The sequence below is a fragment of the Leclercia sp. 119287 genome (assembly GCF_009734485.1).
Taxonomy (GTDB): Bacteria; Pseudomonadota; Gammaproteobacteria; order Enterobacterales; family Enterobacteriaceae; genus Enterobacter; species Enterobacter adecarboxylatus_C.
Genome location: NZ_CP046445.1, coordinates 1 through 113,385, shown reverse-complemented (window position 1 = coordinate 113,385; position 113,385 = coordinate 1). Strand labels below are relative to the sequence as shown.

Annotated in this window: 112 protein-coding genes and 1 tRNA gene (1 of these 113 only partly in view); 52 read left to right on the top strand and 61 right to left on the bottom strand. The window is 57.0% G+C overall.

The window, feature by feature from the left end:
* From cysE to GNG27_RS00550, 5 genes are all read right to left on the bottom strand, one after another.
* Positions 1-693, bottom strand: partial view of a serine O-acetyltransferase gene (cysE, locus tag GNG27_RS00570; RefSeq protein WP_103177740.1) — the 5' portion only. 129 nt of this gene lie to the left of the window's left edge; 693 of the gene's 822 nt are visible here — the first part of the coding sequence; it begins with the start codon at positions 691-693; its stop codon lies off the left edge, out of view.
* A gap of 79 nt (positions 694-772) precedes the next feature.
* Positions 773-1,792 (bottom strand): NAD(P)H-dependent glycerol-3-phosphate dehydrogenase, encoded by a 1,020-nt coding sequence (gene gpsA / locus GNG27_RS00565; protein WP_142487750.1) that lies wholly within the window; start codon positions 1,790-1,792, stop codon positions 773-775.
* A complete protein-coding gene (secB, locus tag GNG27_RS00560) occupies positions 1,792-2,259 on the bottom strand; it encodes a protein-export chaperone SecB (protein WP_106995460.1) in 468 nt (155 codons plus the stop codon). Before secB ends, gpsA begins: the two co-directional genes overlap by 1 nt.
* Before the next feature lie 32 nt (positions 2,260-2,291).
* Complete coding sequence (grxC, locus tag GNG27_RS00555; RefSeq protein WP_156262643.1) at positions 2,292-2,543, bottom strand: glutaredoxin 3; 252 nt, start codon at positions 2,541-2,543, stop codon at positions 2,292-2,294.
* A gap of 14 nt (positions 2,544-2,557) precedes the next feature.
* Positions 2,558-2,989 (bottom strand): rhodanese-like domain-containing protein, encoded by a 432-nt coding sequence (locus GNG27_RS00550; RefSeq protein WP_142487749.1) that lies wholly within the window; start codon positions 2,987-2,989, stop codon positions 2,558-2,560.
* Between the two features lie 248 nt (positions 2,990-3,237).
* Between GNG27_RS00550 and gpmM the strand changes: the two genes are divergently transcribed.
* The 3 genes from gpmM to GNG27_RS00535 are packed head-to-tail and all read left to right on the top strand — an operon-like array spanning position 3,238 to position 7,026.
* Positions 3,238-4,785 carry a 2,3-bisphosphoglycerate-independent phosphoglycerate mutase gene (gpmM, locus tag GNG27_RS00545; protein ID WP_142487748.1) on the top strand — a complete coding sequence of 516 codons (1,548 nt, stop codon included), beginning with the start codon at positions 3,238-3,240 and terminating at the stop codon, positions 4,783-4,785.
* A 33-nt stretch (positions 4,786-4,818) separates the two neighbouring features.
* The gene (envC, locus tag GNG27_RS00540) at positions 4,819-6,078 is read left to right on the top strand and encodes a murein hydrolase activator EnvC (RefSeq protein WP_231600469.1); all 1,260 of its coding nucleotides are present in this window, start codon (positions 4,819-4,821) and stop codon (positions 6,076-6,078) included.
* A gap of 3 nt (positions 6,079-6,081) precedes the next feature.
* A complete protein-coding gene (locus GNG27_RS00535; RefSeq protein WP_156262642.1) occupies positions 6,082-7,026 on the top strand; it encodes a divergent polysaccharide deacetylase family protein in 945 nt (314 codons plus the stop codon).
* A gap of 23 nt (positions 7,027-7,049) precedes the next feature.
* On the opposite strand, the gene GNG27_RS00530 is transcribed toward GNG27_RS00535, so the two are convergent.
* The 3 genes from GNG27_RS00530 to kbl all read right to left on the bottom strand — a co-directional run bounded on the left by GNG27_RS00530 (position 7,050) and on the right by kbl (position 10,220).
* Positions 7,050-7,850 carry a glycosyltransferase family 2 protein gene (locus GNG27_RS00530; protein WP_156262641.1) on the bottom strand — a complete coding sequence of 267 codons (801 nt, stop codon included), beginning with the start codon at positions 7,848-7,850 and terminating at the stop codon, positions 7,050-7,052.
* A gap of 138 nt (positions 7,851-7,988) precedes the next feature.
* On the bottom strand, positions 7,989-9,014 hold the full coding sequence (tdh, locus tag GNG27_RS00525; protein ID WP_142487744.1) for an L-threonine 3-dehydrogenase: 1,026 nt from the start codon (positions 9,012-9,014) through the stop codon (positions 7,989-7,991).
* Between the two features lie 9 nt (positions 9,015-9,023).
* A complete protein-coding gene (gene kbl, locus GNG27_RS00520; protein WP_142487743.1) occupies positions 9,024-10,220 on the bottom strand; it encodes a glycine C-acetyltransferase in 1,197 nt (398 codons plus the stop codon).
* 215 nt (positions 10,221-10,435) lie between these two features.
* Between kbl and rfaD the strand changes: the two genes are divergently transcribed.
* Genes rfaD through GNG27_RS00495 form a run of 5 tightly spaced genes read left to right on the top strand, consistent with a single transcriptional unit; the run spans position 10,436 to position 15,616 of the window.
* Positions 10,436-11,368, top strand: coding sequence for an ADP-glyceromanno-heptose 6-epimerase (gene rfaD, locus GNG27_RS00515; protein WP_156262640.1), 933 nt, complete (start codon positions 10,436-10,438; stop codon positions 11,366-11,368).
* Between the two features lie 9 nt (positions 11,369-11,377).
* The gene (gene rfaF / locus GNG27_RS00510; protein WP_156262639.1) at positions 11,378-12,424 is read left to right on the top strand and encodes an ADP-heptose--LPS heptosyltransferase RfaF; all 1,047 of its coding nucleotides are present in this window, start codon (positions 11,378-11,380) and stop codon (positions 12,422-12,424) included.
* 3 nt (positions 12,425-12,427) lie between these two features.
* Positions 12,428-13,414, top strand: a complete 987-nt coding sequence (gene rfaC / locus GNG27_RS00505) for a lipopolysaccharide heptosyltransferase RfaC (protein ID WP_156262638.1) — start codon at positions 12,428-12,430, stop codon at positions 13,412-13,414.
* Positions 13,407-14,510, top strand: a complete 1,104-nt coding sequence (gene rfaQ / locus GNG27_RS00500; protein WP_156262637.1) for a putative lipopolysaccharide heptosyltransferase III — start codon at positions 13,407-13,409, stop codon at positions 14,508-14,510. Before rfaC ends, rfaQ begins: the two co-directional genes overlap by 8 nt.
* On the top strand, positions 14,507-15,616 hold the full coding sequence (locus GNG27_RS00495; protein ID WP_156262636.1) for a glycosyltransferase family 4 protein: 1,110 nt from the start codon (positions 14,507-14,509) through the stop codon (positions 15,614-15,616). Before rfaQ ends, GNG27_RS00495 begins: the two co-directional genes overlap by 4 nt.
* Here the strand turns inward: GNG27_RS00495 and GNG27_RS00490 are convergent.
* A complete protein-coding gene (locus tag GNG27_RS00490; protein WP_156262635.1) occupies positions 15,595-16,698 on the bottom strand; it encodes a glycosyltransferase family 4 protein in 1,104 nt (367 codons plus the stop codon). The genes GNG27_RS00495 and GNG27_RS00490 overlap by 22 nt on opposite strands.
* A gap of 255 nt (positions 16,699-16,953) precedes the next feature.
* Between GNG27_RS00490 and GNG27_RS00485 the strand changes: the two genes are divergently transcribed.
* The 7 genes from GNG27_RS00485 to coaD all read left to right on the top strand — a co-directional run bounded on the left by GNG27_RS00485 (position 16,954) and on the right by coaD (position 24,750).
* The gene (locus GNG27_RS00485) at positions 16,954-18,324 is read left to right on the top strand and encodes an O-antigen ligase (RefSeq protein WP_156262634.1); all 1,371 of its coding nucleotides are present in this window, start codon (positions 16,954-16,956) and stop codon (positions 18,322-18,324) included.
* A gap of 125 nt (positions 18,325-18,449) precedes the next feature.
* Complete coding sequence (locus GNG27_RS00480) at positions 18,450-19,433, top strand: glycosyltransferase (RefSeq protein ID WP_156262633.1); 984 nt, start codon at positions 18,450-18,452, stop codon at positions 19,431-19,433.
* A gap of 10 nt (positions 19,434-19,443) precedes the next feature.
* Positions 19,444-20,415: a glycosyltransferase gene (locus GNG27_RS00475; protein WP_156262632.1), complete on the top strand. Its 972-nt coding sequence runs from the start codon at positions 19,444-19,446 to the stop codon at positions 20,413-20,415.
* 18 nt (positions 20,416-20,433) lie between these two features.
* On the top strand, positions 20,434-22,068 hold the full coding sequence (locus GNG27_RS00470) for a sulfatase-like hydrolase/transferase (protein ID WP_156262631.1): 1,635 nt from the start codon (positions 20,434-20,436) through the stop codon (positions 22,066-22,068).
* A 154-nt stretch (positions 22,069-22,222) separates the two neighbouring features.
* Complete coding sequence (gene waaA / locus GNG27_RS00465) at positions 22,223-23,497, top strand: lipid IV(A) 3-deoxy-D-manno-octulosonic acid transferase (protein ID WP_142487732.1); 1,275 nt, start codon at positions 22,223-22,225, stop codon at positions 23,495-23,497.
* Positions 23,497-24,267: a glycosyltransferase family 2 protein gene (locus GNG27_RS00460; RefSeq protein ID WP_156262630.1), complete on the top strand. Its 771-nt coding sequence runs from the start codon at positions 23,497-23,499 to the stop codon at positions 24,265-24,267. The genes waaA and GNG27_RS00460 overlap by 1 nt, the downstream gene beginning before the upstream one ends.
* 3 nt (positions 24,268-24,270) lie before the next feature.
* Positions 24,271-24,750, top strand: a complete 480-nt coding sequence (gene coaD, locus GNG27_RS00455; protein ID WP_142487730.1) for a pantetheine-phosphate adenylyltransferase — start codon at positions 24,271-24,273, stop codon at positions 24,748-24,750.
* Between the two features lie 49 nt (positions 24,751-24,799).
* Here coaD and mutM read toward each other — a convergent pair whose 3' ends face one another.
* From mutM to radC, 4 genes are all read right to left on the bottom strand, one after another.
* Positions 24,800-25,609: a bifunctional DNA-formamidopyrimidine glycosylase/DNA-(apurinic or apyrimidinic site) lyase gene (gene mutM, locus GNG27_RS00450; protein ID WP_142487729.1), complete on the bottom strand. Its 810-nt coding sequence runs from the start codon at positions 25,607-25,609 to the stop codon at positions 24,800-24,802.
* Positions 25,610-25,681: 72 nt separating this feature from the next.
* Positions 25,682-25,849: a 50S ribosomal protein L33 gene (rpmG, locus tag GNG27_RS00445; RefSeq protein ID WP_003024094.1), complete on the bottom strand. Its 168-nt coding sequence runs from the start codon at positions 25,847-25,849 to the stop codon at positions 25,682-25,684.
* A 22-nt stretch (positions 25,850-25,871) separates the two neighbouring features.
* Positions 25,872-26,108, bottom strand: coding sequence for a 50S ribosomal protein L28 (rpmB, locus tag GNG27_RS00440; RefSeq protein WP_002436699.1), 237 nt, complete (start codon positions 26,106-26,108; stop codon positions 25,872-25,874).
* 339 nt (positions 26,109-26,447) lie between these two features.
* A complete protein-coding gene (radC, locus tag GNG27_RS00435) occupies positions 26,448-27,113 on the bottom strand; it encodes a DNA repair protein RadC (protein WP_156262629.1) in 666 nt (221 codons plus the stop codon).
* Between the two features lie 174 nt (positions 27,114-27,287).
* Here radC and coaBC point away from each other — a divergent pair, with 174 nt between their 5' ends.
* From coaBC to slmA, 3 genes are all read left to right on the top strand, one after another.
* Positions 27,288-28,499 carry a bifunctional phosphopantothenoylcysteine decarboxylase/phosphopantothenate--cysteine ligase CoaBC gene (gene coaBC, locus GNG27_RS00430; RefSeq protein WP_156265017.1) on the top strand — a complete coding sequence of 404 codons (1,212 nt, stop codon included), beginning with the start codon at positions 27,288-27,290 and terminating at the stop codon, positions 28,497-28,499.
* Complete coding sequence (gene dut / locus GNG27_RS00425) at positions 28,477-28,935, top strand: dUTP diphosphatase (RefSeq protein WP_139563925.1); 459 nt, start codon at positions 28,477-28,479, stop codon at positions 28,933-28,935. The genes coaBC and dut overlap by 23 nt, the downstream gene beginning before the upstream one ends.
* Positions 28,936-29,052: 117 nt before the next feature.
* Entirely contained in the window at positions 29,053-29,649 is a 597-nt protein-coding gene (gene slmA / locus GNG27_RS00420) for a nucleoid occlusion factor SlmA (RefSeq protein WP_032615703.1), read from the top strand.
* A gap of 40 nt (positions 29,650-29,689) precedes the next feature.
* Here the strand turns inward: slmA and pyrE are convergent, their stop codons facing one another.
* Both pyrE and rph read right to left on the bottom strand, forming a co-directional pair.
* Positions 29,690-30,331: an orotate phosphoribosyltransferase gene (gene pyrE / locus GNG27_RS00415; RefSeq protein ID WP_032615701.1), complete on the bottom strand. Its 642-nt coding sequence runs from the start codon at positions 30,329-30,331 to the stop codon at positions 29,690-29,692.
* 60 nt (positions 30,332-30,391) lie between these two features.
* Complete coding sequence (gene rph / locus GNG27_RS00410) at positions 30,392-31,108, bottom strand: ribonuclease PH (RefSeq protein WP_032615700.1); 717 nt, start codon at positions 31,106-31,108, stop codon at positions 30,392-30,394.
* Positions 31,109-31,233: 125 nt separating this feature from the next.
* Between rph and GNG27_RS00405 the strand changes: the two genes are divergently transcribed.
* The 3 genes from GNG27_RS00405 (at position 31,234) to GNG27_RS00395 (ending at position 34,991) form a co-directional block, all read left to right on the top strand.
* Entirely contained in the window at positions 31,234-32,097 is an 864-nt protein-coding gene (locus tag GNG27_RS00405) for a YicC/YloC family endoribonuclease (RefSeq protein ID WP_032615698.1), read from the top strand.
* A gap of 173 nt (positions 32,098-32,270) precedes the next feature.
* Positions 32,271-34,205: an acyltransferase family protein gene (locus GNG27_RS00400; protein ID WP_197090551.1), complete on the top strand. Its 1,935-nt coding sequence runs from the start codon at positions 32,271-32,273 to the stop codon at positions 34,203-34,205.
* Between the two features lie 168 nt (positions 34,206-34,373).
* The gene (locus tag GNG27_RS00395; RefSeq protein ID WP_142487725.1) at positions 34,374-34,991 is read left to right on the top strand and encodes a trimeric intracellular cation channel family protein; all 618 of its coding nucleotides are present in this window, start codon (positions 34,374-34,376) and stop codon (positions 34,989-34,991) included.
* Here the strand turns inward: GNG27_RS00395 and ligB are convergent.
* On the bottom strand, positions 34,988-36,658 hold the full coding sequence (ligB, locus tag GNG27_RS00390; protein ID WP_156262627.1) for an NAD-dependent DNA ligase LigB: 1,671 nt from the start codon (positions 36,656-36,658) through the stop codon (positions 34,988-34,990). The two genes, GNG27_RS00395 and ligB, sit on opposite strands and share 4 nt — an antisense overlap.
* A 252-nt stretch (positions 36,659-36,910) precedes the next feature.
* On the opposite strand from ligB, the gene gmk reads away from it, so the two are divergent.
* From gmk to recG, 5 genes are read left to right on the top strand one after another with little or no spacing between them, the layout of a single operon-like run.
* Positions 36,911-37,534 (top strand): guanylate kinase, encoded by a 624-nt coding sequence (gene gmk, locus GNG27_RS00385; protein WP_142487723.1) that lies wholly within the window; start codon positions 36,911-36,913, stop codon positions 37,532-37,534.
* Positions 37,535-37,588: 54 nt separating this feature from the next.
* Positions 37,589-37,864 carry a DNA-directed RNA polymerase subunit omega gene (gene rpoZ, locus GNG27_RS00380; RefSeq protein ID WP_032615688.1) on the top strand — a complete coding sequence of 92 codons (276 nt, stop codon included), beginning with the start codon at positions 37,589-37,591 and terminating at the stop codon, positions 37,862-37,864.
* A gap of 19 nt (positions 37,865-37,883) precedes the next feature.
* Complete coding sequence (gene spoT / locus GNG27_RS00375) at positions 37,884-39,998, top strand: bifunctional GTP diphosphokinase/guanosine-3',5'-bis pyrophosphate 3'-pyrophosphohydrolase (RefSeq protein ID WP_142487722.1); 2,115 nt, start codon at positions 37,884-37,886, stop codon at positions 39,996-39,998.
* A 4-nt stretch (positions 39,999-40,002) separates the two neighbouring features.
* Positions 40,003-40,692, top strand: a complete 690-nt coding sequence (gene trmH / locus GNG27_RS00370) for a tRNA (guanosine(18)-2'-O)-methyltransferase TrmH (RefSeq protein WP_142487721.1) — start codon at positions 40,003-40,005, stop codon at positions 40,690-40,692.
* 2 nt (positions 40,693-40,694) lie between these two features.
* A complete protein-coding gene (gene recG / locus GNG27_RS00365; RefSeq protein ID WP_142487720.1) occupies positions 40,695-42,773 on the top strand; it encodes an ATP-dependent DNA helicase RecG in 2,079 nt (692 codons plus the stop codon).
* Here recG and gltS read toward each other — a convergent pair whose 3' ends face one another.
* Complete coding sequence (gene gltS, locus GNG27_RS00360; protein ID WP_156262626.1) at positions 42,774-43,976, bottom strand: sodium/glutamate symporter; 1,203 nt, start codon at positions 43,974-43,976, stop codon at positions 42,774-42,776.
* Positions 43,977-44,200: 224 nt separating this feature from the next.
* Between gltS and GNG27_RS00355 the strand changes: the two genes are divergently transcribed.
* Positions 44,201-45,592: an NCS2 family protein gene (locus tag GNG27_RS00355; protein WP_142487718.1), complete on the top strand. Its 1,392-nt coding sequence runs from the start codon at positions 44,201-44,203 to the stop codon at positions 45,590-45,592.
* A 118-nt stretch (positions 45,593-45,710) separates the two neighbouring features.
* On the top strand, positions 45,711-47,414 hold the full coding sequence (locus tag GNG27_RS00350) for an AsmA family protein (protein ID WP_156262625.1): 1,704 nt from the start codon (positions 45,711-45,713) through the stop codon (positions 47,412-47,414).
* A gap of 133 nt (positions 47,415-47,547) precedes the next feature.
* On the opposite strand, the gene yicI is transcribed toward GNG27_RS00350, so the two are convergent.
* Both yicI and GNG27_RS00340 read right to left on the bottom strand, forming a co-directional pair.
* Positions 47,548-49,866, bottom strand: a complete 2,319-nt coding sequence (gene yicI, locus GNG27_RS00345; RefSeq protein ID WP_156262624.1) for an alpha-xylosidase — start codon at positions 49,864-49,866, stop codon at positions 47,548-47,550.
* Between the two features lie 12 nt (positions 49,867-49,878).
* Positions 49,879-51,273, bottom strand: coding sequence for a glycoside-pentoside-hexuronide family transporter (locus tag GNG27_RS00340; RefSeq protein ID WP_156262623.1), 1,395 nt, complete (start codon positions 51,271-51,273; stop codon positions 49,879-49,881).
* Between the two features lie 282 nt (positions 51,274-51,555).
* Here GNG27_RS00340 and GNG27_RS00335 point away from each other — a divergent pair.
* Positions 51,556-51,650: transfer RNA gene (locus GNG27_RS00335), tRNA-Sec, on the top strand.
* Between the two features lie 7 nt (positions 51,651-51,657).
* Here the strand turns inward: GNG27_RS00335 and GNG27_RS00330 are convergent.
* Positions 51,658-53,163 (bottom strand): reverse transcriptase domain-containing protein, encoded by a 1,506-nt coding sequence (locus GNG27_RS00330; protein ID WP_156262622.1) that lies wholly within the window; start codon positions 53,161-53,163, stop codon positions 51,658-51,660.
* A gap of 245 nt (positions 53,164-53,408) precedes the next feature.
* A complete protein-coding gene (locus GNG27_RS00325) occupies positions 53,409-53,573 on the bottom strand; it encodes a YlcI/YnfO family protein (protein ID WP_156262621.1) in 165 nt (54 codons plus the stop codon).
* Positions 53,574-53,701: 128 nt separating this feature from the next.
* Between GNG27_RS00325 and GNG27_RS00320 the strand changes: the two genes are divergently transcribed.
* On the top strand, positions 53,702-53,989 hold the full coding sequence (locus GNG27_RS00320; RefSeq protein ID WP_156262620.1) for a SymE family type I addiction module toxin: 288 nt from the start codon (positions 53,702-53,704) through the stop codon (positions 53,987-53,989).
* A 65-nt stretch (positions 53,990-54,054) separates the two neighbouring features.
* On the opposite strand, the gene GNG27_RS00315 is transcribed toward GNG27_RS00320, so the two are convergent.
* The 3 genes from GNG27_RS00315 to GNG27_RS00305 form a co-directional block, all read right to left on the bottom strand.
* A complete protein-coding gene (locus tag GNG27_RS00315) occupies positions 54,055-54,492 on the bottom strand; it encodes an acetyltransferase (protein WP_156262619.1) in 438 nt (145 codons plus the stop codon).
* 72 nt (positions 54,493-54,564) lie between these two features.
* Positions 54,565-55,563 (bottom strand): cyclopropane-fatty-acyl-phospholipid synthase family protein, encoded by a 999-nt coding sequence (locus GNG27_RS00310; protein WP_156262618.1) that lies wholly within the window; start codon positions 55,561-55,563, stop codon positions 54,565-54,567.
* A gap of 75 nt (positions 55,564-55,638) precedes the next feature.
* Positions 55,639-56,163, bottom strand: coding sequence for a lipocalin family protein (locus GNG27_RS00305; protein ID WP_156262617.1), 525 nt, complete (start codon positions 56,161-56,163; stop codon positions 55,639-55,641).
* A 117-nt stretch (positions 56,164-56,280) separates the two neighbouring features.
* Between GNG27_RS00305 and GNG27_RS00300 the strand changes: the two genes are divergently transcribed.
* From GNG27_RS00300 to GNG27_RS00285, 4 genes are all read left to right on the top strand, one after another.
* Positions 56,281-57,006: a MerR family transcriptional regulator gene (locus tag GNG27_RS00300; RefSeq protein WP_156262616.1), complete on the top strand. Its 726-nt coding sequence runs from the start codon at positions 56,281-56,283 to the stop codon at positions 57,004-57,006.
* Positions 57,007-57,105: 99 nt separating this feature from the next.
* Positions 57,106-57,519 carry a hydroxyisourate hydrolase gene (uraH, locus tag GNG27_RS00295; protein ID WP_142487704.1) on the top strand — a complete coding sequence of 138 codons (414 nt, stop codon included), beginning with the start codon at positions 57,106-57,108 and terminating at the stop codon, positions 57,517-57,519.
* A 102-nt stretch (positions 57,520-57,621) separates the two neighbouring features.
* Entirely contained in the window at positions 57,622-58,581 is a 960-nt protein-coding gene (locus GNG27_RS00290) for a DUF523 and DUF1722 domain-containing protein (RefSeq protein WP_142487703.1), read from the top strand.
* 143 nt (positions 58,582-58,724) lie between these two features.
* Positions 58,725-59,813, top strand: coding sequence for an AAA family ATPase (locus GNG27_RS00285; RefSeq protein ID WP_156262615.1), 1,089 nt, complete (start codon positions 58,725-58,727; stop codon positions 59,811-59,813).
* A 28-nt stretch (positions 59,814-59,841) separates the two neighbouring features.
* Here GNG27_RS00285 and GNG27_RS00280 read toward each other — a convergent pair whose 3' ends face one another.
* Complete coding sequence (locus GNG27_RS00280; protein WP_156262614.1) at positions 59,842-60,795, bottom strand: GlxA family transcriptional regulator; 954 nt, start codon at positions 60,793-60,795, stop codon at positions 59,842-59,844.
* Positions 60,796-60,821: 26 nt separating this feature from the next.
* Positions 60,822-61,601, bottom strand: coding sequence for an MBL fold metallo-hydrolase (locus GNG27_RS00275; RefSeq protein WP_156262613.1), 780 nt, complete (start codon positions 61,599-61,601; stop codon positions 60,822-60,824).
* Between the two features lie 180 nt (positions 61,602-61,781).
* Between GNG27_RS00275 and GNG27_RS00270 the strand changes: the two genes are divergently transcribed.
* Positions 61,782-62,030 carry a CopG family ribbon-helix-helix protein gene (locus GNG27_RS00270; protein ID WP_156262612.1) on the top strand — a complete coding sequence of 83 codons (249 nt, stop codon included), beginning with the start codon at positions 61,782-61,784 and terminating at the stop codon, positions 62,028-62,030.
* 218 nt (positions 62,031-62,248) lie between these two features.
* On the opposite strand, the gene nlpA is transcribed toward GNG27_RS00270, so the two are convergent.
* Positions 62,249-63,052, bottom strand: a complete 804-nt coding sequence (gene nlpA, locus GNG27_RS00260; protein ID WP_142487699.1) for a lipoprotein NlpA — start codon at positions 63,050-63,052, stop codon at positions 62,249-62,251.
* A gap of 339 nt (positions 63,053-63,391) precedes the next feature.
* Here nlpA and GNG27_RS00255 point away from each other — a divergent pair, with 339 nt between their 5' ends.
* Positions 63,392-63,898 carry a hypothetical protein gene (locus GNG27_RS00255; RefSeq protein ID WP_142487698.1) on the top strand — a complete coding sequence of 169 codons (507 nt, stop codon included), beginning with the start codon at positions 63,392-63,394 and terminating at the stop codon, positions 63,896-63,898.
* Positions 63,899-64,156: 258 nt separating this feature from the next.
* Here GNG27_RS00255 and GNG27_RS00250 read toward each other — a convergent pair whose 3' ends face one another.
* The 3 genes from GNG27_RS00250 to GNG27_RS00240 are packed head-to-tail and all read right to left on the bottom strand — an operon-like array spanning position 64,157 to position 66,436.
* Positions 64,157-64,555: a type II toxin-antitoxin system VapC family toxin gene (locus tag GNG27_RS00250; protein ID WP_197090550.1), complete on the bottom strand. Its 399-nt coding sequence runs from the start codon at positions 64,553-64,555 to the stop codon at positions 64,157-64,159.
* A gap of 3 nt (positions 64,556-64,558) precedes the next feature.
* A complete protein-coding gene (locus GNG27_RS00245) occupies positions 64,559-64,891 on the bottom strand; it encodes an antitoxin (RefSeq protein ID WP_370462884.1) in 333 nt (110 codons plus the stop codon).
* A 45-nt stretch (positions 64,892-64,936) separates the two neighbouring features.
* Positions 64,937-66,436: an MDR family MFS transporter gene (locus GNG27_RS00240; RefSeq protein ID WP_156262611.1), complete on the bottom strand. Its 1,500-nt coding sequence runs from the start codon at positions 66,434-66,436 to the stop codon at positions 64,937-64,939.
* A 78-nt stretch (positions 66,437-66,514) separates the two neighbouring features.
* On the opposite strand from GNG27_RS00240, the gene GNG27_RS00235 reads away from it, so the two are divergent.
* A complete protein-coding gene (locus tag GNG27_RS00235) occupies positions 66,515-67,174 on the top strand; it encodes a TetR/AcrR family transcriptional regulator (protein WP_156262610.1) in 660 nt (219 codons plus the stop codon).
* Here GNG27_RS00235 and GNG27_RS00230 read toward each other — a convergent pair.
* Positions 67,171-67,590 (bottom strand): GNAT family N-acetyltransferase, encoded by a 420-nt coding sequence (locus tag GNG27_RS00230; RefSeq protein WP_142487695.1) that lies wholly within the window; start codon positions 67,588-67,590, stop codon positions 67,171-67,173. The two genes, GNG27_RS00235 and GNG27_RS00230, sit on opposite strands and share 4 nt — an antisense overlap.
* Positions 67,591-67,618: 28 nt before the next feature.
* The gene (locus tag GNG27_RS00225; RefSeq protein ID WP_142487694.1) at positions 67,619-67,882 is read right to left on the bottom strand and encodes a hypothetical protein; all 264 of its coding nucleotides are present in this window, start codon (positions 67,880-67,882) and stop codon (positions 67,619-67,621) included.
* A 29-nt stretch (positions 67,883-67,911) separates the two neighbouring features.
* On the opposite strand from GNG27_RS00225, the gene GNG27_RS00220 reads away from it, so the two are divergent.
* Entirely contained in the window at positions 67,912-68,208 is a 297-nt protein-coding gene (locus tag GNG27_RS00220) for a YicS family protein (RefSeq protein WP_032615642.1), read from the top strand.
* Positions 68,209-68,245: 37 nt separating this feature from the next.
* Here the strand turns inward: GNG27_RS00220 and GNG27_RS00215 are convergent, their stop codons facing one another.
* Positions 68,246-69,193: a LacI family DNA-binding transcriptional regulator gene (locus GNG27_RS00215; RefSeq protein ID WP_142487693.1), complete on the bottom strand. Its 948-nt coding sequence runs from the start codon at positions 69,191-69,193 to the stop codon at positions 68,246-68,248.
* Positions 69,194-69,487: 294 nt separating this feature from the next.
* Between GNG27_RS00215 and GNG27_RS00210 the strand changes: the two genes are divergently transcribed.
* From GNG27_RS00210 to GNG27_RS00185, 6 genes are all read left to right on the top strand, one after another.
* On the top strand, positions 69,488-69,802 hold the full coding sequence (locus tag GNG27_RS00210; protein ID WP_032615638.1) for a PTS sugar transporter subunit IIB: 315 nt from the start codon (positions 69,488-69,490) through the stop codon (positions 69,800-69,802).
* A 12-nt stretch (positions 69,803-69,814) separates the two neighbouring features.
* The gene (locus tag GNG27_RS00205) at positions 69,815-71,140 is read left to right on the top strand and encodes a PTS sugar transporter subunit IIC (protein ID WP_106995599.1); all 1,326 of its coding nucleotides are present in this window, start codon (positions 69,815-69,817) and stop codon (positions 71,138-71,140) included.
* Positions 71,141-71,157: 17 nt separating this feature from the next.
* On the top strand, positions 71,158-72,543 hold the full coding sequence (locus tag GNG27_RS00200) for a glycoside hydrolase family 1 protein (protein WP_156262609.1): 1,386 nt from the start codon (positions 71,158-71,160) through the stop codon (positions 72,541-72,543).
* A 15-nt stretch (positions 72,544-72,558) separates the two neighbouring features.
* On the top strand, positions 72,559-72,861 hold the full coding sequence (locus tag GNG27_RS00195) for a PTS lactose/cellobiose transporter subunit IIA (RefSeq protein ID WP_072250852.1): 303 nt from the start codon (positions 72,559-72,561) through the stop codon (positions 72,859-72,861).
* A gap of 161 nt (positions 72,862-73,022) precedes the next feature.
* Positions 73,023-74,402, top strand: a complete 1,380-nt coding sequence (locus GNG27_RS00190; protein ID WP_156262608.1) for a carbohydrate porin — start codon at positions 73,023-73,025, stop codon at positions 74,400-74,402.
* 130 nt (positions 74,403-74,532) lie between these two features.
* Complete coding sequence (locus GNG27_RS00185) at positions 74,533-75,438, top strand: DMT family transporter (RefSeq protein WP_156262607.1); 906 nt, start codon at positions 74,533-74,535, stop codon at positions 75,436-75,438.
* 37 nt (positions 75,439-75,475) lie between these two features.
* Here GNG27_RS00185 and nepI read toward each other — a convergent pair whose 3' ends face one another.
* The 11 genes from nepI to GNG27_RS00130 form a co-directional block, all read right to left on the bottom strand.
* A complete protein-coding gene (nepI, locus tag GNG27_RS00180; protein ID WP_142487689.1) occupies positions 75,476-76,666 on the bottom strand; it encodes a purine ribonucleoside efflux pump NepI in 1,191 nt (396 codons plus the stop codon).
* A 166-nt stretch (positions 76,667-76,832) separates the two neighbouring features.
* Positions 76,833-77,285, bottom strand: a complete 453-nt coding sequence (locus tag GNG27_RS00175) for a DUF1198 domain-containing protein (RefSeq protein ID WP_156262606.1) — start codon at positions 77,283-77,285, stop codon at positions 76,833-76,835.
* 164 nt (positions 77,286-77,449) lie between these two features.
* A complete protein-coding gene (locus GNG27_RS00170; protein ID WP_156262605.1) occupies positions 77,450-78,454 on the bottom strand; it encodes an alpha/beta fold hydrolase in 1,005 nt (334 codons plus the stop codon).
* Positions 78,455-78,616: 162 nt separating this feature from the next.
* Positions 78,617-80,008, bottom strand: a complete 1,392-nt coding sequence (gene uhpT / locus GNG27_RS00165) for a hexose-6-phosphate:phosphate antiporter (protein WP_156262604.1) — start codon at positions 80,006-80,008, stop codon at positions 78,617-78,619.
* Between the two features lie 132 nt (positions 80,009-80,140).
* Entirely contained in the window at positions 80,141-81,460 is a 1,320-nt protein-coding gene (locus GNG27_RS00160) for an MFS transporter (protein WP_156262603.1), read from the bottom strand.
* On the bottom strand, positions 81,453-82,958 hold the full coding sequence (uhpB, locus tag GNG27_RS00155; RefSeq protein WP_156262602.1) for a signal transduction histidine-protein kinase/phosphatase UhpB: 1,506 nt from the start codon (positions 82,956-82,958) through the stop codon (positions 81,453-81,455). The genes GNG27_RS00160 and uhpB overlap by 8 nt, the downstream gene beginning before the upstream one ends.
* The gene (uhpA, locus tag GNG27_RS00150; protein ID WP_142487683.1) at positions 82,958-83,548 is read right to left on the bottom strand and encodes a transcriptional regulator UhpA; all 591 of its coding nucleotides are present in this window, start codon (positions 83,546-83,548) and stop codon (positions 82,958-82,960) included. The genes uhpB and uhpA overlap by 1 nt, the downstream gene beginning before the upstream one ends.
* 124 nt (positions 83,549-83,672) lie before the next feature.
* Positions 83,673-83,960: an acetolactate synthase small subunit gene (gene ilvN / locus GNG27_RS00145; RefSeq protein WP_039032259.1), complete on the bottom strand. Its 288-nt coding sequence runs from the start codon at positions 83,958-83,960 to the stop codon at positions 83,673-83,675.
* Between the two features lie 3 nt (positions 83,961-83,963).
* Positions 83,964-85,652: an acetolactate synthase large subunit gene (gene ilvB, locus GNG27_RS00140; RefSeq protein WP_156262601.1), complete on the bottom strand. Its 1,689-nt coding sequence runs from the start codon at positions 85,650-85,652 to the stop codon at positions 83,964-83,966.
* A 99-nt stretch (positions 85,653-85,751) separates the two neighbouring features.
* On the bottom strand, positions 85,752-85,850 hold the full coding sequence (gene ivbL / locus GNG27_RS00135) for an ilvB operon leader peptide IvbL (protein WP_103824263.1): 99 nt from the start codon (positions 85,848-85,850) through the stop codon (positions 85,752-85,754).
* Between the two features lie 343 nt (positions 85,851-86,193).
* Positions 86,194-87,414, bottom strand: coding sequence for an ISL3-like element ISKox3 family transposase (locus GNG27_RS00130; RefSeq protein WP_000343760.1), 1,221 nt, complete (start codon positions 87,412-87,414; stop codon positions 86,194-86,196).
* A 283-nt stretch (positions 87,415-87,697) separates the two neighbouring features.
* On the opposite strand from GNG27_RS00130, the gene tisB reads away from it, so the two are divergent.
* The 4 genes from tisB to dsdA all read left to right on the top strand — a co-directional run bounded on the left by tisB (position 87,698) and on the right by dsdA (position 91,041).
* Positions 87,698-87,787, top strand: a complete 90-nt coding sequence (tisB, locus tag GNG27_RS00125; RefSeq protein ID WP_039032257.1) for a type I toxin-antitoxin system toxin TisB — start codon at positions 87,698-87,700, stop codon at positions 87,785-87,787.
* Between the two features lie 64 nt (positions 87,788-87,851).
* Complete coding sequence (locus tag GNG27_RS00120; protein WP_156262600.1) at positions 87,852-88,298, top strand: GNAT family N-acetyltransferase; 447 nt, start codon at positions 87,852-87,854, stop codon at positions 88,296-88,298.
* Positions 88,299-88,496: 198 nt separating this feature from the next.
* Positions 88,497-89,681: a multidrug efflux MFS transporter EmrD gene (gene emrD / locus GNG27_RS00115; RefSeq protein WP_156262599.1), complete on the top strand. Its 1,185-nt coding sequence runs from the start codon at positions 88,497-88,499 to the stop codon at positions 89,679-89,681.
* A gap of 61 nt (positions 89,682-89,742) precedes the next feature.
* Positions 89,743-91,041: a D-serine ammonia-lyase gene (gene dsdA / locus GNG27_RS00110; protein ID WP_156262598.1), complete on the top strand. Its 1,299-nt coding sequence runs from the start codon at positions 89,743-89,745 to the stop codon at positions 91,039-91,041.
* On the opposite strand, the gene GNG27_RS00105 is transcribed toward dsdA, so the two are convergent.
* Genes GNG27_RS00105 through GNG27_RS00095 form a run of 3 tightly spaced genes read right to left on the bottom strand, consistent with a single transcriptional unit; the run spans position 91,038 to position 92,846 of the window.
* Positions 91,038-92,150, bottom strand: a complete 1,113-nt coding sequence (locus GNG27_RS00105; RefSeq protein WP_197090549.1) for an anaerobic sulfatase maturase — start codon at positions 92,148-92,150, stop codon at positions 91,038-91,040. The two genes, dsdA and GNG27_RS00105, sit on opposite strands and share 4 nt — an antisense overlap.
* Positions 92,147-92,509 carry a DUF202 domain-containing protein gene (locus GNG27_RS00100; protein ID WP_156262596.1) on the bottom strand — a complete coding sequence of 121 codons (363 nt, stop codon included), beginning with the start codon at positions 92,507-92,509 and terminating at the stop codon, positions 92,147-92,149. The genes GNG27_RS00105 and GNG27_RS00100 overlap by 4 nt, the downstream gene beginning before the upstream one ends.
* Entirely contained in the window at positions 92,499-92,846 is a 348-nt protein-coding gene (locus GNG27_RS00095; protein WP_142487676.1) for a YidH family protein, read from the bottom strand. The genes GNG27_RS00100 and GNG27_RS00095 overlap by 11 nt, the downstream gene beginning before the upstream one ends.
* A gap of 331 nt (positions 92,847-93,177) precedes the next feature.
* On the opposite strand from GNG27_RS00095, the gene GNG27_RS00090 reads away from it, so the two are divergent.
* Genes GNG27_RS00090 through GNG27_RS00080 form a run of 3 tightly spaced genes read left to right on the top strand, consistent with a single transcriptional unit; the run spans position 93,178 to position 96,349 of the window.
* The gene (locus GNG27_RS00090; protein WP_142487675.1) at positions 93,178-94,503 is read left to right on the top strand and encodes a PTS sugar transporter subunit IIC; all 1,326 of its coding nucleotides are present in this window, start codon (positions 93,178-93,180) and stop codon (positions 94,501-94,503) included.
* A 28-nt stretch (positions 94,504-94,531) separates the two neighbouring features.
* A complete protein-coding gene (locus GNG27_RS00085) occupies positions 94,532-94,855 on the top strand; it encodes a PTS sugar transporter subunit IIB (protein WP_156262595.1) in 324 nt (107 codons plus the stop codon).
* Positions 94,856-94,864: 9 nt separating this feature from the next.
* Positions 94,865-96,349, top strand: a complete 1,485-nt coding sequence (locus GNG27_RS00080; protein ID WP_156262594.1) for a sulfatase — start codon at positions 94,865-94,867, stop codon at positions 96,347-96,349.
* Here GNG27_RS00080 and GNG27_RS00075 read toward each other — a convergent pair.
* From GNG27_RS00075 to ibpA, 3 genes are all read right to left on the bottom strand, one after another.
* Complete coding sequence (locus GNG27_RS00075; RefSeq protein ID WP_156262593.1) at positions 96,346-98,007, bottom strand: putative transporter; 1,662 nt, start codon at positions 98,005-98,007, stop codon at positions 96,346-96,348. The two genes, GNG27_RS00080 and GNG27_RS00075, sit on opposite strands and share 4 nt — an antisense overlap.
* Positions 98,008-98,195: 188 nt before the next feature.
* Positions 98,196-98,624, bottom strand: a complete 429-nt coding sequence (gene ibpB / locus GNG27_RS00070) for a small heat shock chaperone IbpB (protein WP_142487671.1) — start codon at positions 98,622-98,624, stop codon at positions 98,196-98,198.
* Positions 98,625-98,756: 132 nt separating this feature from the next.
* Positions 98,757-99,167, bottom strand: coding sequence for a small heat shock chaperone IbpA (gene ibpA, locus GNG27_RS00065; RefSeq protein ID WP_032615564.1), 411 nt, complete (start codon positions 99,165-99,167; stop codon positions 98,757-98,759).
* A 311-nt stretch (positions 99,168-99,478) separates the two neighbouring features.
* On the opposite strand from ibpA, the gene GNG27_RS00060 reads away from it, so the two are divergent.
* Positions 99,479-99,811, top strand: a complete 333-nt coding sequence (locus GNG27_RS00060; RefSeq protein WP_142487670.1) for a YceK/YidQ family lipoprotein — start codon at positions 99,479-99,481, stop codon at positions 99,809-99,811.
* Here the strand turns inward: GNG27_RS00060 and GNG27_RS00055 are convergent, their stop codons facing one another.
* The 11 genes from GNG27_RS00055 to dnaA form a co-directional block, all read right to left on the bottom strand.
* Complete coding sequence (locus tag GNG27_RS00055) at positions 99,812-101,038, bottom strand: DUF3748 domain-containing protein (RefSeq protein ID WP_197090548.1); 1,227 nt, start codon at positions 101,036-101,038, stop codon at positions 99,812-99,814. It abuts the gene before it with no gap.
* A gap of 51 nt (positions 101,039-101,089) precedes the next feature.
* Complete coding sequence (locus GNG27_RS00050; RefSeq protein ID WP_185902397.1) at positions 101,090-102,427, bottom strand: MFS transporter; 1,338 nt, start codon at positions 102,425-102,427, stop codon at positions 101,090-101,092.
* 179 nt (positions 102,428-102,606) lie between these two features.
* A complete protein-coding gene (gene dgoD / locus GNG27_RS00045; protein WP_142487667.1) occupies positions 102,607-103,755 on the bottom strand; it encodes a galactonate dehydratase in 1,149 nt (382 codons plus the stop codon).
* Positions 103,752-104,369, bottom strand: coding sequence for a 2-dehydro-3-deoxy-6-phosphogalactonate aldolase (locus GNG27_RS00040; RefSeq protein ID WP_142487666.1), 618 nt, complete (start codon positions 104,367-104,369; stop codon positions 103,752-103,754). Before GNG27_RS00040 ends, dgoD begins: the two co-directional genes overlap by 4 nt.
* Positions 104,353-105,231, bottom strand: coding sequence for a 2-dehydro-3-deoxygalactonokinase (locus GNG27_RS00035; RefSeq protein ID WP_156262591.1), 879 nt, complete (start codon positions 105,229-105,231; stop codon positions 104,353-104,355). Before GNG27_RS00035 ends, GNG27_RS00040 begins: the two co-directional genes overlap by 17 nt.
* On the bottom strand, positions 105,228-105,917 hold the full coding sequence (gene dgoR, locus GNG27_RS00030) for a D-galactonate utilization transcriptional regulator DgoR (RefSeq protein WP_156262590.1): 690 nt from the start codon (positions 105,915-105,917) through the stop codon (positions 105,228-105,230). Before dgoR ends, GNG27_RS00035 begins: the two co-directional genes overlap by 4 nt.
* Positions 105,918-106,167: 250 nt before the next feature.
* Positions 106,168-106,980: a sugar-phosphatase gene (yidA, locus tag GNG27_RS00025; RefSeq protein WP_156262589.1), complete on the bottom strand. Its 813-nt coding sequence runs from the start codon at positions 106,978-106,980 to the stop codon at positions 106,168-106,170.
* Positions 106,981-107,143: 163 nt separating this feature from the next.
* Positions 107,144-109,558 carry a DNA topoisomerase (ATP-hydrolyzing) subunit B gene (gene gyrB, locus GNG27_RS00020; RefSeq protein ID WP_142487663.1) on the bottom strand — a complete coding sequence of 805 codons (2,415 nt, stop codon included), beginning with the start codon at positions 109,556-109,558 and terminating at the stop codon, positions 107,144-107,146.
* Between the two features lie 28 nt (positions 109,559-109,586).
* The gene (gene recF, locus GNG27_RS00015; RefSeq protein WP_142487662.1) at positions 109,587-110,660 is read right to left on the bottom strand and encodes a DNA replication/repair protein RecF; all 1,074 of its coding nucleotides are present in this window, start codon (positions 110,658-110,660) and stop codon (positions 109,587-109,589) included.
* Positions 110,660-111,763, bottom strand: a complete 1,104-nt coding sequence (gene dnaN / locus GNG27_RS00010) for a DNA polymerase III subunit beta (RefSeq protein WP_032615539.1) — start codon at positions 111,761-111,763, stop codon at positions 110,660-110,662. The genes recF and dnaN overlap by 1 nt, the downstream gene beginning before the upstream one ends.
* A 4-nt stretch (positions 111,764-111,767) precedes the next feature.
* Positions 111,768-113,168, bottom strand: coding sequence for a chromosomal replication initiator protein DnaA (gene dnaA / locus GNG27_RS00005; RefSeq protein WP_142487661.1), 1,401 nt, complete (start codon positions 113,166-113,168; stop codon positions 111,768-111,770).
* Between the last annotated feature and the right edge of the window lie 217 nt (positions 113,169-113,385).

Genomic DNA, 113,385 nt, shown 5'->3' with positions numbered 1-113,385 from the left:
CGGTACAGGTTGCAGCACCACCGAACCGGCGCCAATTTTCGCGCCGCGTCCCACTTCGATATTGCCGAGGATCTTCGCGCCTGCGCCAATCATCACCCCTTCACGAATTTTCGGGTGGCGATCGCCGCTGGTTTTACCGGTCCCGCCCAGGGTCACGGACTGCAGGATCGAGACGTCGTTTTCAATCACCGCCGTTTCACCCACCACAATCCCGGTGGCGTGGTCGAGCATGATGCCGCGGCCAATCTTCGCCGCCGGGTGGATATCCACCTGGAAGCTTACAGAAACTTGGTTTTGCAGGAAGATCGCCAGCGCGCGGCGGCCCTCGTTCCACAGCCAGTGGCCGATACGATAGGACTGCAGGGCGTGGAAACCTTTCAGATAGAGCAAAGGCGTGGAGTATTTATCCACCGCAGGGTCGCGATTGCGTACCGCCTGAATATCACACGCGGCGGAGGCGATCATCTCCGGGTCGGCCGCATAGGCCTCTTCCACCACTTCCCGAATGGCGATGGCCGGCATGATCGGGGAAGCCAGCTTGTTGGCGAGCATATAGCTCAGGGCACTGCCGAGGTTTTCGTGCTTGAGTAGCGTCGCGTGGTAGAAACTGGCGAGCATTGGCTCACAGTCGGCCAGAGCCCGGGCTTCGGCTTTAATATTGTTCCAGACGATATCCAGTTCTTCACACGGCATTGCTTACTCCAGACGTAATGATAATGACCGGCCGGTTCTTTGCCAGCCGGGTCATTCAGGTGATAACGCTTTCCTGCAGTTAACTGCTGCTACGCTCGTCCTTGCGTGCGCGACCTAATAAGGTCAATGCTGCCTCGCGCGCATTTTTTCCGCAATACAATACCTGATAAATTTCCTCCGTTATTGGCATTTCGACACCAAAGCGGTGTGCCAGCTCCCGGACTTCTTTGGTATTGCGGTAGCCTTCTACCACCTGACCAATCTTCTCCTGCGCGCCGATTACATCCATGCCCTGGCCGAGCATCATGCCAAAACGACGGTTGCGCGACTGGTTGTCGGTACAGGTCAGCACCAGATCGCCTAACCCTGCCATCCCCATAAAGGTGGCCGGATCGGCACCGAGCGCCGCGCCCAGACGGGACATTTCAGTCAGCCCACGGGTGATCAGCGCCGTACGCGCGTTCGCGCCAAAGCCGATACCGTCAGACATGCCCGCGCCGATCGCGATAACGTTCTTCACCGCGCCGCCCAGCTGGACGCCGATAAAATCGGGGTTGCTGTAGACGCGGAAGCTTTTACCGCAGTGCAGAAGCTGTTGCAGATCGTCAGCGAAGGTCTCATCGGTCGAGGCCAGCGAGATGGCCGTCGGTAGCCCTGCCGCCAGCTCTTTCGCAAAGGTCGGACCGGAGATCACCGCCAGTGGAATGGCATCACCCAGCGCTTCGCGGGCGACATCCTGCAGCAGGCGGCCGGTCTCGGCTTCCAGCCCTTTGGTCGCCCAGACCACGCGCGCATCATCACGCATCAGCGGTTTAATCTGTCGCAGCACCTGGCCAAACACGTGGCTCGGCACAACGATCAGAATATTGCGGCTTGCGGCAAGCGCAGTCGCCAGGTCGCTTTCAAGATGCAGTGAGTCAGGGAAAGGCACATCGGGGAGGAACGCAACGTTGCAGCGATCCGCTTGCAGCGTAGCGATATGTTTTGGATCGTGGCCCCAGAGAACCACTTCGTGACCATTTCTTGCCAGAGTGATAGCAAGAGCGGTGCCGTAAGAGCCGGCACCGATCACAGTCATTGACGCATTGACAGTACTCATCAGGCATCCTGATGTTGTTCAGTACCTTCGCCAGCTTGCTGCTGCAGATAGTTCATGAACAGCGCATCGAAGTTCACCGGCGCAAGGTTCAGTTGCGGGAACGTACCACGGGAAACCAGGCTGGTGATGCATTCACGGGCATACGGGAACAGGATGTTCGGGCAGTATGCACCCAGGCAATGCGCCATCTGATTACCTTCGATGCCGCCGATGGAGAAGATGCCGCCCTGCTGTACTTCGCACAGGAATGCAGTCTCTTCGCCCAGAGAGGCGGTTACGGTAACACGCAGTACGACTTCATACACATCATCCGCCAGCTGGGTGGATGCGGTATCCAGATCAAGTTTAACCTCTGGCTGCCAGTCTTTCTGGAAAACATGCGGCGCATTAGGTGCTTCGTAGGAGACATCTTTGGTATAAATGCGCTGGATCTGGAAAGTCATTTCGGTGTTGTTTTGTTCTGACATGGAAAAACCCTTTTTAATTGTCCTAAAACGCCTTAGCGCAGCAGGGGATCAAGTCCACCACGCGCGTCAAGCGCATACAAGTCATCACAGCCGCCAATGTGCTGCGCATCGATAAAAATCTGCGGAACCGTCGTACGGCCACTACGTTTAATCATCTCTTCGCGCTTCGCAGCGTCGCCATCAACAGGCAGTTCCTGGAAGGCTACGCCTTTGCTGTCCAGCAGCGCTTTCGCACGGTGGCAGAACGGGCAGGTCGCTTTGGTATAGATCTCGATATTGGCCATGTTCAGACTCCTGTTTACTTACCGCGAACCAGAGGCAGATTCTCACCGCTCCAGCCTGAGATGCCGTCTTTCAGGACAGTGACGTTTGCAAAGCCTGCTTTGACGAGGGTATTTGCGGGCTCCTGAGCCTGCATCCCGGTGCCGTCAACGACAATAATGGGTTTGTCTTTATGCTTTTCCAGTTCGCCAAGGTTATTGGCTTTGATTTCAGCTGGCAGCAGGTTAATCGCGCCTGCAATATGGCCTTTGCGGAAATCGTCACGCTGACGCAGATCGACAACCACTGCATCTTCTTTATTGATAAGACGCGTGGCTTCGCCGCGGGTGATCACCTTCACTTTAGAGGTGAGGCCTTTGAACGTGGTGAAAAGTACGGCTGCCAGTAGACCAATCCACGCGATACAAAGTATGGGGTGGCGGCTGACAAATTGCATAATTTCTTGCATGGGGGGTAACGACTCCCGACTGAGTGAATAAAAAACCAGGACAGGAGTATACCTGTGCGTTGTGGCAAATACAGCCAGCGACAATAAGCTAATCCATTTTCTGCGTGCTGCCACGAAAAAAAAGACCAAAATTCCCCTCCCCTTACCCCTGGGCTGGCGTTTTCTTTGATCTTCTGCGGCTATTTGATCGATTCAGCTGTAGTAAAATTACGCAAATTTTTTGTCTTTTGAGCAAAGAGGTTGTCGCAATGTCGGTTTCTAAAAAACCTATGGTACTGATGATTCTGGATGGCTATGGCTATCGCGAAGATCACCAGGATAACGCCATTTTCAACGCTAAAACCCCGGTCATGGATGCACTGTGGGCCCAACGTCCTCATACGCTGATTGATGCGTCCGGCCTGGAAGTGGGTCTGCCCGATCGCCAGATGGGTAACTCCGAAGTTGGACACGTCAACCTGGGTGCTGGACGCATTGTTTATCAGGATCTGACCCGTCTGGATGTTGAAATTAAAGAACGCACCTTCTTTGCGAATCCGGTGCTGACCGGCGCGGTTGAGAAAGCCGCCGCCGCAGGCAAAGCGGTGCACATTATGGGTCTGCTCTCCGCAGGTGGTGTCCACAGCCACGAAGACCACATTATGGCGATGGTAGAACTGGCCGCGGAAAAAGGGGCAGAAAAAATCTATCTGCATGCATTCCTTGATGGCCGCGACACCCCGCCGCGCAGCGCTGAATCCTCCCTGAAAGCCTTCGAAGACAAGTTTGCCGCCCTCGGCAAAGGCCGCGTGGCATCCATCATTGGCCGCTACTACGCCATGGACCGCGACAACCGTTGGGATCGCGTAGAGCAGGCCTACAATCTGCTGGTTGAAGCCAAAGGCGAGTTCCAGGCAAACACTGCCGTTGCCGCGCTGGAAGCCGCTTACGCCCGCGATGAAAACGATGAATTCGTAAAAGCGACCGTGATCCGCGCCGAAGGCCAGGCCGATGCCGCGATGGAAGATGGCGACGCGCTGATCTTCATGAACTTCCGTGCTGACCGCGCCCGCGAAATCACCCGCGCCTTCGTCAACGCTGACTTCGACGGCTTCGCCCGTAAAAAAGAGGTCAAGCTGGGCGATTTCGTGATGCTGACCGAATATGCCGCCGACATCAAAGCCCCATGCGCCTATCCGCCATCATCGCTGGCGAATACCTTCGGCGAGTGGATGGCGAAGCACGACAAGACCCAGCTGCGCATCTCTGAAACCGAGAAATACGCACACGTCACCTTCTTCTTTAACGGCGGCGTGGAAGAGTCGTTCAAAGGCGAAGACCGCATTCTGATCAACTCCCCGAAAGTAGCGACCTACGATCTGCAGCCGGAGATGAGCTCTGCCGAGCTGACTGAGAAGCTGATTGCAGCCATCGAAAGCGGCAAATACGACACCATCATCTGTAACTACCCGAACGGCGACATGGTTGGCCATACCGGGGTGATGGAAGCAGCGATCAAAGCCATTGAAGCGCTGGACGAGTGCATCGACCAGGTCACCAAAGCCGTCGTGGCCGCGGGCGGCCAGATGCTGATCACCGCAGACCACGGCAACGCCGAGCAGATGCGCGATCCGGCCACCGGCCAGGCGCACACCGCGCATACCAACCTGCCGGTGCCGATGATTTATGTCGGTGATAAATCAGTTAAAGCAGTGGATGGCGGTAAGCTTTCAGACGTTGCCCCGACCATGCTGGCCCTGATGGGCATGGAAATCCCGCAAGAGATGACTGGCAAGCCGCTGTTCATCGTGGAATAATCCTTCCCCATGAGGGGAAAGGCGATTGTTTCAATCACATGGGTCGTGAAGCCGTTACGGTTATCAGTCAGGCCTTTACTTTACGCCAGCGTGCTCAGCGCTGGCGTATTGTTGTGCGCGGCATCCGCCCAGGCGGACGAGCGCGATCAGCTCAAAACCATTCAGGCCGATATCGCGGCCAAAGAGCGGGCGGTACGCCAGCAGCAGCAGCAGCGTTCTTCCCTGCTGGCGCAACTCAAAAAGCAGGAAGAGGCGATCTCCGCGGCGGCACGCCAGCTGCGTGAAACCCAGAACACCCTCAGCGTATTGAATAAACAAATAGACGAGATGAATGCGTCTATCGCCAAACTTGAGCTTCAGCGTGCGGCTCAGGAGCGCAATCTTGCCGCGCAGTTAGATGCGGCCTTCCGCCAGGGTGAACACACCGGCGTCCAGCTGATCCTCAGCGGCGAAGAGAGCCAGCGCGGCCAACGCCTGCAGGCCTATTTCGGTTATCTCAACCAGGCCCGCCAGGAGACTATCGCCCAGCTGAAGCAGACGCGGGAAGAGGTCACCACGCAAAAAGCGGAGCTGGAAGAGAAGCAGAGCCAGCAGCAGACCCTGCTTTACGATCAGCAGGCGCAACAGGCCAAACTGGAACAGGCGCGCAACGAGCGTAAGAAAACCCTCGCCGGGCTGGAGTCCTCCATTCAGGAGAGCCAGGCGCAGCTGGGGGAGATGCGCGCCAACGAATCAAAACTGCGTAACAGCATCGCCCGTGCGGAAGCGGCCGCCAAAGCGCGCGCCGAGAAAGAGGCGCGTGAAGCGCAGGCCGTTCGCAACAAGCAGCAGGAAGCCTCCCGCAAAGGCACCACCTACAAACCAACAGAAAACGAACGCTCGCTGATGTCGCGCACCGGCGGTCTGGGCTCTCCGCGCGGTCAGGCCTACTGGCCGGTACGGGGCTCAATTCTGCATCGTTATGGCGAACAGCTGCAGGGTGAGCTACGTTGGAAGGGGATTGTTATCGGTGCATCGGAAGGTAGCGAAGTCAAAGCTATCGCCGATGGCCGGGTGATCCTCGCTGACTGGCTGCAGGGTTACGGCCTGGTGGTGGTGGTTGAGCACGGGAAAGGCGACATGAGTCTTTACGGCTATAACCAGAGCGCCCTGGTCAGCGTCGGCACCCAGGTTCGCGCCGGTCAGGCTATCGCCCTTGTGGGCAGCAGTGGCGGTCAGGGCCGCCCGTCACTCTATTTCGAAATTCGTCGCCAGGGTCAGGCGGTCAATCCACAGCCGTGGTTGGGAAGATAAGTTTTGCTTCAATTTCGTCGTATGGTTCTCCCCTTCGTCAGCGCACTGGCGCTGGCGATGCCGGTTTACGCAGGTAAACTCGCTATCGTCATCGATGACTTCGGTTATCGTCCACACACAGAAAATCAGGTGCTGGCGATGCCATCCGCCATCTCCGTCGCCGTGCTGCCGAACGCGCCTCACGCTCATGAAATGGCCACCAAAGCCCACAACAGCGGGCATGAGGTGTTAATCCATCTGCCGATGGCACCGCTCAGCAAACAGCCGCTGGAAAAAGACACCCTCCGTCCGGAGATGAGCAGCGATGAGATCGAGCGCATCATCCGCGAGGCGTATGGCAAAGTGCCTTATGCCGTGGGGCTGAATAATCACATGGGCAGCGCCATGACCTCCAGCCTGTTTGGCATGCAGAAGGTGATGCAGTCGCTTGAGCGCTACAACCTTTACTTCCTCGACAGCATGACCATCGGCAACAGCCAGGCGATGCGCGCCGCACAGGGCACCGGCGTGAAGGTGATCAAGCGCAAAGTGTTCCTCGATGACACGCAAAACGAGGCCGATATCCGCGTCCAGTTTAACCGCGCCGTGCAGGTGGCCCGCCGCTCAGGCTCGGCGATCGCCATCGGTCACCCTCACCCGTCCACCGTCCGCGTGTTACAGCAGATGCTGCCCACCCTGCCTGCGGATATTACCCTGGTGCCGGCCAGCAGCCTGCTCAATGAGCCGCAGGTAGATACCTCCCGGCCGGTTAGCCCGCCACCCGCTGGCACCGTGCCTGGCGCCAAACCGCGTAACCCGTTCCGCGGCGTAACGCTTTGTGCGCCGAAGCAGCCGCCGGAGCCGGTCTATGTGACCCGCTACTTCTCGGTGATTGGGGAGAGCATCAGCCAGAGTTCGCTGGTGAAATACGTTCAGCTGCAGTGGCAGGGTTGGGGTAAGAAAAGCTGATACCCGCCGTGAGGCGGGATCCTTTACTCGACGACGTGAGAGTCTGCGTGCTTTTTGGCCGCAGACGCTTTTTGTTCCTGATGTTGATACCAGGCTTTGAAATATTTCAGGAAGCTGTAAGAGGTGGCATAGACACCGGTCACCACCCCCACTCTCCCCTGTCGCCACGCGCCGCTGAACAGATACCACTTGAAGAACGCGCCGATGGCGCTAATGACGCCGCGTGCAATAGAAGGGCGTACGGTCTGGTACTTCACCAGACGGCTGGTGTAGCTGTTCAGCTTGTTGAAGACCTCATGCAGCGAATAGAAGGTGTCATGGCGCACACGGCCAGGAATTTTAACGGACTGGATCGCCCCTTCCACTTTGTCATCCACCGGACGCTGATTAAACCGCGCCTGGGTGCGGTTAAAGAGCCGTACCGGGAAATCGGGCGAGGAGACGGGATAAATCGTCCGCACCTCTTCCCCTAAGACATGCCAGTAGCGGGCGATCCGCCATGCCTGCTGAGGATGAGGTTCATCACCGGCCTTGAGGCGCAGGATAAAATCGACGGTTTCAGTATCCAGAATTTCATCGCTGTCCATGCACAGCACCCAGTCACAGCTCGCCAGATCGATAGCGTGGTTCATCTGCACGCCATGCATGGTATAGGGCTGATGATGGGGGGTGATGCCGTATTCCTGGCAAATCGCTAAGGTGGCGTCGTGACTGCCCGAGTCGAGGACGATGAGCTCATCGGCAACAACGATCAACGGAGGCAGGACTTCACGCAGCAGTCGTGCTGAGTTACAGGTCAATAAACAAACGGTGAGCTTGAACATAGGCGCTGTAAAGTTGAGTAAACTTCCCCAAACTCTATAAGCGAAGGCGGTAAAAAGCGAAGAAAAGCTAGCAAATATCCGGTTATGGACTGAAAAACGTGAGGCCGGCGAAAAAAAGCGCCCGCAGGCGCTTTTCGTTTAATCCCAGCTCAGGATCACTTTTCCGGACTGGCCGGAACGCATCGCGTCAAAGCCCTGCTGGAACTCATCGATGGAGAAGCGATGGGTAATGATTGGCGACAGATCCAGACCCGACTGGATCAGCGCCGCCATCTTGTACCAGGTTTCGAACATCTCGCGACCATAAATGCCCTTGATGAACAGCCCCTTGAAAATCACCTTGTTCCAGTCGATGGACATATCTGACGGTGGAATACCCAGCATCGCGATACGACCACCGTGGTTCATGGTGTCGAGCATGGTGCGGAATGCCGGTGGCGCGCCGGACATCTCCAGGCCGACGTCAAAGCCTTCGGTCATCCCCAGCTCTTCCATCACGTCGTTCAGGTTCTCTTTAGAGACGTCCACCGCGCGGGTGACGCCCATCTTGCGCGCCAGCGACAGGCGGTATTCGTTCACGTCGGTGATCACCACGTTGCGCGCACCCACATGCTTCGCCACGGCCGCCGCCATGATGCCGATCGGGCCTGCACCGGAGACCAGCACGTCTTCGCCTACCAGGTCGAATGACAGCGCCGTGTGCACCGCGTTGCCGAACGGGTCAAAGATAGAGGCCAGATCGTCAGAGATATTGTCCGGGATTTTGAAAGCGTTGAACGCCGGGATCACCAGGTATTCTGCGAAGCAGCCCGGGCGGTTGACGCCCACACCGACGGTGTTACGGCACAGATGCGTACGTCCGCCACGGCAGTTACGGCAGTGGCCGCAGGTGATATGGCCTTCGCCGGAGACGCGATCGCCAATTTTAAAGCCTTTTACTTCCTGACCAATGCCAACCACTTCGCCGACATATTCGTGACCCACCACCATCGGCACCGGAATGGTCTTCTGTGACCACTGATCCCAGTTGTAGATATGCACGTCAGTACCGCAGATGGCGGTTTTACGGATCTTGATCAGCAGATCGTTATGACCCACTTCCGGTTCCGGAACGTCGGTCATCCAGATGCCTTCTTCCGCTTTCAGTTTGGATAATGCTTTCATTACGCGTCCTCAGGCAATCACGCCCAGTTGTTTGCCGATGCGGGTAAAGGCTTCCACCGCACGCTCAATTTGTTCAGGGGAATGCGCCGCCGACATCTGGGTGCGAATACGCGCCTGGCCTTTTGGCACCACCGGGAAGAAGAAACCGGTGACGTAAATGCCCTCTTTCTGCAGTTCACGCGCGAAGTTCTGCGCCACCACGGCATCGCCCAGCATCACCGGGATAATGGCGTGATCGGCACCGGCCAGGGTAAAGCCCGCAGCGGTCATTTTTTCGCGGAACAGTCGGGCGTTAGCCCACAGGCGGTCGCGCAGTTCGGCACCGGACTCCACCATCTCCAGCACCTTGATGGAGGCGGAAACAATGGCCGGGGCCAGGGAGTTGGAGAACAGGTACGGGCGGGAACGCTGACGCAGCCACTCCACCACCTCTTTGCGGGCGGCGGTATAGCCGCCGGACGCGCCGCCGAGCGCTTTGCCCAGGGTGCCGGTGATGATGTCTACCCGGCCCATCACCTCACAGTATTCGTGGGAGCCGCGACCGTTCTCGCCGACAAAACCAACCGCGTGCGAGTCATCGACCATCACCAGCGCATCGTATTTGTCTGCCAGATCGCAGACGCCTTTCAGGTTGGCGATCACGCCGTCCATGGAGAACACGCCGTCGGTGGCGATCAGCACGTGGCGCGCACCGGCCTCGCGGGCCTCTTTCAGGCGGGCTTCCAGCTCAACCATGTCGTTGTTGGCGTAGCGGAAACGCTTCGCTTTACACAGACGCACGCCGTCAATGATCGACGCGTGGTTCAGGGCATCGGAGATAATGGCATCTTCCGCGCCGAGCAGGGTCTCAAACAGACCGCCGTTGGCGTCGAAGCAGGAGGAGTACAGAATCGCATCTTCCATACCGAGGAAGGCGGCCAGCTTGCTCTCCAGCGCCTTGTGGCTGTCCTGGGTGCCGCAGATGAAACGCACGGAGGCCATGCCAAAACCGTGGGTGTCCATGCCCGCTTTAGCAGCAGCGATCAGCTCAGGGTGATTCGCAAGACCTAAATAGTTGTTGGCGCAGAAGTTGATCACGTGGCTGCCGTCGGCAACGGTGATATCCGCCTGTTGAGCGGAGGTAATGATTCGCTCTTCTTTGAACAACCCTTCCGCTCGCGCGGTTTCCAGGTCACTGTTTAACTGTTTGTAAAAATCACCACGCATTGCAATTCTCCAGACTCGGCAAATTTCGGCACATATTACCCAAAGCTATACGCCGATACGAGATGACGCATTAACAGTTCTCGTTTTTGCAGCATAAATCACGTGTACCCCTGCGCTGTGAAGGTGAATGGCTGAAGGGCAGCCATACTAATGATATGATAGAAACATTCGCGTCCGGGATTGTCCCCGGGCTCCACACTTCAAAGGTTACAGCTATGATCATCGTTACCGGCGGCGCGGGCTTTATCGGCAGCAATATTATTAAGGCCCTCAATGACAAAGGCATCACCGACATTCTGGTGGTGGACAACCTGAAAGACGGCACCAAGTTTGTTAACCTGGTGGATCTGAACATTGCCGACTACATGGATAAAGAAGATTTCCTGATCCAGATTATGGCGGGTGAAGAGTTCGGTGAGATCGAGGCTATCTTCCATGAAGGTGCGTGCTCCTCTACCACCGAGTGGGACGGCAAGTACATGATGGATAACAACTATCAGTACTCCAAAGAGATCCTGCACTACTGCCTGGAACGTGAAATTCCGTTCCTGTACGCCTCTTCCGCGGCGACCTACGGCGGCCGCACCTCTGACTTTATTGAATCCCGTGAATACGAGCAGCCGCTGAACGTCTACGGTTACTCCAAGTTCCTGTTCGACGAATACGTCCGCCAGGTGCTGCCAGAAGCGAACTCGCAGATCGTCGGCTTCCGCTACTTCAACGTCTACGGACCGCGCGAAGGTCACAAAGGCAGCATGGCAAGCGTGGCCTTCCACCTGAACACCCAGTTGAATAATGGCGAAAGTCCGAAACTGTTCGAAGGTAGCGACGGCTTTAAGCGTGACTTCGTTTACGTGGGCGACGTAGCGGCAGTTAACCTGTGGTTCTGGGAAAACGGCGTCTCCGGCATCTTCAACCTGGGTACCGGCCGCGCGGAATCCTTCCAGGCGGTAGCCGATGCTGCGCTGGCGTATCATCAGAAAGGCAGCCTTGAGTACATCCCGTTCCCGGATAAGCTGAAAGGCCGCTACCAGGCATTCACCCAGGCGGATCTGACCAACCTGCGTGCCGCAGGCTACGACAAGCCGTTTAAGACCGTTGCCGAAGGCGTAACGGAATATATGGCCTGGCTGAACCGAGACGCATAAGACATCCCTATGAGAATACTGGTGATTGGCCCGTCATGGGTGGGCGACATGATGATGTCGCAAAGTCTCTATCGCACGCTCAAGGCGCGCTATCCCCAGGCGATAATCGACGTGATGGCACCCGCATGGTGCCGTCCGCTGTTATCGCGAATGCCGGAAGTGAACGAGGCGATCCCGATGCCGCTTGGCCACGGGGCGCTGGAACTCGCCGAGCGCCGCAAGCTCGGTCATAACCTGCGCGACAAGCGCTACGATCGCGCCTATGTGCTGCCTAACTCCTTCAAGTCCGCGCTGGTGCCTTTCTTTGCCAACGTGCCGCACCGCACCGGCTGGCGTGGCGAGATGCGCTACGGCCTGCTGAACGACGCCCGGATACTGGATAAAGAGGCCTGGCCGCTGATGGTGGAGCGCTACGTGGCGCTGGCCTACGACAAAGGCGTGATGCGCAGCGCGAAAGATCTGCCCCAGCCGCTGCTGTGGCCACAGCTCCAGGTCCACGAGGGTGAGAAATCCCAGACCTGCAACGCCTTTGGCCTGTTGCCCGATCGTCCGCTGATTGGCTTCTGCCCGGGCGCGGAATTTGGCCCGGCGAAGCGCTGGCCGCACTATCACTATGCCGAACTGGCGAAGCAGCTGATCGACGAAGGCTATCAGATTGTGCTGTTCGGCTCGGCGAAAGATCATGAGGCGGGCAATGAAATTCTCGCCACGCTGAACGTCGAGCAGCAGGCCTGGTGCCGTAATCTGGCCGGGGAAACCCAGCTGGAGCAGGCCGTCATTCTGCTGGCCGCCTGTAAGGCCGTGGTGACTAACGACTCTGGTCTGATGCACGTTGCCGCGGCGCTGAACCGCCCGCTGGTGGCGCTGTACGGCCCAAGCAGCCCGGACTTTACCCCGCCGCTGTCGCATAAAGCCCGCGTGATCCGCCTGATCACCGGCTACCACAAAGTACGTAAGGGTGACGCCGCCGAAGGCTATCACCAGAGCCTGATCGACATTACCCCGCAGCGTGTCCTCGATGAGCTTAACGAACTGCTGTTGAGTGAAGAAGGATAACGGATGCGGGTACTGATCGTTAAAACCTCCTCGATGGGCGACGTGCTGCATACGTTGCCCTCGCTCACTGACGCCATGAAGGCTATCCCGGACATTCGTTTTGACTGGGTAGTGGAAGAAGGCTTCGCGCAGATCCCTGGCTGGCATGAAGCCGTCGACCGGGTGATCCCGGTGGCCATCCGTCGCTGGCGCAAAGCCTGGTTCTCCGCGCCGATTAAGGCCGAGCGTCAGGCCTTTCGCGACGCGGTTCAGGCTCAGCATTATGATGCCATCATTGACGCCCAGGGGCTGGTCAAAAGCGCGGCGCTGGTCACCCGGCTGGCGCACGGCGTGAAGCACGGGATGGACTGGAATAGCGCGCGCGAACCGCTGGCGAGCCTGTTCTATACCCGCCGCCACGCGATCGCGAAGCAGCAGCACGCTGTCGAACGCACGCGCGAGCTGTTCGCCAAAAGCCTGGGCTACGCAAAACCGCAAATGCAGGGCGATTACGCCATTTCCCGGCATTTCCTGCACGACGCAGAGCACGCAAGTACGCCTTATCTCATCTTCCTGCACGCCACCACCCGGGATGATAAACACTGGCCGGAAGCCCACTGGCGCGATCTTATCGGCCTGCTGAGCGGTACAGGCCTGCGCATCAGGCTCCCGTGGGGAGCCCCGCACGAAGAGGCGCGGGCGAAGCGGCTGGCAGAAGGCTTTGACTACGTGGACGTGCTGCCCCGTATGAAGCTGGACGGCGTGGCGCAGCAGCTGGCAGGCGCCACGGCGGTCGTGTCAGTGGATACCGGCCTCAGCCACCTGACGGCGGCGCTGGATCGTCCTAATATTACGCTTTACGGCCCGACGGATCCGGGTCTGATTGGCGGCTACGGAAAAAATCAATATATCTGCCGCCCGGAACATTCATCGCAGCTGAGCGACCTTTCCGCCGCTGCGGTATTTGCGCAATTAGAGCCGTTGCTGGCAGCAGAGAGAGCCTATGTCTGATTTTTTCTCAGCGGAGCGCCCACCGAAGCGCGTGCTGATCGTTAAGCTGCGTCACCACGGTGACGTCCTGCTGACCTCGCCGGTCTTCACGGTGCTGAAAAAGAACTACCCCGATGTCGAAGTGGATGCCCTGGTGTATGACGACACCCAAGCGATGCTCACCAGCCACCCCTGTATCGACCAGGTGCATACCATTGGCCGCAACTGGCGTAAAAAAGGCTGGTTCGCGCAGTTCCGCCTGTACCGAGCCCTGCTGAACACCCTGAAGGCGCGTCAGTATGACGTGCTGATCAATCTCACCGAACACTGGCACGGCGCGCGGCTGGCGCGTCGTCTGAAACCGCGCGTGTCCGTCGGCTTTAAGCCCGATAAACGCGGCGGGCTGGCGCGTCGCCGGTGGGTGAAATCTTTCACCACCCTCTATCCGGCGATCCAGGATAACAGCCGCCATATGGTGGAGGTGAATCTGGATGCGCTGCGGCGGATCGGCATTCATCCGCAGACCGATGCCGATAAACACACCCTGTTTGTGCCGGGCGATGCGGCGGAAGCGTCGATTGCAGAGAAACTGGCCGGGTTCGGGCTGGCAAGTCAGTCCTACATTCTGGTGCACCCGACGTCGCGCTGGATGTTTAAGGCCTGGAATATTAACAAGCTGGCAGCCACCATTGATAACCTGGCGGCCCGCGGCCTGCCGATTATCCTCTCAGCGGCGCCGTCAAAAGAAGAGACCGCCTATATGGATGAGCTGCGTGCCGCACTCACCCAGCCGGTGTTTGATTTAAGCGGCCAGCTTAACCTGAAAGAGCTGGGCGCGCTGATGAAGCACGCGCGGGTCTACTTCGGTGTGGACTCGATGCCGATGCACCTCGCCAGCGCGGTGGGAACGCCAACCGTCGCCATCTTCGGCCCAACCGGAGCAATTAAGTGGGCGCCGTGGGGCGTGAACTACCGGGTGATCGTTGCCGGCTTTACCTGTCAGCCCTGCGGTAAAGCGGGCTGCGGCGACAGCGGTGTCTCCGACTGCATTACGGCGATCACCCCGCAAATGGTGCTGAGCGCCATCGATACCCTGCTGCTGGAAAACCCGACATGAAGCTGGCTATCGTTCGTCAGACCTATAATCCCAACGGCGGTGCCGAGCGCTTTGTCTCCCGCGCCCTGAATACGCTGGCGCAGGATACCGCTCTGGACGTGACCCTGATCGCCCGTCAGTGGGAAGACGCCGCCGGCTGGCAAACGCTGACGGTCAATCCCACATTCCGCAACCGCCTCGATCGCGAATCGGGTTTTGCCGCCGCCGCGGCGGCGAAGTTTGCGCAGTTCGATATCGTGCAGAGCCACGAGCGCATTCCGGGGGCAACCATCTTCCGTGCCGGGGATGGCGTGCACGCCACCTGGCTTGAGCAGTATAACCGCATCCAGTCACCGCTGGCGCGCTGGGCGCAGTCCCTGAGCCGCTATCATCGCTATATTTTGCAGGCGGAAACGGAGATGTTCACCCATCCTGCGCTGCGCAAAGTGATCTGCAACTCGAAGATGGTGCGGGACGATATCGCCCGCCGTTTTGGCCTGCCGGATGACAAGCTGACGGTGATCTACAACGGTGTGGATACCGCCCACTTTAGCCTGCAAGTTCGTGCGCTTTCCCAACGTGATGCGTTGGGGATCCCACAGGCAGCACCGGTGTTGGCCTATGTCGGTTCCGGGTTCAGCCGTAAAGGGGTGGCGACGGCACTGCGCGCTATAGTTCCTCATCCGGATGTCTGGCTGCTGGTCGCCGGGCGCGATAAACACGCGCGCAAATTCGAAAAGCTGGCGCAGTCCCTCGGCATCGCGTCCCGGGTGCGTTTTCTGGGAGCGGTTGCCGATGTCCGTCAGGTGTATGGCTCCGCCGATGCGCTGTTCCTGCCGACCCTTTACGATCCCTTTCCGAATGTCTGCGTCGAAGCCCTGGCCTGCGGCCTGCCGCTGCTCACCAGCCATGGCTGCGGCGCGGCTGAGTGGATTGAAGAGGGCGTTAACGGCTGGGTGCGCGACGCGCTCGACCGCGACGGTTATCAACAGGCGATAAGCCTCTGGCTTCAGGGCCGTGAACAGGGCGTGGATTACTCAGCGGCGGCACGCGCCACGGCTGAGCCTTATACCCTGGAACGGATGGCGAAAGAGTTGCAGGCGCTCTATCGCGACCTGCTGCGCTGAGCCGCGGTGGAAAAGACCTTTTCCATCGCCTCCAGCATGCACTCGCGGGTGAAATGGCTGCACAGGTAATCGTACCCCTGCTGCGCCAGCTTTTCGCGCAGCGCGGCATCGTCATGCAGTTTGACAATCGCCTCGCGCAACGCCGTTTCGTCGCGCTGCGCAATCAGGATCCCGGTCTGGCCGTTAATCACCGCATCAGCCGTGCCACCCGCGTCGGTGGCGATAGTAGCGATGCGCGAGGCCAGCGACTGCAGAACCCCCTGCGGGAGGCCTTCCATATCGTGCGACGGGCTGAGCGCGACATCAAAGGCCGGGAACCAGCGTTCAGGATCGCTGCGATGCCCCGCCATCACCACCCGCTGATGTAATCCCAGGTCGACAATCTCCTGCTCCAGCGTCGCTTTATATGGCCCTTCACCGACAATCGCCAATTTGATGTGTGGATTATCAATGGCGGCCAGGGCACGCAGCAACACGCTATGGCCTTTGTTAGGCCGCAGGTGCGATACCACGCCCAGCCAGAAATCCGCCTGCGACAGGCCGCAATCTTCACGTGCGGTCTGTTTATCCCCCGGGTGAAAACGCCGGGTATCCACGCCGCTCGGCACAGAGGTGCTCTGAGCCATCGGCACGCCGATATCCGCCATCTGCTGGCGCAGCGCCTCTCCGGTGGTCACAATATGGGCGCAGGCTTTACGAAACAGCCAGCGGGTAGTCCAGTTATTGCGTGGTACGCCGGAGGCGTGACGGGTACGCACCAGCGGAATTGGGTTCGAAAGGGTAAGATTGGCCAGCGCCACCAGCCAGGTATCGGCAGAATTGTGACTGTTGATGACATCAACGGACTGGCGATTCTCTTTCAGCCAGCGGCGCAGCTGCCGCAGGTTATGCAGGTTTTTACGCCGAAGCGGCATAGTCACCACCGTTAACCCGGCATCGCGTGCCAGGCCGTGTAGGGGTGCACTGTCCGGGCAAAGTATGGTCACCTGATGGCCGCGCTGAATCATCCCTAAGGACTCATTAATGATGCGTAATGGCTGACCGCCTTTACCGCCGTCTGCTTCAGTGTGAACAATATGCATACTTTTCCTGTTTATTGTGCAATGACTTGCCGTAACAGCAAATTATAACCGTTACGGCTGGGGTAATACATAAAGCCTGGTGCCGGAAAGCGCCTAACGGATTATTCTTGCTTACAAACATTGTCCTTCTGTAGGCCAGGTATTTGTGATAGTTTTCTTTGGCTTTTTATTTCCCACGGAAAAACCGTGGAGATCGCTCACAGCGTTGTTAACCAGCCGGTCAAGAACCGAAAATCCTTAACCAGCCCTAAATATATGACAAATACTCGTAACATTCTGACAGGTCTGTTAGTCCTTGCTGTACTGGCTTTATGTTTTGTCTGGCCTATTCCCAACGATCAGCTGCCGTTTCACCGCAATGGATTGATTTATCCCATTGTCGCCGTGGCACTTGGTCTGTTTTTTAGTGGGATAAAAACCAGACAACGGCTGGATTTAAGCAAAATTAAGTTCGTTCTTATTGTGATATGGGCGTTAACTTTCTTTATTCTGATTAATGGCTTTTTTGTCGCCCCGGACATAAAAGAAATGGTTTCTGCCTGGAGTGGCCAGTGGTTACGCCCGGTATTACTGTTCTGCGGTGGTCTGGTATTATTACCGGCGATCCAGAGAACATTCCCCTCCATGACCGCCGCCCGCTTCTTTACGCTGGTGATCCTCTTCTTCTGGGGCGTGGTCTGCGTACATTTACTGGATACTGTCTGGTTATACTGGCGCGACGGTTATATTCACTGGGGTGAAACGCGGATCGTCTTTAACCGCACCCGCATGAGCTTCCAGGTCAATATGATCACCGGTTTTATCCTGGCCGAGTTGCTGGCACGCGGTCTGTTACATCAACGTTTCCTGCGCCTGAACACCCCCGTTCTGGGGTTGATGCTTTTAAGCAACCTGCTGTGTACCGCGCTGGTAGACACCCGCTGGGGCACCATCGGTCTGGTCGGCAGCCTGTTCTCAACCTTTATCCTGTTGAGCCTGCACAGCATGCGCCGCAGCAGAGTCATCGTCACCAGTGGCATTCTGGTTGGTCTTATTATTGTTTCTGCGCTACTTGGTTACGCCTCATGGAAAACCGACCCACGCTGGCAAAACCTGGAAAGTGATGCCATTGCTGGCTGGAATGCTCCGTTTACCAGCTATTGCTACAACAAAACGGACGGTACGATACCTTTAAATGGGTTAGGGCAGCCGATGGATCACTCTAACGGCTGTCGGGCCAGCTTCTTCCATCAGGGCTGGAAACTGGTTGCTGAACACCCGGCAGGCATAGGAGCCAAAAAAGAGGCGTTCCGCTATGTGCTGCGTCGGGATACCCAGGATAACCGTATTAACATCCCCCATAGCCACTACGGCCTGATTGAATTTGGTATTCAGAACGGCGTTATGGGTATCGCGGGCTGGCTGATTCTGCTGGTGGGCTGCTGGTATATCGGCTGGCGGGAATTCCGTCGCGGCAACATCATGGTGGGTATGTTCTTATTACTCTTTACCATCGGTTTCTTCTCCAGAACCATGGTCGATCACAATCTGGTCGATCACTTCCTGGAGCAGTATATGTTTCTGACCGGCTTGCTGGTTGGCATGTGTGCCCTGCGCCCTGCCCAGAGCGAAAATCAAACGACCTGATCTCTCTGAAGCGCCAGTGTGAATAATCACCCTGGCGCGGAACGCTTTAGCCTGTCGGCTGTCGAATTGCCAGCAAATGGCCTCGTTATACCCTTTTTATTGCTGCGTATTTTTACGGAGAAAGCATGTCTGAAACGCCTCAATTAAGCCTCATCGTTGCCGTATTTAATGGCGAAAAATTCCTGAGCGCTTTTTTTGACAGCATTAAACAGCAGAATTTATCGAGCCTGGAACTCATTATCGTTAATGACGGCTCAACGGATCGCTCAGCTGAAATTATTGCCCGCTATGCCAGTGAATTTAGCCATTTCCAGATAATCGATCAGCCTAATGGCGGCGTATCGGCCGCGCGCAATACCGGTCTTGCCCAGGCGACAGGCGAATACGTTGCCTTCCCCGATATAGATGACGTTATTTATCCGGGCATGTACCCGCGCCTGCTGGATATTGCCTTTGCGGGCCAGCTGGATGTGGCGACCTGTAACGGTACCTATATTTATGACGACGGCCGACCGTCGAAAAAGATTTTTCCGTCCGACAAGCTGGCTTCAACAGAGGTGCTGGACGGCCCGGAATGGCTGCAGATGGCGCTGGCCTCGCGCAAATTCCTGCACGTCACCTGGCTGAATATCTATCGCCACGCCTTTATCAAAGCGCAGGGTTTTACCTTCGAACATGGCCTGCGTCATCAGGATATTCCCTGGACCACAGAAGTGCTGCTGACGGCCAAACGCGTGCAGTACGTGGATGAAGTTTATTATGACTATCTGATCCACTCGGCGTCGGTATCGCACACGCCAGGCACCGACGATACGCGGATGCGCTCTTCGCGTCACTATATGAAAATCCTCGAAATGCTGGATGCCATCAATAAACGCTATCCGGAACAGGTGAAGCGCGCCCCGGCCTGCCAGTGGCAAATCGCCAAAGAGGGGCTGGGTATTCTGCACAGCATCAATAACATTGAAGACAGCGCGAAAAAACGCGAAATCACCCAGGAACTGTTCGATCGCGGCATCTGGTCGATGATCTGGAAAAACGCGCGGGGTTTGCGGCAGCGCTGGCGCCTGGGACGTCGTTACTTCCGTCTTAAAAAACTCGTCAAATGAAAGTGTAATTATGAACAAGCTAAAAGTGCATGTTGTCTCAAGGCAGGATTACATCGCGACGAATTTTGCTGATTTTCAGACACTGTTGGATCAGGTAATCAACCCTGACGATATTCCACATCGCTTCTATTGTGGTGGGCGCGGTGTCTGGACATTCCAGACCCTGCTTAGCCTGAACTACTACTATAACGGCCAGATAGAATGCTCCTGGGGCACAGAGTGTCGTGCTGATGCCATTAATTTGATGCATAACGATCACTTTGGCTCACGTGTAAAACCTTGGGTCGGTGTGACTGTTGTCGCCCGTGCCGATCGCCCCCCCGTCCTTGGTGCTGATTATGTCGTCGAGCAAAATTCAGCGATCGCGTCGAATACGAGCCGTATTTATATTCCTCACTGGCCGCAACCGGGACTTAAACCTCGCGAAAGTGAGAATAATAACGTTAATAATGTCGCCTATTTTGGGGGCGTAGATAGCTTTCCGGAAGAATACCAAACAGAAGCTTTTAAACAGCGTCTGGCCGACCAAGGTATCAGTCTCCGCATCTCCTTCGATAACTGGACCGACTACCAGGACGTGGATATTTGCGTGAGTTTCCGCAAATCACACGATCATAAGCTGGCCCGCAAACCCGCCAGTAAATTGATCAACAACTGGCTGGGACGTACCGTTATGGTGTGTGATGACGAGCCCTCCTTCCGCGCGATCCGCGAAAGCGAGCTCGACTACCTGATCGCCAAAACGCCGGACGAGGCCTTCGATGCCATCATGCGGCTGAAAAATTCCCCTGGCCTGTATCGTCAGATGCGCGAGCAGGGTGACAAACGTCTGCAGGTTTACTCCCGCGAAGCGGTCGCCGCACGCTGGTTCAGCCTGTTTGAGGATATCTGGCGTAAAGGACTGCATAAACGCCCTGCACTGGTTCGCGCTCTGCGTTTTGGTTTCGGTAAAGCCATTCGTCCGCTGACTAAAAAGTTTTAAGCCACATTGAGTCTGTTCATGTTTAAAACATCCGCACGTTCATCACTCACGCCGCGCCGCAATATTCTGCGTACCGTGATACTCACGCTGGTTTTCCTGGTGCTGTTTTCACTCTGTGAAATCATTATCCTGCTGAAAGACCATGTTTATCAGCCGAAATCCAGCGACATGTCGCTGTATTTGATCATTTCCGTGCTGGCGGCCGTTAGCGCCCGCTATTTCCTGACCCGTCTGCTGCTGGCGGTCACCTTTATCGTGCAGATATCGGAAGCGGTTTATTACCAGTTCTACGGCCAGTTTTACGGCCCGAGTGAAGTATGGCTGGCCTTTGTCGAAACCAAAGATATCGCCAGCGGCATTACGGACAGTCTGGGATCGCTTGGGATTTACTTTGCCATCATGGCCGTCGCGGTGATCTTTGCGCTGGTCTTTACCCGTCGTCTGGCGCCGCAGTGGCATAAGTGGGTGGCGATGCCGTGCCTGCTGGCTATCGTGGTAATGTTTGCGGGTCAGTTCTATAAAGCCATCGACGGACAGATGTATAAATTCAACCCGGATCTGCGCCACTCTTTACTGCGCAACGGTCTGTCGGCCATGAGTTACAGCGCCATTCGCCTGATCCCGGAAGCCCTTTCCGGCGAAAACCAGAGCGTGACGCACTATGAGCCCTATAAGGTCGAGCCAGTGGAAGGCAGCCACGCCGGGAAATACTCCATCATCCTGGCGATTGGTGAAAGCCTCAACCCGCATCATGTCAGCGCCCTGGGCTACGAACGCGACACTACGCCTGAACTGAAGGCGCTGCTGCAGCAGTATCAGGGCACGGGCCGCCTGATCGTCTCGAACGCGGTTTCAACCCGGGTGGCGATCCCGATGCTGGTCAACAACCTGCGCGAGCCGGATAACTACGCCGCCTACAAGTCGAAGTCGACTAACATCTTCACCAATGCCAAAAAGCAGGGCTACCAGACGGCGTTTATCTCCGCCCAGGGCCTGGAAGGGCTGAGCAACTGGATTGGCATCCATGATATCGACCTGTGGGAAGATACGCAGATCCGCCCGGCGCCGGACGTGGGTGCCGACGTGGTGCTGACCCCGTCCGTTGAGCAGGCGAAGCTGGACTGGAATAAACCTTTCCTGATGGTGCTGAACAGCCGCGCGCCGCATATTCCTTATGAGCGCAACATCCCGCAGGGCTTTGCGAAATTCTCCACCCCACGCCTGAGTGACGACGTGGCGCAGAAGAAAAATGAGTACGATGATGCCGTGCGTCTGTACGACAAAGAGCTGGCCTCGGCGATCCGTACCGCAATGGCGAAATCTAAACTGCCGGTGCTGGTGTTTATTACTTCGGATCACGGCGAACGCGTCGGTGATGGCGGGCTGTTCGGCCACTCGATTGTCGAGATGCCGATTGCCCAGGTGCCGTTCCTCTACTTCAGCAACGATCCGGCGTACACGATGAGCGCCATCAGCCCACAGGTTCCTCTCAACCATTACCAGATGGCGACGCTGATCAACAGGATGCTGGGGTACGCGGTCAGTAATCCGAATCAGAAGGACGACAGTTACTATATTACCGGGGGGGATATTCGCGGCCTGTCGGAGCGCGTCACCTACCACCTGAACGAACTGCCGGAAGCGGAACGTTAAGCAGAAATCATTAAACGGGCATGCAATGCCCGTTTTTTTATCTGCGAACGCACGTAACGCAGGCAAATGGCTGAGCAAAAGCGCCAAAGGGATAGCTTTAAACGGTCTAAATGCTTAGAATTTGCCCGCCGAAACTGAAAAAACGGATAATCGCTTGGAATTGTTGTATACCGCTCTGCTCTATATTATTCAGCCACTGGTGTGGCTACGACTGCTGCTACGTAGCCGTAAAGCGCCTGCCTACCGTAAACGCTGGGCTGAACGCTATGGTTACTGCCGCAACAAAGTTGCGCCGGACGGTATTCTGCTCCACTCCGTGTCCGTGGGCGAAACGCTGGCGGCCATTCCGCTGGTCCGTGCCCTGCGCCACCGTTATCCGTCACTGCCGATCACCGTCACCACCATGACGCCAACCGGTTCCGAACGTGCCATGTCGGCCTTTGGCAAAGACGTGCATCACGTCTATCTGCCTTACGATTTACCCTGCGCCATGAACCGTTTCCTCAATACCGTGCGTCCTAAGCTGGTGATCGTGATGGAAACTGAACTATGGCCAAATATGATTTCCGCCCTGCACAGCCGTAAAATTCCACTGGTAGTAGCCAACGCCCGCCTGTCGGAGCGCTCTGCGAAGGGGTATGGCAAGCTGGGCAAATTTATGCGCCGCCTGCTGAGCAAAATCACGCTGATCGCAGCCCAGAATGAAGAAGACGGCGCGCGCTTCCTGTCGCTGGGCCTGAAGCGCAATCAGCTGGCAGTTACCGGTAGCCTGAAGTTTGATATTTCTGTCACGCCGGAACTGGCTGCCCGGGCTGTCACCCTGCGTCGCCAGTGGGCACCGCGCCGCAAAGTGTGGATCGCCACCAGCACCCACGACGGCGAAGAAGAGATTATCCTCCAGGCACATCGCCAGCTTCTGGAAAACTTCCCGGACCTGCTGTTAATCCTGGTGCCGCGCCACCCTGAGCGTTTTAAAGACGCCCGGGACATGGTGCAAAAAGGCGGGTTCAGCTTCACTATGCGCAGCAGCGGTGAAATCCCCTCCTCCAGTACTCAGGTAGTGATTGGCGATTCCATGGGCGAGCTGATGTTGCTGTACGGCATTGCTGACCTGGCTTTTGTCGGCGGTAGCCTCGTGGAGCGCGGTGGGCATAACCCGCTGGAGCCGGCGGCGCACGCCATTCCTGTGCTAATGGGGCCGCATACCTTCAACTTCAAAGATATCTGCGCCAAACTGCAGCAGGCTGACGGGCTGATTACGGTCACCGATGCGGGCTCGATCGTGAAGGAAGTTTCGACCCTGCTGACCGACGAAGATTATCGTCTGTGGTATGGCCGCCATGCCGTCGAAGTGCTGCATCAGAATCAGGGAGCATTGACCCGCCTGCTGCAACTTCTGCAACCTTACCTGCCCGTGCGGAGTCATTAATGCCTGCGCGTCTGTCGGTCGTGATGATCGCCAAAAACGCCGCAGACCTGCTGCCGGATTGCCTCGCCTCCGTAACCTGGGCCGATGAGATCGTCCTGCTCGATTCCGGCAGTACCGACGCCACGGTGGAAGTCGCGCGCGCGGCCGGTGTGCAGGTCTATATCAATACCGACTGGCAGGGTTACGGCATTCAGCGCCAGCGTGCGCAACAGTTCGCCACCGGCGAGTATGTCTTAATGATCGATACCGACGAGCGCGTCACGCCGGAGCTGCAACAGGCCATCCAGCGCGTGCTGGTTGCACCCCAGCCCGACGCCGTCTACAGCATCGCCCGGCGTAACTACTTCCTGGGCCGCTTTATGCGTCACAGCGGCTGGTATCCCGATCGCGTGATGCGCCTGTACGCACGCACGCGCTATCAGTACAACGATAACCTGGTGCATGAATCGCTGGACTGCGACGGCGCGCACGTGATTGCCCTCGACGGCGATCTGCTGCACCTCACCTGCCGTGATTTCGCCAGCTTCCAGCGCAAGCAGCTTAACTACGCCACGGCATGGGCCCAGGAGCGTCATCAGCGCGGTAAGACAACCTCGCTGGCGGGTATCTTCAGCCATACCGCCGGGGCGTTCCTGAAGACGCTGGTGCTGCGTGGTGGCGTGCTGGACGGTAAACAGGGCTGGTTACTGGCGGTGGTTAACGCTCAGTATACTTTTAATAAATACACCGAGCTGTGGGCGCTGAACCGCGGCTACTCAGAGAAAGCGTGAGCCATGAGCACAAAAGCGATCTATCCGGGTACCTTCGATCCCATCACCAACGGTCACATTGACATCGTCACGCGTGCCGCAAGCATGTTTGATACGGTGATCCTGGCGATTGCCGCCAGCCCCAGCAAAAAGCCGCTGTTCGACCTGGAGGAGCGGGTTGCCCTGGCGAAAGCCGCTACCGCGCACCTGCCGAATGTGGACGTCGTAGGCTTTAGCGACCTGATGGCGAACTTTGCCCGCGCTCAGCAGGCCAATATCCTGATTCGCGGCCTGCGTGCGGTGGCCGATTTTGAATATGAGATGCAGCTGGCGCATATGAACCGCCATCTGATGCCCGAGCTGGAGAGCGTCTTCCTGATGCCATCCAAAGAGTGGTCGTTTATCTCCTCCTCGCTGGTGAAAGAGGTCGCGCGCCACGCGGGTGATGTCACCCATTTCCTGCCTCCCGCCGTTCATCAGGCATTGATGGACAAGCTGAAGTAGTTCCTGCCTTTTTCTTGCCGGGCGGCGCTGCGCTTGCCCGGCCTATATATCACTTCTGGCACTGACGGCAGTAGAAGGTGGCGCGCTGAGCGTGCTTCGTTGCCACAACAGGCGCGCCGCAGACCCGGCATGGCTCATCCTTACGACCGTAGACCTGCAATTCCTGGGCAAAGTAGCCCGGCTTACCGTCGCTCTGCAGGAAATCCTTCAAGGTGGTTCCGCCCTGCTCAATCGAACGCAGCAGCACTGCTTTAATTACCCTGACCAGCAGCTCGCACTCTTGCGCGGAGAGCGAGGAAGCCAGGCGATCGGGATGGATCCCGGCGGCAAAGAGCGATTCGCTGGCGTAGATGTTACCAACGCCGACCACCAGCTTGTTATCCATCAGCCAGGGTTTAATCGGGGTTTTCTTCTTCGCGCACTTCGCTTTCAGGTACTCCGCGTCAAACTCATCCGAGAGCGGCTCCGGCCCCAGGTGCGCCAGCACGTTATGCCCTTCCAGCTCTTTGGTCCACAGCCAGGCACCAAAGCGGCGCGGATCGGTATAGCGCAGCACTTTACCGTTACTCATCACCAGGTCAACGTGGTCGTGCTTTTCAGCAGGCAGTTCTTCGCTGAGGATGCGTAAGCTCCCGGACATTCCCAGATGGATGATGATCCAGCCATCCGGCAGCTCCAGCAGCAGGTACTTCGCGCGGCGCTGTACGCTGAGAACCGGTTTATCGCTCAGGGCGTGGATCTCATCAGAAACTGGCCAGCGGAGACGTCCGTTGCGGACAACAGCGTGAAGAATGGTTGCACCGACCAGGTGGGGCTCAATGCCACGACGGCTGGTCTCTACCTCAGGTAATTCAGGCATGGTTCCTCCGTTGAGATTCAGAATGCAAAAAACCCCGCAGTTGCGGGGTTTTTCAGTACGAGGAGTCTAAAATTATTTAATTTTAGCTTCTTTGTACAGTACGTGCTGGCGTACAACTGGATCGAACTTTTTCAGTTCCAGTTTTTCCGGCTTAGTACGTTTGTTCTTCGTGGTGGTGTAGAAGTGACCTGTACCAGCAGAAGAAACCAGCTTGATTTTCTCACGAATACCTTTAGCCATGATTTATTTCCTCTTTAAGTACTTAGTACTTTTCGCCACGGGCACGCAGTTCGGACAGAACTGTATCGATGCCTTTCTTATCAATAACACGCATACCTTTAGCAGATACACGCAGGGTGACAAAACGCTTCTCGCTCTCAACCCAGAAACGGTGAGAGTGCAGGTTCGGCAGGAAACGGCGTTTAGTCGCGTTCAGTGCGTGGGAACGGTTGTTACCGGTCACCGGACGCTTGCCAGTAACTTGGCAGACTCGGGACATGTCTATTCTCCAAAAATCAAATTAGCTCGAGCTTCGTATGGGGTATCGGCGCCTCGTCAGGCTTTACAGCCCAGTCATCGCGATTCTACACGTCATTCTTCAAGCTGCGTCTGCGTTGGCTGCGCTCGCTCACCCAGGTCACATACTTAAGTATGCTCCCAGGGATTCACTCTCTTGCCGCCTTGATGCAGCCTGAATAATTTAGTGTCTTAGTGAACCATCGATTGCCAGGCCCAAATGCCAAACCCGAGATTCTCAAAGGTGGCGTAGTATACGCTGACTCGAGGATGTGCTCAAGTCCCGAACAGACAAAGATCCCGATGGATCGCGAGAAATGGCTTAAATCCACCCACGTTCAGCAAACGAAACGTATTCTCCCCGACCTATCACCAGATGGTCAAGCACACGAATGTCCATGAATTGACAGCATTTCATGATCCGTGCGGTCACGTCTCTGTCGGCTTTGCTCGGTTCGGCGCGTCCTGAGGGGTGATTATGCGCGAGGATCACGCCAGCGGCATTCACTTTTATCGCTTCGCGCACAATTTCACGTGGGTGAACCTCTACATGGCTCAGCGTCCCCGAAAATAACCGGGAATGGTTCAGGACCCGGTTCTGGTTATCAAGGAAGATAACCATAAAGATCTCACGCTCGTCCTCCGCCAGCTGGCTGCGCACAAACTCCCGGGTCATCTCCGGATCCTGCAGTGGGTTAATTCCCCGTATCCCCGAACAGTAGTAGCGACGGGCAAGCTCCGCTATCCCCTTCAACTGGGCAAACGTCGCTAAACCAATACCTTCGACCTGCCTGAAATCCTTCATCTCTGCGGACAGCAAACCATGCAGCGAGCCAAAATGGTGCAACAAATCTCTGGCAAGCGCGAACACATTTTTACTCCGCGTCCCGGTACGCAGGAACAGCGCCAGCAGCTCTTCGTTCGTAAGCAAGGTCGCGCCATCGCGTAGCATTTTTTCCCGCGGTAGCAGCGGGGTTGATGTCTCCATATTCTCTCCTTCTCCCTGACCACACCATGCTGCCACAGACCCCGGCTCCTCACGACGGCGTATTGCCCGTCTTGCGTAACGCCTCGCAAAGTGGCGGATGGACAACATCACGATGCTTTTCGGATTGTGATAAAATGGCCGTCTCTCAGGTGAACCCAACAGGAAAGAATCATGATGAGCCTGGCCGGTAAAAAAATCGTTCTCGGCGTCAGCGGCGGCATTGCAGCCTATAAAGCGCCGGAACTGGTGCGCCGTTTGCGCGAGCGCGGCGCGGACGTGCGGGTGGTAATAACCGAAGGGGGCAAAGCGTTCATTACGCCATTGAGCCTGCAGGCGGTTTCAGGCTACCCGGTATCGGACAGCCTGCTCGATCCGGCGGCAGAAGCCGCAATGGGCCATATTGAGCTGGGCAAATGGGCGGATTTAGTCATCCTCGCCCCGGCCACCGCCGATCTTATCGCCCGCGTAGCCGCCGGCATGGCCAACGACCTGGTATCCACCATCTGCCTGGCCACCCCGGCGCCGGTCGCCGTGGTGCCTGCCATGAACCAGCAGATGTACCGCAACGCGGCAACGCAGCATAACCTGGCAACGCTCGCCTCGCGCGGGCTGCTGATGTGGGGGCCGGACAGCGGCAGCCAGGCCTGTGGCGACATCGGCCCGGGCCGCATGCTGGATCCGCTGGCGATTGTGGATCTGGCCGCCGGCCATTTTTCACCTGTCAACGATCTGCAACATCTGAACATCATGATTACCGCGGGTCCGACGCGTGAGCCGTTGGATCCGGTGCGCTATATCACTAACCAAAGCTCCGGCAAGATGGGCTTTGCGATTGCCGCCGCCGCCGCGCAGCGCGGAGCCAAAGTCACGCTGGTCAGCGGCCCGGTGTCGCTGCCAACGCCGGCGCAGGTGCAGCGCATCGACGTAACGACCGCGCTGGAGATGGAAGCAGCCGTCCAGGCGCAGGCGCAACAGCAGCAGATTTTTATTGGTTGTGCCGCCGTAGCGGACTACCGCGCAGCCGCCGTGGCGGATGAAAAAATTAAAAAGCAAGGCGATGAAATCACAATAAAAATGGTGAAAAACCCGGATATCGTTGCCGGTGTCGCCGCGCTAAAAAATCGACGGCCTTACGTTGTTGGGTTTGCCGCTGAAACGAATAATGTGGAAGAATATGCCCGGCAAAAACGTACCCGCAAAAACCTCGATTTAATTTGCGCGAACGACGTATCGCTGGCCACTCAAGGATTTAACAGCGACAGCAACGCACTGCACCTATTCTGGCAGGATGGAGATAAAGTCTTACCGCTTGAGCGCAAGGAACTCCTGGGCCAACTATTACTGGACGAGATCGTTACCCGTTATGATGAAAAAAATCGACGTTAAGATTCTGGACCCGCGTGTTGGTCAGCAATTTCCGCTGCCGACCTATGCCACTTCCGGCTCTGCCGGTCTTGATCTGCGCGCCTGCCTCGACGACGCCGTAGAGCTGGCACCGGGCGCCACCACGCTGCTGCCGACCGGTCTTGCAATCCACATTGCCGATGCCTCTCTGGCGGCGGTGATCCTGCCACGTTCTGGCCTTGGCCATAAGCATGGTATCGTGCTGGGCAACCTGGTGGGGCTTATCGATTCGGACTATCAGGGTCAGCTGATGGTCTCCGTCTGGAACCGTGGCCAGGACAGCTTCACCATTCAACCCGGCGAGCGTGTCGCCCAGATGGTATTCGTCCCGGTGGTACAGGCTGAATTTAATCTGGTAGAAGACTTCGACGCGACCGATCGCGGCGAAGGCGGCTTCGGCCATTCCGGGCGTAAATAAACCCGGCTAAACGCATCTCACAATCTAATAACGTATTAACAAACCGCAAACGGACGTTTGCGGTCGTTGTGTGGATGTCAGCCTGACAAGTGCTTATTTTCAGGGGTATTTTGCAACATGGCAGAAAAACAAACAGCGAAAAGGAATCGTCGCGAAGAAATACTTCAATCTCTGGCTCTGATGCTTGAATCCAGCGATGGCAGTCAACGCATCACCACCGCAAAACTGGCCGCCTCTGTGGGCGTGTCGGAAGCGGCGCTGTACCGTCATTTCCCCAGCAAAACGCGGATGTTCGACAGCCTGATCGAGTTTATCGAAGACAGCCTGATCACGCGTATCAACCTGATTCTGAAGGATGAAAAAGACACCACCGCACGGCTGCGTCTAATTGTTCAGCTGATCCTTGGGTTCGGCGAGCGCAATCCGGGTTTAACCCGTATCCTGACCGGCCACGCGCTGATGTTTGAACAGGACAGGCTGCAGGGGCGCATTAACCAGCTTTTCGAACGTATTGAAGCGCAGCTGCGCCAGGTATTGCGCGAAAAGAAGATGCGTGAAGGCGAGGGTTACAGCATGGATGAATCGCTGCTTGCCGGGCAGGTACTGGCCTTCTGTGAAGGGATGCTCTCACGTTTTGTGCGCAGTGAATTCAAATATCGCCCAACGGACGATTTTGACGCCCGCTGGCCGTTAGTCGCCGCGCAGTTGCAGTAACGGGTAGGCCCGGTAAGCGCAGCGCCACCGGGCAATTAACTCAGACGCCAAATTCTTCGCGATACGCACGCACCGCCGCCAGGCTCTCTGCCATCTCCGGCTTCTCTTCCAGATAGGCAATCAGGTCTTTCAGAGTGATGATTGAGGTCACTTTGCAGCTGTAATCGCGCTCCACTTCCTGGATAGCGGAGATTTCGCCACGGCCGCGCTCCTGGCGGTCCAGCGAGATCAGCACGCCAGCAAGCGTAGCGTTGTTCGCCTGGATAATCTCCATCGATTCACGAATGGCGGTGCCTGCGGTGATCACATCGTCCACCAGCATGACGCGGCCCTGCAGCGCGCTGCCGACCAGATTACCGCCTTCGCCGTGGGTTTTGGCCTCTTTACGGTTAAAGCAGTACGGCACGTCGCGATCGTGATGCTCCGCCAGCGCCACGGCGGTGGTGGTGGCAATCGGGATGCCTTTGTATGCCGGGCCAAACAGCAGGTCGAACTCAATCCCGGAATCCACCAGCGCTTCGGCATAGAAGCGGCCTAACAGAGCCAGATCGCGCCCGGTATTAAACAGCCCGGCGTTAAAGAAATAGGGGCTCTTGCGCCCGGATTTCAGCGTGAACTCGCCAAACTTAAGTACCTGCTTGCTAAGCGCAAATTCAATAAACTGGCGCTGATAAGGTTTCATGGATTCGCTCCTTACTTTTCTACGGACAAAAAAAAGGCGACTCATCAGTCGCCTTTAAAATCAATTTTCTAACGCCGCCTTCTGCGTCGTTACGATAGATTCGATTCCCTCTCGGGCTAACGCCAACAGCGCCAGAAGTTCTTCGTGAGTAAATGGCTCACCTTCAGCGGTGCCCTGCACCTCGATGATACGACCGTCTTCGGTCATCACCACGTTCATGTCGGTCTCTGCCGCGGAGTCTTCAACGTACTCCAGATCGCACAGCGCTTCGCCATTGACGATCCCTACAGACACTGCCGCAACCATGCCTTTCAGCGGGTTAGCTTTCAGCTTACCGGCCGCGACCAGTTTGTTCAGGGCATCGGCCAGCGCCACGCAGGCACCGGTAATGGAGGCCGTACGGGTGCCGCCGTCAGCCTGGATCACGTCGCAGTCCAAGGTGATGGTGAATTCACCCAGCGTTTTCAGATCGACAGCCGCGCGCAGCGCGCGGGCGATCAGACGCTGGATCTCCATGGTGCGGCCGCCCTGCTTACCCTTCGCCGCTTCGCGGGCGTTACGGGTATGGGTGGAGCGTGGCAGCATGCCGTATTCGGCAGTGATCCAGCCCTGCCCCTGGCCTTTCAGGAAGCGCGGCACGCCCTCTTCAATGGAGGCTGTGCACAGCACTTTGGTGTCACCAAATTCAACAAGCACAGAGCCTTCAGCGTGTTTTGTATAGTTACGGGTCAGGGTGACGGGGCGCACCTGGTTGGCGCTACGACCTGATGGACGCATGATGATATCTCCGGCTTGAAACGAATGTGGCTGCGCATTATACGGATTAAACGCGCTTATTCCTATCCTGAGAAAGCCCCGAAAGCTATAATCCCCCCATCTCTCCTTCAAAAACGGAAATGTCTATGATCCGCAGTATGACCGCCTACGCCCGCCGTGAAATCAAGGGTAGCTGGGGCAGCGCTACCTGGGAAATGCGCTCGGTAAACCAACGCTATCTTGAAACCTATTTCCGTATGCCGGAGCAGTTCCGCAGTCTTGAGCCCGTGGTTCGTGAGCGTATCCGTGCTCGCCTGACGCGCGGAAAGATTGAATGCAACCTGCGTTTTGAGCCCGATGCGAGTGCGCAAGGGGAGCTGATCCTCAACGAGAAACTGGCTAAACAGCTGGTGAACGCCGCTAACTGGGTCAAAATGCAGAGCGACGAAGGCGAAATCAACCCGGTTGATATTCTGCGCTGGCCTGGGGTGATGGCGGCTGGCGAACAGGATCTGGACGCGATTACCGCTGAAATTCTGGCTGCACTGGACGGTACCCTGGATGACTTCATCGTAGCCCGTGAAACCGAAGGCCAGGCGCTGAAGGCACTGATCGAGCAGCGTCTGGAAGGCGTGAGCGGCGAAGTAGTGAAAGTCCGCTCCCATATGCCAGAAATCCTGCAGTGGCAGCGTGAGCGTCTGGTCGCCAAACTGGAAGACGCCGAAGTTCAGCTGGAGAATAACCGTCTCGAGCAGGAGCTGGTGCTGATGGCCCAGCGTATCGACGTTTCTGAAGAGCTGGACCGTCTGGAAGCGCACGTCAAAGAGACCTACAACATTCTGAAGAAGAAAGAGGCCGTGGGCCGCCGTCTCGACTTTATGATGCAGGAGTTCAACCGCGAATCGAACACCCTGGCGTCGAAATCGATCAACGCAGAAGTCACCAATTCTGCGATTGAGCTGAAGGTACTGATTGAACAGATGCGCGAGCAGATTCAGAACATCGAATAAGCCGTAACAGGCGTCGATTTGTTATTAATGGTCCCTTAACGGGACCATTTTCATTTAATAGCCATAAGAATTTACTGTCTGCTTTCGGCGCATCAGAACATAAGCAGACTTTTAGCGATTTTGATAGAATGCAGGCCGCATTTCTTATTTTGAGCGTCCTTTCAGGAAACCTAATGGCAAACATCAACTTATCTTTAGAGGACGTATCCAGCCTCTCAGTTGACCGCGATTTCAGGCAAGACATTAACCTGCTGCGCGGAATAGCCATTCTTTCTGTCGTTTTTTATCACTTTACCGCCACCCTGTTGCCCGGCGGTTTTGCGGGCGTGGATGTATTTTTTGTTATCTCCGGCTTCCTGATGACCAAAATCATCGCCACCGGCCTGGAAAGGAACAGCTTTAATCTTATTCAGTTTTATGCCGCGCGCTGCAAGAGAATAATTCCTGCCCTACTGGCGATGTGTCTGGTCATCGCCGTGGCGACCTTTTTCTGGCTACCGACAAATGAGTATAAAAAGCTCGGAAACTATATTGGCTATGCCGCACTATTTATTTCGAACCTGAAACTCAACAAAGAGTCCGGGGACTATTTTGCCCTCGACTCGCATGAAAACTGGTTTTTACATACCTGGTCATTGTCTGTTGAATGGCAATTCTACCTGGTTTTACCTTTTATTATGATGGGTCTTTACCCCCTCAGAAAAAAGCTGAACACCGGGCTCTGCCTGCTGGTCCTCACCGTCGCGTCGTTTATGGTGAGCATTACGCACACCTCTGGCAACGCGTCCACCAGCTTCTATCTGATGCCGTATCGCGCCTGGGAAATGCTGTGCGGCGGGCTGGTGTGGTATGCCGCGCAGCGTTTTGTTCTGCCATTAGGGCTTCGTCCGGTTGCGGCGATCGCAGGTTACGCCCTGATACTTATCTCACTCTTTTCTATCACCGCAGAGCAAGCCTGGCCCGGGCCACTGACTTTACTGCCCGTCGTGGGCGCGATGCTGGTGATTTACAGCGACTACCAACCGCTGGTGAGCCTGTTTGACCGGAATTTTCGTTGGGCAGGACTGAGCTCGTATTCCGTTTATTTATGGCACTGGCCCATTGTGGTGTTTCTGATCTATTCAGGGCGACAGCATAACGGGCCGTGGGTAATGAGCGCGATTGCGCTCTCCTTTGCCGCCGGATGGCTCTCCTGGGTTTTGATTGAACAGCCCGGAAAAAACTACCTGAGCCAGCGTACGACCCGCACATTCTGGTTAATCCTGTTTGCCTGCGTGGGCGTTGCCTGGCTGTTTAGCTATCTGGTGAAAAACAGTATCGTCGTCAGCCAGCCCGATCCTCTGGTAAACAAAATCGCGCTGGAAGCCACCAATAAAAACTATGCTGCCAACCCGAAAACGCACTTAAGCCTTTACGGTACGGGCAAGCCTGCCGCCATCATTATTGGCGACAGTCATGCAGAAGCCACCGCGACCGCACTGGCAGAAGCTGCACAGGGTAAAGGCTCGGTTATCGGTATCACTTATTCTGGCTGCCCGACGCTGGCGACGGGTGAAGTTGACGAGAACAAACGGTGCGGAGCATTTAATCGCTCCCTTCCTTCACGGCTGCAGAATTACCCGTCAGATGTTCCGGTGGTGATTGTGAACCGCCTGACGCATTATGCGGAACAGCAGCTGGTGACCTTCGACGCCAGGCCGCAAAACAAGGAGGCGTACCTGCAACAGTATGCCGATGCGGTGGTCGGAATGGCGTGCACCCTGAATCGCGAGCATCCTGTTTACCTGGTGAACCCGATCCCCGAGATGGCGCATAACATTCCCCGCACGTTATCCCATCGTCTGATGACTGGCAGAGCCACCCGCGATTTATCAGTCTCACTGGCGAGCTACGAGAAAAAGAACGCGGCTATTTTACAGGCCCAGGCGCGGGCGGCAAAACAGTGCGGCGTTCAGGTGCTGGATCCCACCGCCTGGCTCTGTACCGCGGGTCGCTGCATGGGCAGTAAAAATCTACAACCCTGGTACTTCGACGATAATCACCTCAGCGAAACCGGTAATAAAGTGCTGGTACCGATGTTCCGCCAGGTTTTTAGTCGCCCGCGGTAGTTAAGACCAAATAAATCTAATGCGATATATGAGTAAAAAAAGCGATATCGCACTCATTGAGCTATTCAAGCATTAGCTAATCTAAGGCATACCCGCTCGCACAAAAAAATCTAAATCGTGAGCCAGCCCACAAAAAGTTACCCTGACGGCATTAAAGTTGGGGGTAACATGCTGCTGCACATCCTGTATTTGATCGGTATTACCGCTGAGGCCATGACCGGTGCCCTGGCCGCCGGACGTCGTCGTATGGACACCTTCGGCGTTATTATTATTGCCACCGCAACGGCGCTGGGTGGGGGGTCCGTTCGGGATATCCTGTTGGGCCACTACCCGCTCGGCTGGGTGCAGCATCCTGAATATGTGATTATTGTCGCCGTCGCCGCGGTGTTGACCACCATCCTCGCTCCGGTGATGCCCCATCTGCGGCGTCTGTTTCTGGTGCTGGATGCGCTCGGCCTGATCGTCTTCTCCATTATCGGGGCCCAGGTCGCGCTGGATATGGGCGAAGGTCCGGTTATCGCCACTATCGCGGCGGTGATCACCGGCGTGTTTGGCGGGGTACTGCGCGATATGTTCTGCAAACGCATTCCACTGGTCTTTCAGAAAGAGCTCTATGCCGGGGTCTCCTTCGCGGCAGCGGTGCTGTACGTCGCTCTGCAGCACTACGTCAGCAATCAGGATGTGGTAATTATCTCCACGCTGCTCTTTGGCTTTACCGCCCGCATGCTGGCGCTGCGTTTAAAGCTGGGCTTACCGGTCTTTTATTACCGCCACGACAGCCACTAAAATCCCTGCACGCCCTGCTCATTAAGCCAGGACGTCAGGATGTTAACGTTAGGGTTACGGATAAAGTCAACCAGCCTGCGCGCTCTTTCCACGCCAATGCCTGGAACCTGCTGCCAGCCCAGCGGATCCCTGTTCTGTAACTGCTGCCAGTGCTGGTCGCCCAGCGCACGCATGGCCACCCGGGGAAGAGGTACGCCAAGCGCATCCAGCCAACGGGTAAAGGGCTGACGGCGCGCCAGGTTGAACTGATGCCAGAGCCGCAGGCCGCGCTGCGCCGAAAGACCGGGCGTATGCTGGAGCTGCTCCTGGGTGAGCGTCAGCCACGAAAACAGGTGCTCAAAATGATGTGCCTGATGAAGCACCTGCCAGCCTGCGTCGCCCAGCCCTTCGATGTTTAATACCGACGATGAACTCAGCCAGGCCAGCCGGGCCATAAACTGTTCGTGACATTCCGGTGAGGCATAAAAACAGGTGAGCGGTGTGAAGCGCGACTCTGGTGGCACCGGTTTTTGTCGGTCGGTCCCTCGCCAGACAACCTTATCCACCCGCGGGATCCCCTGCCCGGCCAGGCTAACCTGAACCTGATCGCCCGGCGCAATATCCAGTGCCTGCCAGCGGCCCACCGACCCCAGATTGACGCGCTGCACCCGTTTATCATCAAGCTGTACCGGCTCAAGTGTCGCGACCACCGCGATCCTGCCGGTACGTCCCACGGCAAAGTTAATAGCCCTGACCTCTGCGACCCGTATGGCCGGAGCATATTTCCACGCCACCACCCAACTGCCGTCTCCCGGCAGCCAGCGGTTGCCTGCGGGTTCCTGTGCCGAGCGGATCACAATACCATCGGTAACAAAGGGCAGCGGCGACTTCAGCCAGCGGTCGCGCATATTTTCGGCCTCCTCCACTGAACTGATTTTCTGCGTCCAGGATTCGGTCAGGGTGAAGCCCGCCCGGGCTAACGCCCGCAAACGCTCGCCCATCGGGGTGGGGCCATCCGGCCAGGCCCAGATGAAGATGCCGATCTGATCCAGGACGGCGCTGTCATCCTGCCGCATCATCGCCCCGGCGACTTTTGCCCGCGCATTCATACCGCCCATCTGGCGCTGGACATGATTTTCGCGCTGTAAGAAGAGCTCCCCCTGCAACACGCTGTTGGCGAGCGGGCCCGTCACCCGGGCGGGCACCGTGGCGATGCGCTTCACTTTCGCCGTCCAGTCTTCGCCTTTTAGCCCGTCGCCCCGGCTGGTGGCCTGCACCAGCTGCCCCTGACGGTAAACCAGCGTCACCGCCACGCCATCCACCTTGGGCTGGATCCACAGATCGCGATGCGAATGCATCCACTGCCGCAGTTCCGCTTTATCGGCCACCTTCATCACCCCGGTATGGCTGATCGGATGCCTGACCGAACCGCCCGCAGGCAACGGCGCGTCTGTCACCTGTTCATCACCAAAGCAGTGCCGCCACTGTCTCAGCCGCGCGGCCAGCTGGTCATATACCTCGTCGTTCACGTCGCTGACGCCCTGCTGCCAGTAAGCCTTATCCCAGCGGGCCATTTGCGCACTGAGTCGGGCGATCTCCTGCGCTGCCTGCGCGGGTGACCAGACCGGGCAAACCGCCATCCCGCTGCTGCTCCAGAGCAGCATAAGTACACCAAAACATCGCCACATCGTCGTTCCTCCCTGTTGTATACGGGGGTATAACGCGGTACGAAAACGCAGGCGACAGGCAAAAACAGACTTTACGAGCCAGCATCAGGACTTTGTTTCTGTTGCAGCAAACGGCGGAGAAAAGCGGAAAAGGGCGAGCAAAAATCAACGAAGAAACGGAAAAAGTGTGACAAAGGCTACGTCACGAAGCGGCGACGTGTATAATAAGCCCGTATGTAGGACTTTCTTCGCTAACACATACAAAAGACTCTCATGGCTCAAGGCACGCTTTATATTGTTTCTGCCCCTAGTGGCGCGGGTAAATCCAGCCTGATTCAGGCACTGTTAAAAACCCAACCGCTGTACGATACCCAGGTATCGGTTTCTCACACCACGCGCGCGCCGCGTCCGGGTGAAGTGCACGGTGAACACTATTTCTTTGTTGATCACGATGAATTCAGAACGATGATTGGCAGAGATGCGTTTCTTGAACACGCAGAAGTTTTCGGTAACTACTACGGCACCTCGCGTGAAACCATTGAGCAGGTGCTGTCGACCGGCGTGAACGTGTTCCTTGATATCGACTGGCAGGGCGCGCAGCAGATTCGCAAGAAAATGCCTGATTCCCGCAGTATCTTTATTTTACCGCCGTCGAAAGACGAGCTGGATCGCCGTCTTCGTGGCCGTGGCCAGGATAGCGAAGAGGTTATTGCAAAACGTATGGCCCAGGCAGTTGCGGAAATGAGCCATTACGCCGAATATGATTACCTGATTGTGAATGATGATTTTGACGCCGCCCTGAGCGATCTCAAAACTATCCTTCGCGCCGAACGCCTGCGCATGAGCCGCCAGAAGCAGCGACATGACGCATTAATCACCAAACTGTTGGCAGACTGAACCCACATTCAGTATCATGCCCAGTCATTTCTTCATCTGTGGAGCATTTTAAGTATGGCACGCGTAACTGTTCAGGACGCTGTAGAGAAAATTGGTAACCGTTTTGACCTGGTGCTGGTCGCCGCGCGTCGCGCTCGTCAGATGCAGTCAGGCGGTAAAGATCCGCTGGTACCGGAAGAAAACGATAAAACCACCGTTATCGCATTGCGCGAAATCGAAGAAGGTCTGATCAACAACCAGATCCTCGACGTACGTGAGCGCCAGGAGCAGCAAGAGCAGGAAGCCGCAGAACTGCAGGCCGTTACCGCCATTGCTGAAGGTCGTCGTTAATTAAACCTGCGGGTCGCCCTTGTATCTGTTTGAAAGCCTGAATCAACTGATTCAAACCTACCTGCCGGTAGACCAGATTAAACGTCTCCAGCAGGCGTATCTCGTTGCACGTGACGCTCACGAGGGCCAGACACGTTCAAGCGGTGAACCCTATATCACGCACCCGGTAGCGGTGGCCTGTATTCTGGCCGAGATGAAACTCGACTACGAAACGCTGATGGCCGCCCTGCTGCATGACGTGATCGAAGATACCCCCGCCACCTACCAGGACATGGAACAGCTGTTTGGCAAAAGCGTTGCCGAGCTGGTGGAAGGGGTCTCTAAGCTTGATAAGCTGAATTTCCGCGACAAGAAAGAGGCGCAGGCCGAAAACTTCCGCAAAATGATCATGGCGATGGTGCAGGATATCCGCGTCATTCTGATCAAACTCGCTGACCGTACCCACAATATGCGCACCCTGGGCTCCCTACGCCCGGATAAACGTCGTCGCATTGCCCGTGAAACCCTCGAAATCTACAGCCCGCTGGCGCACCGTTTAGGTATTCATCACATTAAAACCGAGCTGGAAGAGCTGGGTTTTGAAGCGTTGTACCCGAACCGCTTCCGGGTGATCAAAGAGGTGGTGAAAGCCGCACGTGGTAACCGTAAGGAGATGATTCAGAAGATTCTCTCTGAAATCGAAGGGCGTTTGCAGGAAGCCGGTATTCCCTGCCGCGTCAGCGGTCGCGAAAAGCATTTGTACTCCATCTACTGCAAAATGGTGCTCAAGGAGCAGCGTTTTCACTCGATCATGGATATCTACGCGTTCCGCGTGATCGTCCAGGACTCTGATACCTGCTATCGCGTGCTGGGTCAGATGCACAGCCTTTACAAGCCACGTCCGGGTCGAATGAAGGACTATATCGCCATTCCAAAGGCGAACGGATATCAGTCTCTGCACACCTCGATGATTGGCCCGCACGGCGTGCCGGTTGAGGTGCAGATCCGTACCGAAGACATGGATCAGATGGCGGAGATGGGTGTTGCCGCGCACTGGGCCTACAAAGAGCGTGGCGGCGAAAGCAGCACTACCGCGCAGATCCGCGCCCAGCGCTGGATGCAGAGCCTGCTGGAGCTACAGCAGAGCGCCGGTAGCTCGTTTGAATTTATCGAGAGCGTTAAATCCGATCTCTTCCCGGATGAGATTTACGTTTTCACGCCAGAGGGGCGCATTGTCGAGCTGCCTGCTGGCGCAACCCCGGTCGACTTCGCTTACGCCGTGCATACCGATATCGGTCATGCCTGCGTGGGCGCGCGCGTCGACCGCCAGCCGTATCCGCTGTCACAGCCGTTGACCAGCGGCCAGACGGTGGAAATCATTACCGCACCGGGCGCGCGTCCGAACGCGGCGTGGCTCAACTTTGTGGTGAGCTCGAAAGCCCGCGCCAAGATCCGCCAGCTGCTGAAGAACCTCAAACGCGACGACTCCGTCAGCCTGGGCCGTCGTCTGCTCAACCACGCGTTGGGCGGCAGCCGTAAGCTGGCCGAGATCCCGAAAGAGAGCATTCAGCACGAGCTGGAGCGTATGAAGCTCGCCTCGCTTGATGACCTGCTGGCAGAGATCGGTCTGGGTAACGCGATGAGCGTGGTGGTGGCGAAGAACCTGCAGCAGGGCGAAACCTCTGTGCCGCAGCCGTCATCAACCAGCCACGGCCATCTGCCGATCAAAGGCGCCGACGGCGTATTGATTACTTTTGCCAAGTGCTGCCGACCGATCCCGGGCGACCCGATTATTGCCCACGTCAGCCCTGGTAAAGGCCTGGTTATCCATCACGAATCCTGTCGTAACATCCGCGGCTATCAGAAAGAGCCTGAGAAGTTTATGGCGGTAGAGTGGGATAAAGAGACCGAGCAGGAATTTATCACCGAAATTAAGGTGGATATGTTCAACCACCAGGGTGCGCTGGCGAACCTGACGGCGGCAATCAACACTGCCTCTTCCAACATTCATAGCCTGAATACGGAAGAGAAAGATGGCCGCGTTTACAGCGCCTTTATTCGTCTGACCGCGCGGGACCGTGTGCATCTGGCGAACATCATGCGCAAAATCCGCGTGATGGCCGACGTGATTAAAGTCACCCGTAACCGAAACTAGCTTTATGAATTCAACGCGTTATGCCCGGATTTGCGAAATGCTCGCCAGGCGTCAGCCCGATCTGACGGTCTGCATGGAGCAGGTCCATAAACCTCATAACGTGGCTGCTATCGTCCGTACCGCAGACGCCGTCGGTGTGCATGAAGTGCACGCCGTCTGGAAGGGTACACGGATGCGTCCCATGGCCTCGGCTGCCGCAGGCAGCAACAGCTGGGTACAGGTCAAAGCCCACGACAATATTGCCGACGCCATTTCGCATCTGAAGGGACGCGGCATGCAGATTCTGGCAACCCACCTTTCCGACAAAGCCGTCGATTTCCGTGAGATTGATTATACCCGTCCGACCTGCATTCTGATGGGTCAGGAGAAGACGGGGATCACCCAGGAAGCGTTAGATCTGGCGGATCGGGACATTATCATTCCGATGATCGGCATGGTGCAGTCCCTGAACGTCTCCGTAGCGTCCGCGCTCATTCTGTATGAAGCCCAGCGCCAGCGACAGAATGCCGGGATGTACAAACGTGAGAACAGCATGTTGCCGGAAGACGAGCAGCAGCGCCTGCTGTTTGAAGGCGGCTATCCGGTGCTGGCCAACGTGGCGAAGCAGAAAAAACTACCCTACCCCCACGTGAACATGCAGGGCGAAATCGAAGCCGATGCAACGTGGTGGGCCACCATGCAAGCGGCGAAATAATCATGCAAGGCCGCCTGCTGGATGCTGTGCCGCTCAATTCCCTGACGGGCGTTGGCGCGGCCCAGAGCAGCAAACTGGCAAAAATTGGCCTGCATACCGTGCAGGATCTCCTCCTGCACCTCCCCCTGCGTTATGAAGACCGCACCCAACTCTATCAGATTGGCGATCTGCTGCCCGGGATTTACGCCACGGTTGAAGGCGAAGTGCTGAACAGCAATATCACCTTCGGCGGTCGTCGGATGATGACCTGCCAGATCAGCGACGGCTCCGGCATCCTGACCATGCGCTTCTTCAACTTCAGCGCGGCGATGAAAAACAGCCTCGCCGCCGGGCGACGGGTGCTGGCCTACGGCGAAGCCAAACGCGGGAAATACGGCGCGGAGATGATCCATCCCGAGTACCGCGTACAGGGCGATCTCAGCACTCCGGAAATGCAGGAGACGCTGACGCCAGTCTATCCGACCACCGAAGGCATCAAGCAGGCGACACTGCGCAAGCTGACCGATCAGGCGCTGGAGCTGCTCGACACCTGCGCCATTGCCGAACTGCTGCCGCCCGAGCTGGCGCAGGGGATGATGAGCCTGCCGGAGGCGTTGCGCACCCTGCACCGCCCGCCGCCGACGCTGCAACTCAGCGATCTGGAGAGCGGCCAGCATCCGGCCCAGCGACGCCTGATTCTGGAAGAGCTGCTGGCGCATAACCTGAGCATGCTGGCGTTACGCGCCGGGGCGCAGCGTTTTCACGCCCTGCCGCTCCCGGCCCGAAACGAATTAAAAGATAAACTGCTGGCCTCGCTGCCGTTTAAACCCACCGGGGCGCAGGCCCGCGTCACCGCCGAGATCGAGCGCGACCTGGCGCTGGACGTGCCGATGATGCGCCTGGTGCAGGGCGATGTTGGCTCCGGTAAAACGCTGGTGGCAGCCCTGGCCGCGCTGCGCGCCATTGCCCACGGCAGACAGGTTGCGCTGATGGCGCCGACCGAACTGCTGGCCGAGCAGCACGCGAATAACTTCCGCAGCTGGTTTGCCCCGCTGGGGGTTGAAGTGGGCTGGCTGGCCGGAAAACAAAAAGGCAAGGCGCGACAGGCGCAGCAGGAGGCCATTGCCAGCGGCCAGGTGCAGATGATTGTCGGCACCCACGCCATCTTCCAGGAGCAGGTGCAGTTCCACGGCCTGGCGCTGGTGATCATTGATGAACAGCACCGTTTCGGCGTACATCAGCGGCTGGCGCTGTGGGAGAAAGGGCTCCAGCAGGGGTACCATCCGCACCAGCTAATCATGACCGCAACGCCGATCCCGCGTACCCTGGCGATGACCGCCTATGCCGATCTCGATACCTCCACCATCGACGAGCTGCCCCCGGGCCGTACGCCTGTGACCACCGTCGCCATTCCGGATACGCGCCGCAGCGACATCATCGATCGGGTGCGCAACGCCTGTCAGGAAGGCCGCCAGGCCTACTGGGTCTGTACCCTGATTGAGGAGTCGGATCTGCTGGAAGCCCAGGCGGCGGAAGCCACCTGGGAAGAGTTAAAGCTGGCCCTGCCGGAGCTGAACGTCGGGCTGGTGCATGGCCGCATGAAGCCTGCCGAAAAGCAGGCGGTGATGCAATCCTTCAAGCAGGGCGATCTGCATCTGCTGATCGCCACCACGGTGATTGAAGTGGGGGTGGATGTACCAAATGCCAGCCTGATGATCATCGAAAACCCGGAACGTCTGGGTCTGGCGCAGCTCCACCAGCTGCGCGGCCGCGTAGGACGTGGCGCGGTGGCCTCGCACTGCGTGCTGCTCTATAAAGCTCCGCTGTCCAAGACCGCCCAGAAGCGTTTACAGGTTTTACGCGACAGTAACGACGGCTTTGTGATTGCGCAACAGGATCTGGAGATCCGTGGCCCGGGAGAGCTGCTCGGCACCCGCCAGACCGGTAACGCCGAGTTTAAAGTGGCCGATTTGCTGCGCGATCAGGGTATGATCCCTGAAGTACAGCGTCTGGCACGCCATATCCATGACCGCTACCCCGACCAGGCGGCAGCGTTAATCGAGCGCTGGATGCCCGAGACCGAACGATACTCGAACGCCTGATCAGCCAAACATCGGCAGCATCAGATAGAGTTTGATCACCAGCGCATTGACGATATCAATAAAGAACGCCCCCACCATCGGCACCACCAGAAACGCCATATGTGACGGACCGAAACGCTCGGTGATGGCCTGCATGTTGGCGATGGCCGTCGGCGTTGCCCCCAGACCAAAGCCGCAATGTCCGGCTGCAAGCACCGCCGCGTCGTAGTTTTTGCCCATCAACCGCCAGGTGACGAACATCGCATACAGCGCCATAAACAGAGCCTGCACGACCAGAATAGCCAGCATCGGCAGCGCCAGCGAGGCCAGTTCCCACAGCTTAAGGCTCATCAGCGCCATCGCCAGGAACAGCGACAGGCAGACGTTGCCCAGCACCGATACCGCACGTTCAAAGACGCGATAAAAACCTATCAGGGCCAGGCCATTGCTGAGGAGCACCCCCACAAACAGCACGCAGACAAAGGTTGGCAGCTCCAGCGCTGACCCCGCCAGCAGTTGCGCAATCACCTTGCCCGCCGTCAGACAGATGGCGATAAGCGCTATGGTTTCGATCAGCACCAGGGAAGTGATCATGCGTCCGACGTCCGGCTTTTCGAACGCCGACGGCACCGCTTCATCTTCCGGGCAGCCGTTCGGGGTGGCGGAGTGTTTTACAAGATAGCGCGCCACCGGCCCGCCAATCAGGCCGCCCAGCACCAGGCCAAAGGTGGCGCAGGCCATCGCCACTTCGGTGGCATTCTGGAAGCCATAGCGCTCAACAAACAGCTTACTCCAGGCCGCACCGGTGCCGTGCCCACCGGAAAGGGTAATCGAGCCGGCCAGTAGACCCATCAGCGGATCCAGCCCCAGCAGGGAAGCCATACCGATACCGATGGCGTTCTGCATCACCAGCAGCCCGACCACCACAATTAAGAACACGCCCAGCACTTTGCCGCCTGCCCGCAGGCTGGCGAGGTTAGCGTTCAGGCCGATGGTGGCGAAAAAGGCCAGCATCAGCGGGTCTTTTAGCGACATATCAAAGTTGATTTCCCAGCCCATGCTTTTTTTCAGCACCAGCAGCGCAACGGCAGCCAGCAGTCCGCCCGCGACGGGCTCCGGGATGGTGTATTTTCTGAAAAGGGGGACACTGTGAACCAGTTTACGGCCAAGCAGTAAAACCAGCGTTGCCGCAACGAGGGTCGACAACGTATCGAGATGAATCATAGTGGGCTCCTTATATGGCACGTGCTCCATCAACATGCGCGTTTTCCTGAACCGATTGCGCGACTTAAGCGCAATCGGGAGCAGGAGTGTAATGAACTTTGCCCTGGCGTGACAGAAAAGCCGTAATAAGCGGCGGGATTTCTGTGTGATTTTTGCGAGCAATCGTTTGCTTTTCTCATCCACTCGGCTAAAATGCCCGCTTTTCTTCCTGGGGATCGCAGCAGATGTCCGTTAACGCCGTTGAACAGCAAGATGCGCAACCGATTGCGCAGCCGCATAACAGTGAACTGATTTACCGTCTTGAAGACCGTCCACCGCTGGCGCAGACCTTGTTCGCCGCCTGTCAGCATCTGCTGGCGATGTTCGTGGCCGTCATCACCCCTGCCCTGCTGATCTGCCAGGCGCTCGGCTTACCGGCGCAGGACACCCAGCACATCATCAGCATGTCGCTGTTTGCCTCGGGCGTGGCCTCCATCATTCAGATTAAAGCCTGGGGGCCGGTGGGCTCCGGCCTGCTGTCGATTCAGGGCACCAGCTTTAACTTTGTGGCTCCGCTGATCATGGGCGGTACGGCGCTGAAAACCGGCGGCGCGGATGTGCCGACGATGATGGCGGCGCTGTTCGGCACCCTGATGCTGGCAAGCTGCACCGAGATGGTCATCTCCCGGGTGCTGCACCTGGCGCGCCGCATTATTACCCCGCTGGTCTCCGGCGTGGTGGTGATGATTATCGGCCTGTCGCTGATTCAGGTGGGCCTGACCTCTATCGGCGGCGGCTACGCCGCAATGGCCGACCACACCTTCGGCGCCCCGAAAAACCTGCTGCTGGCGGGCGTGGTGCTGGCAATCATTATTCTGCTCAACCGTCAGCGTAACCCGTACCTGCGCGTCGCCTCGCTGGTGATCGCCATGGCGGCAGGCTACCTGGCCGCCTGGGCGATGGGTATGCTGCCGCAGTCCAGCGCCGCGACCGACAGCCCGCTGATCGTGGTCCCGACGCCGCTCTACTACGGCCTGGGTATCGACTGGAACCTGCTCCTGCCGCTGATGCTGGTGTTTATGATCACCTCCCTGGAAACCATCGGGGATATCACCGCCACCTCCGACGTCTCTGAGCAGCCGGTCTCTGGCCCGCTGTACATGAAGCGCCTCAAGGGTGGCGTGCTGGCTAACGGTCTGAACTCCTTTGTCTCCGGCGTGTTCAACACCTTCCCGAACTCCTGCTTCGGCCAGAACAACGGCGTGATCCAGTTGACCGGCGTGGCCAGCCGCTACGTGGGCTTTGTCGTGGCGCTGATGCTGATCGTGCTCGGCCTGTTCCCGGCGGTAAGTGGCTTTGTACAGCACATACCTGAGCCGGTACTCGGCGGCGCAACGCTGGTGATGTTCGGTACCATCGCGGCATCGGGCGTGCGTATCGTCTCCCGCGAGCCGCTGAACCGCCGCGCTATCATGATCATCGCCCTGTCGCTGGCGGTCGGTCTGGGCGTGTCTCAGCAGCCGCTGATCCTGCAGTTTGCCCCGGACTGGGTGAAAAACCTGCTCTCCTCCGGCATCGCTGCCGGCGGGATCACCGCTATCGTTCTGAACCTGATTTTCCCGCCAGAAAAGAACTGATCCCTTTCACGGCAGCAGGCAACTGCTGCCGTAACCCAGAATTCCGCCCTTCCCGCCTTGAGCATTGCGCATAAATCGTGCATAACTCCTTTATGTGCGTTTTACGTGATGGAAGACCATGAAATTTATTGGAAAGCTTCTCGTCGGTATTCTGGCCGTTGTGCTTATTGCGATCCTCGCGCTCTATATCCTTGTTCAGACCCGCTGGGGCGCGGCGCAGGTCAGCAGCTGGATCACGGTAAACACCGACTACGAACTCAATTTTGACCTGATGGATCATCGTTTCTCGTCGCCCACGCACCTGGTGCTGAAAAACGTCACCTTCGGGCGCGACGGTCAACCCGCGACCCTGGTCGCGAAGATGGTGGATATCGGCGTGAGCAGCCGACAGCTCACCGATCCGCTGCACATGGATACCATCACCCTGTTTGACGGCACGCTGAACCTCTCCCCGCAGACGGCACCTCTTCCCTTCCAGGCCGATCGCCTGCTGCTGAACAACATGGCGTTTAACAGCCCCAATACCGCGTGGGATCTGAGCGCACAGAAGGTCACCGGCGGCGTGCGTCCGTGGGACCCTGAAGCAGGCAACGTGCTGGGTAAAAAAGCCAACATCCAGATTAGCGCCGGGTCGCTGACGCTGAACGGCGTCCCGGCCAGCAACGTGCTGATCGAGGGCGAGCTGACCGACAAAGAGGTGATCCTGACCACCATCGGTGCCGACATGGCGCGGGGCTCGCTCACCGGTACCGCGCGTCGCGACGCCAACGGCGGCTGGAAGGTGGACAACATGCGCCTGAACGACATCCGCCTGCAGAGCGATAAATCGCTGTCTGACTTCTTTGCCCCCATCACCACCCTGCCGTCGTTGCAGATTGGCCGCCTGGACGTAACCGACGCCCGCCTTCAGGGGCCGGACTGGGCGGTTACCGATCTCGACTTAAGCTTGCGCAACCTGACCCTGAGCCAGGGCGACTGGCAGAGCGAGGATGGCCGCCTGTCGATGAACGCCAGCGAATATATCTACGGCTCGGTGCATCTGTTCGACCCGATCCTCAATGCGGAATTTTCTCCGCAAGGGATCGCCCTGCGCCAGTTCACCTCGCGTTGGGAAGGCGGGATGGTGCGCACCTCCGGCAACTGGTTGCGCAGCGGGAAAGCGCTGGTACTGGATGATGTCGCCGTCGCTGGGCTGGAATACACCCTGCCGGAGAACTGGAAAACGCAGTGGATGGAGACCCTGCCGGAATGGCTGCACAGCGTCACGCTGCGTAAATTCGGCCTGAGCCGTAACCTGGTGATCGACGTGGACACCGCCTTCCCCTGGCAGATCACCGCCCTCGACGGCTATGGCACCAATCTGCAGCTGGCGAAAGATCGCCAGTGGGGCGTATGGGCGGGCACCGCCACCCTGAACGGTGCGGCCGCCACCTTTAACCGCGTGGACGTGCGTCGTCCGTCGCTGTCGCTTACGGCTAACGCCTCGACCATTGCCATCAATGAGCTGAGCGCCTTTACCGAAAAAGGGATTCTGGAGGCGAAGGCCAGCGTTTCGCAGACGCCGGTGCGGCAGACTACCATCAACCTGACCGGGCGTGGCGTGCCGTTGAACGTGATCCAGCAGTGGGGCTGGCCGGCATTGCCGGTGACGGGCGACGGCAATATCCAGCTCAACGCCAGCGGCAATGTGCAGAAAGATTCGCCGTTGAAGCCGACGGTCAACGGCAGGCTTAGCGCAATAAATATGGATAAACAGCAGGTCACGCAGACGATGACGGGTGGGGCGGTGAGTACGGTTGAAACACCCGCACCAACACCGTAGGCCCGGTAAGCGATAGCGCCACCGGGCATCAAGCCGCACTGCATCGCCGGGTGGCGGCTTCGCCTTACCCGGCCTACAACATCAAAACCGTAGGCCCGGTAAGCGCAGCGCCACCGGGCGTTTTACAGACGGCTCAGAGGTGGATCACGACCTCCTCCCCCTCCGTTTTCACCACCACGCCCCACTCGCTCCCCGCATGTGACGCGCCTTTCACGCCGCTAATCTGATGCACATTGCGCAAACAGACCGACCAGTTCCGCGCTTCGCCGCGCCCTTTTAACGTCAGGGTATCCCCGTTGCGCGTCGCGGTCAGGGTAAAGGCCACGGCACCGTTGGCCGCCGGCACCTCGCTTACCGCCGTGGCACCATCGTCCAGGTTAAACAGCTGGAAAGTGGTGCCTTGATTCCACGCATAGTCCGGCTTCTGGTCGTTATTGCCCAGCGCCAGCAGGGTGTTGTCACGCACGTAGACCGGCAGGCTGCGGAAGTCGTGCTGCTGTTTATGCCAGCGGCTGCCCTGCACCTCGTCGTTGCGCCACAGGTGCGTCCAGCGCCCTTCCGGCAGGTAGAACTGCACGTCGCCCGCCTCGCTGAACACCGGGGCCACCATCACCGAATCCCCCAGCATGTACTGGCGGTCGAGATAGTCGCAGGCCGGATCGTCCGGGAACTCGAGCATCATCGCCCGCAGCATCGGGGTACCGAACTCGCGGGCCAGGGCTGCCTGGCGATAGAGGTACGGCATCATCCGGCATTTAAGCTGCGTGAAGTGGCGCACCACGTCGCAGGACTCATCATCGTATGCCCACGGCACCCGGTAGGATTTACTACCATGCAGGCGGCTGTGGCTGGAGAACAGGCCGAACGCGCACCAGCGTTTATAGACATGCGCCGGAGCGGTGTTTTCGAACCCGCCGATATCGTGGCTCCAGAACCCGAACCCGGAGAGCCCGATCGACAGCCCGCCGCGCAGGCTTTCGGCCATCGACTCGTAGTTGGCGTAGCAGTCCCCGCCCCAGTGCACCGGGAACTGTTGCGCCCCCACCGAGGCCGAACGGGCAAACAGCACCGCCTCCTCTTCGCCTACCGTCTCTTTCAGCACGTTCCACACCAGCTCGTTGTAGATGTAGGCGTAGTGGTTGTGCATCTTCTGCGGATCGGAGCCGTCGAACCACTGCACGTCGGTCGGGATGCGCTCGCCGAAGTCGGTTTTGAAGCAGTCGACGCCGATATCCACCAGGCCTTTCAGCTTGTCGGCATACCATGTGCAGGCTTCCGGATTAGTAAAGTCGTAGATCGCCAGCCCCGGCTGCCACTTATCCCACTGCCACAGGGAGCCGTCCGGGCGTTTCAGCAGGTAGCCCTTCTCTTTCAGCTCCTTAAAGATCGGTGATTTCTGCCCGATGTAAGGGTTGATCCACACGCAGACCTTCAGCCCTTTCTCCTTCAGGCGGCGGATCATCCCCTCCGGATCCGGGAAGGTCGCCGGGTCCCACTCGAAATCGCACCACTGGAAGGCCTTCATCCAGAAGCAGTCGAAGTGGAAGACATGCAGGGGCAGGTCGCGCTCCGCCATGCCGTCGATAAAGCTGTTCACCGTCGCTTCGTCGTAGTTGGTGGTAAACGAGGTGGTGAGCCACAGGCCAAACGACCAGGCCGGCGGCAGCGCCGGACGCCCGGTGAACTGCGTGTAACGGTTGAGCACCTCTTTCGGCGTCGGGCCGTCGATCACGAAATACTCCAGGTACTCGCCCTCGACGCTGAACTGCACCTTCGACACCTTCTCGGAGCCGATTTCAAAGGAGACGTTTTCCGGGTGATTCACCAGCACGCCGTAGCCGCGGTTGGTGAGATAGAACGGGATATTTTTGTATGACTGTTCGGTGCTGGTGCCGCCGTCGCGGTTCCAGGTTTCGACCGTCTGGCCGTTGCGTACCAGGGCGGTGAAGCGCTCGCCGAGGCCGTAGACGGTTTCGCCCACCCCCAGATCCAGCCGCTCGAACATGTAGTTGCGATCGCTGTTGCCGTCCTGCACGTAGCCATTGTTTTTCAGCTGGCTACCGGTGATGCGCTGGCCGTTTCTGAGGAAATCGAGCGCCCAGAACTCGCCTTTGGTGACGCGGACGCTGACGTTGCCGCTTTTCAGCTCAGCAAACTCCGCGTTGTTTTCAATCTGGACGCTGACGTCTTTCAGGACGTTGAGCGGATAGTGCGGGCCGTTATCCAGCGCGCCCTGGAAGTGCTCGATGCGCACCCCGACAATCCCCTCCTGCGGCGCAAACAGGCGCACGGTGAACATCAGGGTGTCGAGCTGCCATGTGCGCTCGCGCACGTCGCGCGGGGCGACATAGACCACCAGGTCGTTGCCCTGCTTCTCCACATCGAATACCTGAACCGGATACGTCACGTTGAGGCCCGGTTGAATTAGCCAGTTTCCGTCACTGATTTTCATGCTTTCGTCCTCTTAGTTCTGCAATTCTTTGCTGACCGGCAGATTGTTGAATTCCTGCTGATTACGACGCGCGCCCTGCGCCAGGTCGTTCATGATTTTCATCAGGAATGGCGTTTTCAGGCTGTAGTAGCGTTTGGCAATCACCGCGCTCAGCAGGTAGCACGCCGCCGGGACAAGGGTAAACAGGGCAATGATGATGCTGATGGTGGCGCTGTTCTGGCTTTTGGCTGTGGCATCGTAGCCGCCGCCTGCCAGCATCCAGCCGATTAATGCTCCGCCCAGGGCCAGGCCCAGCTTGAGCACGAACAGCGTGCCCGCAAAGCTGATGCCGGTCAGGCGTTTGCCGTTGGTCCACTCGCCGTAATCGACGGTATCGGACATCATCACCCACTGGATCGGCGTCACCAACTGGTGCAGGACGCCGATGACGAAGATAAAGCCGAACATGGTGATGCTGGCCTGCATCGGCACGAAGAACATCGCCACGCTGGCTACCGCCAGCAGGGCGTTGGTCCACCAGAAGACGCTGACTTTGCATTTCCAGTCGGTGAGCGGTTTCGCCAGCGCGGAGCCAATCAGGTTGCCGACGCAGTAGGTGGTGAGGAAGGCGACGAACAGCTCCGGCGAGCCCATGATCCAGGTGACGTAATACATCATCGCCCCGCCGCGCACGCAGACCGCCAGAATATTGAGGATGGTGAGCAGCCCGACGATGCGCCACTGGTCGTTCTGCCAGATATCGCGCAGATCTTCGCGCATGGAGGTGGTGCTCGGCGGCACCTGGATACGCTCTTTGGTGGTGAAGAAGCAGAACGCCAGCATCAGGAAGGCCACCACCGACAGCACCGCGATGCCGCCCTGGAAGCCGAACGCTTTATCCTCGCCGCCAATCATATTCACCAGCGGCATCATCAGCACCGTAGAGAGCATGCCGCCCGCCGTCGCCAGCACAAAGCGCCAGGACTGGAGGGAGATACGCTGCGTTGGGTCGTTGGTGATCACCCCGCCCAGCGCGCAGTAAGGGATGTTGACCACGGTATAGAGCAGGGTCAGCAGCGTATAGGTGACGGCGGCGTAGATCATCTTGCCGTTCAGGCTGAGGTCCGGCGTGGTGTAGGCCAGCACGCAGACCAGGCCAAACGGGATAGCGCCGAACAGGATCCACGGGCGGAATTTCCCCCAGCGGCTGCGGGTGCGGTCGGCAAGCAGCCCCATGCAGGGGTCCGAAATCGCATCCAGCGCGCGCGCCAGCAGGAACATGGTGCCGACGAACCCGGCGGGGATACCGAAGATATCGGTGTAGAAGAACATCATGTAGAGCATGACGTTGTCGAAAATGATGTGACTTGCGGCGTCACCCATGCCGTAACCAATTTTCTCTTTGACGGATAAAACTTCGCTTTTCATTCTTATTCCTTCACGCGTAGGGCGCTGAGACCGGTTACATATTTTGTAAACCATAGCGATCGGGGCAGGTATTGCGTTTTCTGGTTACGTTTTTACGTTTCTTGTTTTTTGTGATCGCGTTAAAAGTGCGGAGGCGGAAAATGTAAGCTGAGGATTTTCTTATGGTTTACGCTGGAGGGTTAGCGCAGGTCAAAAAAGGGGTGAAATAAGTGAGGGAAAAGATGGGGTAAATGATTGAAAGTAGCTATAATGCGCCCCGCCTCCATGTAGCAATCGAGGCGCGGAAGATCGTCATCTCCGGTGAGGTGGCTGGACTTCAAATCCAGTTGGGGCCGCCAGCGGTCCTGGGCAGGTTCGACTCCTGTGATCTTCCGCCAAAATTTCCTACCATCTATAATTGTAATTTTGGGAATTAGGGTTCATTACTCTCTCTATTCCATTTTCAATTAACCCTTTTCTCAATGCTTTACTTATCAAAAGAAAACTAGGTATTTCTAAAAGTTTTTTTCCATTTATTTTTATTTTTGCACAGCTCACAACTAAATCATTCCTTGGCTGATCAAAAGGAAAACTATGAGTCCTATTAAAGCCATGGTGGCCAAGAAGTTTTGAACGTAGCTTTAGCGATCTATAGATGACTGAAAGTAACCATCCATCTAATTGCCGTAATTGTTCTTCATCCGTAACAAGCGGATAAAAACTCATTACCCCTTTGAAAAATATTCTTTTTGATCTTCCTGATAAAAAATTCTTAATAGTTGAATCCTGAAGACCACCATACATATATCTACGAATCTGTACCATGGCTCTTAGAAAATTCTCATCTTTATTATTTGCTGGAATTGATTGTCCAGCAAGATTACCATTTTTTAAAGGCTGAATAAGATTTCTATAGAGCAGATAGGAAATCTGTTTTTTTATTTTAATTATGGAGGTATTTTTTATTGATACCTTATCAACTGATAATGAGTATCCTAAGAAATCCAGATTCCTTTTTGAGACAATTTCAGATTTTAAGCCATCTTTTATTAACAAAGATATCCCATCTGATTTTTTTACATTTATTTTCACTCCTGCACTTTTAGAAAACTCAGTAATCAAATTAAAAGCATTGCAGATTTTAGTATAATCTCTTGTCCATACAATTGTATCATCAGCATATCTCGAAAACTTCACGCCCTCTCGCTCCAAGGCCTGATCAAAATTCCAGCAACAAAGATTGGCTAAAAAAAGACTAATTGAGGTCCCTTGAGGTATCCCAACCTTTCTATCTAAAAGAAATGCTTTAATTATATATTTTTCTTCTTGGCTGATAAAAAAACCATTCTTCTTAAACTGATCATAGAGGAAACTATGTTCGATAGTTCCAAAGAAATCTGAAAAATCAAATTCAGCAATAAACATTCTCTCGCTGAGAGACAAATCAACAAAAATATCCTGTATTGCAAAATGTACGTTTCTGTCATTCCTATATGCATAGGAAAAAGAACTAAATCTATGCTTGTTTTTTTCCAAAAGTCGATTGAAGAACAATTTTGAAACCGCAGCATCAGGAATTTGATAAATAGATACAGTTCGCTCTCCACCGCCTCTTTTTGGAATTTTCTTCAGGTGAACTTCATTTGGTTTATACGTTCTATTTGCAATTTTCTGAGCAATTGAATGAGCTATGCTTTTATGTTTTCTTAACACATGAAAAGGGTTAAATTTTTTATCCTTTTCCCAATAATCGGGAGTGTGAACTTCTTTTTTCTTAGTGTAAGAAAGGCCAAATCTTTTGCTATTCCTTAAATGCTCAAGATGTAATCTATTATGATATTCATGGTAACGATCAATTAGTTTCTTAGCTTCTTCTTTAATAGTTTCGCTTAATAGTTGTTCTAGGCTCATTTTTTCTCCCTCATAAAAAAAGCCTGAGAAGAATCTCAGGCTATTCCACGGTACCTGTCCAAGCAAAAGTAAGTTATCACTTGGTTGAAAAAGGTTCGACCCCCCTCCCCCAGCGATTCACAGAGTGAATCGGAGACCTCTAGTGAGGTAGAAGACAAGCCCGTTACGCCTATTGTGCGCTAAAGTAATAATGCCTCGAATATCTTTTTAGGACAAGTCTGATAAGAAGCTGAACGGAAAATTTATTATTTATGGGAATCAAGTCGCAATTTACAAGCATCCTTCACCCACTTACTAAAATTCCCTTTCCCCGCAGCTTTCTCAATCTGTTCTAAAAGCTCATCCTCGAACCGGATGTTCTTCATCGTGCTTTTGGTGCGGTCAAAATTTGGCTTCTTTTTCTCTTGCATGGTAGGTACCATTTCGGTTAGTTTATCACCATGTGGTACCTACCACATGGATTCAGATTTGAAGCAACGCCCGGTAGTGTTCGAGCACTAAAGGGCGTCTAACCTCACCAACTATCAAGGAGTTGATTATGGCTGATTCGCATTCTACCCCAGACACCATCGCAACCGGAACTGAGCGTACATTAATTGTGGGATATCGCCCGCAAGGTCTCGATCGCAGTACGCCCAACCTGATCCTTTCCGGCAAATGGCTGCGTGCGGCGGGGTTTGATACCGGAGATAAAGTCACGGTAAAAGTCATGGATGGCTGCATTGTTGTGTTAGCGCACAACCCGCATGAGAAGAAGCTGTTAGACGAATTAAAGCTGGCGCAGCAGAAGCTAAAAGGCATTGAAGGTGCGCTCGCCGCGGCGTAACGTTCGCGCTATGCAGATTTTGTAGGCCGGGTAAGGCGAAGCCGCCACCCGGCGTTGTGCTCGAATTAACCCTCGTACCGCATATGCAGCAACGGGAACGGATTTCCCTGCCCGTCCAGCTCTGACCGCCCGGTCTGCACAAACCCCATATGCTGATAAAACCCCACGCCCTGCGGGTTTTGCTCGTTAACATCCACCTCGTTAGCGCCGAAATGGTCAATGGCGTACTTCAGCAACAGCGAGCCGACGCCTTTTCCCCGGCTCGCATCATCGACAAACAGCATTTCGATGCGGTTTTCGTCCACGCCCAAAAAGCCGTGAATGGCGCCGGTTTCATCCCGAGCAATCACAACGTTTAAATTTGGCAGATAAGCGTTGAGTAATAACGGGCGTAACGCCGTGATATCGCTCTCCTGCAGAAAATGGTGAGTGGCACGAACGGAGGACTCCCAGATCGCGACGAGACGTTCAAAGTGTGAAGGAACTGCGGTTTCGATTTTCATAATGCGATCATGATAGGGCAATAGATCTTAATCAAGTGTTAACGATTACCCTTTCCCGATGGGAGAGGGAACCTAAACCCGCACCTCCATCACCGCATACACCCCGTCTTTCGGCACGATCACCGTCACGTTTTCCACAGCGATACCCGCCGCGAGATGAATATCCTGCAGCTGCTGCAACGTGCGCGGGAAGATGGGCGTCCAGCCGATACAGCGCAGGGCGAAATCAATCTGCGGGCTGCTGGTGAGCATGTTCGAGATAATCAGCGCTCCGCCGGGTTTAATCAGGCGCAGGACATGTTGCAGGAAGGTCACTGCCTCGGTGTCGTTGAAGTATTCGAAGATCCCCAGCGCGTCCACCAGCTCGACCTTGCCTTCGCCCAGTTCCTGTATCAGTTTATCGCTGTGGATCAGGCCGTCTTTCAGATCGCGCTGCAATATCGTCACCTGCTCCCCGACTCTCAGCCCTTCGGCGGCGGCCATTTTCTCTGCCCAGCGCAGGGAGACGGGATCGTAATCCACCAGGGTTAAATGCACGTTTTGCCCGTCCAGATGGGCACCGCGCAGCGCCTCCAGCACCGGGACGGCCGCCCCGCTGGCGAGGCTGACCCAGACGTTGTCGATGTCGTTATGCAGGTACTGTTCCGCCAGCACGGAGAGCACCTTCGCCCGGGAACGGATGCCGATAGCATCGTTGGCGTGGATAAACCACTGGCGGCTGCGGCTGTCCATCCGGGTGCCGTCGGGGAGATGCTCATCCAGCGGGTTCTGGATGGCGTACAGGGCCAGCGCGGTGGGCACCAGCCGGGTACGCCAGGCGACGACCGCCGGGCGTGTCGCAAAAGCCTTTTCAGACCACTGATGCTGACATTTAATCCGCTTCACGCCGCTGGCATCCTTTTCAATCAGCGGCGGCATTAGCTGCGGGTCCGCCTTTAACGCGCAATCGACGGCGTTCAGCTCACGCGTCACCTCGTCTTTCATCGGCCAGTTGTCGCTGATATCGGGAAACGACGCGCTGTAGATCGTCATGGTGGTCGGCGCGGTGCCGCGAAAGGGTTGCCAGTGCATATGTCATCTCCCGTGTGCCCATGACGCAAGTCTATTCCCCTGCCCGCACATTGCCCCAGGAAGAAAGCACGATCTTTAGTGTCTCACCCATATCAGCTCATCCACCCGGAAGCCCAGGCTGCGCGCGGTATTGAGATAATCCTGCTTCACCGCATCCGGAATGGTTGGCGTACGCGACAGGATCCACAGATAGTCGCGATCCGGGCCGCTGACCAGCGCGTACTGGTAGTCATCGTCCAGCTTGATCACGTTATAACCGCCGTAGAACGGGCCGAAGAACGAGACCTTCAGCGCAGCGGTAGTTGGCTCGCCGGTGTAATAGGCTTTGCCTTCGCTCTCACTCCACTTGCGCTTCAACGGGTCATAGCCCCGGTTAAGCACGCTGATCCCGCCGTCGCTGCGCTTGCCGTAGGTGGCGGTCACCTGCTCCATGCCGCGCTCAAAGCGGTTTTCCAGACGGGCGATTTCATACCACTTGCCCAGATAGCGGCTGGCATCAAAATTGGTGATCGGCTGCACGCCTTTCGGCGGCGTAGGGGATTTACAGGCAACCAGAGTCAGCGCAATGGCGACACCGGTCACAACGGGCCATAGTTTCATGAGAACTCCTGTCATTTGCACGTTTTGAATTAAAGTGTAGTGCACCGATCTGGCGCTTCATCCCGCCGGAAAATATTCGTAGTATATTGAGATTATTCCCCCCTTTCGGACGCAGGCATGGCTTACTCCATCGGCGAATTCGCCAGACTCAGCGGGATCACCGCTACTACGCTGCGGGCATGGCAGCGTCGCTACGGTTTACTCAAGCCCCAGCGCACCGAGGGCGGCCATCGCCAGTACAGCGACGAGGATATCCAGCAGGCGCTGAAAATCCTCGACTGGGTGAAAAAAGGTGTGCCCATCGGCCAGGTGAAGCCGCTTCTGGAACGCCCTGCCCCGAGCCGGACCAACAACTGGCAAACGCTGCAACAGACCATGCTGCAGCGTTTGCAGGCGGGCAAAATCGAATCCCTGCGCCAGATGATTTACGATGCCGGTCGCGAGTATCCGCGCCCGGAGCTGGTCGTAAACGTGCTACGCCCGCTGCGCAGCCAGGTCTCGGCCAACGTTCCTGCCGTCATGACCCTGCGCGAAATTCTTGATGGCATCATCATCGCCTACGCCTCGTTTTGCCTTGAGAGCGATAAAAAAGCGCCGGGCGACAACCTCCTGCTCAGCGGCTGGCACCTGAACGATCCGTGCGAAATCTGGCTCGAAGCCCTGGCGCGCACCGGCCAGGGCCACCGTATTAACATTCTGCCCATTCCCCCTGTCGCGCTGGCACCGGAGATCTTCCCGGACCGCCAGTGGCTGTTGGTCACCAGCGGTAAACTCACCGCCGCGCGCAAAAAGCAGGTGGAACAGTGGCAGCAGCAGGTTGCCCTTGAGGTAATTATCCTCTGATTATTTTCTCCTGCGGGAATCTTCACGAAAAGTTGAATATTTTCCCGCGCGGCAAATGCTAACGTTTTCCTGTGACTTATCACTCCACAGGAAAACATGATGAAAAAAACTGCCCCTCTGCTGATCCTCGCCGCTATGGCCTTTGCCCCTGTCGCCTTTGGTGCCGCCCCTGCCGGCACCCTGAGCGTGCATATTCTTGACCAGCAAACCGGCACGCCGCCGCCGGGCGTCACCGTTACGCTGGAAAAGCAGCAGCAGGATAAATGGACCCCGCTTGCCAGCGGCAAAACTGACCAGGACGGACGCATTAAATCGCTCTATCCGGCGGATCAGGATATGCAGCCTGGCGTTTATAAAGTGACCTTCAAAACGGCAGAATACTTCCACGGCAACAAGCTGGAGTCGTTCTTCCCGGAGATCCCGGTGCTGTTTACCGTCACCCGCACCAACGAAAAACTTCACATTCCACTGCTGCTCAGCCAGTACGGTTATTCGACCTATAAGGGCAGCTAAAACTGATTGATATGTATAGATAATAAAAAATATATCCGCCAATACTTGGACAAAATAATCATTTTGTGTAACTTTTAAAGAGTCACTCTGGAGGTGCACATCATGACAACGAAACCAGTGCTGGGTATTAGCGGATGCTTGACCGGTTCCGCCGTTCGCTTCGACGGCGGTCATAAGCGTATGGGCTTTGTCATGGATGAACTGGCAGAGTGGGTGAACTTCCGGCCCGTTTGTCCGGAAATGGCGATCGGCCTGCCGACACCTCGCCCGGCGCTGCGCCTGACGCAGATCGCCAGCGGTGAGACGCAAATGCGGTTCAGCAAAGCGCCTCACGAAGAAGTCACCCAAAAAATGACCGACTTTGCAGCAGGTTATGTGCCGAAACTGGGCGATCTCTGCGGATTTATCGTCTGTGCTAAATCGCCAAGCTGCGGCATGGAACGCGTGCGGCTGTATGATGAAAAGGGTAATGCGGGTCGCAAGGAGGGTGTCGGGCTGTTCACCGCCGCCCTGCTTGAAGCCTGGCCGTGGCTACCGGTGGAGGAAGATGGACGCCTGCATGACCCGGTGCTGCGGGAGAACTTTGTCGAGCGGGTTTTCGCGCTTCATGAGCTGAATACGCTGCGGGCGAATGGCCTGACGCGCCGCGGGTTGCTGGATTTCCATAGCCGTTACAAACTCCAGCTGCTTGCGCACCATCAGGCGGGCTACCGCGAGATTGGTCCGTTCGTCGCCTCGCTGCACGAGTGGGACGATCTGGAGGCCTTCTTCGAGGCCTATCGCGAAAAGCTGATGACGATCCTCAGAAAACCCGCGTCGCGGAAAAACCACACTAATGTGCTGATGCATATTCAGGGCTATTTCCGTAACCAGCTGAACAGCCGTCAGCGCGGCGAATTACGCGACGTGATCCTGCATTATCGCGACGGGTTACTGCCGATTCTCGCCCCGCTCACGCTGCTGAAACACTATCTGGCCGAATATCCCGACCGGTATCTGATGACGCAAAACTACTTTGATCCCTATCCCGACGATCTAGGTTTGCGTCTGGCCGTTACCTGAATGTCAAATGCGAGGCCCCATTGACCCTGAGAGGCCCGAAGCACTACCCCGTTTAGACGACACCTCACTGTCGTCTTTTTTTTGCACTTTGCGTAGAACACTGTAACTTTGTACAGGATTAGTCCGCCAAAGTGGGTCCGCCGATGATCAATACCCTGCATATTCAAAACTACCGCTCGATTCGCGACCTGTCGCTGGATCTGCAGCAGCTCAATATCGTCTTCGGTCCGAACGGCACCGGGAAATCCAATATTTACAAGGCGATCCACCTGATGCACAGCGCGGCACAGGGGCAGTTTTCCCAGGCGCTGGCCAATGAAGGCGGGATTTTAAAGGTCTTCTGGGCGGGCAAAACCCGCAGCGATCGGCTGCGGCGCATGAATCTGGCGGTGGAAACCGAGACTTACGAATATGAACTGCAGGTGGGCTTTGTCGAAAAGCTGCCTTATCCCTCACAGTTTCAGCTCGATCCGGTGATCAAAGAGGAGTCCATCTGGCTGAGCGGCCAGCACCGACGCCCGTCGTCACAGCTAATGAAGCGCAAGAATCAGGCCGTGTTTCTTAATAACGTGCATCACGAAAAAGTGACCCACAGCGGCACGCTGTACGAGAACGAATCGGTGTTCGGGCAGCTGGGGGAGCCGCACCTCTACCCGGAGGTGTCGCAGATGCGCGAGTCTTTGCGTAACTGGCGCTTTTATCATGAGTTTTCCGTCTCCTCCGGCTCGGCGATCCGCGCCCCGCAGGTGGGGTTCCGCTCCCCGGTGCTGGCCAGCGACGGCGCAAACCTGGCCGCGGCCTTTCAGACCATTGTCGAGATTGGCGACGAGCTGCTGCTGATGCGCATCCTCGACCAGGCCTTCCCCGGCTGCGTGTTTTACAGCGACAACACCGGCGGGCGTTTTCGCATGATGATGCAGCGTGAAGGCTTAAGCAGACCGCTGGAGCCCGCGGAGTTTTCCGACGGCACGCTGCGTTTTCTCTGTCTGGCGGTGGCGCTGTTAAGCCCGCGCCCGCCCGCCTTTATCGCCCTCAATGAACCGGAAAACAGCCTGCATCCGCAGATGCTGCCCGCGCTGGCGAGTCTGATTGCCGAGGCCAGCCGTTACTCGCAGATCTGGCTCACCAGCCACTCCCCGGAGCTGGCGAAGCTGATTGAAAAACACCGGTCGTTTTCGCTCTATCAGCTGTCGATGGTGGAAGGGGAAACGCGGATGGAGAAGCTGGGGTAAATGCCGGGTGGCGCTGCGCTTACCCGGCCTACGATCGCATACGGAACGTTTTGCGCCACTCCGCCGGGCTGACGCCAAAGCGGGCTTTAAACTGCTGGCGCCAGGTCACGGCTGAGAGGTACCCCACCTGCTCCGCCACCGCCTCGATCGGCAGATTGCTGCTCTCCAGCAACAGCTGGCTACGCCGCAGGCGTTCGGCGGTGATCCACGAGGCAACACTCATCCCGGTGGCTTTCATAAAATGGCGGGTCAGCGTGCGGCGACTCATCGCCACGCTCTCTGCCAGCGTATCCAGGTTCAGCGGCTGGCTGATATTACGCTGGAGATAATCGATCAGGTTGTTGATCCGCGCATCGCGGGTCGTTTCCGGCACCGGCTGGGCAATAAACTGCGCCTGCCCGCCCTCGCGGTGCGGCGGGACGATCATCCGGCGGGCAATCTGGTTGGCGACCTCGCTGCCAAAGCGCTGCCGGATGATGTACAGGCAACAGTCCAGCGCGGCGGCAGTCCCGGCAGAGGTGATGATGTTGTCGTCATCGACGTAAAGCGCATTGATATCCAGCTCTACCGCCGGGAACAGCGACTGGAACTGGCGTTCAAATTCCCAGTGAGTCGCCGCCCGTTTGCCATCCAGAATGCCTGCATATCCGAGAACAAATGACCCCAGACACAGCCCGACGATTTCCGCTCCGTTGTCTCTGGCCTGCACCAGGCTGTCGAGCAACGTCTGCGGCGGGCATTCAAGCACGTGTGCCCAGTAAGGCACCACGACGATATCGGCCTGCCTGATGGCGGAATAATCCTGCGTGGCATTGAGGGCGAAACCCTCCCGGGAGGTCAGTAACCCCGGGTTTTCGGCGCAGATCGTCACGTTAAAGCGCTTTTTACCCGATACGGTATCGCCAAAAAGAATGCAGGGCACAGAGTAGTGAAAGGGGCTGAACCCGTCGACGGCGACAATCGCCACTGTTGTTAGCTTCACACTGTTCTCCTCTGCCCCGATACTGTTCAGACTATAACGCTTTCCCCGTCCTGAGGAATAATGACCGCCTCACCTATCTGGTTGGCGTCGACGTATTCCCGCAGTGCGCTGCGCGTCAGCAGGCAGTGGTTAATGGCCTCCATATGGACGGCGACAAGTTTTGCCTGCGGCAGCAGGAAGTGCACATTCAGCACATCCTCCGCACCCATAATGATGGGCCCGAAGCCGATCACGTGCGCGTACCCGGCGTTGAGCACCACCACATCCGGCTGCAGCTTTTGCAGTTCGTCGGCGACCTGCGGACGCAAAATGGTGTCGCCTGCAATCAGCAGCGTTTTTTCGTCGGGATGGCGAAACACCACGCCGCACGCCTCACCGAGCAGCTCAGCCAGCTCCGGCACCGCGTAAGCGCGGTCGGTACCGTGCTGACCGCCGTGGGTTTTGCTCAATTGAATCTCGCCAAACGGCGTGTTGTCCGTCAAAACGGTCAGATTGTGGAAGCCCTGGCTGCGCAGCAGCCGGGCGTCATCGTCGTGCTGCACAAAGATCGGCATCGCTTTGGCGATCCGCTCGATGGCATGCTGATCCCAGTGATCGGCGTGGGTATGGGTGACGATTACCGCATCGACATCCAGCAGGCTTTCCACCGCGCAGGGCAGCTCCACCGTCGGGTTGCGGATCTCCGCCCGGGCGGTGCCGGGGAAACCAGGGTATGCGTCTTTGGGTGCCAGCAGCGGGTCAATCAGAAAGCGTTTTCCGGCATAGGTGATGAGCTGCGTCGCGTTGCGAATGTGGGTAATGTTCATGGTCTGTTCTCCGGTTTGTATGCGGAAAGCATAGCCGGAGGGCTGGTGACAGGATGTGGGCAAAAGGGCAATCAGCGATGGGATCGGGCCAAATTTAAAGGATGCGGTTCATGATATGGAGCGCTACGGTCCTATGCTAAATTAATAAAAGTTATTAACTGTTATTAAGTGAGGTTAACCATGCCTTCGCATGCCAAACAGACCATCAGTGCCCAAATTCCTGTAGAACTGGCACTGGCTATTGAAAAGCTGGCCCAGGAACTGGATCGCTCAAAAAGTTGGATCATCAAGGAGGCGTTAACGTTCATGCTGGCAGAACGTGAACGTCGTCATAACGATATCGTGAGAGGGCTGGCTGACGTTGATGCCGGACGGGTAGTAAGTCACTCAGAGATCCTGGATTTTGCGGCACGCCTGAAAAAAGAGTAATTCATGGAAATATTCTGGACACGGAAAGCTCAGGACGATCTTGAAAGGATTTACCAGTTTGCACTGTAATGGGCGTATTTCTGCCCCGTTACGCACCGCGAGAAGTCAGAAAAATGTTTTTTGATGAATATGAAATGCACTATGAAATACGGGGCACTACGCTCTATATTCTCGACCTCTGGCATTGCCGGGAAGATCGCTAGCGCCCCGCATTTATTCTATTCCCAGCCCGGCACTGCCCCGCCGTTAAAGATCGTCTCTGCCGCCTTCGCCACTTCTGGCGACTGATACGACTGGATAAATTCCTTCACGTTTTCCGCATCTTTGTTGTCTTCCCGCGTCACGACGATATTCACGTACGGCGAGTTTTTATCTTCGATAAAGACGCTGTCATGCACCGGCGAGAGTCCGGTTTGCTGGAGATAGGTGGTGCTGATAATCGCCACATCCACTTTCGGATCGTCCAGCACGCGCGGCAGCTGCGCCCCTTCCAGCTCCATGATGTTCAGCTTTTTCGGGTTGGCGGTGATATCCAGCGCCGTCGGCAGCAAACCGACGTCCGGTTTCAGGGCGATCAGCTTTTCGTTTTGCAGCAGCAACAGCGCGCGGCCCAGGTTTGTAGGGTCGTTCGGGATGGCGATGGTCGCGCCGTCCTTCAGCTCCGCCACCGATTTGATCTTGCGGGAATAGCCCGCCATCGGGAACACAAAGGTGTTGCCGACGGCCACCAGCTTGTAGCCGTGGGCTTTATTGTCTTCCGCCAGGAACGGGCGGTGCTGGAAGACGTTGGCGTCCAGCTCCCCGTGGTTGGTGGCGTCGTTTGGCAGCAGCGAGCCGCTAAAGCCCACCAGCTCGACATCCAGGCCGAACTTCTCTTTCGCCACTTTTTTGGCGACTTCCGCCACGTCCTGCTCGGCGCCGTTAATTACGCCCACCTTAATGTGTTTGGCATCGCTGCCGCTTTGGTCACAGCCCGCCAGCAGCAGGCCAGCGAGAAGAAGCGCACCTAATCGAAGTTTCACCCGTCATATCCTTTTGATAACTGTTTTATCGACTATATCGGCAACGCAGCGGCAGGCTAAAAAACGAAATGGCATCAGTAAGAAGGATAAGTTATAAGCGGCCTGACATACTCTAAAAAACAAAAAGTAACAATGAGCGCCTGTAGGCAGGCTAATAAGGAACGGGAGAAAAAATAAATAGCAATGATATTACAAGTTGCGCATATTTAGGGATGATATTAAAGATAGTATTCATGTAATAAAAACATTAGCGCATAGAAATCCAGTTGATTTAACTCAATAATTTAAAATCTTATAGTACTAATCTTTTGCCATCAAAATCCTGTTAGGTAATCCTGTATGAAACAATTAAACTGGCTTAAGGATACTGGAATGAAAGACCATAAACCCCTGGAGTTTATATCGGTCAGTGAAGTAATCAAAAACAGAGCAGGTAAAGCCGGACGGCTTCCTGTAACAAACAATTTAAGCATTACTCAAATTTGTCGCACCAGTAACAACCAAATAGTTCGCTATATGACGATCAGGATCCCTGAAGATATTATGTCCAGAGCACGGTTCAAAAAAGGTGACCGTATTGATATTGGCTTTACTGATGATGGATCCATCTGGCGATTAAAAGTCGTTCCAAACGGTGAACAGGGCTATAGCATTACAACACCATCAAATAACCCCAAAAGAGGCCAGCTTAGATTGACGTGGTGTGAAGGCATCCCAGTGATTGGTAATGACAGAGCAATAACCAAAGCACGTGCTATCGCAGATGAAAAATCAATGAGAGTATCTCCTGCAGAAATTATATTTACTATCGGTGAAGTCAGAATCGAAGCCAGAGGTGAATCGTAACTTAAGAAGTTAGTACTATATAAAAACCTGAGCGACATGCGCGTCATTTTCTGACAACACTCAAAGTCATTACTTTTGTAATACTCAAGAGTGTTGTTTCCTCAGATATCTTAATGGCTTTTAAAAATCTTAAGCGACCCTCTCTGCACTCTCATTCACCCCGCTTCCGCAGCGGGCCTCGCGCAAAAACCATCACAGCACAAAGGCCAGCACTGGTATCGTAGGCCCGGTAAGCGGAGCGCCACCGGGCGTTGGGGCTCAGGCTGCGGTGGTCCAGTCCTCGATAGTCAGTTCCTGCACCATCGCAAAGGCACGATCGTTAGTCACAATGGTTGTGCCCCGACTGAGAGCGTGCGCTGCGATCAACTGATCGAGATCGCCCATCACTTTCCCTCTCTTTTCCATTGAGGCGCGTAGTTTGCCGTAGATTGCCGCGGCGTCACTGTCCCAGTCGCAAACGGTGATAGTTTTAAGAAATTCCGAGATGGTTTCATGCAGTCTATGGCTTTGCTTTTTGGCGACGCCATAAAGCAATTCAGCCTCCGTTATGCTTGAAATGCACATCTCTTCAGGTGCTATTTGAGAATAGCGATCTACCACGCTGGGATGTTGCTTCACGAGGTGGCTGACTATGTTAGTGTCCAGCATATGCAGCATTTTCTATAACCCTTCAAGAGGATCTCTTGTCGTATAACTCTGATTGCGCTCCTCCTTACTCAGGAATGAATCAGGTACCTGCGTCTGCTTCAGTAAACGCAAAAAATTCTCCCTGTGCCGTTCTTTCTCTGACATAGCCCTCAAAACAACATTCCCCTCCTCATCCCGCCGGAGCCAGACGTTCTCCGTATCAAACGCGAACTCTGCGGGCAGTAACACCGCCTGGTTTCGCCCTTTTTTGAACAGTTTTGCTTTACGTTCCATCGCAACCTCTGCTGTTTTATTGACCAGGCCAAAGCATGCGCCAGCAGCGTTAAGGAAGACAAGCCTGGTCATCAAGTTTCGGAAAGCGACTCGCAACAATGAGCGGAACCGCTAACCTTACGCCTCCCGCTTGCGCAGCGGCGCCTCGCGCAAAAACCACGACAGCACAAAGGCGAGCACCATAATTCCTGCCGCCATCAGGAATACCGCATGAATGGCGGAGCCAAAGGCGTCCAGGTAGTCCAGGCGAAGAGCGTCAGGCAGATGGTGAATCGCAACAGGATTCATCTCCCGCGGCAGTTCGGTGCCCTCGGGTATCCGCGCCATCAGGCCCGACTGCAATACGTGAGTGAAGACCGCGCCAAACAGCGCCACGCCAATCGCCCCGCCAATAGAGCGGAACAGGGTCACGCCGGAGGTCGCCACCCCATACTGGTCCGCAGACACGCTGTTCTGTACCGCCAGCACCAGCACCTGCATCACCAGACCCAGCCCCGCCCCCAGCACGCCGGTAAACAGGTACAGCTGCCAGACCGGCGAATTAATGGTGATCCGCGTGAGCAGGGCCATGCCGACCACGCCCAGCAGGGTGCCAAGGATCGGGAACAGGCGGTATTTTCCGGTGCGGCTGATAATGCGGCCGCTGATGATGGAGGTCAGCAGCAGCCCGCCCATCAGCGGGATCAGCTGTAGCCCGGCCTGGGTAGGGGTGGCCTCTTTGACAATCTGCAGATAGAGCGGCAGGAAAGTCACCGAGCCAAACAGCGACATACCGATAATAAAGCCAATCAAGCTGCATAACAGGAAGCTGCGATCGCGGAAGAGCGACAGGGGAATAATCGGCTCCCACGCCAGCCGCTCCTCATAGATAAATCCGGCGATGCCCGTCAGGCCAAAGGCCAGAATGCACCACAGCTGCGGGTCGCTCCACTCCCGTACCGTGCCCCCTTCGCTGGTAAAGAGGATGATGCACAGCAGCGCCATGCTGAGGTAAATTGCCCCCAGATAGTCGATCTCATGTTTATTGCGCTTCGCGCTGCCGTGGAAGACCGCGCCGATCACCAGCAGGGCAAACACCCCCAGCGGCAGGTTGATATAGAAAATCCAGCGCCAGGAGGCATGCTGCACCAGAAAGCCGCCGACCAGCGGGCCGATCACCGTAGCCAGACCAAAGACCCCGCCGAACAGGCCCTGATAACGGCCGCGATCCGCCGGCGGGATCACATCCGCCACCGCCGCCATGCTAATCACCATCAGCCCGCCACCGCCTAGCCCCTGCAGGGCGCGCATCAGCACCAGCTGGGTCATATTCTGCGCCAGCCCGCACAGGGCAGAGCCCACCAGAAAAAGAACAATGGCGATTTGCAGCACGATTTTGCGGCCAAAGAGATCGCCAAATTTGCCGTACAGCGGCACCACGATGGTGGAGCTCAGGATATAGGCCGTCACCACCCAGGATAGCTTATCCAGCCCGCCCAGCTCGCCCACGATGGTGGGCAGCGCCGTGGAGACAATGGTCTGATCGAGAGCCGAAAGCAGCATCACCAGCAGGAGCGCGCTAAACAGCAGTCGGATAGAGGGCGCGTTTTTGGTTTGCGTTGTCGATTCGGACGCCATAAAACACCGCTTGAAATTAATTAATTGGGTAATTAATATTTAATGAAGTTATGAATCAGGTCAAGGGATCCCCCGCGCATGTCAGCACATAAAGATAATTCTGAGCCCACGCCACAGGCCCGCCGCCCGGGGCGTCCGCGCGGGAACAAACCCACCGCCACCAGCCGGGAACAACTGCTGGATATCGCGCTGGATCTCTTTGCGCGTCAGGGGATTGCCCGCACCTCCCTCAACGCAATCGCTAAAGAGGCGGGCGTGACGCCGGCGATGCTGCACTACTATTTCAACTCCCGGGAGCAACTTCTTGATGCCATGATCGAGGAGCGTTTTCTGCCGCTTCGCAGCGCCATCGCGACGCTTTTCAGCACTCACCCGGACGATCCGGTGACCGCCCTAACGCTGATGGTGAAAAAGCTGGCCGACCTGGCCGTCGAGCACCGCTGGTTCGCGCCGCTGTGGATGCAGGAGGTGATTGGGGAAATGCCGGTGCTGCGGTCGCACCTGCAGGCCCGGTTTGGCGATGAGAAATATCAGGCAACGCTGGATACCATTGCCCGCTGGCAGCAGGAGGGAAAACTGAACCGCGATCTGGCCCCGGAACTGCTGTTCACCACCCTGTTAAGCCTGGTGCTGGTGCCTTTCTCGCGGATGCGCAATGACGAGAGGTTAACCACTCTCTCGCCTGACAGTATTGTGCGCCATGTGCTGGCGGTGATAGGTCATGGTATTGGCGCTTAAAGCGCCTTCGAGAGGTAATGCCGCTGTATTCCCGGGTAGGGAAAATCGTCCAGCGTCATGGTCAGCTCATAGCCCTGCTTCTCGTAAAACGGACGCGCCTGGAAACTGAAGGTATCCACCAGCGCATGCTGGCACCCCTGGCGTTTAGCTTCCTCTTCGGCGGCCTGCATCAGCTGGCCACCGAGCCCGCTGCCGCGTATTTCCTCGCTGACCCACAGATATTTGATGTTCAGCCACACGCCCTGACGGTTGCCGATCAGCCCGCCGCGCATTTTGCCGCCTTCATCGCGGGCATACACGGCGATATCACTCGCCACGCGGGAAAAACTAATAAACTGGCTGTTGTAGACCCGCAACCCCTGCAGTAACTCTTCCTGTTCGTGTTCAGTAATGGTGTCGGTAATACTCAGTTGCATATCATTCTCCCGTTACGTTGCACGTCGACTATCCCACATTCTGCCCACGATAAAAACAGCAAACTCTGGCGTAACGCGCGTTAAAAAATGTAAGTGCAATCAACGCTAAATTGCCTTTGCGAGCAGCATCACCCTTTGTTCTCTGGCAGCCGCCTGCCGTCACAAATTTTTCTTCCGGGTTTGCCTGTCCGCCAAATTGTGCGGCTACGCTTATTCGTACCCCTGCGCAACTATTGGCAAAATTAATACTTTCGGCTTGGGTCGCAAAGGCGGATGTAACGATATATTTCATAAACGTGTGTGGTTTTTCCGGAGGTTTCCATGAAGTCAGCGCACCTGTTTTGCCTAGTAGTCTGCCTGCTTTTTGCCGCCTTCGTTCATGCTCAGGAACTGAACGACCCGGTCAAATTAGAACAAATGAAACAGTCGGTTTTGAAGGATGTGAAGAAAGCCTGTGCCCCGCAACGCAAGCAAAGTGATAAAGAGTGGCAGGCGATGATTATGGCCTCTGAGGCCAATCAGATGCTGGTCAAAAATGCGGTCGTGGCGATGGAGCGGAACAACCAGGAAGGTTACTGGGATGCCGTGAGTCAGGTGGACTGCATGGAGGATTACTGATTACGCATTAAGGGGCCCTACAGCCCCCTTAATTTTTTTAGCGTCGCACATCCGGAATAATTAAATCCCCGCGCAGCACATACGAACCCAGCATCTGGGTCTTCTCATTCAGCCAGCTGACAATCCGTGCCGCCATGGCATCCATCGAGTACTCAATCGCCGGAATGGTCGGAATGCCCGGCAGGTGCAGGGAGCCCGCAAGACTGAATACCATGATGTCGCCCGGTACCGATCGGTTGAACGCCTGCAGCTGCGGGATCACCCGCTGCGCTTCCTGCTCATCGGCCACCAGTAGGGCGTTGAAATTCACCGTAGTGGCGTTGTTAAGCAGCTCCTGCAGGGCCACGGAGGATGACGTGGCTTCCATAAAGACCAGGTTGCGATTAAACGGCAGGAAGTTCTTTTCCAGCCCATGCTTGTAGCCCAGCAGCACCTGATCGGCAAAACCGCTGCCGTGCGGGTGGATCAGGGCAATCTGGCGTCGCCCCTGGCTGGCAAGGAAGTTACACGCGGTTTCCGCGGCAAAGGCATGGTCGTACTGGATACTGTTGACGTTGTTGGTTTCCATGCAATCCACCAGGATGACGTTCTCCTGATCGATATGCAGCGGAAAACGGGCGCCGATAATCAGAATGTCATCGCATAACCCGCAGGACAGTTCATCCAGCGCGCTCATGACTTCGGCTTTGGTGTTGGCGAAGCGAAGCAGCAGGTGCTTCTGGTGCTGGCTAAGGTGTTTTTCCAGCGCGTACAGATAACCGGTGGTCTGGTTAATGTTGTCCTGGGCGCAAATGACGCCGATACAGCCGGTAGACTGGCTGAGCAGCGACTGGGCAATCACATTTGGCCGATAGTTCAGCTCTTCCACTGCTTTCAGTACGGCCTGGCGGCTGGCTTCCTTCACGCCGCGCGACCCGCTCAACACCCGTGATACCGTGGCTTTGGACACCCCGGCCAGACGTGATACATCGTTGATTGTAGACATCTTTATCCCCTGACAGGTCTCTCCAGGCCCCTGTAATTCCTGATTCCACTTCGGCTCATATTATAGCCACTCAGGAGTATATCTGTTTCCGTTTTCCATGGAAACCGATTTTCCGTTTCCACTCCATATGATGCAAAAGCAGCCAAAATTCGTGACCTGAATCTGATAATCAGGGCCCATAAGCAAGGGATCTTGATGGCTGTCACACTTCTGTCTTATATCAATGGAAACCGGTTTCCATATGTTATCCAATCATCTCCGCAATAACTATTTACATTTTGAGGATGGTTGTCGATGTTCAAGATAATGCTGTGCTGTTCTGCCGGGATGTCCACCAGCCTGCTGGTTCGGAAAATGGTCGAAGCCGCGAACGAACGCGGTTTACCGGTCAAAATCGATGCGTATGGTGTTTCAGAATTTGATACACAGTTTCCGCAATATCAGGTCGTGCTTCTCGGACCGCAAGTCAAATACATGTTAAAAACGCTCTCAGACAAGGCTGCCACCCAGGGCATACCCGTACAGTCCATCGATACAATGGATTACGGTATGCAACGTGGCGATAAAGTGCTGGACTATGCTCTGTCGCTCATCGAAGCGGCACACTAAGAAGGTGTTCTCATGAGTTCGTTATATCAATCTATGGTTGCCGTCATTGAGCAGTCCATCGCGCCGCTGGCAGGTAAGCTGGGCCAGCAGAAGTACGTGATTGCCATCCGCGACGGCTTTACCGCCGCGCTGCCGTTTATGATCATCGGCTCGTTTATGCTGGTGTTTATCTTCCCGCCGTTCTCCGCAGACACCACCAACAGCTTTGCCCGCGGCTGGCTCGATTTCTCCGAGACCTACCGTGAACAGCTGATGCTGCCGTTTAACCTCAGCATGGGCGTGATGACCTTCTTCATCTCGGTAGGGATTGGCGCCAGCCTTGGCCGCCAGTTCAATCTTGACCCGGTGATGTCCGGCCTGCTGGCCTTTATGGCGTTCCTGCTGGTGGCCGCCCCTTACGCCGACGGCAAAATCTCTACCCAGTATCTGTCGGGCCAGGGGATCTTCACCGCCCTGATCACCTCCATCTATGCCACCCGCGTTTACGCCTGGCTGAAGGACCATAAAGTCACCATCCGTCTGCCGAAGGAAGTGCCGACCGGCGTGGCGCGCTCGTTTGAGATCCTGATCCCGGTGGTGGTGATCATTGGTACCCTGCACCCGCTGAACCTGTTTATCGAAGCGCAAACCGGGATGATCATCCCGCAGGCGATTATGCACCTGCTGGAGCCGCTGGTTTCCGCCTCTGATTCCCTGCCTGCCATTCTGCTCTCCGTGCTGCTGTGCCAGATCTTCTGGTTCGCCGGCATCCACGGCGCGCTGATTGTCACCGGCATTATGAACCCGTTCTGGATGGCTAACCTCTCCGCCAACCAGGCCGCACTGGCTGCCGGCGCTGCGCTGCCGCACGTCTACCTGCAGGGCTTCTGGGATCACTACCTGCTGATTGGTGGTGTGGGCTCGACCCTGCCGCTGGCCTTCCTGCTGCTGCGCAGCCGCGTCACCCACCTGCGCACCATCGGCAAAATGGGCGTGGTGCCAAGCTTCTTTAATATCAACGAACCTATTCTGTTCGGTGCGCCGATCATCATGAACCCGATGCTCTTTATTCCTTTCGTGTTCGTTCCGATGATCAACGCTTGTCTGGCCTATACCGCCACCAAACTCGGCTGGCTGGCACAGGTCGTCTCGCTGACGCCGTGGACCACTCCGGCGCCAATTGGTGCCTCCTGGGCGGCAAACTGGGCGCTCAGTCCGGTGGTGATGTGCGTCATTTGTATGGTCATGTCGGCGGTGATGTATTTACCGTTCCTGCGTGCTTATGAACGTTCCTTGATGAAAACCGAAGAACAAAAAGCGCAGGCAACCGTAGGTGCAGCAGAGACCGTCGGTAATTAAGTCAAAGAGGACGTTTTATGAAATATGCATTTCCCGAAAACTTCTGGTGGGGTAGCGCCTGTTCTGCACTGCAAACCGAAGGGGAAAGCCAGGGCAGTGGCAAGGGATTAACCACCTGGGATCACTGGTTCGCTACCGAACCGAATCGCTTTCACAATGGGGTAGGGCCGCAGAATACCTCCACGTTTTATCAGCACTGGAAAGCCGACATTCAGCTGTTAAAGCAGCTGAACCACAATAGCTTTCGCACCTCGATAAGCTGGGCGCGTCTCATCCCGGAAGGCACCGGTGAAGTGAACCAGGAAGCGGTTGCTTTTTACAATCAGGTGATCGACGAACTGATTGCCCAGGGCGTGACGCCGTTTATCACCCTGTTCCACTTCGACATGCCGATGGCGATGCAGGAGATTGGCGGGTGGGAAAACCGTGATGTGGTGGCGGCCTATGCCCGCTACGCAGAAACCTGCTTTGAGCTTTTTGGTGATCGGGTAATGCACTGGTTTACCTTTAACGAGCCGATTGTGCCGGTAGAGGGCGGGTATCTGTACGACTTCCACTACCCGAACGTGGTCGATTTCCGTCGCGCGGCAACCGTGGCCTATCACACCGTGCTGGCCCATGCCCAGGCGGTTCGCGCCTTCCGCGCCGGGCATTTTGCCGGTGAGATTGGCATCGTGCTGAACCTGACGCCGTCCTATCCACGCTCGCAGAATCCGGCGGACGTGAAAGCCGCGCACCATTGCGATCTGCTGTTTAACCGCAGCTTCCTCGATCCGGTGCTGTGTGGCGAATACCCGGCGGATCTGGTGGCGATGCTGAAAGCGCACGATCAGCTGCCCGTCTGTCTGCCGGAAGACAGCGCCCTGATTGCCGACGGCAAAATCGACCTGCTGGGCATTAACTACTACCAGCCGCGTCGGGTGAAGTGTCGTGATACGGCCATTAATCCGCAGGCACCGTTTATGCCGGAGTGGTTCTTTGATAGCTACGAGATGCCGGGCCGCAAGATGAACCCGTATCGCGGCTGGGAAATCTACGAGCCAGGTATTTACGATATTCTCATTAACCTGCGCGATAATTACGGCAACCCACGCTGTTTTATTTCTGAAAATGGTATGGGCGTCGAAAACGAGCAGCGTTTTATTGAGAACGGCCAGATTAACGACCAATATCGAATCGATTTTATTTCTGAACACCTTAAATGGCTGCATAAAAGCATTAGCGAAGGCTGTAATTGTCTTGGCTACCATATGTGGACATTTATTGATAACTGGTCATGGTGTAATGCTTATAAAAATCGTTATGGCTTTGTCCAGCTCGATTTGGAAACGCAGCAACGCACCATTAAAAAGAGCGGAGAGTGGTTTGCTGCCACCTCTCTAAATAACAGTTTTGATAAATAAACAGAGTAACTGATGATGATTGCCTTAGAAGAAGCCGTAATGGAAATCATCGTCAATGCTGGTCAGTCGCGCAGCCTGTGCTTTGAAGCACTGCATGCTGCGCGGCAGGGCAACTTTGACGAAGCGAAAAGCCTGCTGCGCGAAGCCGATGGCTACGCGCGCCAGGCGCACCATATGCAGACCAAACTTATCGAGCAGGACGCGGGCGAAGCCCGTCAGCCGATGACGTTAATTATGGTACACGCCCAGGATCACTTAATGAACTCGCTGCTGGCCCGTGAATTATCCGAAGAAATTATTCACCTGTATCAGCGTTAATTAATTAAATATCAGCACCGGAGATATCGTTACGATAATAGTATAAAGCCTCTGTATCCTAAAAAATAAAAATCAACCTTTTCTGATGATAGCGACATATTCTGTCAATCCGGAACGGGGTGGTTATTGTCTGAATAAAATTTAAATATATTGAGATAACCATGAATATGATTAAAAAACTTCCATTAACAATGGCGGTAATCGCCGCGCTTTGCCCGGTTTCCGGATTCGCACAGGAATTTACGCAGGAGCAAATCGACGCCATTGTGGCCAGAGCGGTGGATAAAGCCCTGGCGGATCGCCAGGCGAAAATGGATGCCGCGGTGGCGAAAAAAGCCGACGTCATCAACGAACCGCAAAGCGCCGCCCAGTCCCCGGATATGGCGATCCCGTTCGGGATTAAATTTACCGGCTATGCCCGCTACGGGGCCCACTTCCAGGCCGCCGATCAGAAATACGTCGCGGTGGACGGCTCCTATAACGGCGCCTCGGCGATCGGCCGTCTGGGTAACGAAGGCAACGGCGGCGAGTTCCAGCTCTCAAAAGCCTTTAAGGGCGAAAACGGCGCCATCTGGGACGTCAACGTGATGATCGACCACTGGGGCGACGAGGTTAACCTGAAGAAGGCCTACGCCGGGGTGACCAACATTCTGGCGTCCAACCCGAACGCCTATCTCTGGGCCGGGCGTGACTTCCACCAGCGTCCGCAGCAGGGCATCAACGACTACTTCTGGATGAACCACGACGGCCAGGGGGCCGGGGTGAAGAACTTCGACATCGGCGGCGTGCAGTTTGACGTGGCGACCGTGGCGGCAGTCGAATCCTGTAGCCCGGAAGTGATGGACGACGAGGCCAACCCGTCGCGCATCACCTGTACCGGCGGCTCCGGCACCGGCGACAAGGGCAACTACGCGGCCACCTCCAAAATTCACGGCATGAAGCTCGGCCCCATCGACCTGGAGCTGTACGCCAACTACGGCTTTGACTCGAAAGCCATCGAAACGGAAGAGCGCACCAACGCCTGGCAGGGCGGCGTGGTCCTGAGCCACACCAACGACAGCGGCGTGAACAAGGTGATCGCCCGCTACTCTGATAACTCGGATAACAGCGTGTTCAACAAAACCGAGGACCTGACCACGGTGTACGCCAGCTTCGAAGGGCTGCACAAGTTCACCCAGGCGACCCAGGTGGAGTACATTCTGGCCTTCCACGACTACGACAACAGCCGTGACAGCACCGACAACCGCAAGAACTACAACGCCATCGTGCGGCCGATGCACTGGTGGAACGACGTGCACTCCACCTGGCTGGAAGCGGGCTGGCAGCATGTTGATTACGACAACGGCGGGGATAACAAGGGCTGGAAGCTGACCCTGTCGCAGAACATGTCCATCGCGATGGGCCCGGAATTCCGTCCGATGCTGCGCTTCTACGTCACCGGCGGCAAGGTGGATAACGAACGCACCGCGCGCGTGAACAACACCAGGGATGAAACGCTCGACGACTTCAACGTCGGCGCGATGTGGGAAGCCTGGTTCTAAATCAACTGCGCCCGGCGGCGCTGCGCTTGCACGGGCCTACAAGGTTTTGTAGGCCGGGTAAGCGTAGCGCCACCCGGCAGGACCCGTGTTATGCTGCTGGCCTTTGAAAGCCACTATCGCAGGGGAGAGCATGGGTTCCACACGTAAAGGGATGCTGAACGTCCTGATCGCCGCCATTTTATGGGGCAGCTCAGGGGTTTGCGCGCAGTACATCATGGAGAAAAGTCAGATCCCCTCGCCTTATCTGACCATGATCCGCCTGCTGTTTGCCGGCGTGATCCTGCTGACGCTCTCATTCGTCCACGGCGACAAGATTTTTTCGATCATCAAAAATCGCAAAGACGCCATCAGCCTGCTGATCTTCTCCCTGTTCGGGGCGCTGATCGTTCAGCTCACCTTCCTGGTGACGATTGAAAAATCCAACGCCGCCACCGCCACCGTGCTGCAATTCCTGTCGCCGACCATTATCGTGGCGTGGTTCGCGCTGGCGCGCAAAAAGCGCCCGGGCATTTTCGTGCTGGCGGCGATCATGACCTCGCTTGTCGGCACCTTTTTACTGGTCACCCACGGCGACCCGACCTCGCTGACTATCTCCCCGGCCGCGCTCTGCTGGGGCATCGCCTCCGCCTTCGCCGCGGCGTTCTATACCACCTACCCCTCCACGCTGATTGCCCGTTACGGCACGCTGCCGATCGTCGGCTGGAGTATGCTGCTGGCCGGGTTAATGCTGACGCCGTTCTATGCCGGGCGCGGCACCGCTTTCGTGGTCGACGGTAGCCTGCTGCTGGCGTTCTTCTATCTGGTGGTGATCGGCACGGCGGTGACCTTCAGCCTGTATCTGAAAGGCGCGCAGATGATTGGCGGGCCGAAGGCGAGCATTCTGAGCTGCGCCGAGCCGCTGAGCAGCGCCCTGCTGTCGGTGATTTTACTGGGCGTGGCGTTTACCCTGCCGGACTGGCTGGGCACGCTGTTGATTGTGTCGTCGGTGGTGCTGATTTCGATGGATTCGAGAAGACGGGTTCAGACGTCCGCGTAGCCTGATGCCCTCTCCCCTCAGGGAGAGGGCCAAACACTTATTGCGCTTTAACCTTCCCCGCCACCAGCAGCGCAGTCATCAGCATTAATGTGCCGGAGATGACCAGCGGTGACGTCAGTCCCAGATGGTCGAGCGCAACGCCTCCCACCGCCGCGCCGCAGGTGTTCGCCAGCTGGATCACCGCCACCTGGATCGACCCGGCTTTTTCAGCCTGATCGGCAAGCGAGCGGGTGATCCACGTCGACCAGCCTACCGGGACCAGCGCAAAGGCAAAGCCCCAGATAATCGCAATCGCCGAGGCTACCCACTTGTCGCTGCCCCACAGGATCAGCACGGCGGCGCTGACTGCCAGCACCAGCGGCGCCCCTGCCAGCGCCACTTTCAGGGAGCGTTTCAGGAACTGCGCCGACAGCGAGGTGCCGACAAAGCTGGCGATACCGAAGCTCAGCAGCACCAGCGTCAGGCCGTCGACGTCAAACCCGGCCATGGTCATAAATACCGGACGAATGTAGGTAAAGAAGGCAAACTGCCCGGCAAACGACATAAAGATGGCGATCATTCCCGCCATCACGCCGGGGCGTTTCAGCAGGCTGAACATGTTCTGCTTGTGATGTGCGGCTTCGCCCGGCAGCGACGGTAGCGCTTTCCAGACCCAGAGAATGCACAGCAGCCCCATCACCGCGGCACCGTTAAAGACGTTACGCCAGCCGATGATCCCCCCGAGGAAACTGCCCAGCGGGGCGGCGATCACCAGCGCGATGGAGACCGCGCCGAAGATGACGGAGAGCGCTTTCGGCACGGTACGCGCCGGCACCAGCCGCATGGTGAGCGAGGCCGACATTGCCCAGAATCCGCCCAGCCCCAGCCCGAGGCAGGCGCGCCCCAGCAACAGCAGCATGAAGTTATCGGCAAAGGAGACCAGCAGGCAGGAGAGGGTCAGCAGGACAGAAAAAAGGATCACCACCTTGCGGCGATCGGTGGTACCAATCGCCTGGGTAATGAACAGGCTGGCAAACATGGCAACAAAGGCGGTGACGGTGACCGACTGGCCCGCCAGCCCTTCAGAAATGCCCAGATCCTGCGCCATCGGCGTCAGCAGGCTAACCGGCAAAAACTCCACGGTAATCAGGCAGGCGACGCAAAACGCCACGGAAAAAACCGCCGACCAGTTCGGGCGGGAGACCGCCCTGGCATGGGGCGAAGGGGCGGATTGGATCTGTTCTGTCATGGCATCACCTGGGGATAAAATGAGCGGGAAAGCCGCGCAGTTTAACAGTTTAAATGTGATCCATTTAACGTTTTGACAACTTTTGGCACTTTTTGCCGGGCGGCACTACGCTTGCACCGGCCTACGGGTCTTGTAGGCCCGGTAAGCGCAGCGCCACCGGGGAATATCAATGCAGGAAGAAGACCCCCTCTTCCGGCAGGAAGAACTGGTTATAGCGCAGCTGAAAAGCGTTAAACTCGTACGGATCGGGCTCCATATCGCGCATAAAGCCAAGCGCCATGCGGATCTGGGCATCGGTGATCGGCGCGGCGAGACGCGCCTTGCGCAGCAGGCGATACCAGCTCAGCAGGTTGTTTTCACTGCTGTCGACAATGCACACCTGCCAGATCAGCAGCACCTGGGCGGCATTCTGCAGGTGCGCTTCGTCCGGGCGCTCCAGATAGCGGATAAACTCATTCCCTGCGCTTTTGCCAAACTGGTCGATCATCGATTCTACGGGAACCGGGGTAATGCCCAGACGCTCGCTGAGACGACGAATCGCGCGCCGGGGTCCCGACGTCATGACGCGAAAGCCCACCACAAATACCACGGCCAGCGTAGCCAGCATTATCCAGACCATGAACTCTCCTTAGGGTTAGCCGAGCATGATATCGGGAAATGCCGGGTATCGACAGCAGGCAACGTCGGATTAATGAACGGAGAAACAGTGGATTGGGGTCATGAAAAAAGATATCCGCCCGGGGAAGGCATCCGGGCGAATATTGGCGTGCGGTTAAAGACCAGTCAGCGCGCCTGAAGCCCTTTCAGCAGCGCCTCATGGAAACGCTGCGGATCCTGCATCTGCGGCGCGTGGCCCATGTCGTTAAACTCGACCAGGGTGGCGTGCGGAATACGCTTAGCCGTCTCCTGGCCCAGCACCGCGTAGTTGCCGAGCGTCTTGCGCACCTCCGGCGGGGCGAGATCTTTCCCGATGGCAGTGTTGTCCTTTGTGCCGATCATCAATAATACCGGCATCTTCAGCTCGCTGAATTCATAGATCACCGGCTGGGTGTAGATCATGTCGTAGAGCAGGGCCGAGTTCCAGGCCACACGCTCTTTGCCCGGCCCGTTGTTCAGCCCGGCGAGCATGGTGACCCAGCGCTCGTATTCCGGCTTCCACTCCCCGGCGTAGTAGGTATTTTTCTCGTACTGCCGGATGCCGTCGGCGCTGGTTTTCAGCTCACGCTGATACCACTGGTCGACGGTAATATGCGGCACGCCGCGCGCTTTCCAGTCCTCAAGACCTATCGGATTGACCATCACCAGCTGTTCTACCTGCTGCGGCCACATCAGCGCGTAGCGGGTGGCCAGCATGCCGCCGGTCGAGTGTCCGATAACCGTCACGCGATCGACGCCGAGCGTTTTCAGCAACGCGTGGGTGTTATCCGCCAGCTGCTGGAAGCTGTACTGATAGCGTTCCGGCTTGGTGGATTTACAGAAACCGATCTGATCGGGGGCCACCACGCGGTAGCCACTGGCGGTAAGGGCGCGAATAGTGCCGTCCCAGGTGCCGGCGCAGAAGTTTTTACCGTGCATCAGGACCACGGTGTGGCCGTTGGCTTTTTCCGGCTTCACGTCCAGATAAGCCATATCCAGAGACTGATTTTGCGAGGTAAAGGTGAAGTGTTTCACCGGCCAGGCGTAGTCAAAACCTTCCAGCTTCTCGCCGTAGGTGGGGGTATCGGCCGCCATCGCGGGTGAGGCCAGCGCCACCAGCAGGGCAAGGCAGGACAATCGTCGGGTCAACATGCAAGCTCTCCATTAGCAAAGGGGCTAAAGCTGCGCGAAAGGCGGCAGCGAAATAACACTGTAGAGCATGGGGCGGAGCGGATGTGTAAAGCGGGGTAAGGTAATCGGGGTGATAATGTAAAAAAGCCCGGCATCAAGCCGGGCAAAAAGTTACCTGCACACTCAGGCTGCTTTCAAACGTTGCACGCGTTTTTCGCGGCGGATCTTGCGCTCTTCCAGCACTGCAACCATCGCCATCAGGACGATACAGCCGATGGCTGCCGCATCCAGCGCGGCAAAGGTGCCCGCCCAGCCGGTGAGGCCGAAGATCGGCGTGCCGTCGGCGATCATCCCCAGACCCAGCTTGGCGAAGCTGTCGCCGATCAGGTAGGCAAAGGTGCCTTTAATCCCATCGGCAGCGCCGATCGCTTTTTTCGGTACGAAGCCCACCGCCGCCACGCCGATCAGCAGCTGCGGACCAAACACCAGGAAGCCGAGGGCAAACAGGGACGCAAGGTAGACGTACTGGTTGCTGGCATGCTGATAAATGCCCAGGGTGGCGATAATCAGCGCCAGCGCGACGCAGGCCACCAGCGCCCGGCGGCCGTTGGCGAGGTCGGAGAGCCAGCCCCACAGCAGGGTGCCCACCAGCGCGCCCACTTCGAACAGGGTGAAGCCCTGAATCGCCACTTCTTTAGAGAGCTTCAGCTCCTGGAAGGCATACACGGTCGACCACTGGTCGATACCGATACGCACCACATACAGGAAGATGTTCGAGAAGCAGAGCAGCCAGATCACTTTGTTTTTCAGCACGTACTCAACAAAGATCTGCCATTTGGTCATCTCGTTCTCTTCGGTCTCTTTGTCCTCTTCGCTGATCTCTTCGTCAAACAGCTCTTCGGCTTTACCCAGTCCATAGGATTCCGGGGAGTCGCTGCCGTAGCGCAGGCCGATAAAACCGACGATCAGGGCGATAATCGCCGGGAAGATAAACATGCCGATGACGTGGCCGTCGAACAGGACGTTCGCGCCGAACAACGCCACGCCTGCCGCACCCGCCCCGCCGAGGTTGTGGGAGATGTTCCACATCCCGAGGTACGAACCGCGCTTACGGCGCGGGGTCCATTTGGTGATGGTGGAGTAGCTGCATGACCCGCCGGTACTCTGGAAGAAACCGCTCAGGGCGTAGAAGGCGATCATCATAAACAGGCTGACCGAGCCCGCGCCCATGCTGGCGCTGAAGCCGAGCATACAGATGGCGGAGAGGATCAGCATAAACGGCAGGAACTGCTTGGTGTTTTTGCCGTCGGCGTAATAGGAAACCAGGGTTTTCCCCACCCCGTAGGTGATGGAGAAGCCGAGACCAATCATCCCCAGTTGGGTCATGCTCAGCCCGTAGGTGGAGATCATATCGTTCTGGGCGATGTTAAAGTTTTTGCGGATCAGGTACATGGTCAGGTAGCCGATAAAGACCACCAGATAGGACTGCATGAAGGGTTTGAACCACATTTTTCGCCGCACATCGAGCGGCAGATCCAGGGTCGGCTTGCGCACCTGGTTTAAGAAGGCCAGCATGAATAAATCTCTCCCGAGCTGATTTTTATCGCATTGTAAAAATCAGTCGGGAGTGACGCCTGAGACAGCGTCCAGGCGGAACCGGGAAAATTTCTTAGTTTTGCGCCACTCAGGGCGAAAAGGTGAGGCGCATCACGCTTCGCTGGCCTCGCGCGGCGCCTGAGCATGCAAAAACGGCAGCAGCAGCAGAGCAGAAATCCCCGCCGCGATGGCGATGACCGCAAAGAATCCGCTCCAGTGCCAGGTGTCGATCACCCGCGCCAGCGGCCAGCCGGAGAGCGACGCGCCAAGATAGGCAAACAGGCCGACAAAGCCCGTCGCCGCCCCTGCCGCGTCCTTGTGTGAACACTCGGCCGCCGCCATGCCGATCAGCATCTGCGGGCCAAACACGAAGAAACCGGTGGTGAAGAAGCAGGCCGCCTGCATCACGTAGCTGGCAAAGGGCATCAGCCACAGGGAGCCGACGGAGAGCAAAATCCCGGCGGCGAAGATCAGGTTCATTGGCCCGCGGTTGCCGTTGAACAGCTTGTCCGACCCCCAGCCCGCCACCAGCGCGCCGATAAATCCGCCCAGCTCAAACATCGATACCGCCGAGTTGGCGGTGACCAGATCGACGCCGAGCGTCTCGGACATATACAGATTGCCCCAGTCGTTGATCGCCGCCCGCACCACGTAGACCAGCACGTAGCAGAGCGACAGCAGCCAGATCCAGGGGTTCAGCAGCACGTACCGGGTGAGGATCTCCCGGCGGGTCAGCCCTGCTCCCTCCTGCTGCTGGGCGATCTCCAGCGCGTCGTGCCGCCAGTCGCCCACCGCAGGCAGGCCCACGGTTTGCGGCCTGTCGCGCAGCCGCCAGCAGAGGAACAGCCCGGCAACAATCGCCAGACCGCCCGCAATCATCATCCCTGCCCGCCAGCCGTAGTGCAGCGCCGCCGCGCCCACCACGATGGGGATCAGCGCCCCGCCAACGTTATGCGCGGTGTTCCAGATGGCCCACCAGCCGCCGCGCTCGGTGCGCGAATACCAGCTGGTAAGCAGGCGGGCGCAGACCGGCGAGCCCCAGCCCTGGAAAAAGGCGTTCAGTGCCCACAGCAGGGCAAAGGCCCACAGCGAGGTGGAGAAGCCAAACAGGATGTTCACCACCCCGGTGGCGATCAGCCCGACGCCCATAAAATAGCGGGCGTTAGAACGGTCGCTGACGATGCCGGAGAAGAACTTCGACAGGCCGTAGGTGATGTAAAACAGCGTCGCCAGCAGGCCGATATCGGTGCGGGTCATCACCCCGCTGGCGAGGATCTCCGGCGCGGCGGCATTGAAGCTTTTGCGGGTGAAATAGAACAGCGCGTAGCCCAGCCAGATGGTGATCAGGATGTGGCGACGCCAGTAGCAATAGCGGGCGTCGATCTCGGTTTTGTCGCCGATCGGGGCTGCGTTGACGGGGGTTTTAAACATGCTGAGTCCTTAGCGGCAAACTGACGCTGACGCGCGTCCCGTGGGTGCAGGAGATGTTCAGCGTACCGCCCAGCGCCTTCACGCGCTCGCGCATCCCCGCCAGGCCAAACCCCTGCTGGCCGGAGCCCGGCGGCAGACCGCAGCCGTCGTCTTCGATCATCAGCCGCAGCCACTCATCCTGCTGCCGGCCCTGCAACGTCACCGCGCTGGCGTTGGCGTGCTTAACGATATTGTTCAGCCCCTCCTGACAGACGCGGAACAGGGTAACGCGCTGGCCTTCGCTCAGCGCCGTTTCGTCGATATCCCAGTCGAGATGGCTGACGATGCCGCGGCTCTCCAGCTCCATCTCGCGCATCAGGGAGCGTACCGCCTGCTCAAGGGACAGATCGTCCAGCTGGCGCGGGCGCAGCCGACCCAGAAGACGGCGCACCGAGTCATACACCCCCAGCGAGAGCTGTTCGATATGCGCCCCGCCCTGCTTCACCCCGGCGTTGTCCGGGGCCAGGCGCTGAACGATGCCCGCCTGGGTGCGGATGGCGGTGATGGTCTGGCCGATATCATCGTGCAGTTCGCGGGCCACTTCGCGGCGGACGTGCTCTTCGGTCTCCAGCAGCCGCTCGGCAAGGCGGCGATTGCGCGCCAGCTCGGTTTGCAGGGACTGGTTCAGCTCGCGCAGACGCTGAATGCCCGCCCCGAGCAGCAGCCCGGTCAGGCTCTGGGCCAGCAGGGAGAGCAGCAGATCCACAGGGTGATCGTGCCAGGTCTGGCTGGCAATCAGCGCAATGGCGTTCATCAGGGTGGCGATCAGCGCCCCCTGCCAGCCGTAGTGCCAGGCGAGGGCGATAATCGGCAGAGCCAGGCAGAACGGGGTAAAGCGCGACAGCTCGGCGGGGAGGCCAAGCTGGAGCCACAGACTCACCACAAACAGCAGCACATAACCAATCAGATGCCGCGCCCGCCAGTTCACCGGCTGCGAAACCAGCGCCGGCCCGAGCGGCTGCCAGACGGTGCTGGTGAGGTAGTGCCAGATAACGAGACAGGTCGGAGCCAGCGTCAGGCCGCCGGTCAGGGTCAGCAGCAGCGCGTTGAGCATCTCCTTTCCGCCCGCCCACGGCAGGGACTGTAGCAGCGCGGCGGCAATCAGCGCCGCTCCCTGACCCAGCAGGGTGCGCCAGTCGCGCTGGTGACGATAGCGGGAGATCAGCGCCACGGGAATAAGCGTCAGCACGCTTCCGGTCATCAATAAGGGCAGATGCGCCAGCGCCACTTGCTGTGCCAGCCAGGCCAGCATCAGCCATTCAGCACCGAGCAAAACGGGCCAGTAGCCGCGCGGGCATTGCAGCATCAACCCCAGACGCAGGCCAAAGGGGAAGAGCAGCACCGCCAGCTCCGGGCGCTCCACCAGATGCAGGCTGATGCTCCACAGGCAGAACCATGCGGCAGAGAAGATGAAGAAGCTGGCGACCACCGCCACCAGCCGGGAGAAAAGGGAATTCATTACCAGCCGTCAAACATGCGGCGAGCCAGCTCGACGTCGTTGCTGACGCCCAGTTTTTCCATCAGGTTGGCGCGGTGAACGTGGACGGTTTTGGGCGACAGACCAAGCTCAACGGCGATCTCCTTCACTGCCATCCCCTGGGCCAGCTTTTCCGCCACCTGGCGTTCACGTCGGGTGAGCGGATCCTGGCGTCCGGCCGCCAGCTTGATGGCAATGTCCGGCGTCAGGTAGCAGCCGCCGGTAGCGACGGTGCGCACGGCGGCAATCAGCTCGTCCGGGCTACAGCGTTTGGAGAGGAACCCGCGTGCGCCCGCGTTCAGGGCCTGTTCCACCAGCGCCGGGCTGTCGTGGACCGAGAGCATGATGGTCGACATCCCCTTCGGCAGCTGGCTCAGCAGCTCCAGCCCGGAGAGATCCGGCATCGAGATATCGCAGATACAGACCTGCACCCCGCGTCCCGGCAGACCGGCCAGCGCCTCGCGACCGGAACCGAACTCGGCCACCACCTGAAAATCGGGCTCCAGGCTCAGCAGCTGGGCAAATCCGGAACGGACGATAAGGTGATCGTCGATAAGGGCGATGGTGGTCATGGCTGGATCCTGATGCGTGAACGCGCCGGATGGCGGCGTAAACGCCTTATCCGGCCTACGGGTAAAGTCCTTGTAGGCCGGATAAGCGCAGCGCCATCCGGCAAAGCCGCTTACCTTAAGTGATTTACTCGAAGAACACCGCAATTTTGTTAAACATGGTCGGATCGGACTGGTTGCGCACCACTTTCACCACATCCTCCAGCTTGTCGATCTGCGCCATCATCTGCTCCAGCCGCTGATCGTCATTCACCAGCAGCCAGATGCGGCTGTGTTCGCTGCCCTGAATCGGCAGACAGAGAATGCCTTCCACGTTGAACGCGCGGCGGGCAAACAGCCCGCAGACGTGGGTCATGACCCCGGGATGGTTGCGGACGGTAAGCTCCAGGATGACGTTATCATTTTGTTTTTGCATGGCTTATTCCCCCACCATTTCTGTATTGGCCGCACCGGGTGGGACCATCGGATAGACTTTTTGTTGTGGATCGATACGGACGTGGATCAGCGCCGGGCCCGGGCGTGAGATCGCCGCCTGCAACGCCGCGTGGGCATCCTCTTCGGCATTCAGATCGCAGGTATGCAGGCCAAAACCGGCGGCAATCTGCATAAAGTTAATCATCCCCGGATAGGTGGCGGCAAAGACGCCCTGCTTGTAGAACAGACTTTGCTGCTGGTGAACCAGCCCCAGCGCTTCGTTGTTCATCAGGATGATTTTCACATCCAGCTGGTTTTCCGCCGCGGTCGCCATCTCCTGAATGTTCATCATCAGGCTGCCGTCGCCGGAGAAGCAGATCACCTTGCGGTCCGGGTTCGCCAGCGCCGCGCCTACTGCCGCAGGCAGGCCAAAGCCCATGGTTCCCAGCCCGCCGGAGGTCAGCCACTGGCGCGGACGGTTCAGCGGATAGGCCTGAGCGGTCCACATCTGATGCTGACCGACGTCGGTGGTGATGATGGCGCTGTCGTCCACGCAGGCGGCCACGGCATTAATCAGCCCGTAGTGGCTCAGCGGGTCGCCTTCGGTCGGGATGGCACCCGGGAACTCCTGCTGTAACCCGCTTACCTGCTGATGCCACGCGCTGCGCGGGGTGGCGTCGATATGCGGCAGCAGCTGCGCCAGCATCTCGTTGACGTCGCCCTGAATCGCCACGTGCGGCTGCTTGATTTTGCCCAGCTCCGCGCGGTCGATATCCACATGAATAATTTTGGCATTCGGGCAGAACTGCTCGGTTTTGCCAATCGCCCGGTCATCAAAACGTGCCCCGAGAACGATCAGCAGATCCGCCTCCTGCAGAATAAAGTTGGTGCTGCGCGCGCCGTGCATGCCGAGCATCCCCAGCGACAGCGGGTGCGCTTTTGGCAGCATGCCCAGCGCCATCAGGGTCATGGTGGTCGGCAGGCTGGCTTTTTCTGCCAGGGCGCGCACCGCGTCTGGCGCATCAATCACCCCGCCGCCCAGATAGAGCACCGGGCGCTGTGCGGCGTTAATCATGGCGGCGGCTTCACGCACGCTGTCTGCGCTGAACGCTGGCGATGGCGCGCGGGTGCCGGGCTCCGGCAGCACGTCGATCTCAATTTCAGCGGTCTGCACATCCTTAGGAATGTCTATCCACACCGGGCCCGGACGACCGGACTGGGCGATACGGAACGCATCGCTGATAACCTGCGGTAATTCGCTGATATCGCGCACTAAATAGTTGTGCTTGGTGATGGGGATAGAGATGCCGTAGGTGTCCACTTCCTGAAATGCATCGGTGCCGATCATCGAGGCCGGCACCTGGCCGGTAATGCAGACTAACGGAATAGAGTCGAGACGCGCGTCGGCGATGGCGGTGACCAGGTTGGTGGCGCCCGGCCCGCTACAGGCCATACAGACCGCCGGTTTGCCCTGGGTTCGCGCCATGCCCTGCGCGATAAAGCCTGCACCCTGCTCGTGACGCGCCAGCACGTGGCGGATCTGCGTGCTCTGGCTTAAGGCGTCATACAGCGGGAGTACCGTTCCACCAGGAATACCCGCAACCGTGGTAATGCCCTGACGTTCCAGCAAATGAACGATTAACTGCGCGCCAGTGAAACGCGTCTTGTGTGATGTTGTGCCCGAACTTGCCATGCTCCAGTCCTTCTTATGGGCCGACTTTCCGGGGGGCTTTAAACAAAAACCCCGCCGGTTTGCGCCGGCGGGGTTTGGAATCGTGTGTTGATCCAGTCCCTACGGCGCATTGCCGACGACCACCACCACACGCACGACGACCACTGCGGCTGGGTGCGCAGTTTTTAGTAGGGTCGCGGTGTTCATGGATGCAGTCATGGGAGACCTGTCTCTGGAATCATTGAGTGGATTTATACAAGCACAGGTTGTCAGGCGTGACAACGGAATTATTTTCATCTGCCTGAAAATGCGTCAGGGATCACGTTTCGCTTGTCGGGTGATGAAAACAAAAAACCCCGCCGAAGCGAGGTTTTTTTACAGCGTTTACGGCTGGTGACCGCAGTGCACACTGTGTTACGTCAACGCACGAAGTATACGCGATCGCACGGGAACGCGCAATTTACGGCACGGATTTTGACGCATTTGAGTATGGCTCCCGCTTCACGTTTTGTCCATAAATTACTGTTCATATATGGGTCTTCCCCGATCATGGTGGGAAGGCTCAGAACGCCATATTCAGCTTTCCGTAGTGGAACATCACCCCCAGTTTAAAGCGCTCCCGGTTTCGGTATCCCCTGGCTTTTATCCTCAGCAGCCTGATCTTGCTGTTAAGTGCCTCCGCATTTCCGTTTGAGACACTGTGTCGCATCGCATTCAGGATCCCGTACAGCCTTTTTCCTATCGTTTTCGCGGCATTTTTCATCATGGGAACGTCACTGTTAGCCGCCAGCGCCAACCATCTCTGCCAGTCACTCCGTCTTTCCTCGCTCCATGGCCTGTTCCAGATATCCTTTGCCAGCTCTTTCAGCGCCCAGCACTGGCTCGTCAGCTTCATCTGTGCACGCAGCCACATCAGCTTTTCCTGCCGGGATTCGGTCATCCACTTATCGCTGTACTGCCACAGGAAGCGGGTTCCTTTTGCCTGGTGTCGGCTTTCAACAGGGAGGTGCGGATGTTCATTCTGACGGGTTTTATCAACTACCTCGCCCAGTTGCTTCGCCACATGGAAGCGGTCAAAGGCGATTTTCTCAACCGCACTGGGTAAGTGGATACGCGCTGCTCTTATATAGCCCGCGTTCATGTCCATTGAGAGCGTTTTGATAGCCAGCAACTGCCCATCAGTGAGCGTGCGAAGATAGCCGGCAAGACTCTCTGTGCCGCGATCATCCGTTAAGGCCAGCGCCCGACCATCGCGATCGGAGATCACCGTTATGTAACGATGTCCTTTTTTAAAGGCGACCTCATCCACATTCATATGACGGGCGGATAATGGCTTTTTTATCCGGGCAAGACCTCGCTTAACTGCCCGGGTCATAATGCCGTCAACCGCATTCCAACTGAGCTTAAGTTGCTTCCTGACAGCATCAACGGTGCTGATTTTCAGCCATGAGAGAACGAACGATTCGAATAGCAACGTATACCGGCTTCCGGGGCCAGCCCACGGAACAGGCAACGTCAGGCAGCCATGCTCCGGACACATAATTCGTGGAACATCGGCTTCAACAATAGTGGTGAACTGGCAGGTATCAAGATGGCGCCATTTACGATGACGGTGATCGTGAACAGAACAGGATTTACCGCAGGTCGGACAGGCTAGCCGGGTGTTTTCAGCGATCTCAATAGTGACAGTAACAGAACCGGCATTTTCATCGAGAGAAAGGGACTTTACCTGCCACGGATCGGACAGGTTGAGAATATGAGCGTAGAGGGACTTTTCGTCCATGGCGGTGACCTCTGGCGATTAAATACACCATTATCATGCCTTCAGCCACCACAACAAGGGAAGACCCTCATATATACAGTATTTATCTATACTGGGTGTGTTCACAGGGTGCGAGGGGAGCCGCTCGTAGTACACCGGCGCAACGAAGTCCTGGCTGAAACGGGTGGTGCCGTCAGCGCCTCCACTCCCCAACTGAGCACACTGTGTTACGTCAACAAAGGTGCTGGCCACAGGCGGCGGAAAGGTACGCCAGCATCGTGCTCCTTAACCAGAGGAGACGCGTATGAGCGTAGTGGATATGGTTGTACTTATCCTCAAACTCATTGTTGCAGCACTGCAACTGCTTGATGCTGTCCTGAAATACGTTAAGTGATTCAGGTTCAAGCCGCACCAGAGAGGGGCGGGAAACCGCCCCTCTTTAATAACGAGGGAATGCTATGTTGCGTTTATTAATTGAGCCTGTCACGCCGGACGAGCCGGGCTATATCGCGCTGAAAGCCGAGAGTACCGCGCTCAATTTCAATATGTTGCGCAGGCTGGAAGAGAACTGGGAGCGGGGTGAAAATCGCTTTAACGCCCCGGGTGAAAAGCTGCTGGGTGCGTTTCTGAACGGCAAACTGGTGGGGATTTGCGGGCTAAACCGCGATCCGTTCAGCCAGCAGCCGCGGGCCGGCCGTATCCGCCATCTCTATATCAGCGAAAGCTGTCGTGGGCTGGGTATCGGCGGGCAGCTGCTCGCCGTGGTGATGGCCGATGCCAGCATCTGGTTCGATTTTCTCAATACCCATGCGCCCCACACCGCCTGGCCATTCTACCAGCGGGCTGGCTTTACGCTGGTCGCGGATGAACCGCGCGTCACGCACCGGTTATTCTGCGCAGTGTAACGGGCCGGCAGCGTCCGGCCCGATCCTATGGCAACTTTAGTTGCCGTTCTTGTTTATTAATCCTGCCTTTTTGCCGTTTTCCATTCATCATCGCAATGCTTAACTTGCCATCTCACTGTGGTAGATTCCTCGCGCATTTATGGGAATGTGTAGTCACTTATTCTTTATTTATCACTTTTGGCAAAAGTATTCAGCGACATGAAAAGACAGCGGAACGTTAATTTACTCTTGATGTTGGTATTGCTGGTCGCCGTCGGTCAGATGGCGCAAACCATCTATATCCCGGCCATTGCGGATATGGCGAAGGAACTCAACGTCCGTGAAGGCGCGGTGCAGAGCGTGATGGGCGCTTACCTGCTGACCTACGGCGTCTCGCAGCTGTTCTACGGCCCGCTCTCGGATCGCGTTGGTCGCCGTCCGGTGATCCTGGTCGGGATGACGATTTTTATGATCGCCACGGTGATTGCCATGACCACCCACAGCCTGAGCGTGCTGATTGCCGCCAGCGCGTTGCAGGGCGTTGGCACCGGCGTCGGCGGGGTGATGGCGCGTACCCTGCCGCGCGATATGTATCAGGGCACCCAGCTGCGGCATGCCAACAGCCTGCTGAATATGGGCATTCTGGTCAGCCCGCTGCTCGCCCCGCTCATTGGCGGCCTGCTGGACACCATGTGGTCCTGGCGCGCCTGCTACGGCTTCCTGCTGGTGCTGTGCGTCATCGTTACCTTCAGCATGGCGCGCTGGATGCCGGAAACCCGGCCCACTGAAGCGCCGCGCACCAAACTACTCACCAGCTACAAAATCCTCTTCGGCAACGGGGCCTTTAACTGCTACGTGCTGATGCTGGTGGGCGGCCTGGCGGGCATCGCAGTGTTCGAAGCCAGTTCGGGCGTGCTGTTGGGTGCCGGGCTGGGCCTCAGCAGCATGGTGGTGAGTATTCTGTTTATTCTGCCGATCCCGGCGGCGTTTTTCGGTGCCTGGTTTGCCGGACGCGCCAATAAACGCTTCACCACCCTGATGTGGCAGTCGGTGGTGAGCTGCCTGCTGGCAGGGCTGATGATGTGGATCCCGGGGCTGTTCGGGGTGATGAACGTCTGGACCCTGCTGATCCCGGCCGCGCTGTTCTTCTTTGGCGCAGGGATGCTGTTCCCGCTGGCGACCAGCGGCGCGATGGAGCCCTTCCCGTTCCTGGCGGGCACCGCCGGGGCGCTGGTGGGAGGCCTGCAGAATATCGGCTCCGGCGCGCTGGCCTGGCTCTCGGCGATGATGCCGCAAAACGGACAGGCCAGCCTCGGGCTGCTGATGACGCTTATGGGCCTGCTGATTGTGCTCTGCTGGTTGCCGCTGGCCTCCCGCGCCTCGCATCACGAGCAGGCGGTGTAAGCGGATCTTGCCCTCAGGCTGGTTTCCTGTTTTCTTAAGGGGATACGCCTGAGAGGATCCTATGACGCCAGAACATCTGAAGTTAATCGCGCAGTACCCCCTGCTCAACGATCTGATTGCCCTGCAAGAGACTACCTGGTTTAACCCGAACGCCACGACGCTGGCCGACGGGTTACCCTGGGTCGGCCTGACCCAGGCGGACGTGGACGACGCCCATGCCCGCCTGGCGCGTTTTGCCCCTTATCTGGCAAAAGCTTTTCCGGAAACCGCCGCAAACCACGGCATCATTGAATCCGATCTGGTCGCTATTCCGGCGATGCATCAGCGCTTGCAACAGGAATCAAACATCACAATCCCCGGCACCCTGCTGCTGAAAAAAGACAGTCATCTGCCGATCTCCGGCTCGATTAAAGCCCGCGGCGGGATCTATGAAGTGCTGACCCACGCGGAAAAACTGGCCCTGGCCGCCGGGCTGCTCAGCCTCGACGACGATTACAGTATCCTGCTGGAGCCCCGCTTTAAGGACTTTTTCAGCCAGTACAGCATCGCAGTGGGGTCGACCGGCAACCTCGGGATGTCCATTGGCATCATGAGCGCCCGCATCGGCTTTAAGGTGACGGTGCACATGTCCGCCGACGCCCGCGAGTGGAAGAAGGCAAAACTGCGCAGCCACGGCGTGACGGTGGTGGAGTATGAGCAAGATTACGGCGTGGCGGTGGAACAAGGGCGCAAGGCGGCGGAAAACGATCCGAACTGCTTCTTTATCGACGATGAAAACTCCCGCACCCTGTTCTTAGGCTATGCCGTGGCAGGCGAGCGTCTGAAAGCGCAGTTTGCCGAACAGGGTCGGGTGGTGGATGCGGATCATCCCCTGTTTGTCTATCTGCCGTGCGGCGTGGGCGGGGGCCCTGGCGGAGTGGCGTTCGGGCTGAAGCTGGCCTTTGGCGATCATGTTCACTGTATCTTTGCCGAACCGACCCACTCACCGTGCATGCTGCTGGGGATGTATACCGGTCTGCATGATGAGATTGCGGTGCAGGATCTGGGGATCGATAATCTCACCGCGGCGGATGGTCTGGCGGTAGGCCGTGCCTCCGGCTTTGTTGGCCGCGCCATGGAGCGCCTGCTCGACGGGTTCTACACCCTCTCCGATCAGAGTATGTACGACATGCTGAGCTGGCTGGCGCAGGAGGAGAACATTCGCCTTGAGCCGTCGGCGCTGGCGGGCATGGCCGGGCCGGTGCGCCTCGCCGCCTCCGGTCGTTATTCGCTGGAGAACGCCACCCACCTGGTGTGGGCGACCGGCGGCGGGATGGTGCCGGACGAGGAGATGGCGAAGTACCTGGCAAAAGGGCGTTAACTTGCCCGGTGGCTCTGCTGGAGCAGCGCCATCAGCTCTATGGGCGAACGGTGATGGCGGATTAAATCGCGCATCACCCGCATATGCGGGGCGGAGTGGCGGAAGAACGCCTGATACCCCGCGCAGAGCGCGCTTTTGCCATCCACCCGGTGTTTAGGGCAATCGCCGTTACACAGGTGACGCATCGGGCAGGCCCGACACTCGGCGGATAGGTCTGTTTGCTTGCGCAGCCCAAAGGCGATGGCCGCCTCGCTCTGATTAAGCTCTGCCAGCGGCGTCTGATGGATGTTGCCCAGCCGGTACTGGGGCCAGACGTAGTGATCGCACTGGAAGAGATCGCCATTGGCCTCCAGCGCAAAGGCGTGGCCGCAGGTGGCGGCAAGAGAACACATCTGCGACGGATAGCCGCACCACACCCCCAGCGTTGAGTCGAAGAGCTGCACAAAGACGCGACCAATATCCTCCCGCACCCAGACGTCAAATACCGTCGACAGGAATTCTCCCCACTGCCGATCGCTGACCGATTCCGGATTATCGTGCTCCTGCAGCGGAAGAAATTGCAGAAAGGGCGTGCCCAGCGCCCGTAAATAGCGATACAGGCGCTCCGGCTGGCAGCTGTTCTGCCGGTTAATGACCGTCAGGAGGTTAAACGACACCCGATGGGCGCGCAGCTTCTCTATCGCCGCCAATACCTTGTGATGAGTAGGATTGCCGTTGCGGCTGACGCGATATGCATCATGCAGCGCCGCCGGGCCATCCAGCGAGATCCCCACCAGCCAGCCCTGCTCGCGAAAGAACCGACACCAGGCGTCGTTGAGCAGGATCCCATTGGTCTGAAAGGCGTTGGTGATGCGCTTTCCTCCGCCATGGCGGTGCTGCAACGCCGCGACGCGGCGGAAGAAATCCAGCCCGCAAAGCGTCGGCTCTCCACCCTGCCAGGCAAACTGCACCTCCGGCCCGGGCTGGGCGGCGATGTGCTGTTGGATGAAGGTTTCCAGCGTGGCGTCGTCCATGATCGGCTGCTGGGGCTTATCGATATAAAAACAGTAGCGGCAATCGAGATTGCAACGTGAACTGGCCGGCTTGGCCATGACCTGACATCCTGTCATGCAAAATCCCTGATAAAAATGATGAGATGGTGAACGTGACTAGCAGCAAACAGTAATGCGAGGGATAACACTGCGAGGGCGATCATAAATTTAATACGCACCGGTCTGGATGCTGAAAAGTCGTACAGCGAAACGTCCATCCGCGCGCGATTGCGGGTGTAGTGCCAGAGGATCAGCGCCACCATCGCCAGCACGCCCAGCGCCACCCAGAACAGCGGGCCCGCCTGCTGCCAGTTGTGCCTGACCGCCAGCACCATCAACGCGCCGTAACCAAACAGCGTGCGCAGCCAGGCGAGCGAGGTGCGCTCCGGTTGCAGCCCCGGGTCAGCCTGACGGCGCGCTTTGCGGCTATCCGCCATACAGCACCAGCCCCATCACAATCACCGCCACTATCATCAGGATCAGGCTGACCAGCAGCAGACTGTGGGTGTAGGGCAGATCTTCTTTCAGACGCATCGCCTTTTCATTCCGCAGCCAGCGCAGGTAGCCGTAGATCGCCAGCCCCCCGGAAAAGAGGCACAGCAGCAGCGCCAGCAGCTGGCGGATCACCGGCGTGGCAAAATCGGGCGCCAGCTGGTCGAGGCCGACACCGGCCGCCAGAAAGCCCAGCGCGGTGCGGATCCACGCCAGAAAGGTACGCTCGTTTGCCAGCGAGAAGCGATAATCCGGCGCTTCGCCGAGGCGGGAAATTTTCATGACGTCTCCTGTCTGACTGCCCGTTGTACAAAACTGCGGCAATAGTAACGTATCCGGGGACCGCCTCTCTACCCTGAACAACGGGCATATATACAAGCTTTGTATTTATTGTTCAGTTAAATAATCTCAAATTATATGCTGCCTATTTTTGCAAATAGAATCACAAAAAATCAAACTTAATCTTTAAATGACAATATTTGATTATTAAAGTGATTTCGCTTTCAAAATATCTTACCAAATAAACTATTAGTCGTTCCGTTATTAAATTACAAGCAACACTCAGCTGGATTTTATTCATCCGGAAGCGAATATCACGGAGGTTGACTGCATTATGTTTTCTGACTTTATTTCAGTAATACAATCCTTTCTAACCGAACCCGCTATTTTAATTGGATTGCTGGTGGGACTGGGTTATGCCCTTGATAAGAAATCGCCGATTAAAATTATTACCGGTATGGTTAGCGCCATGGTGGGATTAATGATGGTGCTCTTTGGCGGGTTTCAGTTTTCAGCCACCTTTAAACCCGTTGCCGATGCGGTCAGTAAATCTTATGGGATCCATGGTTATTTAATGGATTCCTATGCCATGAAAGCGGCAACCCAGATTGCGCTTGGGGATAATTTCGGTTTTGTGGGCTATGTGTTTGTGCTGGCCTTTTTTACCAATCTGCTGCTGGTTTTATTTGGCCGCTACACAAAGGTAAAAGGCATTTTTCTGACCGGCAATACCGGGGTGTCTCACTCCCAGGCAGTGCTGTGGCTGATCGTCTTCTGGCTGGGCTTTGGCTGGGTGCAGTCAATTATTATCGCCGGAATTTTAACCGGGGTATTCTGGGCGTTCGCCACGACCCTGATCGCCAAACCGGTCGCCAAAATCACCAATAATGCGGGCTTTACCATTGCTCATAACCAGATGCTGGGGATCTGGTTTTTCTCGAAATTTGCCCACCTGTTTGGCGACGCTGAGAAGCAGGATGCTGAAAACATGAAGCTACCCGGCTGGCTGGCGATTTTTAACCATAACGTCACCTCCATCGCCATAGTGATGACCCTGTTCGTTGGCGGGTTCTTACTGACCACCGGCATCGATAACGTTCAGGCCATGGCAAAAGGTAAGCCCTGGTATATCTACATTATAAATCTCGGCCTGCAGTTCTCTATGTATATGGTGATCCTGTTGCAGGGCGTGCGCATGATGGTCGGGGAAATTAACGCCTCGTTTAAAGGCTGGCAGGATCGTTTAATTCCCGACGCTATTCCCGCCGTCGATGTCGCAGCGTTATTACCCTTCTCCCCGAATGCCGCCACCCTCGGATTTATTTTCTGTACCTTCGGCACTATTTTCTCGATGGGCATTCTGCTTATTACCCATAGCCCTATTATGGTGCTTCCCGGTTTTGTACCATTATTTTTCTCCGGCGGCCCAATTGGAGTATTAGCTAACCGGCTGGGTGGTTATCGCGCCGTGATTATTTGTACTTTCCTGCTGGGGATTATTCAAACCTTCGGCACCGTATGGGCCATTCCCTTAACCGGACTCGCCGCCGAAGGGGTGGGCTGGACCGGTATTTTCGACTGGGCGACGTTATGGCCAGCGATTTGCGAAGTACTTAAGTTTATTGCCTCAACGTTCCATCTCGGGCCTTACGCGGGCTAAATCATCTCATTGTGAAAAGGATATCGTTATGAAAGACAAAATTAATATTCTGTTTGTATGCGGCTACGGTGTCGGCAGTAGCGTGATGTTGCAGACGGTGGTGAAAAAAGCGTTAGCCAAATATGACATTCATTTCGACATGGAGCATACCGCCGCGGGCGAGGTCGGCGGATTTACCGACTGGGCCGATATCTTCGCCATTTCGAAAAAACTGATTGATGTGGTGAGCCTCGATCCGCGCCATGGGCAGTATCTGATCCCCATCGAAAATATTATGGACGGAGAGACCATAGGGAAGCAGATCTATGCCGTGGTGGAAGAACATTTCCCGCATCTGGTAAAGGCCCGTTAAGGAGCGACGATGAAAGCGATCATTCTGCTCTTCGACAGCCTGAATAAACACTATCTGCCGCCTTACGGGGATACGATCACCCGGGCGCCGAACTTCCAGCGTCTGGCGGCCCGCTGCGCCACCTTCAACAACAGCTATGTCGGCAGTATGCCCTGCATGCCGGCTCGCCGGGAGCTGCACACCGGCCGGTATAATTTTCTGCATCGGGAGTGGGGGCCGCTGGAGCCGTTCGACGACTCCATGCCGGAGCTGCTGAAAAAAGCGGGCGTTTATACCCACCTGATCAGCGACCATCTGCACTACTGGGAGGATGGTGGGGGTAACTACCATAATCGCTACAGCTCATGGGAAATTATCCGCGGCCAGGAGGGGGATCACTGGAAGGCCAGCGTCGCCGACCCGGCGATCCCTGAGGTATTGCGGGTGCCGCAGAAGCAAACCGGCGGTGGCGTCTCCGGGCTCTGGCGACACGACTGGGTCAACCGCGACTACATTCAACAGGAGGCGGACTTCCCGCAAACCCGGGTCTTTAACGCCGGATGCGAGTTCATCGACAAAAATCATCAGCAGGACAGCTGGCTGCTGCAGGTGGAAACCTTCGACCCGCACGAGCCGTTTTATACCACTGAAGCCTATCTCTCGTTGTATCAGGATCCCTGGGAGGGCCCGCACTACGACTGGCCGCGCGGCAAAGTGGAAGAGAGCCCGGAGGCGGTAGAGCATATTCGCTGCCGGTATCGCGCCCTGGTCTCCATGTGCGATCGCAACCTGGGGCGCATTCTCGACCTGATGGACCGCCACAATTTGTGGCGCGATACGATGTTGATTGTCGGTACCGATCACGGCTTTTTGCTCGGGGAGCATGGCTGGTGGGCAAAAAACCAGATGCCCTATTACAACGAGGTGGCGAATAACCCATTGTTTATCTGGGATCCGCGCAGCGCCCATCAGGGGGTGCAGCGGGATGCGCTGGTGCAGATGATTGACTGGGCGCCCACGCTGCTGGAGTTCTTTAACCAGCCCATCCCGCCTGATGTTCAGGGTCGCCCGTTAGCCCGCATTCTTGAGGATGACACCCCGGTGCGTGACGCTGCGCTGTTCGGGGTTTTCAGCGGGCATGTTAACGTCACGGACGGGCGCTATGTCTATATGCGCGCCGCGCTGCCCGGGCGTGAGAATGACATCGCCAACTACACCCTGATGCCGATCAAGATGAATACCCGCTTTACCCCGGATGAGCTGGAGTCGATTGCCCTGGCACCGCCCTTCCGCTTTACCAAAGGGGTTAAAACGCTGCGGATTCCGGCCCAGGAAAAATACCCGGGAGTCAATCGCGTCGGCCATCTGCTGTTCGATTTACACACCGATCCGTACCAGCAGTGCCCGATTGAGGATAAGGCCATCGAAGCGCGGATGATCGCCCTGCTGGTGCGTCTGCTACGTGAGAGCGACGCCCCGGCAGAGCAGTTCGCCAGATTAGGGTTAGCGGTTTAACCCATCCCCCAGAACAGCACCGCCAGCAATTGCGGTGTGATAATGCGCATGAACATCACCAGCGGATAGACCGTGGCGTAGGAGAGCGCCGCCGCACCGCTGGTGGCGTGCAGGTTGTTGGCAAAAGCCAGCGCCGGAGGGTCGGTCATCGAACCGGCCAGCATGCCGCACAGGGTCAGGTAGTTCATCTTCGCCAACAGCCGCGCCAGAATGCCCATAGTAATCAGCGGGACGGCGGTAATAAGTATGCCATAGCCAATCCAGCTGACCCCGTCGCCGCGGGCCAGCGTCTCGACGAAATCACCGCCCGATTTCAGCCCCACCACCGCCAGAAACAGGACGATCCCCAGCTCGCGCAGGGCGAGGTTGGCGCTCGGGGGCATAAACCAGTAGAGCTTACCTACGCAGCCGATACGCCCGAGGATCAGGGCCATAATCAGCGGCCCGCCTGCCAGCCCCAGCTTGAGCGCCACCGGGAACCCCGGCACGTACAGCGGGATGGAGCCGAGCAGCACGCCAAGACCGATGCCGATAAATACCGGTAGCATCTGTACCTGCTGCAATTTTTGTTGCGCGTTACCCACGATATTGGCGACGGCATCGATGGAGGCCGGACGCCCGACCAGGTTGAGGATATCACCAAACTGCAGGCTGGCCTCCGGGCTGGCCACCAGTTCAATCCCGGCGCGATTCAGCCGAGAGATCACCACGTCATAACGCTCTTTTGCCTGTAATTCGCGGATTTTCTTGCCTAATACTCGCTCGTTCGTTACCACCACCCGCTCAACGCGCATATCGGTGCCGCGGGTGGAGAGCGAGGTATCAACCTCCTGACCAATCACCAGTCGGGCGTTATGCAGGTCCGCCGGCTGGCCGACGAGGTGCAGCAGATCGCCGGTCTGGATCACCGTGCCGGGCAGAGGCACCATCAGGGTCTGCTCGCGCTTCAGGCGGGAACAGATAATGTTGGCGCTGTTGAGGATCGGCACATCCTGGATCGCCAGGTTGTTAAGATTAGGGTTGTCGACGCGGATGTTGATGGTTTTGATCAGCGCCTGACCCTGGGTAAGCGTGGATTCGTGCTGCTGCGCTTCCTGCTCGACGTTAATGCGAAACAGAACGCGCATCAGCCACATGGTGAGCAGAATGCCGCAGATGCCGAACGGGTAGGCCATGGCGTAGCTCATACCCATCTGATCCACGATGCCGGACTCAATCCCCAGATCGCGCAGGATTTGCTGCCCGGCCCCCAGTGCGGGGGTGTTGGTGACCGCGCCGGAGAATATGCCCAACACCACCGGCAGCGGGATGGCGAAGAGCTTATGCAGCAGAGCGGTGACCAGCCCGCCCATCACCACAATCCCCATCGCAAAGAGGTTGAGACGCAGGCCCGAGACGCGCAGCGAGGCGAAAAAGCCGGGCCCGACCTGAATGCCGATGGTGTAAACGAAGAGGATCAGGCCAAATTCCTGAATAAAATGCAGCATTTGCGCGCTAAGGATGATGCCCAGCTGGTCGGCAAAATGGCCGACAAATATTCCGCCAAACAGCACGCCGCCAATGCCGAACCCGACGCCGCGGATTTTGACATTGCCTATCCACAGCCCGACCACCGCAACCAACGCCAGGATACTGACCGTTAACGCTATATCACTCATGACGGCATCCCTGTGAATAACATTATTATTAACAGGGATTCTCGCAGAGCGCAGGCGGGTTGTATGGGCGATGGCGCACAAAAAAGCCTCGCGGAGCGAGGCTTCAGGTTTGCCCGGCGGCGCTTCGCTTGCACGGGCCTACGAGCTATGTAGGTCGGGTAAGCGTAGCGCCACCCGACACGATGGCATTAGCTATTCAACGCCGGGCGTTCGCTGATGGCGATCCGCTGCGGAGCAATCTCTTCCGGCACGTTGCGGGTGATGTCGATATGCAGCAACCCGTTAGTAAAGGTGGCGCCCGTCACTTCCATATGTTCAGCGAGGGTAAAGCTCAGGCTGAACGGCTGAGTGACCAGCCCCTGGTGCAGCCATTTGGTTTCGGTCTCCGGTTTTTCCGGGGTGCCTTTTACCGTCAGGCGCGTGCCTTCCAGCTGGATATCAAGGTTCTGCTGGCTAAAACCCGCTACCGCGAGCGTAATGCGATAGTGGTTATCGTCGCTCTTTTCGATGTTATACGGCGGGAAGGTCTGGCTTTCAGTGGTGCTTTGCAGCGCGTTAGCCAGTTTGTCAAAACCGATCCACTGACGCAGCAGAGGGGATAAGTCGTAATTACGCATGGTAGTTCTCCTTCTGAGAAGCGAGTTCGGCACAATTTTGTGCGCAGTTGTCCAGGCAAATCCTGTTGGATCCGCCTTTGCTCCCGATATCGGCAAGCATTCAGGTATGGGCCGCCGCAGCGACCCGAACAATTAATTAATCTCGATACGGCGCGGTTTTTTCGCTTCCGGGATCACACGTTCCAGATCGATATACAGCAGGCCGTTGACCAGGTTCGCGCCGTGAACGTGAATGTTCTCAGCTAACTGGAACTTACGCTCAAAGTTACGTTCCGCGATGCCCTGATAGAGGTAGGTACGTTCTTTCTGCTCGCCCGCATGAGCGCCTTTCACCACCAGCAGGTTGTCCTGCGCGGTGATCTCCAGTTCGCTTTCAGCAAAACCGGCCACGGCAATCGCGATGCGATAGTGGTTTTCGTCAACTAATTCAACATTGTATGGAGGATAGCCGTTGCTCTGGCTTTGGTTGTTTTCTAAATGATTGAACAGACGATCGAAGCCAATGGCTGAACGATAAAGCGGAGAAAGATCAAAGTTACGCATACAGTTAAAACTCCTGAAATCAGCAAGAATTGTCGCCTTCCACGGTGGACAGGCTGGGGTATCCCAAACGCCCCTCAGGCACGTTTGTTCATTGATACACTCTTAAAATGGGTCTGCTTCCGGTCTTTTCAAGAGCAGCGCAGCGAGAATTTTTTGCACTTTGCGGGTACTGGAATAGACTGGGACTACAGCACGTAAGGTTAAAATGCGATAGGTGCCACAGAGCGGTACTTTTCAACTATTCATTTTGACAATGGCCCGTTATAAACCCGGTTGCGGGTCTGTATTGGGCCATTGATGATGACTGACTGATAATGAAAAATGTTCTGATAAAGCTGACGATGTGCAGCGCGGTGGTTGTGCTTTGCGGATGTTCGAGCGTGATGTCTCACACCGGCGGTAAAGAAGGAACGTATCCCGGAACGCGCGCCAGCGCAAACATGCTGGCGGATGACGACACCAACTGGGGCACCAAATCTCTGGTGGTGCTGGATATGCCGTTTACTGCTGTTGTTGATACCCTGCTGCTGCCGTGGGATCTTTTCCGCAAGGATAAATCCGTTCGCTCCCGCGTGGAGCAAAGCGAGGAGAAGACGCTGGCGACCAACGCCGTCATCCCCCCCGCTGAGATGCCCTCTCGCTGATTAGTACCCGGTTTCTGTTATCCACAATTGACGGAAGCCCTCGACCTCCTCCATCCAGGCCAGATAGCGCCCGTCAGGTGAGTAAACCACCGCATCCCCCGACGGCGGGTTGCCGTGATCGGACGTCAAAAACGTTACTTCACCAGATGTGGCATCGCAGCACGCAATACGATCCTCCAGCACAAACCCCAGCGAATGCCCCGCCGGATGCCAGTTAAAGGCCGACTGGATATCGCGTTGATTATGGGTGAGCTGCCGGGGCTTTTCCCCTTCCGGCGCGATCAGCCACAGCTGCACCACACCTTTATCATCACGCATCAGAAACGCGATTTGCGTCGCCTGCGGGTTACTGCGTACCCAGTGACGCGGCACGTTCACCAGCCCCGGATAACCATGGTCATGGGTAAAGGTTAAACGGCGCTGCTTCACCCCGGCAGGAGGTGCGGGCATACGATTCGCCGTGCCCTGCAGCGGGAGATCGCCCGCCAGTTTCCAGCCCTGTTCGTCTTTCGGCAGGTCAACGATAAACAGCTCCGGCACTTTTTCACCGTCAGCGGAAAGGGTATCGCCGATAAAAGCCAGCCGGTCGTTGCCGATCCAGCCCTCTTCATAGGCGCGGTTGATCTCATCGCTGCCGGGTTGCGGCGTCGGGGTTGTACAGCTGACCAGTACGCTCCAGTGTGTGCCGGCATATTCCCGCGGATGGTTGCCTGCGGGTGTCACCGGACCAAAGGGTGCAGCCACGCCCACGTTGCGTAAATCGCGCTTCGGATCGTACTCGTGCAGCACGTGGTCGTTATAGGTAAAGCTGACGTACTGCCCGTCCGGGCTATATACATGGACATGGCTACCGCCGCGCAGCGCGCCGGGCGTGAAGGGCGCGGTAATATCCATCGCATCGAGATTGTTTACCTGCCCCTGTCCGGCAATCACCCCCTGGCGGTGGTGAAAATCGTACTGCCAGTGGGCATCAGGATTTTGCGGGCCGTGAATAAAGACGTATTGATTTTCCGCAGGATGAACGGTCACCACCCCAACGTGCGCGCCGTTGCTGGCGCGATAAATCACCTCCACCTCACCCGTTTCGACGTTAACCCGCTCTATGGTTTCGCCGGTAAAGGACGCGCCCGAAGGACGGACGTCAAAGACCAACCACTGGCTATCTGCGGTCCAGGTGCGGGTGTTGGTGAGCTGATGGTTGCGGGGAGCGAAGGTGATTTGTTTCATGAGGATACCCTGATGCGCGGATGTGGCATCAGGGTATAGCATTGCCGGGGATTAGCCTACCCGTTTCACGTCGCCTACCAGCAGGATGTAGGAGAGCGCGCCAATCAGGGCTACCGCTGAGATATAGACCAGCGCCGGGCCGAAACCGTAGTCCTGTGCCAGGTAGCCGATCACCAGCGGCACGGTGATCCCGCCCAGGCCACCAACGAAGTTAAACACTCCGCCGGTCAGGCCAATCAGACGCATCGGTGCCAGTGACGATACCAGCGACCAGGTGATAGAGGCAAAGCCATTCCCGAAGAATGCAACCGCCATCAGAGTCATAATCCACACCGGATCGTTGGTGTAGTTTGCGCCCATGATACAGGTAGAGATCAGCAGCCCACAGATGATCGGCGTTTTACGCGCGATGCCGAGGGAGTAGCCTTTTTTCACCAGCTTATCCGCCAGCCAGCCGGAGAGCAGCACGCCAAAGAAGGCCGCCAGGAACGGCACCGTGGTCATAAAGCCCGCCTTCAGCGCGGTAATACCTTTCTCCTGGGTCAGGTAGTTCGGGAACCAGGTGAGGAAGAACCACAGCGTCGAGGTGACAGCAAACTGGCCCAGGTAAACGCCCACCAGCTTACGGTGGAACACCAGCTTCCAGTCGGCTTTGGTCAGCGGCTGACGCGCCTCTTTTTTCACTGGTGCATCGCCGTCGACCAGACCACCGCCATCGCGGATGTAATCCAGCTCGGCTTTGCTGATGCTTTTGGTCAGACGCGGCGGCTGATAGACCTTAATCCAGATAAACGACCAGATAATGCCGATCCCGCCGGTGACGATAAAGACCCAGTGCCAGCTCAGCAGCTCCTGGATCCAGATCAGTAGCGGGGTCAGGAACGCGAGGCCGACAAACTGGCCAGAGGTATAGAACCCGACCGCAGAGGCGCGCTCATGCTCCGGGAACCAGCTGGTGACCATACGGTTGTTGGTCGGGAATGCCGGAGCCTCGAAAATACCGGTGATAGCACGCAGGCCAATCAGCGACATTAAGCCGGTGGCAAAGCCCTGGAACAGGGTCGCCACGGACCAGCCGAAAATGGCGATAAAGTAGGTCAGGCGTGAGCCGACGCGGTCGAGGAACCAGCCGCCCGGGATCTGGCAGAGCGTATAGAGCCAGGCAAAGGCCGAGAAGACGTAACCCATTTCCGCTTTGGTGATACCAAACTCTTCCTGAATATGGGCCGAGGCCACGGCCAGGTTGGCGCGGTCGACATAGCAGATGACCACCGTAATAAAGATCATCATCAGCGTCAGGTAACGGCGACGCCCGGTTTTTGTAGCAGTAACTGGAATATCCATCGCAATCTGTCTCCAGATTTTGGGCATAGCGAAGCCGCTCACCATGCCCTGTAAATTACAGAGGGTGTATTTGATTTTTTAATTAAAAACTTAACCAGAATGCGCTAAATAATTCGTGCTGGGGGAAGGCGGCAAGTTTTCGCATCCCCGGGAGCATACAAAAGTATGTGACCGGGGTAAGAAAGCGCAGCCAACGCATCACCAGCGCGAAGTATGACGCGCATTTACCACTCGGCTACAGAACCGTCTTCATGACGCCACAGTGGGTTACGCCAGTCCGGCGCGTTTTTACTCAGCTCAATGACTTTGGCTTCGTCAATTTCTACGCCAAGGCCCGGCTTGGTTAACGGTTTGAAGAAACCGCCTTCCATGCTGAAGTCTTCTTTATTTTTCACAAAGTCGAGCAGCTCCGCGCCCTTGTTGTAGTGAATGCCCATGCTCTGTTCCTGGAACACGGCGTTGCGCGAGACGAAGTCCACATGCAGACAGGCGGCCAATGCAATCGGCCCCAGTGGGCAGTGCGGCGCCAGCGCCACGTCGTAGGCTTCTGCCATCCCGGCAATTTTGTAGCATTCGGTGATGCCGCCCGCGTGGGAGAGATCCGGCTGCAGAATCGCAACGCCGCCCGCTTCCAGCACGCGTTTGAACTCGAAGCGCGAGAACATACGTTCGCCCGCCGCGATCGGAATATGGGTCTGTTCCGCCAGTTTCGGGTAGTACTCCGCCTGCTCGGCCAGCACCGGCTCTTCGATAAACAGCGGACGATACTGCTCCAGCTCTTTGATCAGCACTTTCGCCATCGGCGCGCTGACGCGGCCGTGGAAGTCCAGACCAAATTCAATCTCGTTGCCGAAGGCCTCTCGGATCTGCGCCACGGTATTCACGGCGCGATCGACCGCACGCGAGTTGTCGATAATGCCCATCTCCTCGCAGCCGTTGAGCTTAAAGGTGTCAAAACCGATGCCGCGCAGCTTGTTGATGCCGTCGATCACCTCTGCCGGACGGTCGCCACCTACCCAGCTATACGCTTTGATTTTGTCGCGCACCAGGCCGCCCATCAGCTGCCAGACCGGGGCATTCAGCACTTTGCCTTTGATATCCCACAGCGCCTGGTCGATACCGGCGATAGCGCTCATCATGATCGGGCCGCCGCGGTAGAAGCCCGCGCGGTACATCACCTGCCACAGGTCGTTAATGCGTGCCGGATCCTGACCAATCAGGTATTCGCCCAGCTCATGCACCGCCGCTTCGACGGTGCGCGCACGGCCTTCGATGACCGGCTCGCCCCAGCCAACCACCCCTTCGTCGGTTTCGATTTTCAGGAACATCCAACGCGGAGGTAAACGGTACGTGGTGAGTTTGGTTATTTTCATTTCACTGCCTCTCGATACGCTTTCACAAATGCCGCTGCCTGCTGCGCGGTACGTTCTACGGTCTGCCCGGCGCGATAGAGATCGCTGCCCAGCCCTGCGCCGACACAACCGGCTTTCATCCATTGAGCCAGGTTTTCTGGCGTTACGCCGCCCACGGCAAAGACCGGGACGCTGGCGGGCAAGACCGCTTTCAGCGCTTTGATGTATTCCGGGCCAAAGGCCGACGACGGGAAAATTTTGAGCGACTGCGCGCCCGCATCGAGAGCGGTAAAGGCTTCTGTGGCGGTGGCGCACCCTGGGCACACGGTCATGCCGTAATCCACCGCACGGCGGATCACCTCAGGGTTGATATTCGGCGTAACGATAAGCTTGCAGCCCATCTTCGCCAGCCGATCCACCTGCTCAGGCTGTAAGACGGTTCCTGCGCCAATCAGCGCCCTGTCGCCAAAGGCATCCACAACCGCCGGAATGCTTTTTTCCCACGCCGGGGAGTTGAGCGGGATTTCCACCGCGTCGAATCCGGCGTCAATCACCGCGCCAACGTGGGCTAAAGCCTCGTCAGGGGTGATGCCGCGCAGAATCGCGATAAGGGGAAGATTAGTTTGCCACTGCATGAGCGATGCTCCTTATTCCTGCCTGAAATGCCGTGTCGCCTTCCACCGCCGCCACATCGCGCCCGATGGCGTGGAACGCCTGACGGTAACGTGAAGTCAGTGATGAACCCGCGACGAGGGTGATGGACTGCTGCCCGGCGAACTGCTCGCTCAGGGTGGCGACTTCTGCGCCAATCAGCAGGCCCGATAAAAATTCGCTGACCTGCTCGCGGGGAAGGGTTCCCAGCACGTGCGAGGCGCGAACCTCAAAAAGCTGCGGCAAAACGGCAGGGGAAGCGATCCCGCGTTCAAGCCCGGCGGCAAACGCCTCAGGCGAGGCTTCTTGCTCAGGTAAACCGGCACCCACCAGCGAATGCTTAAGCAGCAAATGGTGCAATTCGCCGGTCATCACGGTGCGAAAATCGTGGATTTGCTGAGCATCGGCCTGCACCCATTTACAGTGCGTACCGGGCATCACGTAGACAGAAGAAGGAGAGAGCGTGCGCGCGCCGAGCAGCTGGGTCTCTTCGCCGCGCATTACGTTATGGTTATCGTCACGTGAGACGCGCAAGCCGGGAATGATCCAGACGTTGTCGCCAACGGACGTTAACTGTTCGCCAATGGCAGAGAAATGGGCAGGAATCGGCAGATATGGGGCTATCTTCCAGCCCACGTTGCTGCCGACCATTCCCGCCATCACCACCGGCGTGGCGCCGTCGCGCCAGTTTTGTGTCACCTCTGCTAACACCGCCTCGGGGGATTTACCGTTCAGACGCGTGACGCCTGCTTCGGATTGCCTGCTCTCCAGGCACTGCTCGCCCTGATACAGCCAGGCGCACAGATTGGTTGATCCCCAGTCAATTGCGATGTAGCGAGATGTCATGTGATTTCCTTCAACCTTCGTGTTGAGCTGGCGATCATGGTTAACGCCGCCTGCTCTGCCGCATCGCTGTCCTGATGCCGTATCGCATCGAACAGCGCTTTATGTTCCTGGAGCGTCTTCGGCATGTTGGCCTCATCACCCATCCAGGTTCGTTCAAATACTGCTCGCTGTAGCGAGCTGATCGCCACGCTCAGCTGCTGTAACACCGGGTTATGCACCGACTGCAGCACCGCTTCGTGGTAGCGGATATCCGCCTCGTTAAAGGCATCCCGGTCCTGGTTGTTGACGATCATGTCGTTCAGGGCCGACTCAATCTGCGCCAGGTCGCCGGAGGTTGCGCGTTCTGCCGCCCAGCGGGCGATAGCCGGTTCCACCAGGTTCCGCACCTCGCTCATCGCGCCGATCAGCCGTGGGTCATAGTCGTTTTCCAGTACCCACTGCAGAACGTCGGTATCGAGGTAGTTCCACTGGTTACGCGGGGCGACAAAGGCGCCGCGATAACGCTTCATTTCAATCAGCCGCTTCGCCATCAGCGAGCGGAACACTTCCCGAATGATGTTGCGCGAGGTTTCAAACTCCTCACACAGCTCCGCCTCTGCGGGCAGCGGCGAGCCGGGAACGTATTTGCCACCCACAATCTGGGTGCCCAGCGTAATGACGATGCGATCGGTTTTATTGAGAGTCATGGAGAGTCCTTGTGCTCTGTATGTCCATCACTACTTTACCGCGACCGCTGAATTTCGCCTCAATTTTGCAGTACAAACGTGATGCTATTCGTCATTGCCGTGGTCGTAATGTAGTACAATCAGATAATGTTGTACTACAATCTGGATCACAAAAAGAACAATCAGTGAAAGGAATGTTAAAGAAAGGTTCCTGCAGGGATAAAAAAACCCGCAACGTGTGCGGGTCATGGAGCGCGGATTTTGCCAGGTCTTAGTTCAGTACAAACTTCTCAATAGCGTATGCCACGCCGTCTTCGAGGTTAGATTTGGTGACGAAATTAGCCACCTCTTTCACCGACGGGATCGCGTTTTCCATCGCCACGCCTAAGCCAGCATATTCCAGCATCGCAATGTCATTTTCCTGATCGCCCAGGGTCATGATCTCTTCCGGTTTGATCCCCAGCGCGTCGGCCAGCGACTTCACGCCGGTGCCTTTATTAACGCGTTTATCGAGGATTTCGAGGAAGTACGGCGCACTTTTCAGCACGGTGTACTTCTCTTTTACTTCCGCCGGGATGCGGGCGATGGCCTGATCCAGAATCGCAGGCTCATCAATCATCATCACTTTCAGGAACTGGGTAGCCGGATCCATCTTATCCGCTTCGCAGAACACCAGCGGGATAGTGGCGACGAAGGATTCATGCACCGTGTAGTAGCTGATGTCGCGGTTGGCAGTGTAAAGCGTGTTGCGGTCGAGGGCGTGGAAGTGCGAGCCCACGTCGCGGGAGAGTTGTTCCAGATAGCGGTAATCGTCATAGCTCAGCGCCGTTTGCGCCACCGTGCTGCCATCGGCCGCTTTCTGCACCAGCGCGCCGTTGTAGGTAATGCAGTAATCACCCGGCTCATTCATGTGCAGCTCTTTCAGGTAGCTGTGGACGCCAGCATACGGACGACCGGTGCACAGCACCACGTTCACGCCTTTCGCACGGGCTGCGGCAATCGCGTTCTTAACGCCTGGAGAGATGGTGTGATCTGGCAGCAGCAGCGTGCCGTCCATATCGATTGCAATGAGTTTGATAGCCATGGGATCCCCGGTTGGAATGAGTCTGGACTCATGCTAACGCGATTCCGCTCAAAAAACAGTAAAGAAAAGGGGGATAGAAAGGGGAAGCGGGATTCCTCTTTTGCGGGCAAAGAAAAGCCCGGTGGCGCTAGCGCTTACCGGGCCTGGAACGTGGGGCGTTACATTAGATATCGATGTTCGCCGCTTTCAGGGCGTTCTCTTCGATAAAGGCACGACGTGGTTCAACCGCATCGCCCATCAGGGTGGTGAACAGCTGGTCCGCTGCAATCGCGTCTTTTACGGTGACGCGCAGCATGCGGCGGCTTTCCGGATCCATGGTGGTTTCCCACAGCTGATCCGGGTTCATCTCGCCCAGACCTTTATAACGCTGAATGGAGAGGCCACGACGGGACTCTTTCACCAGCCACTCCAGCGCCTGCTCGAAGCTGGCCACCGGCTGACGGCGCTCACCGCGCTCGATAAAGGCATCGTCTTCGATCAGACCGCGCAGCTTCTCGCCGAGAGTACAGATACGACGGTATTCCGCACCGGTCACGAACTCCTGATCCAGCGGATAGTCGGTATCCACACCGTGGGTACGCACGCGGATCACCGGCTCGAACTGGTTCAGTTCGCTGTTCTCGTTAACGTCGAACTTCCACTGGCTGCCGTGCTGCTCGTTCTCGTTCAGATCGGTCACCAGGGTGTTCACCCAACGGGTCACGGCCTGCTCACTGCTGAGGTCAGCTTCGGCCAGCGTCGGCTGATAGACCAGCGCTTTCAGCAGCGTGCGCGGGAAGCGACGCTCCATGCGGCCAATCATCTTCTGGGTCGCGTTGTACTCAGACACCAGACGCTCCAGCGGTTCACCCGCCAGCGCCGGGGCGCTTGAATTGGCGTGCAGGGTCGCACCGTCAAGGGCGATAGCGATCTGGTACTGATCCATCGCTTCGTCGTCTTTGATGTACTGTTCCTGCTTGCCTTTCTTCACTTTGTACAGCGGCGGCTGGGCAATGTAGACGTGTCCACGCTCAACGATTTCCGGCATCTGACGGTAGAAGAAGGTCAACAGCAGCGTACGGATGTGCGAGCCGTCGACGTCCGCATCGGTCATGATGATGATGCTGTGATAGCGCAGCTTGTCCGGGTTGTACTCGTCACGGCCAATGCCGCAGCCCAAAGCGGTGATCAGCGTCGCCACTTCCTGAGAGGAGAGCATCTTGTCGAAGCGCGCCTTCTCAACGTTAAGGATTTTACCCTTCAGCGGCAGGATCGCCTGGTTCTTACGGTTACGGCCCTGCTTCGCAGAACCGCCCGCGGAGTCCCCTTCCACGAGGTACAGTTCGGACAGCGCCGGGTCGCGTTCCTGGCAGTCCGCCAGTTTGCCCGGCAGGCCAGCCAGATCCAGCGCGCCTTTACGACGGGTCATTTCACGGGCTTTACGCGCCGCTTCACGGGCACGCGCCGCATCGATAATTTTGCCGACCACGATTTTAGCGTCGGACGGGTTTTCCAGCAGGTATTCGCTCAGCAGCTCGTTCATCTGCTGTTCCACCGCCGATTTCACCTCGGAGGAGACCAGCTTGTCTTTGGTCTGCGAGGAGAACTTCGGATCCGGCACCTTCACGGAGACAACAGCAATCAGGCCTTCACGGGCATCGTCACCGGTGGCGCTGACTTTCGCTTTTTTGCTGTAGCCTTCTTTATCCATGTAGGCGTTCAGGGTACGGGTCATCGCCGTACGGAAGCCGACCAGGTGCGTACCGCCATCGCGCTGCGGGATGTTGTTGGTAAAGCAGTAGATGTTTTCCTGGAAACCGTCGTTCCACTGCAGCGCAACTTCAACGCCGATACCGTCTTTTTCGGTGGAGAAATAGAAGATATTCGGGTGAATTGGCGTTTTGTTCTTGTTCAGGTACTCAACGAACGCCTTGATCCCGCCTTCGTAATGGAAGTGATCTTCTTTGCCGTCGCGCTTGTCGCGCAGGCGGATAGAGACGCCGGAGTTCAGGAACGACAGCTCGCGCAGACGCTTGGCCAGAATGTCATATTCAAACTCGGTGACGTTGGTGAAGGTTTCATGGCTTGGCCAGAAACGGACCTGCGTCCCGGTCACGTCAGTTTCACCGGTAACCGCCAGCGGAGCCTGCGGTACGCCGTGCACGTAGGTTTGCTGATGCACTTTGCCTTCGCGACGGATCAGCAGCTCCAGCTTCTGCGACAGGGCGTTAACCACAGAGACGCCAACGCCGTGCAGGCCGCCGGAGACTTTATAGGAGTTGTCATCGAACTTACCGCCTGCGTGCAGGACGGTCATGATCACTTCCGCCGCGGAGACGCCCTCTTCCGGGTGGATACCGGTCGGGATGCCACGGCCATCATCGGTGACGGAGACGGAGTTGTCGGCGTGGATGGTCACCACGATGTCTTTACAGTGACCCGCGAGCGCTTCGTCGATAGCGTTATCCACAACCTCAAATACCATGTGGTGCAGACCGGTGCCGTCATCCGTGTCGCCGATATACATACCCGGGCGCTTACGCACCGCATCCAGCCCTTTCAGGACTTTGATACTGGAGGAGTCATAAGAATTCGACATCAACGTTTCTCGCTCATTTATTCTTGGGTTAATCCGTTATTTTACCCTTTTCCACGGTGAACATCTTCGAATTTTTGTCCGACATGTCCATTACGTGTTCAGCGCTAATCGCACTGACGAAAACCTGCGACTGCGTGGCTTTTAAGCGGCTGGCAAGCAGCCCGCGCCGTGCGTCGTCAAGTTCCGAGGCAAAATCATCAATCAGGTACAGGCAGCGTCGTCCGCTTTCACGGGTTAAGAACTCGCCCTGCGCCAGGCGCAGCGCGCACATCAGAAGCTTGAGCTGCCCGCGTGATAAAGTATCTTCCACCGGCGCACCGTCGGCACGAATGCGGAAATCCGCCTTGTGCGGGCCGTGCGCGGTGTAGGTCAGCATGCGATCGCGCTCGAAGCTTCGCTCCAGCACCTCGGCATAGTCGGTCTCTTTCTCCCAGCCGCGCTGGAAGGAGAAGCTCAGAGAGAACTCGGGTAAAAACTGTTGGCAGGTATCCGCCATGTCCTGCGCGATCCCGGCGCTGTACTCGGCGCGCCAGCGGCTGATCTGCTCCGCCAGCGGAATCAGCTCTTTGTCCCACGCCCGCAGTTGGGCATAGCGGGTAACCTGGCGCAGCGCGGCATTGCGCTGCTTGAGTAGCCGTTTAAGGTTGCTCCAGGCGGTAAAGAAGCCCGCTTCGTTATGGAAGCATCCCCAGTCAAGGAAGGCTCTTCTGTATTTGGGGCCGCCGTTGAGTAAAGTAAACCCCTCGGGAGTGATCAGCTGCATCGGCATCAGCAGCGCCAGCTCGGCCACTTTGTGCCCGTCGGTGCCGTCGATGCGCACCTTGCTGTCACCCTGCTTGTCTTTGGTCAGGCCGATGGCGGTTTCATGATCCTCGCCCTGCAAACGCCCATGCAGGATGAACGACTCCTGCTCGTGGCGAATTACGCGGCCAATCTGCAAACTGCGAAACGCCCGACCATGGCCGAGCGTATAGATGGCTTCCAGCACGCTGGTTTTGCCGCTGCCGTTGGCGCCAACCAGGAAATTAAAGCCGGGGGATAAAGCAAGATCCGCGCTTTCGATATTGCGAAAGTCGCGGATCAACAGGCGGGTGAGCGACATTACAGTCTCATTGGCATGACAACATAAGCCGCGCTTTGGCTGGCAGCATCTTCAATCTGTACGCTCGACACGGAGTCCGTCAGCAGAATACGCACGTTCTCGCACTTCAGCGCATTCAGCACATCCAGCACGTAACTCACGTTAAAGCCGATTTCCATTTCGGTGCCCGCCGCATAGGTAACATCGAGGATCTCTTCAGCCTCTTCCTGCTCCGGGTTGTTGGCGGTGATCTTCAGCTGGTTTTCGCTGACATACAGGCGCACGCCGCGGAACTTCTCGTTGGAGAGGATCGCCGCACGGGCAAAGGCCTGCTTGAGGATATCGCAGCCCGCTTCCAGCGTTTTGTCCGGGTTCTTCGGCAATACGCGGCGGTAGTCCGGGAAACGACCATCCACCAGCTTGGAGGTGAAGATAAAGTCACCGACGTGGGCGCGAATATTATTGCTGCCGATCTGCACGCGCAGCGGGGTTTCGCCGCCGTCGAGCATACGCATCAGCTCAATCACGCCTTTACGCGGTACGATCACCGAATGGTTCGGCAGGCTCACGCCAATCGGCATGGAGCAGACCGCCAGGCGGTGGCCGTCGGTGGCCACGGTACGCAGCTCTTCACCTTCGGTTTCGAACAGCATCCCGTTTAAGTAGTAACGTACGTCCTGATGCGCCATCGAGAACTGGGTGGCTTCAATCAGGCGCTTCATGGTCGCCTGCGGCAGGGTGAATTCAACTTCGCTCTGCCAGTCATCGAGGTTCGGGAAGTCGATAGCCGGGAGCGTGGAGAGCGAGAAACGGCTGCGGCCGGAGCGCACCAGCATGCGGTCGCCTTCCAGCTGCACGGCAATTTCCGCCCCTTCAGGCAGGCCACGGCAGATATCAAAGAACTTACGCGCCGGAACGGTGGTTGCGCCCGCTTCGTGAGGCTGAGAAAGCGTCACGCGTGCGACCATTTCCATCTCGAGATCGGTGCCGGTCAAAGACAGCGTGCCGTCTGCGACCTGCAGCAGCAGGTTACCGAGAATAGGCAGCGTCGGGCGGCCGCCTAAGGGGCCACTCACCTGTTGCAGCGGTTTTAATAAGTGTTCACGTTCAACGGTAAATTTCATAGCGTCACGAAGATAATGTTCTGATTAAATTGGAGAAGTCTTCTTTTATGTCGTGGCTTTCTTCACGCAACTGCTCGATCTTACGACAGGCGTGCAGCACGGTAGTATGGTCACGGCCACCAAACGCATCGCCGATTTCCGGCAGGCTGTGGTTGGTCAGTTCCTTTGCCAGCGCCATCGCCATCTGACGCGGTCTCGCCACCGAGCGGGAACGGCGTTTGGACAGCAAGTCCGCCACTTTAATTTTGTAGTACTCCGCCACCGTCTTCTGAATATTGTCGATGGTGACCAGTTTTTCCTGCAATGCCAGCAGATCGCGCAGCGCTTCACGCACGAAATCGATGGTGATCGCTCGTCCGGTGAAGTTGGCGTTCGCGATCACGCGGTTCAGTGCGCCTTCCAGCTCACGGACGTTGGAACGCAGGCGTTTGGCAATAAAGAACGCCACCTCGCCCGGCAGACGAATATCGTTCTCGTCGGCCTTTTTCATCAGGATCGCCACGCGGGTTTCCAGCTCCGGTGGTTCGATCGCTACCGTCAGCCCCCAGCCGAAGCGGGATTTCAGACGATCCTCAACCCCGTTGATCTCTTTTGGATAACGATCCGAGGTCAAAATGATCTGCTGATTGCCTTCCAGCAGGGCGTTGAAGGTGTGGAAAAACTCTTCCTGAGATCGTTCTTTATTGGCAAAGAATTGAATGTCATCGATCAGCAGCGCATCAACGGAGCGGTAGTAGCGTTTAAACTCTTCGATCGCGTTGTTTTGCAGGGCTTTAACCATGTCCTGAACGAAGCGCTCGGAGTGCATATACACCACTTTGGCATTCGGCTTACGCGCCATGATGCCGTTACCCACCGCGTGCAGGAGGTGCGTTTTACCCAGACCGGTACCGCCATAAAGGAACAGCGGGTTATAGGCGCCGCCCGGGTTATCCGCTACCTGACGGGCCGCCGCGCGCGCCAGCTGGTTCGATTTACCTTCGACGAAGTTATCAAAGGTGTGTTTGACGTTAACGTTAGAGCGGTAAGTCGGCTCTGCCGGGGCCGGAACGTTATCCCAGCCAGCCCGTGGCGCAGGGGCGACACGCGGCATCTGAACCTGCGCGGTTTGCGCGGGTGCAGCGGCGACGTTAACGGTCTCTCTGAGGGTTTGGGTGACCGGTTTTGTGCCCACTTCGAAACGCAGCTGTGGGGCATCGGCACCGCAAAATTCGTTTAGCAGTCCATTGATGTTATTGAGGTATTTGTCCCTGACCCAATCGAGCACAAAACGGTTTGGCGCATACAAAGCCAGCGTGTTATCGCTCAGTTCCGCCTGCAACGGGCGGATCCACATACTGAATTCTGTGGCTGGTAACTCATCCTGCAATCGGGCAAGACACTGCTGCCAAAGCGAAAGTGACACGGCGGACTCCACTCGAACATAAAAAGAAAGCTATTGAATAGTCATGATTGTAGACACACGTCGAAAAGACCCGGCGTTTAAGGGGGACGTGCGAACCGCTCTTTGCGGTTTTTGCCCGACCAGGATCCTGGGATCCGATCGGGACCGCGGATCATAGCCTAAACTGCGCCAGAGATCTTCTGTTTCTCACAGTTTCTTCCCGATTTATCCACAGGAG

Coding starts and splice junctions, on each gene's coding strand:
- GNG27_RS00300 (WP_156262616.1), top strand. CDS start 56,281: ATGGCTTACTCCATCGGCGAATTCGCCAGACTCAGCGGGATCACCGCT.
- yicI (WP_156262624.1), bottom strand. CDS start 49,866: ATGAAAATCAGTGACGGAAACTGGCTAATTCAACCGGGCCTCAACGTG.
- GNG27_RS00320 (WP_156262620.1), top strand. CDS start 53,702: ATGGCTGATTCGCATTCTACCCCAGACACCATCGCAACCGGAACTGAG.
- GNG27_RS00225 (WP_142487694.1), bottom strand. CDS start 67,882: ATGAAATATATCGTTACATCCGCCTTTGCGACCCAAGCCGAAAGTATT.
- GNG27_RS00215 (WP_142487693.1), bottom strand. CDS start 69,193: ATGTCTACAATCAACGATGTATCACGTCTGGCCGGGGTGTCCAAAGCC.
- ilvN (WP_039032259.1), bottom strand. CDS start 83,960: ATGCAAAAACAAAATGATAACGTCATCCTGGAGCTTACCGTCCGCAAC.
- secB (WP_106995460.1), bottom strand. CDS start 2,259: ATGTCAGAACAAAACAACACCGAAATGACTTTCCAGATCCAGCGCATT.
- emrD (WP_156262599.1), top strand. CDS start 88,497: ATGAAAAGACAGCGGAACGTTAATTTACTCTTGATGTTGGTATTGCTG.
- GNG27_RS00170 (WP_156262605.1), bottom strand. CDS start 78,454: ATGTTGACCCGACGATTGTCCTGCCTTGCCCTGCTGGTGGCGCTGGCC.
- GNG27_RS00235 (WP_156262610.1), top strand. CDS start 66,515: ATGTCAGCACATAAAGATAATTCTGAGCCCACGCCACAGGCCCGCCGC.
- GNG27_RS00210 (WP_032615638.1), top strand. CDS start 69,488: ATGTTCAAGATAATGCTGTGCTGTTCTGCCGGGATGTCCACCAGCCTG.
- GNG27_RS00075 (WP_156262593.1), bottom strand. CDS start 98,007: ATGAGTGATATAGCGTTAACGGTCAGTATCCTGGCGTTGGTTGCGGTG.
- GNG27_RS00160 (WP_156262603.1), bottom strand. CDS start 81,460: ATGTTTAAAACCCCCGTCAACGCAGCCCCGATCGGCGACAAAACCGAG.
- GNG27_RS00050 (WP_185902397.1), bottom strand. CDS start 102,427: ATGGTGAGCGGCTTCGCTATGCCCAAAATCTGGAGACAGATTGCGATG.
- trmH (WP_142487721.1), top strand. CDS start 40,003: ATGAATTCAACGCGTTATGCCCGGATTTGCGAAATGCTCGCCAGGCGT.
- GNG27_RS00095 (WP_142487676.1), bottom strand. CDS start 92,846: ATGAAAATTTCCCGCCTCGGCGAAGCGCCGGATTATCGCTTCTCGCTG.
- GNG27_RS00305 (WP_156262617.1), bottom strand. CDS start 56,163: ATGAAACTATGGCCCGTTGTGACCGGTGTCGCCATTGCGCTGACTCTG.
- GNG27_RS00120 (WP_156262600.1), top strand. CDS start 87,852: ATGTTGCGTTTATTAATTGAGCCTGTCACGCCGGACGAGCCGGGCTAT.
- uraH (WP_142487704.1), top strand. CDS start 57,106: ATGAAAAAAACTGCCCCTCTGCTGATCCTCGCCGCTATGGCCTTTGCC.
- GNG27_RS00190 (WP_156262608.1), top strand. CDS start 73,023: ATGAATATGATTAAAAAACTTCCATTAACAATGGCGGTAATCGCCGCG.
- GNG27_RS00495 (WP_156262636.1), top strand. CDS start 14,507: ATGAAGCTGGCTATCGTTCGTCAGACCTATAATCCCAACGGCGGTGCC.
- dnaN (WP_032615539.1), bottom strand. CDS start 111,763: ATGAAATTTACCGTTGAACGTGAACACTTATTAAAACCGCTGCAACAG.
- rph (WP_032615700.1), bottom strand. CDS start 31,108: ATGCGTCCATCAGGTCGTAGCGCCAACCAGGTGCGCCCCGTCACCCTG.
- GNG27_RS00040 (WP_142487666.1), bottom strand. CDS start 104,369: ATGCAGTGGCAAACTAATCTTCCCCTTATCGCGATTCTGCGCGGCATC.
- rfaC (WP_156262638.1), top strand. CDS start 12,428: ATGCGGGTACTGATCGTTAAAACCTCCTCGATGGGCGACGTGCTGCAT.
- coaBC (WP_156265017.1), top strand. CDS start 27,288: ATGAGCCTGGCCGGTAAAAAAATCGTTCTCGGCGTCAGCGGCGGCATT.
- grxC (WP_156262643.1), bottom strand. CDS start 2,543: ATGGCCAATATCGAGATCTATACCAAAGCGACCTGCCCGTTCTGCCAC.
- GNG27_RS00480 (WP_156262633.1), top strand. CDS start 18,450: ATGTCTGAAACGCCTCAATTAAGCCTCATCGTTGCCGTATTTAATGGC.
- GNG27_RS00275 (WP_156262613.1), bottom strand. CDS start 61,601: ATGAACATTACCCACATTCGCAACGCGACGCAGCTCATCACCTATGCC.
- GNG27_RS00475 (WP_156262632.1), top strand. CDS start 19,444: ATGAACAAGCTAAAAGTGCATGTTGTCTCAAGGCAGGATTACATCGCG.
- GNG27_RS00240 (WP_156262611.1), bottom strand. CDS start 66,436: ATGGCGTCCGAATCGACAACGCAAACCAAAAACGCGCCCTCTATCCGA.
- rfaQ (WP_156262637.1), top strand. CDS start 13,407: ATGTCTGATTTTTTCTCAGCGGAGCGCCCACCGAAGCGCGTGCTGATC.
- ligB (WP_156262627.1), bottom strand. CDS start 36,658: ATGTGGCGATGTTTTGGTGTACTTATGCTGCTCTGGAGCAGCAGCGGG.
- kbl (WP_142487743.1), bottom strand. CDS start 10,220: ATGCGTGGTGATTTTTACAAACAGTTAAACAGTGACCTGGAAACCGCG.
- gpmM (WP_142487748.1), top strand. CDS start 3,238: ATGTCGGTTTCTAAAAAACCTATGGTACTGATGATTCTGGATGGCTAT.
- GNG27_RS00255 (WP_142487698.1), top strand. CDS start 63,392: ATGAAACAATTAAACTGGCTTAAGGATACTGGAATGAAAGACCATAAA.
- gyrB (WP_142487663.1), bottom strand. CDS start 109,558: ATGTCGAATTCTTATGACTCCTCCAGTATCAAAGTCCTGAAAGGGCTG.
- coaD (WP_142487730.1), top strand. CDS start 24,271: ATGAGCACAAAAGCGATCTATCCGGGTACCTTCGATCCCATCACCAAC.
- GNG27_RS00350 (WP_156262625.1), top strand. CDS start 45,711: ATGAAATTTATTGGAAAGCTTCTCGTCGGTATTCTGGCCGTTGTGCTT.
- rpmG (WP_003024094.1), bottom strand. CDS start 25,849: ATGGCTAAAGGTATTCGTGAGAAAATCAAGCTGGTTTCTTCTGCTGGT.
- GNG27_RS00285 (WP_156262615.1), top strand. CDS start 58,725: ATGATCAATACCCTGCATATTCAAAACTACCGCTCGATTCGCGACCTG.
- GNG27_RS00290 (WP_142487703.1), top strand. CDS start 57,622: ATGACAACGAAACCAGTGCTGGGTATTAGCGGATGCTTGACCGGTTCC.
- GNG27_RS00485 (WP_156262634.1), top strand. CDS start 16,954: ATGACAAATACTCGTAACATTCTGACAGGTCTGTTAGTCCTTGCTGTA.
- dut (WP_139563925.1), top strand. CDS start 28,477: ATGATGAAAAAAATCGACGTTAAGATTCTGGACCCGCGTGTTGGTCAG.
- dgoD (WP_142487667.1), bottom strand. CDS start 103,755: ATGAAAATAACCAAACTCACCACGTACCGTTTACCTCCGCGTTGGATG.
- GNG27_RS00470 (WP_156262631.1), top strand. CDS start 20,434: ATGTTTAAAACATCCGCACGTTCATCACTCACGCCGCGCCGCAATATT.
- uhpB (WP_156262602.1), bottom strand. CDS start 82,958: ATGAATTCCCTTTTCTCCCGGCTGGTGGCGGTGGTCGCCAGCTTCTTC.
- yidA (WP_156262589.1), bottom strand. CDS start 106,980: ATGGCTATCAAACTCATTGCAATCGATATGGACGGCACGCTGCTGCTG.
- recF (WP_142487662.1), bottom strand. CDS start 110,660: ATGTCGCTCACCCGCCTGTTGATCCGCGACTTTCGCAATATCGAAAGC.
- tdh (WP_142487744.1), bottom strand. CDS start 9,014: ATGAAAGCATTATCCAAACTGAAAGCGGAAGAAGGCATCTGGATGACC.
- recG (WP_142487720.1), top strand. CDS start 40,695: ATGCAAGGCCGCCTGCTGGATGCTGTGCCGCTCAATTCCCTGACGGGC.
- GNG27_RS00405 (WP_032615698.1), top strand. CDS start 31,234: ATGATCCGCAGTATGACCGCCTACGCCCGCCGTGAAATCAAGGGTAGC.
- GNG27_RS00315 (WP_156262619.1), bottom strand. CDS start 54,492: ATGAAAATCGAAACCGCAGTTCCTTCACACTTTGAACGTCTCGTCGCG.
- pyrE (WP_032615701.1), bottom strand. CDS start 30,331: ATGAAACCTTATCAGCGCCAGTTTATTGAATTTGCGCTTAGCAAGCAG.
- GNG27_RS00460 (WP_156262630.1), top strand. CDS start 23,497: ATGCCTGCGCGTCTGTCGGTCGTGATGATCGCCAAAAACGCCGCAGAC.
- slmA (WP_032615703.1), top strand. CDS start 29,053: ATGGCAGAAAAACAAACAGCGAAAAGGAATCGTCGCGAAGAAATACTT.
- GNG27_RS00340 (WP_156262623.1), bottom strand. CDS start 51,273: ATGAAAAGCGAAGTTTTATCCGTCAAAGAGAAAATTGGTTACGGCATG.
- gpsA (WP_142487750.1), bottom strand. CDS start 1,792: ATGAGTACTGTCAATGCGTCAATGACTGTGATCGGTGCCGGCTCTTAC.
- radC (WP_156262629.1), bottom strand. CDS start 27,113: ATGGAGACATCAACCCCGCTGCTACCGCGGGAAAAAATGCTACGCGAT.
- rfaF (WP_156262639.1), top strand. CDS start 11,378: ATGAGAATACTGGTGATTGGCCCGTCATGGGTGGGCGACATGATGATG.
- GNG27_RS00175 (WP_156262606.1), bottom strand. CDS start 77,285: ATGGTCTGGATAATGCTGGCTACGCTGGCCGTGGTATTTGTGGTGGGC.
- GNG27_RS00550 (WP_142487749.1), bottom strand. CDS start 2,989: ATGCAAGAAATTATGCAATTTGTCAGCCGCCACCCCATACTTTGTATC.
- GNG27_RS00400 (WP_197090551.1), top strand. CDS start 32,271: ATGGCAAACATCAACTTATCTTTAGAGGACGTATCCAGCCTCTCAGTT.
- ibpB (WP_142487671.1), bottom strand. CDS start 98,624: ATGCGTAATTACGACTTATCCCCTCTGCTGCGTCAGTGGATCGGTTTT.
- GNG27_RS00220 (WP_032615642.1), top strand. CDS start 67,912: ATGAAGTCAGCGCACCTGTTTTGCCTAGTAGTCTGCCTGCTTTTTGCC.
- ivbL (WP_103824263.1), bottom strand. CDS start 85,850: ATGACTGCATCCATGAACACCGCGACCCTACTAAAAACTGCGCACCCA.
- GNG27_RS00245 (WP_370462884.1), bottom strand. CDS start 64,891: ATGACCAGGCTTGTCTTCCTTAACGCTGCTGGCGCATGCTTTGGCCTG.
- nepI (WP_142487689.1), bottom strand. CDS start 76,666: ATGACAGAACAGATCCAATCCGCCCCTTCGCCCCATGCCAGGGCGGTC.
- GNG27_RS00080 (WP_156262594.1), top strand. CDS start 94,865: ATGAAAGCGATCATTCTGCTCTTCGACAGCCTGAATAAACACTATCTG.
- GNG27_RS00490 (WP_156262635.1), bottom strand. CDS start 16,698: ATGCATATTGTTCACACTGAAGCAGACGGCGGTAAAGGCGGTCAGCCA.
- GNG27_RS00205 (WP_106995599.1), top strand. CDS start 69,815: ATGAGTTCGTTATATCAATCTATGGTTGCCGTCATTGAGCAGTCCATC.
- GNG27_RS00530 (WP_156262641.1), bottom strand. CDS start 7,850: ATGTTCAAGCTCACCGTTTGTTTATTGACCTGTAACTCAGCACGACTG.
- GNG27_RS00055 (WP_197090548.1), bottom strand. CDS start 101,038: ATGAAACAAATCACCTTCGCTCCCCGCAACCATCAGCTCACCAACACC.
- rfaD (WP_156262640.1), top strand. CDS start 10,436: ATGATCATCGTTACCGGCGGCGCGGGCTTTATCGGCAGCAATATTATT.
- GNG27_RS00230 (WP_142487695.1), bottom strand. CDS start 67,590: ATGCAACTGAGTATTACCGACACCATTACTGAACACGAACAGGAAGAG.
- GNG27_RS00085 (WP_156262595.1), top strand. CDS start 94,532: ATGAAAGACAAAATTAATATTCTGTTTGTATGCGGCTACGGTGTCGGC.
- GNG27_RS00330 (WP_156262622.1), bottom strand. CDS start 53,163: ATGAGCCTAGAACAACTATTAAGCGAAACTATTAAAGAAGAAGCTAAG.
- GNG27_RS00250 (WP_197090550.1), bottom strand. CDS start 64,555: ATGCTGCATATGCTGGACACTAACATAGTCAGCCACCTCGTGAAGCAA.
- GNG27_RS00185 (WP_156262607.1), top strand. CDS start 74,533: ATGGGTTCCACACGTAAAGGGATGCTGAACGTCCTGATCGCCGCCATT.
- GNG27_RS00325 (WP_156262621.1), bottom strand. CDS start 53,573: ATGCAAGAGAAAAAGAAGCCAAATTTTGACCGCACCAAAAGCACGATG.
- GNG27_RS00090 (WP_142487675.1), top strand. CDS start 93,178: ATGTTTTCTGACTTTATTTCAGTAATACAATCCTTTCTAACCGAACCC.
- rpmB (WP_002436699.1), bottom strand. CDS start 26,108: ATGTCCCGAGTCTGCCAAGTTACTGGCAAGCGTCCGGTGACCGGTAAC.
- GNG27_RS00310 (WP_156262618.1), bottom strand. CDS start 55,563: ATGCACTGGCAACCCTTTCGCGGCACCGCGCCGACCACCATGACGATC.
- GNG27_RS00100 (WP_156262596.1), bottom strand. CDS start 92,509: ATGGCGGATAGCCGCAAAGCGCGCCGTCAGGCTGACCCGGGGCTGCAA.
- rpoZ (WP_032615688.1), top strand. CDS start 37,589: ATGGCACGCGTAACTGTTCAGGACGCTGTAGAGAAAATTGGTAACCGT.
- GNG27_RS00395 (WP_142487725.1), top strand. CDS start 34,374: ATGCTGCTGCACATCCTGTATTTGATCGGTATTACCGCTGAGGCCATG.
- gltS (WP_156262626.1), bottom strand. CDS start 43,976: ATGATTCATCTCGATACGTTGTCGACCCTCGTTGCGGCAACGCTGGTT.
- tisB (WP_039032257.1), top strand. CDS start 87,698: ATGAGCGTAGTGGATATGGTTGTACTTATCCTCAAACTCATTGTTGCA.
- GNG27_RS00105 (WP_197090549.1), bottom strand. CDS start 92,150: ATGACAGGATGTCAGGTCATGGCCAAGCCGGCCAGTTCACGTTGCAAT.
- uhpA (WP_142487683.1), bottom strand. CDS start 83,548: ATGACCACCATCGCCCTTATCGACGATCACCTTATCGTCCGTTCCGGA.
- gmk (WP_142487723.1), top strand. CDS start 36,911: ATGGCTCAAGGCACGCTTTATATTGTTTCTGCCCCTAGTGGCGCGGGT.
- GNG27_RS00035 (WP_156262591.1), bottom strand. CDS start 105,231: ATGACATCTCGCTACATCGCAATTGACTGGGGATCAACCAATCTGTGC.
- dgoR (WP_156262590.1), bottom strand. CDS start 105,917: ATGACTCTCAATAAAACCGATCGCATCGTCATTACGCTGGGCACCCAG.
- uhpT (WP_156262604.1), bottom strand. CDS start 80,008: ATGCTGGCCTTCTTAAACCAGGTGCGCAAGCCGACCCTGGATCTGCCG.
- dsdA (WP_156262598.1), top strand. CDS start 89,743: ATGACGCCAGAACATCTGAAGTTAATCGCGCAGTACCCCCTGCTCAAC.
- ibpA (WP_032615564.1), bottom strand. CDS start 99,167: ATGCGTAACTTTGATCTTTCTCCGCTTTATCGTTCAGCCATTGGCTTC.
- GNG27_RS00355 (WP_142487718.1), top strand. CDS start 44,201: ATGTCCGTTAACGCCGTTGAACAGCAAGATGCGCAACCGATTGCGCAG.
- GNG27_RS00200 (WP_156262609.1), top strand. CDS start 71,158: ATGAAATATGCATTTCCCGAAAACTTCTGGTGGGGTAGCGCCTGTTCT.
- GNG27_RS00270 (WP_156262612.1), top strand. CDS start 61,782: ATGCCTTCGCATGCCAAACAGACCATCAGTGCCCAAATTCCTGTAGAA.
- GNG27_RS00195 (WP_072250852.1), top strand. CDS start 72,559: ATGATTGCCTTAGAAGAAGCCGTAATGGAAATCATCGTCAATGCTGGT.
- ilvB (WP_156262601.1), bottom strand. CDS start 85,652: ATGGCAAGTTCGGGCACAACATCACACAAGACGCGTTTCACTGGCGCG.
- GNG27_RS00130 (WP_000343760.1), bottom strand. CDS start 87,414: ATGGACGAAAAGTCCCTCTACGCTCATATTCTCAACCTGTCCGATCCG.
- mutM (WP_142487729.1), bottom strand. CDS start 25,609: ATGCCTGAATTACCTGAGGTAGAGACCAGCCGTCGTGGCATTGAGCCC.